The sequence below is a fragment of the Kitasatospora sp. NPDC056446 genome (assembly GCF_042796115.1).
Classification (GTDB): domain Bacteria; phylum Actinomycetota; class Actinomycetes; order Streptomycetales; family Streptomycetaceae; genus Kitasatospora.
This window is the reverse complement of the sequence record NZ_JBHTRF010000028.1, coordinates 21627-102769: the sequence shown is the minus strand read 5'-3', so window position 1 is coordinate 102769 and position 81143 is coordinate 21627. Positions and strand designations below refer to the sequence as shown.

Sequence of the window (81143 nt, the reverse complement as noted above, 5' to 3'; positions counted from 1 at the left end):
GCCGACACCACCGTCAGCAAGACCGACGGCAAGCACGGCGCCCTGCCCGGCGCGGGCAGCGCCACCGTCGACGTGCCGGGTGAGAAGGGCAAGGCGGTGAAGGCGGGGGCCCTGCCCGTCGCGCTGTCCTCCGCCGGTTCGGCGGGCAAGGCGAAGGTCGAGCTGCTCGGCCAGGACGCCGCCGTGAAGGCCGGGGTCAACGGCCTGCTGCTGACCGTCACCGGCGCCGACGAGAACGGCGGCCTGGCCGTCGACTACTCGTCGTTCGCGCAGGCGGCGGGCTCCGGCTTCGGCTCGCGCCTGAAGCTGGTGCGCCTGCCGGAGTGCGCGCTGACCACCCCGGACCTGCCCGAGTGCCGGGTGCAGACCCCGCTGCCGGGCGGCAACGACCCGGCCAAGCAGACCGTCGCCGCCGACGCGCTGACCACGGCCCCCGCCGGGTCGATGCGGCTGCAGGCCGCGCCCGGCGCGATGGTGCTGGCCGCCACGACCGGCAGCGCCGGGCCCAGCGGCGACTACAAGGCGACCCCGCTGTCCTCCGCCTCGACCTGGTCGACGGCCCTGAACAGCGGCTCGTTCGCCTGGTCGTACGACATGCCGCTGACGGCGATGCCCGGCGGGCTGACGCCGAAGGTCGGGCTGTCGTACAACTCCGGTGCGATCGACGGCCGGACGGCCAGCAGCAACAACCAGGCGTCCTGGGCAGGTGACGGCTTCGACCTCTCGCCCGGTTTCGTCGAGCGCAGCTACAAGGCGTGCGCGGACGACGGCGCGCCGAAGACCGGTTCCGCCAGCCCGGGCGACCTCTGCTGGGGGACGGACAACGCCACCATCAGCTTCGCCGGGCACTCCGGCGAGCTGATCCCGGTCTCCGCCGACGAGTGGCGGATCAAGCACGACGACGCGACGAAGGTCGTGCGTCTGCGGGACGGTGCTCGCGGCAACGGTGACAACGACGGCGAGTACTTCCGCGCCACCACGCCCGACGGCACCTCCTACTACTTCGGCTACAACCGCCTGCCGAACTGGTCGGCCGGCAAGCCGGAGACCAAGTCCGTCTACACCGTCCCGGTGTTCGGCAACAACGCCGGGGAGCCGTGCAACGGCGCGGACTTCGCGTCCTCCTGGTGCCAGCAGGGCTGGCGGTGGAACCTGGACCTGGTGGTCGACGCCCACGGCAACGACATCACCTACTGGTACACCCCGGAGACCAACAACTACGGCCGCAACCTCAAGGCCGCCGACCGCACCCCGTACATCCGCGGGGGCCGACTGGACCACATCGAGTACGGCCAGCAGCAGGGCGACCTCTACTCGGCCACCGTCAAGCCGATGGGCCGGGTCGACTTCGGCACCGCCGAGCGCTGCCTGGAGACCGCGGCGGGCCTGTGCGACCCGGCGAAGATCGACGCCAACCGGCAGTACTGGTACGACACCCCGTGGGACCAGAACTGCAAGGACGGCACCGACTGCACCGGGCAGTACTCGCCGACCTACTTCACCCGCACCCGCCTCACCCAGGTGGTCGCCAAGACCCTTCAGGCCGACGGCAGTTACGCCGCCGTGGACACCTGGGACCTGACCCACAAGTGGGGCACCGCCGACTTCGACTACCAGCTCCTGCTGGACTCGATCAAGCACACCGGCACCTCGGCCGCGCCCTCCGTCGCGCTGCCGAAGACCACCTTCGCCTACAAGCAGCTCGCCAACCGGCTCGACAAGGTCGGCGACGGCCGCATGCCGTTCATCAAGCAGCGCCTCGGCACCGTCACCGACGAGTTCGGCGGCCAGATCGACGTCAACTACTCGGCGCCGGCCTGTGACTGGAACGCCCTGCCGACCCCGCAGTCCAACACCACCCGCTGCTTCCCGCAGATGTACCAGGCCTCGCTGGAGAGCCCGGTGACGACGGAGTGGTTCAACAAGTACGTGGTGGAGTCGGTGATCGGCACCGACCGGACCGGCGGCGCGCCCGACATGGTCACCCACTACACCTACCTCGGCGACGCCGCCTGGCACTTCGACGACGAGGACGGCCTCACCAAGGACAAGCTCAAGACCTGGTCCCAGTGGCGCGGTTACGCCCGCACCCGGGTGGAGACCGGCGGCGTCACCGGCATGAAGACGCAGACCGACCACTACTTCCTGCGCGGCATGGACCAGGACCGCAACAACCCCGCCGACAAGAACGGCAAGCGCGCCGTCACCGTCGACGACGGCCAGGGCACCACGATCACCGACGACCAGGCCTGGGCCGGCTACGAGTACCGCACCGAGCAGTACGACAAGCCCGGCGGCGCGATCCTGGAAAAGACCGTCAACACCCCCTGGAAGCAGGAGACCGCCAAGCGGATCCGCGACTGGGGCACCACCACCGCCAACATCACCGCCGCCGCCACCACCCGCTCCTTCACCTCGCTCGACAAGGGCGCCGGCAACGCGTGGCGCGAGACCCGTGCCAACAACACCCGTGACGGCTACGGCCGGATCACGGTGCTGGAGGACCTGGGCGACACGGCGGTCACGGGCGACGAGAAGTGCACCCGCACCACCTTCGCCGACAACACCGCCGCCTGGCTGATGTCCAGCATCATGCGGGTCGAGACCGTGGCCGCCGGCTGCGGGAGCGACGTCAACCGGCAGACCCAGGCCGACGGAACCTCCGCCGTCCTGTCCGACAAGCGGGTGCGCTACGACGGTCAGGCGTACGGCGCCGCCCCCACCAAGGGTGACGCCACGCTCGCCCAGACGCTCAAGTCGCAGACCGGGAACAGTGCGACCTACCTGGACAACGCGTTCACCTACGACGTCTACGGGCGCACCCTGAGCTCCACCACCCTGGCCTCCACCACGGTGGTCGACGTCACCAACGCCACGGGACCGGTCACGTCGGCCTCGCCGGACGCCCGGACCACCACCACCGCCTACATCCCGGCCACCGGCCGACTCACCAAGTCCGTGGTGACCTCCCCGCCTGCCAAGGCCGGGGACGCCACCACCGCCCAGGTCAACACCACCGACTACGAGCCGGTGCGCGGCCTGACGGCGGACACCGTCGACGCCAACAACCGCCGCACCGACATCCAGTACGACGCGCTCGGCCGCACCCTCAAGGTGTGGCAGCCCAACCGCTCCAAGGGCTCCGGACAGTCCCCCAACCACGAGTTCGAGTACGCCGTCACCGATGGCAAGATCATCGCGATCTCCGCGAAGACGCTGAACAGCGACGGAAGCCAGCAGACCGGGTACACGCTCTACGACGGCTTCGCCCGCCTGCGGCAGACCCAGGACCCGGGGGACAACGGCGGCCGTGTGCTGACCGACACCTTCTACGACGACGGCGGCCAGGCCACCCTCGCCTACGCCCCGTACTACGCCACCGGCGCGCCCTCCACGACGTTGCGCAACGTCGACGACACCACCGGGGTGGAGAGCCAGACCGCCACGTCGTACGACGGCCTCGGGCGGGTCGTCAACGTCACGGCCCTCGCCGGCAACGGCGTCGGCACCCCGCTCTCCAGCACGCTCACCGAGTACGGCGGCGACCGGGTCACCATCACCCCGCCCACCGGCGGCACCCCGACGACGGCCGTCACCGACGCGGCCGGTCACACCACCGAGCTGCGCCAGTACAAGTCGGCGACCCCGACCGGCGCCTACGACACCACCAGCTACGGCTACGACCAGGCGGGCAACCTCACCAAGCTGACCGACCCGTCCGGAACGGTCTGGACCTGGCTCTACGACCAGCTCGGCCGCCAGACCAAGGCCGTCGACCCGGACAGCGGCACCACCGTCAAGGCGTACGGCAGCCGCGGCGAACTGGCCAGCACCACCGACGGCCGCGGCAAGACGATCGCCAGCGTCTACGACAACCTCGGCCGCCTGATCGAGACCCACGACGGCTCGGCCACCGGACCACTGCTGACCTCGCAGGCGTGGGACCCGGCGAACAACAAGGGCGTGCTGTCCTCCAGCACCCGCTACAGCACCGTCGGCGGCACCACCTACCAGTACAAGACCGCCTACTCGCTCTTCGACTCCCTCGGCCGGTCCACCCGGACGACCACCACCGTCCCGTCCGTCCCCGGTCAGGAGGCCCTCGCCGGCAGTTACGTCAACGGGACCATCTACCGCCTCGACGGCCTGCCGCAGAGCCTGAGCTACCCGGCGGCCGGCAACCTGCCCGCGGAGTCCGTCACGATGACGTACGACGCGCTGCGCCGGCAGACCGCCGTCGAAGGCCTGAACAAGTACCTCACCAACCAGACCTTCAGCCTCACCGGCAAGCCGCTGCAGTCCACCCTGAGCAACGGCACCGCCGGCAAGGACGTGTACGTCACCAACGCGTACGAGTGGGGCACCCAGCGCCTCGCCTCCAGCCGCACCGACCAGTACGGCGTCACCGGAGCGACCCGCGCCGCCGCCTACACCTACGACCAGGCCGGCAACGTCACCTCGGTCACCGACACCTCGCGCTCCGGCACCGACCGGCAGTGCTTCCGCTACGACTCCCTGGCCCGCCTCACCGAGGCCTACACCCCCAACACCGGAGGCTGCACGGCCCCCAGTGGCGCCCAGCTCGGCGGCCCCGCCCCGTACTGGACCAGCTGGACCTACAACACCAACGGCACCCGCTCCACCGAGACCCGGCACGACACCACCGGCAACACCGGCCAGGACGCCACCACCACCTACACCTACCCGGCCCCCACCGCGGCCCGCCCGCACACCCTGAGCTCCACCAGCACCGTCACCGGAGCCAACGGCGCCCCCGTAGCCGAGGGCTACGACTACGACAACGCGGGCAACACCTCGGGCCGGCACCTCAAGCCGTCCGGCGACCGGACCAGCGACCAGGCCCTGACCTGGGACGTGGAGGGCCGCCTCAGCCAGGTCGTCGACACCGTGACGACCACGACCGGCTCCACCACGACCGCCACCCGGAGCACCGACTACCTCTACGACGCCGGCGGCAACCGCCTGCTCGGCCACACCGTCGACACCGCCAACCCCGCCGCCGAGAACTGGACCCTGTACCTCGGCGGCACCGAGCTCACCCTCGTCAAGGGCGCGGCAAAGCCCACCGCCACCCGCTACTACGCGCTGGGCGGTGCCATCGCGGTCCGCACCGACGACAACCGGGTGGCCTTCCAGGTCGCCGACCACCACGGCACCGCCGAGATCGGCATCGACGCCACCACCGGCGCCGTCGCCCAGCGCCGCACCAACCCCTTCGGCGGCCTCCGCGGCACCGCCCCCACCACCTGGGCCGGCACCCGCGGCTTCCTCGGCGGCACCAGCGACACCACCGGGCTCACCCACCTCGGCGCCCGCGAGTACGACCCGGCCACCGGACGGTTCATCAGCGTCGACCCGGTGATGACCATGACCGACCCGCAGTCGCTGGCGGCCTACACCTACGGTGACAACAACCCGCTGACCCTCAGCGACCCGACCGGGCGCAACATCCTCGAGGACCTGTTCAACTCCATCACGGCGCTCCTGAGGGCCGTGCGGGAGACCAAGAAGGAACTCGGGATCAAGCACCCGAAGGACAGGACGACCAGGCACAACGACGCGCAGCGCGTCGCCGCCGGGGAGATCAAGAACCAGGCCAGCAAGATGGGGGCGAACAAGTTCGAGGTCCGGCAGAACGTCACAATCGCCGGGGCCAGCAAGAAGTGCCTGTACGACCCCTCGCTGACGAGCTGCAACGACGGCAACGCCGACATCGTCGGCTACGACCCCAAGAGCGACGTCTACTACGTGTGGGAGGTCAAGTCCGCCGGCGAGGCGTCCAAGGCCGTTCCGGAAGCCGAGTGGTACGTGAAGAAGATGCAGGCGGAGGGCAAGAAGGCGGTCCTCGGCTGGACCATCGGCGGTCCGTATGACGCGCCCAACGGCGACAAGGTGGTCGGTCCGGCCGAGGGCGCGGTGATCTACGGGAAGGAGGACAACAAGAAGATGCAGAAGAACCTTCCCGCCCCCGGTACGGCGCAGCAGTCGCAGGCCGCACGGGTGCCCACCGCCACACCCGGACCGGCGCCCGGCCGCTACCCGGGCACCGCACACCAGCCGGGCCTGGGCACCACCCCGCTGGCCGACACCGGGGTGAGCATGGCACCGGTGCTGATCCCGGCCGGGATCCTCGTCATCGCAGGAGTCGTGGTGGCCGCCCCGGCGGAGGCCGCGGCCACCGCGGGGACGGCGGCGACAGTAGCCGTGACAAAAGCGATGTTCGACCTGACAGCATGACGATTCCCCGACGGAGAGACAACGGATGATGTCCCTTGAAGCATGGACCCGCCGGCACGTGGCGCCGCTCGCGAAGGCCGCCGGCCTGAGCCGCAAGGGCCTGGTGTACCGCCTGGTCGGAGAGAACGGCGACCACGCGCTGCTGGAGTTCCGGCCCCAGCACCTCAGCACGCCGATGGAGGTGTTCACGGTCAAGGCGTTCATCGTGCCGGCCGCCTCCTGGGCGTGGAGCTACCGCGCGAACTGGGAGTCCGCCAAGAAGAAGGCCCCGACCTCGTCGGCGGCGATCGTGGAGTGGACCGTGGCGGCCCCGAAGCACGCCGCCTACGAGCCGGACAACGTGAGCCCGCTCGACGCGGACTGGGCCTACGGCGGACGGATCGACCCCGACGCCGCCGGCCAGGCCATGGCGGAGGTCCTTCGGGAGCACACCCTTCCGACCCTGCGGCGGCTGCTCGACCGTGACGAACTGTTGACGGAGATCCGCAACCCCGGCTTCGAGTTCCACCGCGGCCGGCCGCCCGGCTGGGCCCGGATGATCCTCCGGGTCGACGAGGCCTCACCGGCCGAGATCGAGGAACTGGTCGACCAGGTCGAGAAGGACTATCCGGTCGTGGACGAGTTCATCGCCTGGGCCCGGACCCGGGCCGCCGAACACAACGGATGACCGAAGAGCGCCCGGCCGGAACCCCGGCCGGGCGCTCGTTCCGTATCCGGCCGTCCACTGGGGAACGGACCCCGACCACACCACGTCCCCGGGCAGGAACGGCCTTTCGGCCTTGATCTGTGCAGGTCGTTTGCGTGGCCGGGAAATGTTCTCCCGTTCGGCGGGCGGGGCGGGTTCACTGGCGGCATGACCCCATTTGACACAGCCGAGATCGCAAGCAGCAGGCGGACGTTGGCGACGCAGTACCGGTCGTGGCGGCGCCAACTCGCCGGGGGCGTCCGGCCGATGGAGGAGACGAAGGCCGGTCGTCGACGGTCGTTCGATCCGACCACGGTCCCCGGGTTGTTGCAGACCGCCGACTACGCCCGGGCGGTCCTCACCCGCTGCGCCGGGATCGATCCGTCGGCCGGTGACGTCGAGGGCGGGGTGGCGGAGCGGATGGAGCGGCAGCGGGTGCTCGACGACCGGTCGCGGTCGTTCCACCTCCTGGTGTGGGAGGGGGCCCTGGTCTCCCGGGTCTGTCCGCCCGCTGTCCTGGCCGACCAGTTGGAGGCCCTGGTGCCCCGGCTGGGGGCCGGGAACGTCCGGCTCGGGGTGGTGCCGTTCGACGCCGATCTGCGGGTGCCCGTGGGTGCAGGGTTCTCGATCCTCGACGGCGGGTCGGTGGCCACCGGGTCGGTGGCCTCCGGGTCGTGGCACGAGGAGGCGCGGTCGGGGGACGCGGCGGACGTCGCGCGGTACGTCCGGGTCTGGGAGGCGCTGGCCGAGGGTGCGGTGTACGGTCCGGCGGCGCACCGGGTGATCGACCGGGCGTGCCTGGCGCTTCGCGAGGCGTACTGACCTGACGGGAGCCCTGGCCTGACGGGAGCGCTGACCGGCCCGGCCTGGACCGGCGGGCCGGCCGGTCAGGGCTCCTGGTCGGCGAGGTCCGGGGCGTCGCTGAGCCCCAGCCGCAGGTGCTCGATGTGGTAGACGGCCTGGTCGAGCAGGGCGGCGACGTGGTTGTCGTAGAGCGCGTAGACGACCGAGCGGCCGTTGCGCTGCCCGACGACGAGGCCGAGGTTGCGCAGCAGGCGCAGCTGGTGGGAGCAGGCGGACTGTTCCAGGCCGACCTCGGCGGCGAGTTCGGTGGCGGCGCAGGGGCCTTCGCGGAGGCGGGAGAGGATCAGCAGGCGGGAAGGGGTGGCCAGGGCTTGCAGGGTGGTGGCCACCCGGGCAGCGCTGGCGGCGTCCAGGCGCGTGTGCGGGACGGCGGTGGCGGGGGCGGCTCCATGACCCATGCGGCCAATACTACAACTCGTACATGAAGGAGCGTTCATATGTTCATGTATGGTGGACGAGTCCTTGGCCACGCCCTGCCCGAAGGTCCCCGCCATGCCCTCCACCACCCTGACCGAGCGCCCCGCGCCCCCGGCCGCCCCGCGCCCCGACACCGCCCCCCGGCGGCGCACCCGGGTGCTCGCGCTGCCCGAGGCCCGCTGGGCCGCCGCCGCGACGGTGCTCTTCCTGATCGCGCTGCCGCTCCAGCTGGCCGGCGCCCCCGCCTGGGCCTGGGGCCCGCTGTACGCCCTCGCGTACGCCACCGGCGGGTGGGAGCCCGCGTGGGCGGGGCTTCAGGCACTGCGCGAGAAGACCCTCGACGTCGACCTGCTGATGATCGTCGCCGCGCTCGGCGCCGCCGCCGTCGGACAGGTCATGGACGGCGCGCTGCTGATCGTCATCTTCGCCACCTCCGGCGCCCTGGAGGCCCTCGCCACCGCCCGTACCGCCGACTCGGTGCGCGGGCTGCTCGACCTCGCCCCGGCCACCGCCACCCGGCTGCTGCCCGGCGGCGGGGAGGAGACCGTGCCGACGGAGGAGCTGGCCGTCGGGGACACCGTGCTGGTCCGGCCCGGCGAGCGGATCGGCGCCGACGGACGCGTCCTGGACGGCGCGAGCGAGGTCGACCAGGCCACCATCACCGGCGAGCCGCTGCCGGTCGCCAAGGGCCCCGGCGACGAGGTGTTCGCCGGCACCCTCAACGGCACCGGCGCGCTGCGCTTCGCGGTCGACCGGGACGCCTCGGACTCGGTGATCGCCCGGATCGTGCAGCTCGTCGAGGAGGCCTCCGAGACCAAGGCGCCGACCCAGCTGTTCATCGAGAAGGTCGAACAGCGCTACTCGATCGGCATGGTGGCCGCCACCCTGGCCGTCTTCGCCGTGCCGCTCGCCCTCGGCGCGGCCTTCACCGGCTCGCTGCTGCGGGCGATGACCTTCATGATCGTCGCCTCGCCGTGCGCCGTCGTCCTGGCCACCATGCCGCCGCTGCTGTCCGCGATCGCCAACGCCGGGCGGCACGGCGTGCTGGTGAAGTCCGCCGTCGTGATGGAACGCCTCGGACAGACCGACGCCGTCGACCTGGACAAGACCGGCACCCTCACCGAGGGCACGCCCCGGGTCACCGAGATCCGCCCGCTGACCGGTTCGGGCCTCACCGAGGACGGCCTGCTCGCGCTCGCGGCCGCCGCCGAGCACGCCGGCGAGCACCCGCTCGCCCGTGCCGTCGTGGACGCCGCCCGCACCCGGGGGCTCACCCCGCCCCCCGCCGAGGACTTCTCCTCCGTCCCCGGCGCCGGTGTCACCGCCACCGTCGGGGGCCGGGTCGTCGCCGTCGGCGCGCCGGCCCGGCTGATCAACAGCCGCACCGACGCCGCCTCGACCGAGGCGGCCGGGCTGGCGGCCGCACTGGAGGAGGCCGGCCGCACCGCCGCGCTGGTCGAGGCGGACGGCGTCCCGGTCGGCGTGCTCGGCTTCGCCGACCGGCTGCGCCCGGACGCCGCCGCCACCGTCGCCGGGCTGACCCGCCTCACCGGCCGCGCGCCGGTGCTGCTCACCGGAGACAACGCGCGCGCCGCCGCCCGGGTCGCCGCCGAGGTCGGCATCACGGAGGTCCGGGCCGGGCTGCTGCCCCGGGACAAGGTCGCCGCCGTCCGGGAGCAGGAGGCGGCCGGGCGCAGGGTGCTGGTGGTCGGCGACGGCGTCAACGACGCGCCCGCGCTGGCCGCCGCGCACACCGGCCTCGCGATGGGCCGGGCCGGTTCGGACCTGGCCCTGGAGACCGCCGACGCCGTGATCGTCCGCGACGAACTCGCCACCGTTCCGGCCGTGGTGGCGCTCTCCCGGCGGGCCCGCGGCCTGGTGGTGCAGAACCTGGTGATCGCCTCGGTGTTCATCTCGGTGCTGGTCGTCTGGGACCTGGTCGCCACCCTCCCGCTGCCGCTGGGCGTGCTCGGCCATGAGGGCTCGACGGTCCTGGTCGGCCTCAACGGCCTGCGGCTGCTGCGCGAGGCGGCGTGGACCAGGGCCCGTACCGAGAGCGGGAGTTGAGGGAAGGAGCCGAGCCGCCGGAGCCCGCGGGGCCCCGGCCGGCGGGGGTCAGTGCTCCTCGGGGGCGACGACCTCCGCCGCCGGGGCCGGGGCCGACTCCATGGCGGTCATCCGCGGCAGCAGGAGCAGCACGGCGACCAGCAGGGCGAGCAGCAGGACGCCGCCGAGGAAGAGCGGGGTCCGGATGGCGGTGACGGAGGCGATCCAGCCGCTCAGCGCCGCGCCGGCCATGATGCCGAGCCGGCTCAGCAGCATGTAGCAGCTGTTGACCCGCCCGAGCAGCTCCTTCGGCACGGCCTGCTGGCGCAGCGAGATCGCCTGGATGTTCCAGGTCACGATGCCGAAGCCGATCACGCCGTACAGCGCGGCGATCTCGAACACCGAGGTGCTGAGGCCCATCAGGATCAGCGAGACGCCCATCAGCAGGAAGGAGAGGGCGATCCGGGTGCCCCGGCCGAGCAGCCGGCTGAGCCGGCCGGCCAGGGTGCTCGCGGCGGTGCCGCCGATCGCGCCCGCCGCGAGGACGATGCCGTAGGACGCGGCCGGGGCGTGCACGACCCGGGTGACCATCAGGACCATCATCGTGGTGCCCATGAAGCAGGCCAGCGCGCCGAGCGTGGAGAGCACGGCGAGCATCCGCACCTCGCGGTGGCGGAACAGCCAGTCGACGCCCTCGCGGATCTCGGTGAGCACCGGGCGGCCGGCCGCGGCGCGGGCGGCGGTGGAGCGGCCGGTCGCGGCGACCAGGGCGGCGGCCAGCGCGAAGGAGACGCCGTCCACCGTGAAGGGGAAGCCGGCCGCCACGGCGAACAGCACCGAGCCCAGCAGCGGGCCGATCAGGTTCCCGCCGACCAGCATGTTGGCCTGCATCCGGCCGTTGGCGGCGTCGAGCTGGTCCGGGCGGACCAGTTCCGGGACGGCGGAGGTGGCGGCGTTGGAGAAGACCGTCTCGCCGCAGCCGAGCAGGAACGCCAGCGCGGCGAGCGCGGCCAGCGGCGGGGTGGCGAGGAAGACCCAGCAGGCGAAGCCGAGGACGACGGCGGCGCGCAGGGCGTCGATCGTCCACATCAGCCGCCGCCGGTCGGACCGGTCGGCGAGGACGCCGCCGTACAGCGACATCACCAGGAAGGGCAGCGAGCCGGCGACGGAGACCACCGAGACCGCGCTCGGCGAGTCCGAGACGGCCACCGCGAGCAGTGGCAGGGCCGAGTCCCGCATGCCGTCGCCGACCGAGGAAACCGCTGAGGCGGACCACAACAGGGTGAACTTCCGCCCCAGTTGCGGACGGCTTCCGGATGGCTTCTCGGCCAGGTGTGCAGCGGTCACCGACGCAGTATGTCATGTCCGCGGACGGTCGCCAGGCCGAATCCGAACTGCCTGAGATGTCCCGAACTGACCGTGTCGGCGCGGACGTTACGCTCACCCGAGTTGTCCGGACCGTCCCGCCGGTTTGCGAACTCTTGGGCGGCCCGAGGGCGACCCGGGGGCGGCCTGAGGGCGATCCGCGTCGGCGCCCGGGCACCGGGCCCCGGGCACCGACGCGGGCACCGACGCGGGCCGGGACGGTCAGGGCTTCGGGAGGGCGTCGGCGCTCTCCGGCAGCGGGTAGGCGGCGGCGTCGACCGGCCCCGGGAGGTCGGTCGCCGGGCGGCCCGGGGCGGTCGGGTCGGGCAGCGACGGCTGGGCGGGCGGCGCCGGGACCTGGCTGAAGGGGATGCCGGGCGGCGCCTGGACCGGGCTGGTCCGTCCGGCGGGCAGCGGCCCGCGGCCCTGGAGCGCGCAGCCCGCCAGGGTCTCCAGGTTCTCCGGGCTCTGGACGGCGGGCCGGTTGCCGGTGAAGCAGTTGCCCGGGTCGGCGGAGGCCAGGGTGAGGTCGGTGCCGTTGCCGGTGACGCGGTTGCCCTCGACACGGTTTCCGCTCGCCGGGTGGCCGGGCGGGTCGGTGATGACGATGCCGACGGCGTGGTTGCCCTGGACGAGGTTGCGCTGCACCTGGTTGGCCGTGCCGCCGCCGATGCCGATGCCGATGCCGAAGCCGCCGTCGGCCTGTTCGGGGGTGCCGGCGGCGTTGTTGTCGGTGACGACGTTGCCCGCGATGACCGCGCCGTGCTGCGGGGCGAGGGCTTCGAGGTCGTTGGAGTTGACCGTGACGCCGACCCGGTTGGCGGTGATCCGGTTGCCGACGACGGTCAACCCGTCGGAGGCGTTGGTGAGTTCGATGCCGACCGCGTTGTGTTCCACGGTGTTGCCGCGCACCAGGGTGTCGCAGGGCTTGCACTGGCCGACGTAGATGCCGGAGTCGGCCTGCCCGGAGGCGTACGAGTCCTCGATGACGCCGCCGCGCGCGTCGAAGGCGTAGATGCCGTAGAGGCCGTTGTCGTAGGCGGTGACGCGGGTCGCCCGGAAGCCCTGGACGACGGGGAAGCGGGCGGTGTCCAGGGGGTCGTAGGCGGAGCCTCCGGCGCCGTGCTGTTGGAGCTTCTCGTCGGTGACTCCGGTGAACAGGACGCCGTTGGCCAGGTACCCGTGCACGGTGAGGTTCTCGACCACCGAGCCGGGGCCGGTGACGATGACGCCGTTGACGAGGCGTACGCCGCCGTCGAGGACGACGGTGTTCCGGTCGGTGCCGCGCAGCACGATCCGGGGCTTGGTGATCCGGACGCTCTCGCGGTAGGTGCCCGGGTCGACCAGGACGGTGTCGCCCTCCCGGGCCACGTCCACGGCCTGCTGGATGGTCGGGAAGTTCTGCGGCACCCGAACGACCGTGCCCCCCGGGTGTTTCGCGTCGGACGAGCCCGGACCGGCCGACGAGCAGCCGGAGACGGCGAGGGCGGCGACGGCGAGGAGGGCGGCCAGGAGGGCGCGCGGGGAGCGGCGGAAGGGGTCGTGCGTCCCGGCTCCCCGTACGGGCGGTGCGGCAGGCCGGAAGTGACGTGTGGTCAAAAGTTGCATAATGCGTGTTCTATCGTCTCCAATGTCGCCCATGCATGCCGAAACCGGAAAGGCGCCGAACCGGCCACGAACTGTCGGAAGCGGTGTGGACCGAAGGGCCCTGCTCGCGGGCGGGGCGGTGCTGGCCGCCGGAGTCGGCGCGGGGGTCTCGGCGCTGGCCCTCGGGAGGGACGGCGGACGGGCTTCGGCGCCGCCCCCCGGGTCGGCGGTGGCCGGGGCGCCGGTCCCCTTCCACGGCGAGCGGCAGTCCGGGGTGACGGCCCCGCAGCAGCCCGCGACCCAGCTGCTCGCCCTCGATCTGGCGCCCGCCGCGACCTCCGACGGCCGGGCCGCCCTGCGCGGCCTGCTCGGCGAGTTGACCCGGGTGCTCGCCGAAGCGGCCGGCGGCACCTCGGCGGACACCCGCCTGCACGGCGGGGAGCCGGCCCGGTTCAGCGGCCTGGTGGGCGTCGGTCCGGGGTTGGCCTCCCGGCTGGGGCTGAACGTCCCGGCACCGGCCCTGGCCGAACTGCCCGAGTTCCCGGGGGACCGGCTCGACCCGGCGCGCGGCGGCGGCGACCTGCTGGTGCAACTGTGCGCGGCCGACCGGTGGCCGCTGTCCGTCGTCGCCGAGCAGACGGGCGCGGCGGCCCGGGCGGCGGGGGCGACCGTCCGGTGGACGCAGTCCGGCTTCCTGCCCCGCACGGCCGCGGGCGGCACACCCAGGAACCTGTTCGGGTTCAAGGACGGCACGGCGAACCCCGACGAGGACGCCGCCCGGCAGTGGGTCTGGGGCCCGCCCGGGCCGTACGAGCACGGGACGGTCCTGGTCTACCGGCGGATCCGGATGGACACCGCCGGCTTCGCCGCCCTCCCCGGGGACCGGCAGAACCTGGCCATGGGCCGCCGGGCGGGCGACGGCGCCCCGCTCACCGGCACGGCGGAGCACGACGAACCGGACATCTACGCGAAGAACCCGGACGGCTCGTACGTCATCCCGGCCGCCGCCCATGTCCGGCTCTCCAGCCCCCGGCTCGACGGCGGCGCGCGGATGCTGCGGCGCGGCTACAGCTACGACGACGGGCCGGGGGACCGGGGCCTGCTGTTCTGCGCCTTCGTCCGGGACCCGGCCCAGTTCACGCGCGTGCAGAACCGGCTGGCGGCGAAGGACGCGCTCAACCCGTTCCTGGAGCACACGGCGTCGGCGGTGGCGTACGTGCTGCCGGGGGTGAAGGAGGGCGGGGTGCTGGGGGAGGGGCTGTTCGCCTGAGAGGGCCCCGGCCCGGGCTGGGCCGGGGGCGGGGGCGGGGGCGTTTGAGGCCTGCTCGGGAGAGCCGGAGGGCCGTACGGTCACCTCACCAGTCGACGGGGATCCGGGCCGGGCTCCTGGTGGTGCTGCCGAGCTGCCAGGCGATGTCCGCGACCGGGGTGGTGAGGCGCAGGGCGGGCAGGGCGGCGGCGAGACGCTGAAGGGATTCGCGCATTTCGAGGCGGACGCGCCAGGCGCCGATGCAGTAGTGCGGGCCGGCGCTGAAGGCGAGGGTGGGGGCGGCGAGCGGGAGGTCGAGCGCGGCGTCGATGCCGTCGGGGTAGACGTCGGGGTCGCGGTTGGCGCTGCCGAGGCTGATGGCGACGACGGCGTCGGCCGGGATGGTGGTGCCGCCCAGCTCGACCGGTGCGGTGGCGCGCCGGATGGTGGCCTCGTCGTCGCCGAGCGGGATGAAGTGGAGCAGCCGCTCGGCGGTGCGTTCGGCGGTGCCGGGGTCGGCGAGGCGCGGCCAGTGGTCGGCGCGTTCGCCGAGGAGGTAGACGAGGGCGTTGCCGAGCGCGCCGGCGACGCTCTCGTTGCCGCTGGCGGTGAGCCCGGCGACCAGGTGGACGAGTGATTCCTCGGGGATGCCGCCGTCCTGGTCGGCGGCCCGGACCAGCCGGCTGACCAGGTCGTCGCCGGGCCGGCGGCGGCGGCGCTCGACCAACTCCGTGGTGAACGCGCCGAATTCGGCGAGGGTGTCGGTGTGGTCCTCGGGGGCGGGGCCGCCTTCGCGGGAGTCGCCCACGGAGGCGCCGCCGTCGTCCGGATCGCCCTCGCCCGGGTCGCCGCCCTGGGCGAGCAGCGCGAGCGTCCAGCGGTGCAGCCGGTCCTCGTCCAGGCCGTCCGGCCCGTCGCCGTCGAGCCCCATCAGCCGGGTGGTGACGGCGAACGGCACCGGCCGGGTGAAGGCGGTGACCAGGTCGGCGGGCGGTCCGGCGGCGACCAGCGCGTCCACGGACTGCTGGACGGCGGCCGCGACCCAGGGCTGCCAGCCGGCGATGGCGCGCGGGGTGAACGCCCGCTGGACGGTGCCGCGCAGGCGCCGGTGGGCGGGGCCGTCCTGGTTGAACAGGGACGCGGGGTTGGCGGCGACGTCGGCGGTGGCGCCCGCGGTGCCGACGTCGTGCAGGTCGGCGCGGGTGAGCCGGGGGTCGCCGAGGACCTGCCGGACGTCGTGGTAGCGGGTGACCAGCCAGGCGGCGGTGCCGTCGGGGAGGGTGGTCGGGTGGGGCGGGCGGACGGGGGAGACGGGGAGCCGGTGGAGCGGGGGGAGGACGGTCCGGGTGTCGGCTGCGGCGGAGTCCATGGGGCCCTTCGGAGGTCGGCGGGGCTGTGGGGCTGTCGGGCTGCGGGGCTGCGGCGATGGCGGTCGGGTGGGCTGACAGGCCCCCAACTGTCATATTTTCATAGGGAATTGGAGGCTTGTGGCGCTTCTCCCGTTACGCCCGATGGTAAGCCCCGAAGACCCGCAGCCCCTCCGGCTCACCGCGCGGGGGCGTAGGCCCCCAGGTGCCCGGCGAGGGTGCCGGGGTCGGCGGTGGCCCCGGTGAGCGAGACATGGCCGTCCGGCCGGACCAGCACGACGGCGTCGCCGCGCAGCCCGTACGCCCGGGCGATGTGGCCGTCGGGGTCGAGGACGTCGGCCCGGCGCAGACCGGTCGGCATGGTCGGCATAGGCGGGACGGCCGGCACGGCCGGCTCGCCGAGCGCCGGGTGCCCGCCCACCGTCAGCAGGGTGAAGTGCGGCCCCCGGAAGAGGTCGAAGAGCCGGGTGGGCGTGCCGTCGGCGGTGGTGCAGGGTGCGTCGGGGGCGCGGTCGCCGGCCCGGATGCCGGTGGTGTCGTCGAGGTCGCGGCCGAGCGGGCCGCCCCGGTAGCCGACGGCGAGCCCGGTGAAGTCGGGTCCGGCGGAGAGGTCGGTGATCTGCTCGGCGAGGGCGCGGGCGCCGTCGGCGCCGAACAGCGCCCGGTGCTGGGCGGAGGCGGCGGCGAGGACGGTGCGGGCGACGGGCAGCCGCTCGGCCTGGTAGCTGTCGAGCAGCGCGTCGGGCGCGCCGCGCAGGACGGCGGCCAGCTTCCAGCCCAGGTTGTGGGCGTCCTGGATGCCGGTGTTCATGCCCTGGCCGCCCGCCGCGGACTGGCAGTGCGCCGCGTCCCCGGCGAGCAGCACCCGGCCGTCGCGGTAGCGCTCGACCATGCGGACCATGGGCCGCCAGACGGTGGACCAGATCGGTTCGTGCAGTGTGACGCCGGGCAGTGCGGCACGTTCGGCGAACAGCTCGCGGAAGGTGTCGGCGGTCGGGGCCGGGACCTCGCCGTGCTCGTCCGGGGCGACGGAGGCGTGGACGGCCCAGTTGGCGTCCGCCCGCATCGGCACCAGGAGGAGCGCGCCGATGCCGAGCCGGGGGTCGTTCCAGACGTGCATGGCGCCGGTGTCCAGGCCGTCCACCTCCATCGAGGCCATGATGAACCGCTCCTCCTCCCAGTTCTCCCCGAGGAAGGCGATGCCGGCCCGCTTGCGGACGGTGCTGCGGCCGCCGTCGCAGCCGACCAGGTAGCGGGCGGTCAGCCGTTCGGTCCGGTCGCCGCGCCGGACGGTGGCGACCACGCCGTCGGCGTCCTGGGCGTGGTCGAGCAGTTCGGTGTCCGTCTCGACGGTGACGCCGTGCCCGGCGAGCCGGTCGCGCAGCACCTCCTCGGTGTGGTGCTGGCCGAGCAGCAGCATGCCGGCGTACGGGCGGTCGGGGGTGGCGCGGTTGCCGGGCGCGGGGTCGATCTCCAGGACGAGCCGGTCGCGCTCGTACGTGCGGACCCTGAGGTCGGGCGTGCCCCGGTCGAGGATGGCGTCCACGACGCCGAGGTCGTCGAACACCTCCAGGGTGCGCGGGTTGATCCCCTTGCCGCGGACGCCGCGGTCGCGGAACCGGGGTTCCCGCTCGATGATGCGGCAGTCCACCCCGGCGCGGGCCAGTCCGAGGGCGAGTGTGAGGCCGACCGGGCCGGCGCCGACCACCAGGACCTCGGTCGGGCGGGCGGCGGGGCTCTGTGCGTGGGCGGCGGGGCGCTGCGTGTCGGCGACGGGGTGCTGCGCTCGGGTGTGCGGGATGTTGGGCATGACGGACTCCCCCTGGCCATCCGGCCATAAGATACGGCGCGTTTCTTGTCTTCGACTGTAGGCTCGACCCAGTAAGAAACGCAACGTATCTACGAGGGTCGGTACGGAGAACGCGGGAGGCGCGGGGCCGGTGGCGGGAGCACGAGCGGGCGCGGCGGGGACGGGCACGGCAGGCGCGGCGGCGAGCGCGGCGGGGGAGGCCGGGGCTCAGGTGGCCCCGGTGACCCCGGTGGCCTCGCGCCGGCGCGGTGAGGAACTGGAACGGGCGATCCTGGACGCGGTCTGGGCCGAACTCGTCGACCACGGCTACGACCGGCTCACCATGGACGGCGTCGCCGCCCGCGCTCGGACCAGCAAGCCCGTGCTCTACCGCCGCTGGCCGAACCGGGCCGCCCTGGTCATCGCCGCCCTCGGCCGCAACGCCCCGGACTACCGGCAGCCGCCGGACACCGGCGAACTGCGCACGGACCTGGTGCTCTTCCTGGGCAGTCTGCGGCACCGTTTCGACGACCTGCCGAACGACGCCGTCCACGGCCTCCTGGTCGACCTGCTGCGCGACCCCGAACTCCGTGCCCGCTTCACCGCCGGACTCACGGCCGACGGACCCGTCAGCAGCCTGGGCGTGATGATGCGCCGGGCGGCCGACCGGGCCGAGATCAACCCGGCCCGGCTCACCCCGAGGGTCGTCTCGCTCCCGCTCGACCTGCTGCGGGACGCGTTCCTGACCGGCGGTGCCGTGGCGGCCGACCGCGTGGTGGAGGAGATCCTGGACGAGGTCGTGCTGCCACTGCTGCGGGCGCCGTCCACTGACTGACCGACCGTCAAAACCCTTACACCCTGGGCGAGATGGAATCGGCCGCAGGGGTCTTCCGGGCCGGGTCTAGGATCGACATCGATCGAAGAATCGTCCGCGAGGAGGGCCCGAGAAATGAACGGCACCGTGGTGGCGGTCAGCAGCAGCGCCGAGTACACGTTCAGCAAGCCGAACCGCGCCGGCATCACCCTGGTGGCCGGACTCGGCGTGGAGGGCGACGTCCACGCCGGGGTGACGGTCAGGCACCGCTCGCGCGTCGCCCAGGACCCGACCCGGCCCAACCTGCGCCAGGTCCACCTGATCCACCGCGAACTCCTCGCCGAACTCGGCGAGTCCGGCTTCGACGTGGCGCCGGGCGCCCTCGGCGAGAACATCACCACCGAGGGCGTGGACCTGCTCGGCCTGCCGGTCGGCGCCGTGCTGCGGATCGGCGCCGAGGCGGAGGTGGAGGTCACCGGCCTGCGCAACCCGTGCGCCCAGATCGACGCCTACCGGTCGGGCCTGCTCAAGCGGGTCGTCGGCCGCGCCGACGACGGCACGATCGTCCGCCGCGCCGGGATCATGGGCATCGTCCGTACCGGCGGCCCGATCCGGCCGGGCGACACCATCACCGTCGACCTGCCGGCCCGCCCGCACCGGGCGCTCGACCGGGTCTGAAGCGACTCGAACGCCCCACCCGGGCCGGCGGGGCCTCCGAGGATACCCCTACCCCGTACACGCCGGGCGGGGGCGCAGGGCCCCGGCGGTCAGGAGCGGACGAGGCGGGCGATGGCCTGGTTGGCCTCGCGGATCTTGGTGTTCGCCTCCTGGCCGCCCTCGGCGATGGCGTCGCGGACGCAGCATTCGATGTGCTGGTCCAGGAGTTGGAGGGCGAAGGACTGGAGGGCGCGACTGGCGGCGGAGACCTGGGTCAGGACGTCGATGCAGTAGGTGTCCTGCTCGACCATGCGCTGTAGGCCGCGGATCTGGCCCTCGATGCGGCGGAGCCGCTTCAGGAAGTCGTCCTTGTGGGGGCTGTAGCTGGCCACGGGCGTCTCCGGGTCCTGTGCGGTGAGGAGGGGCCCCACTCTACCGGCGCGCGACGGCAGCGGAGTCGGCCCGGACGGGCAGGGTGCCGTCCGCGGCGCGCCCCGGCGGGGGGGGCGGGGGGGGGGGTGTGGGGGGGGGTGGGGGGGCCCCCCCCCCGGGGGGGCGCGGGGGGCGGGGCGGCGGGCCGGGGGGGGGGGGGGGCCCCCGGCCCCCACGGCCGGTGGAGTGGATCGGGGGACCTGACCGGGGGAGTGGCCGGGGCCGCCCGGGGAGTGGCCCGGGCCGGCCGGGGGAGTCAGCCGTCGAGGCGGCCGACCAGGTCGTAGCCGGCCTCGTCGATGGCGGCGGCCACGTCGCTGTCGGCGAGCGCCAGGGTGCTGCCGACGGTGACCTTGCCGCTGGTCAGGTCCACGGCGACGTCGGTGACTCCGTCGATCTTCTTCAGCTCGGCGGTGACCGAGGTGACGCAGTGGCCGCAGGTCATGCCCTTGACCTGGAAGGCCGAGGTCAGGGCGGACCCGGTGGCGGGGGCGGCGTCGGTGCCGCACGAGCCGCAGCAGGAGGAGGCCTCGGTGGCGGCCGACTCGACGGTGACGGTGTTCTCGCTCATGGGTGTGCTCCTGTCGTCAGTGCCCGGCGCCTTCCGGAGTGGTCCGGTCGGCTGCTTCGCTTCTGAACATACCATACCCCCCCAGGGTACCCAAGAGGGTCGGGCGGGCCGTGCCGGAGCATCCCCGGAGCCCCCGAAGGCCCCGCTCCTCGGGCCGCCGAACCCGCGCTGTGGCAGTCCTGTTGCGGCCCTCCGGGCAGGGTGGAGGCGCGCTCCCCCGTACCCGGAACCCGACCGCCCCCCCACCACACGAGGTGAACCCATGGACCAGACCACCCGGCGCGGACCGCGCGGCCTGCGCGAGCTCCTCGCCTCCGGCGAACGGACCTACTCCTTCGAGTTCTTCCCCGCCAAGGACGAGGCCGGCGACCGCGCGCTGTGGGCCGCGATCCGACGGGTGGAGGCGGTCGCGCCGACCTTCGTCTCGGTCACCTACGGCGCCGGCGGCTCCTCGCGCGACCGCACCATCGAGACCACCGAGCGGATCGCCGCGCAGACCACGCTGCGCCCGGTGGCCCACCTGACCGCCGTCGGCCACTCCACCGCCGAACTCCAGGCCGTGCTGCGGCGCTACGCGGACGTCGGGATCCGCGACGTCCTCGCCCTGCGCGGTGACCCGCCCGGCAACCCCAACGGCGCCTGGGAGCCGCACCCGCAGGGCCTGCGGCACGCGGCCGAACTGGTGCGGCTGGTCAAGGAGTGCGGCGCGTTCACCGTCGGCGTGGCCGCCTTCCCCGAGCGGCACCCGCGCTCCGCGGGCTGGGACGACGACATCCGGCACTTCGTCGCCAAGTGCCGTGTGGGCGCCGACTACGCCGTCACCCAGATGTTCTTCGAGGTCGAGCACTACCTGCGGCTGCGCGACCGGCTGGCCGCGGCCGGCTGCGACACCCCGGTCATCCCGGAGATCATGCCCGCCACCGACGTGCGCCAGATCGGCCGCTTCGCCGAGCTCAGCGGCGCCTCCTTCCCGGCCGGGCTCGCGTTGCGGCTGGAGGCGGTGCGCGACGACCGGGCGGCCGCGCACCGCATCGGCGTCGAGCACGCCACCCGGATGGCCGAGCGGCTGCTCCAGGAGGGCGCCCCCGGCCTGCACTTCATCACCCTGAACCGCTCGACCGCCGCGCTGGAGATCCACCGCGACCTCGGGCTCGACCGGCGGGCCGGGAGCGCGTCGGCGGCCCGGGGGGCGTCGCCGGTCCGACCTCTGGCCGGCAGCCGCACCTGACGGGAGAGCGGGCGCCCGGTCCACCGCCCGTGCCCGGTCCACCGCCCGTGCCCGGTCCACCGCCCGTGCCCGGGCGGCCGACCGGAGGGCCGCAGGCGGCCGTCTGGCCCGGTTCCGGGTGCGGGCCGCGCGGGTACAACGCCGGTGGGGGGATGCGGACATGGTGTGGCGTGCGGGAAGAAAGCGGTCGAGGAAGCCCGTCGGGGGAGTGGACCTCGGCGAGGTCAAGCCCTGGACCAGGGCGGCCGGTGCGGATCCCGGCTCGGACCGGGAGACCGCCAAGGGGCGGGCCTGGGTCGAGCGGGAGATCCGCTGGTTGGTGGCCGAGTTCGGGGAGGAGGCCGTGCGGCGCGAGTTCATGGTCCCGACCCCGGAGTTCCTGCCGACCGGCCTCACCGGGCCCGACGGGCAGGAGCGGATCCGGGAGTTCGTCGAACGCGTCGCCGCCGTGATGGGTGCCCGGACCGACCTGCTCGACCTCCGCTTCTTCCGGGCCGCCGCCCCCGACGCCGGGGGCGGGGGCGGGAAGGCCCTGACGGTCGGCCGCTACCACCGGACGGGCGGCCGGGACGTGATCGAGCTCGACCTCGACAGCGCCGACCGGCCCGAGGAGCTCGCCGCGATCATCGCCCATGAACTCGGCCACCTCCTCCTGCGCCGCTACTCCCCGCTCGCGGACCGCGAGCCACTGACGGACCTGGTGACCGTCGTCCTCGGCATGGGCGTCTTCGGCGCCAACGCCGCGAACACCTTCGCCACGGCCCGGCGTGGCTTCTCCGTGTTGCCGAGCGGCGACCTGACCAGCAGGATGCTCAACGGTGCCGCGCACCACGACGGCAGCCACCACCTCGGCTACCTCACGCCCGACCAGTTCGGCCATGCCCTGGTCTGCTGCGCCCGCCTGCGCGGGGAGCACGACCCTTCCTGGGCCCGCCACTTGGAGCCGGGCGTGCGCGCCGTCGTCAAGCGCGGACTGGCCGGGCCGGGCCCCTCGGGGAGCTGACCGACCGGGCCCGCCCCTATACCCCCACCCCCTATGCGCGGGGCGGCCGCGAACCCATTCCTAAACCGTACCCCCCTAGGGTATGTTCGGCGGCGTCCTCGCGGGATCGCCGATCGCCGTGCTTCGCCGTGCTTCGGCGCGCCGGTCCACCGGTCGAGGGCCGACGACCGCGCCGAGGGCCCCTTCCGCCCCGGCCGGATACCCCCCAATGGCTAGGGAGCACGAGATGGCAACCGACAACACCGGGCCGAATCCCCGGAGATGGCGCGCACTGGCGCTGATCGCCGCCGCGCAGTTCGTGGTGATCATGGACACCTCGATCATCGGGGTGGCCCTGCCCGAGATGAAGGACGCCCTCGGCTTCGGCCGGGAGAACCTGTCCTGGGTCTTCAACGCGTACGTGGTGGCCTTCGGCGGCCTGCTGCTGCTCGGCGGGCGGCTGTCCGACCTGCTCGGCGCCCGCCGCCTGTTCGGCGCCGGCTGGGCGATCCTCGGCGTCGGCTCACTGCTCGCCGGCCTCGCCGGGAACATCCCGGTCGAGCTGGCCGGCCGGGCCGTCCAGGGCCTCGGCGCCGCACTGATCGCCCCCTCGGCGCTCACCCTGCTGATGACGCTCTTCGGCGGCAACCCGAAGGAGCTGACCAAGGCCTTCGCCCTGTACGGGGCGGCGGCCCCGGCCGGCGGCACCGCGGGCGTCTTCCTCGGCGGCCTGATCACCCAGTACATCAGCTGGCCCTGGGTGTTCTACGTCAACGTCCCGGTCGCCCTGGTCGCGCTGCTCGCCACCCCCCGGCTGATGCCGCACGCGCCCCGGCGCAGCGGAGGCATCGACGTCGTCGGCGCGCTCACCGTCACCGGCGGCCTGGCCGCCGCCGTGTACGCCGTCGTCCGCGCCCCGGAAGCGGGTTGGGCCTCGGCACCGACCCTGCTCACGCTGGCCGGCGCGGCCGTCCTGCTGAGCGCCTTCCTGGTCGTCCAGGCCAGGCGCCGCGAGCCGCTGATGCGGCTGGACATCTTCAGGGTGCCGAACCTCGGCGCCGCCAACCTCGCCCAGTTCCTGCTGGCCGCGGCCTGGGTGCCGATGTGGTTCTTCCTGAACCTCTACCTCCAGCAGGTGCTCCACCTCGGGGCGTTCGCCAGTGGCGCCGCGCTGCTGCCGATGACCGTCGCCATCATGGGCATCATGATCACCCTGGCGCCCAGGCTGATCGCCCGCTTCGGCCCCAAGGCCCTGGTCGTCACCGGCATGTCGGCCCTCGGCGCCGGCCTCGCCGGGCTTTCCCTGGCCCGTGCGGACGGCACCTTCTGGACCGACGTGCTACCCGCCTCACTGCTCGCGGCGGCCGGCATGGCGCTCGCCTTCATCCCCTCCCTCGGCACCGCGATCTCCAGCGCGCCCCCGCAGGACGGCGGCCTCGCCTCCGGCATCGTCAACACCGGCTACCAGGTCGGCTCGGCGCTCGGCCTGGCCGCGATGACCGCCCTGGCCGGCGCCCGGACCCCGGACACCACCGTCGAAGGCCTCACCTCCGGCTTCTCCGCGGCCTTCGCCGGCGCCGCCGCGATCGCGGTCGCCGGCGCCCTGCTCGCGGTGGCCACGCTGCGCACCCCCCGCCCCGACCCCGAGGCGAAGTCCGCCACGGCCGGCTGAGGCCGCGCACCGCCCGCTCCTCGGGGGGCCGCGCCCACCGGCACGGCCCCCGTAGGCCATGAACGACCGGCCGTCGCGAACCCCGCCGACCGGACGAAGGAGAGCCCGACCATGACCCCCGCACCCTTCGCCGTACCGCCCGCGCTGCTGCGCGCCGCACGCCACCCCGTGACCCGCTGCCTGCTCTCCTGCCTGGCCGCGGCCGTCGCAGCCGCCGCCGGCGCCGCTGCCCGGCCCGCGAGCTTGAACCCCGCCCGCGACTGCCCGAGATGCTGAGCGCCCCCGGCCGGATACCCCGTATGGGTACCCGGCCAGGGAACGCCTCCGAGGCGTGCGCGCACGTACGGGCGTGCGCGCACACCTCGTGCAGGGGTGCGTGCGGAGTGCGCTCCGAATCCTCGCCGACCGCCGGGGCACACCACCATCCGAGTTTCCCAGGACATCCCCGGCCACGCGCCGATATCCGAGCTACTGTGGATGTCATGACTGCGGCCTACGAGGACGTGCCCTTCAGCGAACTGCTCCACCACCCCGCCGCGACCACGCGCAGACTGGACGCCGTACGGGTGCTGAGACTCCGGCGTCGCGATGCCGGAGACCTGGCTCTGATGCGCGTCGACCAGATGGAGCGCGACGCCGAGGTCGTGGACTTCACCTCCCGCCTGCTCACGGGGCTGGTACGAAGCGAGAACATCGAGGCCCTGCGCCAGGCGCTGCCCGAAGCTCTGCCGTGGAGCACGTTCCTGCCCGCCGAGGACATCGACACGTTGCTTGCCGAACTGGTCGACACGGCACGCGGGGCGGTGGCACTGGACACCCTCGCCCCGATCGCGCTCCTGCTCGGGCAGTGGAAGCACAGCGCCGAGATCCACGCGGACCCCGCCTTGTACGCGCTCCTCACGCGTGAGCCCGAGGGCGACCTCGGGTCCGTCCCCCCGCCCGAGGCAGTCGAGTGAGTCCCAAGCGCGGAGACCGGGTCGCGCCACCTCCGACCGGTGACGAGTACGATCTCCGGTTCGCCAACTCCGAAGCAGCAGAGGGCTGGGAGAACCTGGGCCGCCAGGCGGCAGGCAACCTGCGCCGCGCGTTCGAGCGAATCCGTGCGACTCCTCGGGCCGGTGACAACCCCTGCCGCCACCACCGGCTCAAGGGAGGCCTCGGTACTGCCACGTTCAAAGGCCGGGAGTTGGAGCGCTGGCAGTACGAGGTCACCGGTGGTGGCCGCATCTGGTACCTGCTCGACGACGTCAGCCGCATTGCTTGGATCACCTACGCAGGCACCGGTCACCCCAAGGCCACGGACTGACCCGCTCGGGCGCGTGGGCGGGCAGCGCGATGCCGGGCGGTCCGCTGGGGACCGCCCGGCACGGGGAGTGACGGCTTCAGCACTGGTACTCAGTGCTGGTGGGGGCCCGCCGGCTCGGTCGGGTTGGCGGTGGCGGTGGGGGGCGGGGTGTCGGCGGTGGTCAGGGTGAACGCCGCCGTGCGGACGGTGTCCTGGTGCTTGAAGTCCAGGAAGAGCCGGTAGCTTCCGGTGCTCGGCGCGGTCGTGGTGAAGCCGACCTCCGGGCCGGGGGCGGTGGTGTCCGGGTGGACGTGCAGGTAGGCGAGGTCGCCGGCGCGGAGCGCGACGAGGTGGCCGTACGCGCCGAGGTAGGGCTGGAGGTCGGTGACCGGCTTGCCGTCCTTGCTGACGTCCAGGGTGAGCCGGCCGCCGCGTCCGGGGGTGAGGTCGCCGCCGAGGGTGACGGTGTAGCCGTCGACGGTGACGGTCCGTCCGGTCTGCGGCAGCGGGGCCGGGCGCAGGTCGCCCGCGGCGTGCAGGTCGGCGCCGAGGGTGAGGCCCTCGGTGGCGCCGGCCGGGGTGAAGTCGGCGAAGACCCGGTACTCCCCGGCGGCGGGTACGGCGGCCGGGGCGCTCCAGGTGCCGTCGGCGGCGAGCGCCGGGTGCAGGTGCTGGAAGGTGGAGAGGTCGCGCGGGGCGACGATCAGGTGCAGCTCCTTCTCGTGCTGCGGCTGGTAGGCGGTGACCGGCTTGCCGTCCGGGCCGAGGATGCGGAACCGCAGGTCGGTGGGGGAGCCGGCGGTGACGAACGGGCTGTCGATGCTGAGGGTGTAGCCGCGTTCGGAGACCTGCAGCCCGCCGGGCGGGTGCTCGGTGGTGCCGTCCGCGGAGGCCCCCGGGTTCTCGGCCGGCCCACCGTGCCCCGCGTGCCCGGCGGTGGCGGGGGCGGGCGCGGGGCTGCCGCCGGTGGCGTTGCCGACGCCGAGGGCGAGGCCGAAGGCGGCGGCGAGGCCGGCGGTGAAGGCGGTGACGCGCAGCGCGGTGTTCATGGCGGGGTTCTCCTCGGGGTCGGGCGGGTCGCGGTCGGCGGGTGTCGGGCGGGCGGCGATTGGCGGGTGTCGGTGGGGCCTCAGGCGCGCATCAGCCGGGCGATGGCCTGGGACGCCTCGGCGATCTTGGCGTCGGCCTCGGCGCCGCCGCCCGCGATGGCGTCGTGGACGCAGTGCGCGAGGTGGGAGTCGAGCAGTTGCAGGGCCACGGACTGGAGGGCCTTGGTGGCGGCCGAGACCTGGGTGAGCGTGTCGATGCAGTAGGTGTCGGTGTCGACCATGCGCTGGAGGCCGCGGACCTGGCCCTCGACGCGGCGCAGTCTGCGCAGGAGCTGGTCCTTTTCGGTGCTGTAGCCGGCCATGCGGCCCTCCTCGCGGTCTCGGTTCGATGCCGGTGCCGGTTCGATCCCGGTCTCGGTTCGATGTCCACGAGTGAATACCCCATGGGGGTATCAAGTCAAGCGATCCGGGCTCGCCGAAAAATACCGGCAGGGGGTATCGGTCAGGGCTTGCCGTCGATACCCCTCGGGGGTATAAATGAACTCGGCACCGCCCGATACCCCTCCCGGGTACCAGGGCCCGGCCCGGAAACGTATCGCAGGACCGGAAGACGACTGTCACGAGGAGCGACGATGACTACGCAGGCACCCGCCTCCGCGGAGGTGGAACTCTCGATCGGCGGAATGACGTGCGCCTCGTGCGCGGCCCGCATCGAGAAGAAGCTCAACCGGATGGACGGGGTCACGGCGAGCGTCAACTACGCCACCGAGAAGGCGAAGGTCGCCTTCGACGGGGGCGTCGAGGTCGCCGACCTGATCGCCACCGTCGAGGCCACCGGCTACACCGCCGCGCTGCCGGAGCCCCCGGCGGCCGAGGGTCCGGCGGGCGGGCAGGCCGAGCCCGCCGACGGGCTGGCCCCGCTGCGCCAACGGCTGCTCACCGCGGTCGTGCTCGCGGTGCCGGTGATCGCGATGGCGATGGTGCCCGCCCTGCAGTTCGACAACTGGCAGTGGCTGTCCCTGACCCTGGCCGCCCCGGTCGTCACCTACGCCGCCTGGCCGTTCCACAAGGCCGCCTACACCAACGCCAGGCACGGCGCCGCGACGATGGACACCCTGGTCTCGCTCGGCACCGGTGCCGCGTTCCTGTGGTCGCTGTGGGCGCTGTTCTTCGGCGACGCCGGGATGCCGGGCATGCGGCACGGCTTCGAGTTCACGATCGGGCGCAGCGACGGCGCGTCCAACATCTACCTGGAGGCGGCGGCCGGCGTCACCGCCTTCATCCTGGCCGGCCGCTACTTCGAGGCCCGCTCCAAGCGCACCGCCGGGGCCGCGCTCAAGGCGCTGCTGGAACTGGGCGCCAAGGACGTGACGGTGCTGCGCGGCGGGGCCGAGGTGCTCATCCCGATCGCGGACCTCGCCGTGGGCGACCGCTTCGTGGTCCGGCCCGGCGAGAAGATCGCCACCGACGGCGTGGTGGTCGAGGGCGCCTCGGCGGTGGATGCCTCGATGCTGACCGGGGAGTCCGTCCCGGTCGAGGTCGGGGTCGGCGGCAGTGTCACCGGCGCCACCGTGAACGCGGGCGGCCGGCTGGTGGTCGAGGCGACCCGGGTCGGCGCCGACACCCAGCTGTCCCGGATGGCCAGGCTGGTCGAGGACGCGCAGAACGGCAAGGCCGCCGCGCAGCGCCTCGCCGACCGGATCTCCGCGGTCTTCGTACCGATCGTGATCACCCTCGCGGTGGCCACCCTCGGCTACTGGCTGGGCACCGGCGAGGGCTGGACCGCGGCCTTCACTGCCGCCGTCGCCGTGCTGATCATCGCCTGCCCGTGCGCCCTGGGCCTGGCCACCCCGACCGCCCTGCTGGTCGGCACCGGCCGCGGCGCCCAGTTGGGCGTGCTGATCAAGGGCCCGGAGGTGCTGGAGTCCACCCGCAAGGTCGACACCATCGTCCTCGACAAGACCGGCACCGTCACCACCGGCCGGATGACCCTGCTCGCCGTCCACACCACCGGCACCACCACCGAGGCCGAGGTGCTCCGCCTGGCGGGCGCCCTGGAGCACGCCTCCGAGCACCCGATCGCCCGGGCGATCGCCACCGCCGCCGCCAAGGCGGGTGAGCTGCCCGCCGTCGAGGGCTTCGAGAACGTGCCGGGCCTGGGCGTCCAGGGCGTGGTGGACGGCCACGCGGTGGTGGCCGGCCGGGAGGCGCTGCTCGACGAGTGGTCGCAGTACCTGCCGGCGGGCCTGGCCGAGGCCAAGCGCACCGCCGAGGCGGCCGGCCGCACCGCGGTCGCGGTCGGCTGGGACGGTGAGGCCCGGGCGGTCCTGGAGGTGGCCGACGCGGTCAAGCCGACCAGTGCCGAGGCCATCGCCAAGCTGCGCGGGCTGGGCCTGACCCCGGTGCTGCTGACCGGGGACAACCGGCTGGTCGCCGAGGCCGTGGCGGCCGAGGTCGGCATCGCGCCGGAGCACGTGATCGCCGAGGTCATGCCGCAGGACAAGGTCGACACCGTCAAGCGGCTGCAGGCCGAGGGCAAGGTCGTGGCGATGGTCGGCGACGGCGTCAACGACGCGGCCGCCCTCGCCCAGGCCGACCTGGGACTGGCGATGGGCACCGGCACCGACGCCGCGATCGAGGCCGGCGACCTCACCCTGGTCCGGGGCGACCTGCTGGCCGCGGCCGACGCCATCCGGCTCTCCCGCAAGACCCTGGCCACCATCAAGAGCAACCTGTTCTGGGCGTTCGGCTACAACGTCGCCGCCCTGCCGCTGGCCGCGGCCGGGATGCTCAACCCGATGATCGCGGGGGCGGCCATGGCCTTCTCCTCGGTCTTCGTGGTCGGCAACAGCCTCCGGCTGCGCCGGTTCCGCTGATCCCCTCTCCACCTCCACCGCCGGGCCGAGGCCCCGGAACCCCGACACCGGGGTCCCGGGGCCTCGGCCGTCGGTGTGCACCGTGGCACCCGGGACGTGCGGCGCCCCGCACCCCACGCCCCGCCGGACCCCGCCGGATCAGACCTCCGGCAGCTCCACCGACTGCCAGCGGTACGCCGCGTCCTCCTGCCAGACCTGCAACTCGCCCTCCACCACCGCCGCCAGGCACAGCCGCCAGTCGTCGCCCAGCGCGAGCGCGACCCGGGTGGCGGGCCGCAGCGTCGGGCGCCACCACCGGGCCCGCCGGGAGGCGCCGCCGGGCGGCAGCCGCAGCCGTACGCCGCCCGCGCCGGCCAGTGCGACGGTCGGGCCGCCGCGGTGGCCCACCATGGCGATGCCCAGGGAGGGTTCGCCGTCGCCGATCTCGGTGCCCGCCCCGGTGGCGCCGACGGTGTGCAGTTGGACGGAGCCGTCCGGCCGCAGGGTGGCGGCCTGCGGTCCGGCGGAGGTGCGGGCGAGCGCCCCGGCGCGCGGCGCGCCCGCCGGGCCGAGCGGGAGCGGCGGTCCGGTGGAGCCCGGCCGCCAGCTCAGCACCCGGCCCCGGTGCTCGACCAGGACCAGCCAGTGGCCGGGGCGTTCCTGGACGGCCGCCAGCACCCGGTCGGCCGGGCAGCCGGACAGCTCCTGGCCGGTGAGGGTGAGGCCGGGGGCCCAGCGGTAGCAGCGCAGCGCGCCGCCGACGGCCGTCCAGACCGTCATCTCCCCGGCCGGGTCGACCGCCCCGGCCAGCCCGTCGACCCCGCGCGCGGCCTCCCACCAGCCGGCGGCGGTGCCGACCCAGAGGGTGTTGGCGCGGTCCTCGGCGCACACCACCAGCTCGCCCTGGCGCCCGGCCCAGCCGGCAGCCAACTCCCGTACCGCCCCCGGGCCCTGGCCTGCGGGCAGCCGGTGGCCGGTGGGCTCGGGGCCGGTGGGCGAGGGGCCGGCCAGCGCGGTGCCGTCGGAGCCGCCGGTGACCACCAGCGGGCGCCCGGCCCGGTCGGCGAGTACCGCGAGGGCGGCGGTGCGGGCCACCGAGCGGTGGGCGCGCAGCAGTTCACGGCCCCGGCCGGCCCACGGGCCGAGCGGGGAGGGGCGGCGGTCCGGCTCCCGGGCCAGTGGCTCGCAGGCCCAGCGCGCCAACTCCTCGCCGTAGCCGGCCGCGAGCAGTTCGGCGCGGGCCTGCTCGGCGGCGAGCCGGTGGTCGAGCCGGCCGTGGTCGGGCAGCAGCAGGGTACGGGCGAGGGTGCCGACCGCGAACAGGTCCTTGGCGGTGGTCGGGAAGCCGCCGACCTGCTCGGCCTCCGGCGGGACGTGCCCGGGGGTGAACACCGCGACGGTCAGGGTGTGGTCGAGCGGGGCGAGGAAGGTCAGGTCGATCAGCTTGACCTGGCCCTGGTCGTCGACCAGCACGTTGGCGGGGGAGATGTCGCGGTGCACCCAGCGTTGGCGGTGCAGCTCGTCGACGATCCGGCACAGCCGGGCCAGCACCTCGGCCACCGCGGGCGGACCGCCGCGCTGGGCGCGGGCCCAGGTGTGCAGCGGCACGCCCTCGACCCAGGGCGAGATCTGGTAGCCCAGCAGGCCGCCGGAGGACACCCCGCCGGGCCGGTGCGGGGAGGGGCCGAGCAGGAAGCTGGGCACCACCAGGTCGGTGACGCCCAGCCGGTGCGCGTTGTGCGAGACGTCGTCCCAGCGTCCGAGCCAGCGCCGCACCTCGGACGGGTCGCGCTCCAGCATGATCTTCGCGGCGACGAGTTCCTTGCGCCCGTTGTGACCGGTGCGGACGGCCCGCCACACCTCGGCCTCGCCGCCCCGGTGGTGGAACTCCAGGAGCTCGTACTGCTCGGGGTCGAACTCAGGCCCGAACCGGAGCCCGGGCACCCAACGCGACTCGGACACACGACCCCCGACGCTTCTGAACCGCTCGGCGCTTCCGACCGCTGTCGACGCGCTTGTTCATGTCCTGGTGATGCGTTGCCCAGGATAGTGCTCTTTCCTGTTCGTCTGTCCGGTCGAGGGCCTATTCTGATGGCGCCCGAGCAACATCACGACAGAGCGTCAACTCATGATCGTCAGAACCGCGTTGATCATGGGGGCGACGCCATCCTGACACAGGGGGACGGTGCATGGCGCTGCTAGCGGTGCTGCTGATCGTGGTGGCACTGGCCGGTGCGGCAGCCGTCGTACTGGCCCGCCGCCGACGGATCCCGGACGCCGGGACGGCTGAGAAGGCCCTGGCCGCGGCCGCCGAACGGCTCGCCGCCGGCAAAGCCGCCCAGGCCCGCCGCCGCTACGCCCGGCTCGCCGGGCTGCTCGCCGCCGGACCACCCGAACTGGGCGTCCAGCGCGGCCTCGCACTGGTCGGCCAGGCCGAGGCCACCCTCCCCACCGGCGGCCCGTCGGCCGCCCTCGCCCTGTACCGCGAGGCGTTCCCGCTGCTCGCCGACCCGGCCCGGCAACTGCCCCGGTGGAGCCTGTGCCTGCTCGCCGACGAACGGATCCAGGCCCCGGACGGCGACCTCGGACCGCTGCTCGCCCTCCTCCGGGCCACCGCCGCCGGCGCCGAACCCGGCCAGGAGGCCGAAGCCGCCGCCCGCGCCCTCGACTGGCTGCAGCGCCGCTGCCGGGAGGGCACCGCCGGGCAGCGCGAGGAGGCCACCACCCGGGCCCTCGCCGCCCTGCCCGGCCGGGACTGGCCGGTCCTCGCCCGCGCCGCCCTGCTGCGCGACACCGACCGGTCCGCCGAAGCCGAGGCCCTGCTCGCCGCCACGGCCCCCGGCGGCAGCGGCGAACTCTGGTTCCGCTGGGGCGCTCAGCTGTACACCCTGCACCGCGACGAACCCGCCGTCGCCGCCTTCGACGAGGCCCTGCGGCGCGGCCCCGGCGAGCCCTCCCCGTGGGGGCGCGGCCCGGTGCTGCGCACCGACGGCCTGCTCTTCCGGGGCCTGGCCCGGCAACGGCTCGGCGCCACCGAAGCCGCCTGGACCGACCTCGCGGCCGCCGCCGTCGAAGCCCCGGCCGACCCCCGCCCCCGGTACGCCCTCGGCCGGCTCGCCCTGCTGCTCGGCGCCGACGAGCAGGCCACGGAACAGTTCACCGCCGCCCTGACCGTCCGACCCTCGTTCGCCCCCGCCCGGTTCGGCCTCGCCCTGGTCCACGAACGCGCCGAGCGCCCCGCCGAGGCCGCCGCCGACTACCGGGCCGGCCTCGGCCAGGCCCCCGACTGGCGCCCCGCCCGGGTCAGGCTCGGCGCCGCCCTGCTCGCCGCCGGGCAGGCCGCCGAGGCCGAACCGGTGCTGCGCGCCGAGGCCGACACCGAACCGGGCACCCGCTGGACCCGGATCGCCGCCTTCCACCACGGCCTCGCCCTCGCCCGCACCGGCCACCCGGCCGACGCCCTCGCCCGCTGGGAGCCCCTGGACGACGAGGACCTGCGCGAACGCCAGGCCCTCGCCCGCGACCGGCTCGCCCGCACCACCCTGGCCGGCGACCCGGTCGCCGCCCGCGCGCACTGGCAGCGCGCCGCCGCCGAGCACCCGGCCGCCCCCGGCTACCGCGCCGCGCTGCGCGAAGCCGCCCTGCGCGAGGCCGCGCACCTGCTGGTCACCGGCCGGGACCGCCCCGAGGCACGCGAACGCGCCGTCGCCGCCCTCGCCCTCGCCGACGCCCTGCCCGGCGCCCTCACCCACCGGCAGGCCCGGCTGCGCGCCGCCCTCGCCCTGGCCGAGGGCACACCCGGCCCGGTCGGCGGCCTGCTGGACGCCGACGGCGGCCCGCGCGACCGCTACCACCTGGCCGCCGCCGCCCTGCTGGCGGGCCGTCCGGTCCAGACGATCGCCCTGCTCGGCCCGCTCGCCCCCGACCCGGCCGGCGACCCGGCGCTCGCCCGGCTGCGCGCCCAACTCGCCGAACGGGCCGGCAACTGGGCGGGCGCGCTGGACTGGTACCGGCACTTCCTGGCCTCCGACGGGGTCCCGGCCTCCTCGCCCGCCGCCGTTCCCGCCGTCGTTGGGACGGCCGCCGCCGTGCCCGCTGCCGGGACGGCCGACGCCGCGATACCCGCGGCGGAGCCCGCCGGCGACTGCGCGGCCTGCGACCGGCCCGCCACCGGATCCTGCGGAGGCTGCGGCCGCGAGGCCTGCACCGACCACCTGTTCGCCCCCGAAGGCGCCGGCTCCCGCCGCTGCGTCCGCTGCGCCGGCCCCGCGCTGCGCGCCGTCCTCGACTGCGCCCGCCGGGCCGGCACCCCCGAGCAGGCCGAACCCGTCCTCGCCCGCTGGGCCGAGGCCCTGGGCGGCAGCGCCGCCGCCGCGCCGGTCCGGCTCGACCTCGCCCTGCTGCGCGCCGAACTCGGCCGCCTCGACGAGGCCCTGGCCGACCTGCCGGCGGAGAGCGGCACCCTCCGCGCCGCCGTCCTGGTCCGCCGGGCCGGCGCCGCCCTCGCCGACGGGCGGCCCGGCCGGGCCGCCGGCGACCTGCGCCGAGCCGTCGCCCTCCACCCCGCCCACCCACAGGCCGCGGGCGCGCTGGTCCTGCTCGCCGAGCACGAGGCCCACCAGCACGCCGTCGAGGGCCGGCACCGCGAGGCCTGGGAGGCCTACCGGGCGCTGCTGCTCGCCGACCCGGCCCACCCGCGCCTGCTGCACGCCCTCGGCCTGGCCGGCTACCGGCTCGCCTCCGCCTCCGCCATCGCCTCCACCACCGTCGGGGCGGCGGCGACCGAGCCGGCCCAGTCGGCCCAGCCGACCGAGGCGGCCGAGGCGGCCGAGGCGGTCGGCGAGGAGGTCTGGGCCTGGACGCTCGGCGCCCTGGTCGCCGCCCTGCACCAGCCCGACCTGTGGGCCGAGTCCGCCCGGATCACCGGCCGCACCGCCGAACCGCAGCGGCTCGCCGCCGCCCGCTCCGGCCTCATCGACCGCCTCCGGGACGACCTGCGCGCCCTCGACCGGGCCGCCGGACGCGGCGGCGACGAGGTCTCCGCCTGGACGCTGCTGCTCGGCATGGAGGCCCACACCGCCGACGCCTTCGCCCAAGAGGACGTCCGGATAGCCCTGCCCGGCCGCCCGGACCGCCGGCTCACGGCGGGCCCCACGCTCGACCGGCTGCTGCGCGCCGAGCCCGGAGCCGGCGCCTGGGCCGAGGCCTTCGAGCAGGCCGTCCGGGCCTGGCGGCGGCCGGCCGGCCCCGGCGCGCCCGCGCCGACCCGCGCCCTCGGCCTGTTCGGCGCCCTCGGCCCGCAGCGCTACCTGCAACTCCAGGGCCGCCAGGCCGCCGCAGTCGCCGCCCTGGACGCGGTGGCGGAGGGCGAGCGCGGCGAGGCCTGGCAGGCGCTGCTCGGCGAGTCCCTGGTCGACCAGGCCCGCGAGCACCACCGCAACCAGGACTGGCGGGAGGCCCTGGACTGCCTCACCCGCGCCCGCGCCGTCCCCGGTGCCGTACTGCCCGACGACGCCGCCGCCATCGCCGCCGAGTCGGGCGTACGGGCCGCCCGCGCACTGCTCAAGAACAGCCTGGACGACCAGCCCGGAGCGGCCGAACTCCTGGAGAAGGCCCTGGCGCTGGCCCCCGACGACCCCGAGGTGCGCGGTGACCTCGGCGCCACCTACGCACAGTGGGCCCGCAAGATCAACAACGAGGACAAGGACTACACCCGCGCCCTGGACCTGCTCCGGAAGAGCATGGAACTCGCCCCCGGCGACCCGACCGCCCGGCACTTCCTGGAAGCCGCCCTCGGCAACCGGGCCGGCCAGCTCAGCCGCGCGGACGCCGACGACGCGGACCTGGAGGAGGCCGCCGACGCCTGGCGGGCGCTGATCTCCCTCAACCCCGACCCGGACCACCGGCTCGGCCTCGCCTTCGTCCTGCGCCAGCTCTCCCGCTCCGCCGCCTTCGCCGACGACCGCGTCCGCGCCGTACAGCGGATGGCCGAGGCACTGGACGCCGACCCGGAATGGGAGGGCGACATCGACCGCGAGGCCCCGCGCCGGGTCGGGGTGATGCTCGCCAACCACGTGGTCGACGCCCTCCAGGAGGCGCCGTTCACCGTCCAGGCCGCGATGCTGCAGAAGGCCAAGTCCTACGACGACTCCACCGACATCCGCCGACTGATGGTCAGCGTCTGGCGCGGCGAGGCCATCGGGCACTACGAGGCCCGCCGCTACACCGAGGCGGTCCGGCTGCTGGAGGAGGCACTCGGCCTTTCCCGCACCCCGGAGGACACCGGAAAGCTGCACCGCGAACTCGGCATCGTGCTCGGCTCGTACGCCGTCCAGCGGGCCAACGCCCGCCAGCTGCGGGAGGCGCGTGACCTGGCCCGTCGGGCGGTCGAGCACAGCCCGGACGACCAGGACGTGCGGGCCATGCAGCGGCGGATCAACGCGCTCTACTGACGGCAACCGCAGGGAAGTTGCCGTCGTCCTAGACCGTGCGCCGGGTGCCGCCGTCCGCACATCCGCGCAGCCGCCGTCCGCCAACCGCCGTCCACACAGCCGCCGTCCGCACAACCGCCACCCGCCAACCGCCAACCGCCATCCGTGATCCGTGACCGCTGATCCGTGAGGAGAGGGACCGCCCGCCATGCCACTGCCTGAACCGTCGCCGTACGAAGTCCTGGGCATCCCGCTCACGGCCGGTGTGCGCGAGATCAACCTCGCCGTCGGACCGGCGACGCGGGCGGGCCGGTACACCCGCCAGCAGATCCAGGAGGCCGCCGCACTGCTGCGGAACCCGGACCGGCGGCTGGAGTCGGACCTCCAGCAGCCGCTCCCGCCGGAGCCCGTCGGCCAGGCCGCCGAACTGCTCGCGCCCGCGCTCGCCGAACCGCTGCTGGTGATCGAGCGCCCGCCGCTGCCGTACGCCCCGGCCGTGCTGGCACTGCACCGCGCCGAACTGGCCGCCGACTTCGCCGAGCCCGCCCCCGGCGGCGCCGACCCCGAACCGCCCGTCCCCGCCCGCTACGCGGCCGACCTGTCCGTGCTGCCGCAGATCGAGGTACCAGAATGACCGACGCCCCGACCGCACCCCTGCTCGACGGCCACCGGCCGCTGGACGTCCCGCCGGGCGTCGAGGACGTGGACCTGGAACGGAAGTTCGTCCAACTGCTCTTCCGGACCTCCCTGTTGGGGAACAAGCTGACGGAGCAGCGGCAGACCGCCCGGGCCGAGCAGCGGGAACTGCTCGGCATCCTGGTCGAGGTGGACGACGCGCTCGCCGCCCTCGGCCTGGACCGCGAGCTGGTGGCGCTCGGACGCGGCGAGGGCATCGAGGCCACCCGGCGGCGGCTGCTCGGCCGGCTCGCCAAGGCCAAGGTCCGCCCGATGCGCCTGGAGGGCATGACGGCGGATCCGGACCTGGCCGAGATCGTGGGCGTCGAGGCCCGCCCGGGAGTGGCACCGGAGACGGTGGTGCGGACGACGGTCACCGGCTTCTTCTGGGGGGACGAGGTCCTGCGGCGGGCCCAGGTGGTGGTCGCCGCACCGGAACCGGAACCGGAACCGAAACCCGCACCGGAGCCGCAGCCCGCGCCGACCTCGGCCGAGGTCGAGGACGCGCTCCAGGGGCCCAGGCCGGCGGAACCGGAGCAGTCGGCGCAGCCCGAGGAGCCCGGACAGCCCGAGCAGCCCGCAGAGCCCGAGGGGCCCGCCGCCCCGTCGGCCGCCCGCGCCCAGCCCAGGGCGGCCCCGCCCCGGGCCCGCCGCAAGGGCGTGGTCGCGGGCAAGCGGCCCAAGCGCAAGAAGTAGCCAGGACCACGAGGGGCAAGAGGGGAACGACATGTACCGCACACTCGGCATCGACCTGGGCACCACCAACTCGGTGGTGGCCCACCTGCGCCGGGGCGAGCCGGAGATCATCTTCAACCGGCAGAACCAGGAGGGCACCCCCTCCGTGGTCGGCAGCGGCCGCAAGGGCGAACTGCTGGTGGGCTCCACCGCACGCGGCCGGATCGCCATCGACGGCGTCAATGTGATCCGCTCGGTCAAGCGCTTCATGGGCCGCAAGTTCAAGGACCCGCAGGTCCAGGCCGCCCTGAAGGAGGTCGACTACAAGGTCACCGCCGGCACCGACGGCGACGTCAACGTCTGGTTCAACGGCCGCTCGTACACCCCGATCGAGATCTCCGCGATCATCCTGCACCGGCTCAAGGAGGACGCCGAGCAGCGCTTCGGCGAGCCCTTCCACCGGGCCGTGATCACCGTCCCCGCCTACTTCGGCGAGCGCCAGGTCGCGGCGACCCAGGAGGCGGGCCGGATGGCGGGACTGCACGTGCTGCGGATCATCAACGAGCCGACCGCCGCCGCGCTCGCCTACGGCATCACCACCGAGGCGGGCGACGAGGGCAGGACCGTCCTGGTCTACGACCTCGGCGGCGGCACCTTCGACATCTCGATCCTGCTGCTGGTGCCCGGCTCCGTCTCGGTGCTCGGCATCGAGGGCGACAACCTGCTCGGCGGCGACGACTTCGACCGCGCGATCACCACCGCGCTGCTGGAGGACATCCGCGAGGAGTACGGCTCGGACTACCAGCCCGACCTGCGGGACCGCCCGAAGATCGCCTCCACCGCCGAGACCATCAAGATCGAACTGTCCAACCAGGAGTCCTCCGAGGTCATCCTGCCCGGCCTGGGCGCCGGACAGCTGGTGCTGGAGACGGAGTTCGAGCGGGCCCGCTTCGAGGAGCTGATCGAGGCCCGGATCGAGCGCACCATCGAGCTGACCCACAAGGCCATCATGCAGGCCAACCTGACCGTCGGGGACATCGACGAGGTGGTGCTGGTCGGCGGCTCGACCGCGATCCCGCTGGTCGCCCGGCGGCTCGGCGAGGTGTTCGGCCCCCGCCGGATCCGGCGCGGCGTCAACCCGATGCAGTGCGTGGCGCTCGGCGCGGCCGTGCAGTCCGCGCTGGTCGGCGAGGTGGAGTGCCCCGAGTGCCGCGCCCCCGGCGACCTCTCCGCCTCCAACTGCGCCAACTGCGCGACGTCCCTGCTCGGCGCCCCCCGGGTGTCCTGCGCGACCTGCCACGTCCCGGTCGACTCCGGGGCCGCCGACTGCCCCAAGTGCGGCCAGGAGACGGCCGGTACGGGCACCGGGACGATCGTGCCGAGGCAGGCCGAGGCCACCACCGTGGTGCGCGGCGACAACTGCCCGCGCTGCGGCACCCCGGCCGCCCCCGGCGTCACCGCCTGCGAACTCTGCGGCGAGGCGCTCAACTCGGCCGCCCCCGGGCTGACCAAGGTGGCCTCCACCGCCGCCGAGGACATCGGCCTGCGCTGCGCCTCCTGCGGCCAGGTCAGCCCGCCCGGCAGCGAGATCTGCACCGGCTGCGGCGAGTTGATGCAGGTCACCAACCCGTTCGACATCACCCCGAAGAACCTCGGCATCGAGCTCAACGACGGCCGGCTCGCCGTCATCATCCCCAAGAACACCAGCTACCCGACCACGTCCCCGGTCAGCCGGGAGTTCGTGGTCTCCGGCAGCGGCCGGCAGCGGCTGGAGATCGCGGTCTACGAGGGCGAGCACGAGATCGCCCAGCAGAACGAGCTGATCGGCCACCTCACCCTGCGCCTGCCCGAGGGCCTCGGCGGCCGCACCCCGGTCGAGGTCGCCTTCGGCCTCGACCGGGACCGCACCATCACCCTGTCGGTACGGATCCAGGGCGGCGCCGAGAAGACCGTCAAGCTGGAGCGGGTCACCCTCGACCCGGAGCTGAAGGTCCAGGTCGAGGAGCAGCAGCGGCAGATCGAGACCTTCACCGACCGCTGGGGCGGCGAGCTGACCGAGGCCGAGATGCGCGAGGCCCAGCGGCTGATGGACACCCTGGACGACCTGGCGGCCGGCCAGACCCGCGGCCGGTCGGTGGACGAGGCGCTGGAGCGGGCCCAGCGCCAGCTCAAGGCCCAGCGCTGGGTGCGCGGCTCCGAGGCGTACCTGAGCCTGTTCCTCCACTACTGCGAGAAGCACCTCGACCCGAGCGACCTGGACCGGCTCCGCTCGGTCGCCGCCGACCTGCGGCTGCGCCGCGAGGCGGCCGACTGGGAGGGCGCGATGCGCGCGGCCCAGCGGGCGGACGAGCTGTGCGACTCGCTCGGCCACACCATGCGGATGCTCACCATGTGCAACGTCTACGTGACCCAGAACATGGTCTCGCCCGCCCTGGGCCAGCTGATCATGGCGGAGCTGCGCGGACTGGACGCCGCGGTCGAGGCGCCCAACATGGAAGCGGTCAACACACACATGTCGAACCTGCTGGCGCTGTACGCGCAGGCGCAGCGGGAGCTGGGCAGCGAGCCGACCGCCGAGTCGCTCGGCCCGGTGCGCCCGGAGGAGGCCGGTCCGCGATGAGTACCCTGACCGACCCGGAGGTCCTCTGCCCGCTGTGCCGGGTGGCGGCGGACCCGCGGAGCCTGTGCTGCCCCTCCTGCCGGGAGGACCTGTCCGTGCTGTTCCGACTGCGTTACGCCGGTCGGATCGACTACAACCGGGCGCTGGAGGCGCTGCACACCGGGGACACCGCCACGGCGCTGTTCCGGCTGCGCAGCGCGCTGGCGGCCGAGCCCGGGCTGGATCCGGCCGGTGAGCTGCTGGAATCACTGAGCGTCGCGGGGCCCGGCGGGCCCGGCTCGGCGGGGCGGGAGCGCGACACGCCCTCCGACTGACCAATCCGGACGTTCCCGGCCTGCCGTCGAGTTCGATCGGTGCGAGTGTGATCGTCACACGGAAGTTCGCCACCCTCACAAGGAGTGACGCAATGCGTCTTCGCACCTACCTCGCCGCCACCGCCGTCGCCGCGGTGTGCGTCCTCGCCGGTGCCGGTACCGCCGCCGCCGGCGGTGCCACCGCCAACGGTGTCGCCTTCGGCTCGCCGGGCGTCCTGTCCGGCAACCAGATCCAGATCCCGATCAACGTCGAGGCCAACGTCTGCGGCAACTCGATCGGCATCGTCTCGATCCTGAACCCGGCCTTCGGCAACACCTGCATCAACGCGTGACCCGCGCACCGGGGCCGTCCGTCGAACCCGACGGACGGCCCCGGTGCCGTGTCCGGCTCGGGTCGCGGCGTTGCTCCGGTACCCCCGTTCGGGGGTGGCGGCTCGGCCCCGGGGCCGGGACGATGGTCCCCGACCCGCCCCGCCGGACCCAGGAGCCCGCACGTGCCGACCACGCCGACCCCGCGCAGCTACGCCTCCGGCACCGCGGACGTCCCCCTGCTCGGCGACACCATCGGGGAGAACCTCGACCGCGCGGTGCGCGCCTTCCCCGACCGCGACGCCCTGGTCGACCGCCCCACCGCCCGCCGCTGGACGTACGCCGAACTCGCCGCCGACGTCGACGCCCTGGCCCTCGGCCTGCTGGAGCTCGGCATCGCCAAGGGCGACCGGGTCGGCATCTGGGCACCCAACTGCGCCGAGTGGACGCTCACCCAGTACGCCACCGCCAAGCTCGGCGCGGTCCTGGTCACCGTCAACCCGGCCTACCGCGCACACGAGTTGGCGTACGTCCTGAACCAGGCCGGGATCCGGCTGCTGGTCGCCGCCGACCGGTTCAAGACCTCCGACTACGCCGCGATGATCGCCGAAGTCCGGCCGAGCTGCCCGGAGTTGGAGCGCGTCCTGCCGGTCGCCGGCCCCGCCTGGGACGCCGTGCTCGACGCCGGACGGCGGGCCGGTCCGGCCCTGGTCGCCGAATTCGCCGCACGCCAGGCCGAGTTGTCCCCCGACGACCCGATCAACATCCAGTACACCTCGGGGACCACCGGCTTCCCCAAGGGCGCGACCCTGTCGCACCACAACATCCTCAACAACGGGTACTTCGTCGGCGAGCTGCTCGACTACACCGAGCAGGACCGGATCTGCGTCCCGGTGCCCTTCTACCACTGCTTCGGGATGGTGATGGGCAACCTGGCCGCCATCTCCCACGGCGCCTGCACGGTCATCCCGGCCCCGTCCTTCGAACCCGGAGCCACCCTGGCCGCCGTCGCCGCCGAGCGCTGCACCTCGCTGTACGGCGTACCGACCATGTTCATCGCCGAGCTCGCCGACCCCGACTTCGAGCGGTACGACCTCGGCAGCCTGCGCACCGGCATCATGGCCGGCTCGCCCTGCCCGAGCGAGGTGATGAAGGAGGTCATCGAGCGGATGGGTATGACCGAGGTGTCCATCTGCTACGGGATGACCGAGACCTCGCCGGTCTCCACCCAGACCCGGGCCGACGACTCGGTCGAGCGCCGGGTCTCCACCGTCGGCCGGGTCGGCCCGCACCTGGAGGTCAAGGTCGTCGACCCGGCCACCGGCCGGACCGTCCCGCGCGGCGAGCCCGGCGAGCTGTGCACCCGCGGCTACTCCGTCATGCTCGGCTACTGGAACGAGCCCGAACGCACCGCGGAAGCCGTCGACGCCGCCCGCTGGATGCACACCGGGGACCTCGCGGTGATGGACGAGGACGGCTACCTCGCCATCACCGGGCGGATCAAGGACATGGTGATCCGCGGCGGCGAGAACCTCTACCCGCGCGAGATCGAGGAGTTCCTGCACGCCCACCCGGACGTCCTCGACGTCCAGGTCATCGGCGTCCCCGACCCGAAGTACGGCGAGGAGCTGATGGCCTGGGTCCGGATGCGCGAGGGCGCCGAACCGCTCACCGCCGAGACCGTCCGCGCGTACTGCGCCGACCGGCTCGCCCATGTCAAGATCCCGCGCTACGTGCACGTGGTCGAGGAGTTCCCGATGACGGTCACCGGGAAGATCCGCAAGGTCGAGATGCGGGAGGCGGCGCTGCGGATCCTGGGGCTGTAGCGCCCGGGCCGGAGGTCGGGGCCGTCTGGAGTCGGCAGCCGGAGTCCGGTGGAAGGGGCGGGGCAGAGGAAAGGGGCGGGTCGGGGCCCGTCGGTGGCGCGCGCCCGGTGCCGCGCGCTCGCCCGGGCGGGTGGAAGGCGCGGCGCACGGGAATGCGACACCGTTGGTGTGCGCACAGTCCCGGCATGACTGCTCACACCCCGGCCCGCACGCCCGCGCGCACACTGCTGGCGGACGCCGTCCTCGTCCTCGTGGCCGCCCTGGCCCTCGCCCACCCGGCCGCGCCCGCCCTCGCCGACCCGGCGGGCCCCACGGCCGCCTGCGCCCGGCACCCCGCCGACCGGCCCGGCGAGGCCCCCGCCGCCTGCGGCCGCTGAGCGCGCCGGCAGGCGGGTTCGGCACCCGCGACCGGGCCAGTCCGGGAAGCGGACCCGCGCGCCCGGCGGGAGAGTGTGATCATGCCCCTCGACGTCACCGTGGAACGCCTGATCCCCCTCCCGCCCGCCACCGTCGCCGGCTACGCCATGGACTGGCGCCACGACCACGAGTGGACCCAGGGCATCCGCACCGCCGCCCTCACCCGGGAGGCCGACACCGGCGGGTTCGGCGTGGGCGCCGAGGTCACCCGGACCGCCCGCTTCCTCGGCAGGCGCTTCGACTACGTGCTGCGGGTCGCGGGCTACGCCCCGCCGCAGGTGCTCGACATGGTCTCGGTTGCCGGGCCGATGCCCATGCACGTCACCTACACCTTCGAACCCACCCAGACCGGCACCTTCGCGCGGATCCGGGTCCGCGGCGGCTCCTCCGGCTTCCGGCGCTTCGCCGCGCCGCTGATGTCCCGCCAGGTCCGGGCCTCCCTCGTCAAGGACCTGCGCGCCCTCGAAGCCCGTCTCGCCCGCTGACTGCCGTCGGCCCTCGCCGCCCCTGCCGGCCCTCGTTGCCCCCGCCCCGTCCGCCCCCCGCCGTTTCCCCCGCTCCGGTATCGTGCGCCGTCGTCGACGCCCGGCGGGGGAGAGGTGCTGGTCATATGAGCAGGTCGGCGACGGCGGCCGGGCCGGGAGAGCTGCGGCGCCACCTGGGCGTGTCCGACGCGGTGGTGATCGGGCTGGGGTCGATGGTCGGCGCCGGGGTCTTCGCCGCGCTGGCGCCCGCGGCGGCCGCCGCCGGGTCCGGACTGCTGCCCGGACTGGCACTGGCAGGCGTGGTGGCCTACTGCAACGCCACCTCCTCCGCCCGGCTCGCCGCCCGCTACCCGCAGTCGGGCGGCACCTACGTCTACGGCCGCGAGCGGCTCGGCGAGTTCTGGGGCTACCTCGCCGGGTGGGGATTCGTCGTCGGCAAGACCGCCTCCTGCGCGGCGATGGCGCTCACCGTCGGCTCGTACGCGTGGCCCGGCCGGGAGCACGCCGTCGCGGTCGCGGCCGTCGTGGCGCTGACCGCCGTCGACTACACCGGCGTACAGAAGGCCGCCCGGCTGACGCGGGCCGTCGTCGCCGCCGTACTGGGCGTGCTCGCCGCCGTGGTCACCGTCTGCCTGACCGGCGAAGCCGCGGACACCTCCCGCTGGACGGTCGGCACGGACGCGGGCATCCACGGCATCCTCCAGGCCGCCGGCCTGCTGTTCTTCGCCTTCGCCGGGTACGCGCGCATCGCCACCCTCGGCGAGGAGGTCCGCGACCCGCGGCGCACGATCCCCCGCGCGATCCCGCTCGCCCTCGGCATCACCCTGGTCGTCTACACCGCCGTCGCCCTCGCCGTCCTGGCCGTCCTCGGCCCCGACCGCCTGGCCCACGCCGCGGCGCCACTGGCCGACGCGGTCCGCGCCGCCGGAGCACCCGGGCTCGTCCCGGTGGTGCGCGTCGGCGCGGCGGTTGCCGCCCTCGGCTCGCTGCTCGCACTGATCCTCGGCGTCTCGCGCACCACCCTGGCCATGGCCCGCGACCGCCACCTGCCGTACGCCCTCGCCGCCGTCCACCCGCGCTTCGGCGTCCCGCACCGCGCCGAGCTGACCGTCGGCGCGGTGGTCGCCGTCGTCGCGGCCGTCGGCGACGTGCGCGGCGCGATCGGCTTCTCCTCCTTCGGCGTACTCGCCTACTACACCGTCGCCAACGCCGCCGCCTGGACCCTCACGCCGGCCGAAGGCCGCCCCCCGAGGCCCGTCCCCGCCATCGGCGCGGCCGGCTGCCTCGCCCTGGCCCTCGCGCTCCCCACCGCCTCCGTCCTGTCGGGCGCCGCGGTCCTCGCCGTCGGCGCGGCCGCCTACGGCCTGCGCAAGGCGTCCGCCCGGCCCTGAACCCCGGACGCGGGACCGCCGGACGCGGGAACGCCGACGGCCGGCGAGCCGTCCTGCGCTCGCCGGCCGTCCGGGCCCGAGGTGGTGCGGTGGTTACCGGGCGCCCCACTCCTGGTCGGTGTGGACGATCTCGCGGCCGAGGGGCATCAGCGAGATCGGGATCATCTTGAGGTTGGCCCAGCCGAACGGGATCCCGATGATCGACAGGAACAGCGGGATGCTGGTGATCAGGTGCCCGAGCGCCAGCCACCACCCCGCGAAGACCAGCCAGATCACATTGCCCACGCACGACGCCGGCCCGGCGTCCGGCCGCTCCACCGCCGTCCGCCCGAACGGCCACAGGATGAAGCCGGCGATCCGGAAGGAGGCAATGCCAAACGGGATGGTGACGATGAGCACGCAGCAGATGATCCCGGCGAGTGTGTAGGCAAGCGCCATCCAAATGCCGCAGAAAACGAGCCAGATGACATTGAGGATGAGCTTGATCGCCTTCATGCTTCGCACCTTCTCATGTTGCGCCTGCCGGTAGCTACGACCGGTGCATGCCCGCAGGCGAACGTGTCCACGCCCCTAGGGGACGGTTCTCCGGGACGGGCCGGGGTGGGGCGGCTCGGTGGGGGTGGGTGGGTGGCCGGATCTCGACCCCGGGCGGGCGGATCAAAGTTTTTTCGAATCGGCCTGCAACCTCGGTGGGGGTCGCACGTCTATGGGAGTGAGACGGTCGGGGAAGCCCGGCCGGCCGGTTCGTACATCGACTCCAAGGCCCCATGACAGGCATCGGGCGCACCTGCCCGACCCGGATGGGCCGTATACGAATCCCTGGGGGGATCATGTTCAAGAACACCGTGGTCAAGCGTCGTCTCGGTTCCGCCGCCGGCGCGCTCGCGCTCGCCGTGGGCGGTGGGCTGCTCGCCGCCGCGCCGGCCTCCGCCCTCAACTACTACCCGATCGACACCGCCGGCAAGGCGGTGCAGGTGCAGGTCGCGTTCAACGGCAAGTGCCTGGAGGTCGCGGACTGGCGGACCGACGACGGTGCGCCCGTGCGGCAGTGGAGCTGCACCGGCGGTGCGAACCAGAAGTGGACGTTCACCAACGGCGTGGCCGTCAACCAGGCGAGCGGCAAGTGCCTGGCCGTCGTCGACGCGAGCACCGTGCGCGGCGCCTTCATCGAGCAGCGCGGCTGCGACGGGTCGAACAACCAGATCTGGGGGAAGGTCAACGTCGGTGCGGACGGCTACCTCTCCATCCACAACGTCAACAGCTCCTACTTCCTCGACGTCAGCGGCTGGAACCCGAACGACGGCGCCGCGGTGGACCAGTGGGACCCCAACCTGGGCGCAAACCAGCGCTGGCTCCTCAGCTGAGGCCGGTCTCCCCGTGACGTCCGTGGTGTGACGTCCGTGGTGTGACGTCCGTGCGGCGGCGGACCCGGCTCGGTCCGCCGCCGTAAGCCCGGGATACCCTGCGGGGGTACATATGGACGGACCCGGTCGGGAGGCGGAGGATGGCGCAGCTGCGGTCGTCCGGTCCTTCGGTGCCGTGGGTGCCGCGCCTGCTGCTCCTTGTCGCGCTGCTGTTCGGCGTCGTGACGATGCACACCCTCGGCCATCCGGTCGGCGGGCACGGCGACTCTCACGGCAGCGGGCACGAGGGGTCGTCCTCGCGCGTGGTGGCGGTGCAGCCGCCGCCGGGGCACCACGGGATGCCGGCCGGGCAGGTCCGGGCCGAGCCCGTGCGGGCCGCTTCGGCCGGTCCCACGTTCGCGGACCTCACGTCTGTGGACCCCGTGTCTGCCGTCCCCGTGTCCGCCGACGGGATGGACCCGATGGCGGTCTGCCTCGCCGTCCTCGTCGGCTGGACCCTGCTGCTCCTCGTCGCCGGACCGCTGCTGCGCCGCAGTGGCGATGCCGCCGCCGAGGTGCGGGCCCGGTTGCTGCGGGCCGTCCGCGCACTGCCCCCGCCCGGAGGCGGGCGGATACTCCTCAACCGGCTCTCGGTGCTGCGCCAGTAGGCGCGCGTCCGCCGTTCCGCGCCCGCGCGTGCTCCGACACGCCCGCGCCCGGGACGGCCGACGCGCTGTCCTGCACGCCCACACCACACCGCACGAGGTGCACTCCGCCATGCGCACACCCACCCGTCGTACCGTCCTCGCCGCCGCGCTCGCCGCCGCCGGGACCGGACTGCTCACCGCCTGCTCCACCGACTCGATGAAGGGCATGGACCACGGGTCGACGGGCCGCGGCCCCACGCCCGGCCCGAGCGGCCCGGGCACCGCCCCCGCCGGGTTCGTCGCCCCGAACGGCCCCGAGGTCGCCGCCGCCGAGGCCGGGCGCAACCCCGGCCCGGAGCGCAAGGTCGCGCTCACCGCCACCGAGACCACCCTCGACCTGGGCGGACGCACCGTCCGCAGTTGGGCGTACGGCGACCGCCTGCCCGGCCGGGAGATCCGTGCCACCGCGGGCGACACGCTCGCCGTCACCCTCGCCAACCACCTGCCGCAGCCGACCTCGCTGCACTGGCACGGCCTCGCGCTGCGCAACGACATGGACGGCGTGCCGGGCGTGACCCAGGCCGCCGTCAAGCCCGGCGCCTCCTTCGACTACCGCTTCGCGCTCGGCCACCCGGGCACGTACTGGTTCCACCCGCACGCGGGCGTCCAGCAGGACCGCGGCCTGTACGCGCCGCTGATCGTCGAGGACCCGAAGGAGCCGCTGGGCTACGACAAGGAGTGGGTCGTCGTCCTGGACGACTGGGTGGACGGCGTCGACGGCAGCACCCCGGACGCCGTCCTCGCCGAACTCGCCAAGGGAATGGCCGGGATGGCCGGGATGGATGGGAGCGGTGCGAGCGGTGCGAGCGGCGGGAGCGGTGGGACGGCCGGGGCGGGTGGTCACTCCGGCCACGACATGCCGGGCATGCCGGGTATGCCGGGCGCGTCCGGCAGCGCGTCCGGCGCGCCCGCCGGCCCGGCCCGGATGCTGATGGGCGCCCGGAGCCCGCTGCTCGGCGGTGACGCCGGTGATGTCTCCTACCCGTACCACCTGGTCAACGGCCGTCTCGCCACCGCGCCCGAGACCTTCACCGCCAAGCCCGGTGACCGGATCCGGATCCGGCTGATCAACGCGGGCGGTGACACCGCCTACCGGGTCGCCCTCGGCGGGCACGAGCTGACGGTCACCCACACCGACGGCTTCCCGGTCGAACCGGCCGCCACCCAGGCCCTGTTGCTCGGCATGGGCGAGCGCTACGACGTCCTGGTCACCGCCAAGGACGGCGCGTTCCCGCTGACCGCGCTCGCCGAGGGCAAGGGCGCCACCGCGCTGGCCGTGCTGCGCACCGGCGGCGGGGCCGCGCCGGACGCCTCGGTGCGCCCGGCCGAGTTGGACGGCCGGCTGGTCACCGCCGGGCAGCTGAAGGCCGACCCGAGCGTCCGACTGGCCGCCAAGTCCCCTGACCGCACGGTGCGGTTGGAGCTGACCGGCGGTATGGAGAAGGCCGACTGGGCGTTCAACGGGCGCGCGTACGACCCGGCGCAGCGCTACCCGGTGGCGGCCGGCGAGCGGGTGCGGCTGGAGTTCCGCAACAGCACGGACATGTGGCACCCCGTCCACCTGCACGGACACAGCTTCGCGCTGCCCGGGGACGGCCCGCGCAAGGACACCGCGATCGTGCTGCCGGGCGCGGCCCTGGCCGTCGACTTCGACGCCGACAACCCGGGGCTGTGGATGGTGCACTGCCACAACGTGTACCACGCGGAGACGGGGATGATGACGGTCCTCGGCTACCGGGCCTGACCCCGGGAGCCTCCCGCAGGCCTGCCCCGGCTCCCCGGGCCCGCCCGGACTCCCCGAGGCGTCCGGAGGCCCCGAGCCGTCCCCGCGGCTCGGGGCCTCCCGCCCCTGGCACCCCGCCCGCCGGACCGTGCCACCCGCGCCGACCTGCGCGGCAATGACGTTTTCTTAACGCGGGCCGATGACGAATCCTTAACGGCGGTCGCATAGCCTGACGCACTGCCGTCGCCCGACGGCGCTTTTACGGGGTCTTTAAACAAGAGGTGCAAGGTGGTTTCGTCGGGTCCGACGGAGACGACGACGGCGGGACCGTCGTCGGCGCGAATACGGTTGCGCAGCTGGTTGCTGGAGGACGTGACCGCGGAGAAGCCCGCGGAGGGCTCCGGCGCGGCCGGTGCCCCGGGGGAGTCGCCGGAGGGCGCGGTGGCGGGGGACTCCGCCGCGCACGGTGCGGGCGCCGGCCAGCGCTGGTGGCGGGTGATGTGCCTGACCGGCCTGGACTACTTCTCGACGCTCGGCTACCAGCCGGGCATCGCCGCCCTCGCCGCGGGCGTGCTGTCGCCGATCGCCACCATCGTGCTGGTGGTCGTCACCCTGCTGGGCGCGCTGCCGGTCTACCGGCGGGTGGCCCAGGAGAGCCCGCGTGGCGAGGGCTCGATCTCGATGCTGGAGCGGCTGCTGTCGTTCTGGAAGGGCAAGCTGTTCGTCCTGGCGCTGCTCGGCTTCGCGGCGACCGACTTCCTGATCACCATCACGCTGTCCGCCGCCGACGCGAGCGCGCACCTGGTGGAGAACCCGCACCTGACCGGCGTGCTCGGCGGCAAGCAGGTGCTGATCACGATGATCCTGGTGGCCATGCTCGGCGCGGTCTTCCTCAAGGGCTTCGGCGAGGCGATCGGCCTGGCGGTGTTCCTGGTCGGCACGTACCTGGTGCTGAACGTGGTCGTGGTGGCCGTCGGCCTGTGGAAGATCGTCGAGGCGCCGCACGTGGTCACCGACTGGACGGACGCGCTGACCGCCCAGCACGGGAACCCGATCGTGATGGTCGGCGTGGCCCTGGTGGTCTTCCCCAAGCTGGCGCTCGGCCTGTCCGGCTTCGAGACCGGCGTGGCCGTGATGCCGCACATCAAGGGCGATCCCGGCGACACCGAGGCGGACCCGGTGGGGCGGATCCGCGGCACCCGCAAGCTGCTCACCACCGCCGCCGTGATCATGAGCTGCTTCCTGATCGCCACCAGCTTCATCACCACGCTGCTCATCCCGGCCGATCAGTTCAAGCCCGGCGGCGACGCCAACGGCCGTGCCCTGGCGTACCTGGCGCACCAGTACCTGGGCGGCGGCTTCGGCAGCGTCTACGACCTGTCGACGATCGCGATCCTGTGGTTCGCCGGCGCCTCCGCGATGGCGGGCATGCTCAACCTGCTGCCCCGCTACCTCCCGCGCTACGGCATGGCTCCGCACTGGGCGCGCGCGGTGCGGCCGATGGTGATCGTGCTGACGCTGATCGGCTTCCTGGTCACCTGGATCTTCGACGCCAACGTGGACGCCCAGGGCGGCGCGTACGCGACCGGCGTGCTGGTGCTGATCAGCTCCGCGGCCATCGCGGTGACCATCGCCGCGTACAAGAAGCGCGAGCGGGGCTGGACCATCGCCTTCGCGGTGATCGCGGCGATCTTCCTCTACACCACCGTGCTGAACTGCATGGAACGGCCGGACGGTCTGAAGATCGGTGCCTGCTTTATCGCGGGCATCATCCTGGTCTCGCTGCTCTCCCGGCTGCGCCGCGCCTTCGAGCTGCGCGTCACGAACGTGGTCCTGGACGATGTGGCGGAACGTTTCATCAGGGACTACGCGCACCGCCCGCTGCGGCTGATCGCCAACGAGCCCAGCCACCGCGACGACGCCGAGTACCGCGACAAGATCCGCCAGATCCGCGCCGACAACGACATCCCCGGCGAGGACGACCTGGTCTTCGTCGAGGTCACCGTCCGCGACGCCTCCGACTTCGAGGCCGAGCTGACCGTCCGGGGCGAGGTGCTGCACGGGCGCTACCGGGTGCTCACCCTGGAGAGCTCCAGCATCCCGAACGCGATCGCCGCGCTGGCGCTCACCGTCCGGGACCGCACCGGACAGCGGCCGCACCTCTACTTCGAGTGGACCGAGGGCAGCCCCTTCGCCCAGTTCCTGCGGTTCTTCCTGTTCGGACAGGGCGAGGTCGCGCCGGTCACCCGCGAGGTGCTGCGCGAGGCCGAACCGGACCGCTCGCGCCGCCCGCGCGTGCACGTCGGCTGACCGCCGGCCCCCGGCGCCTGTCGTACGGCCCCTGGCCCCCGGCCCGTCCGCTCCCGGTGAGCGGGCGGGCCGGCGGCGTTCCGGGGCGGCGGGGTTCGCGGGGCGGCGGCGTTCGCGGGGTGGGGCGCGGGGCGCAAGGCGCCGCCCACGCCCGGGAGGGGTGGGCGTGGGCGGCGGGTCGGGAGCGGCCGGGGGCGGCCGACAGCGGGTAGGGCCCGGGAGGGGCCGGGTCAGGTGGGGAGGTCGAGGACCGTGCCGGGGTGGATGAGGTCCGGGTCCTCGCCGACGGCGGCGCGGTTGAGGTCGTAGAGGGCGGGCCAGCCGCCCGGGATGCCCAGGCGCTCGGCCAGGTCGCCGAGGGTGTCGTTCTCGCGGACGGTCCAGGTGCCGTCCTCGGCGACGGACCCGGCCGAGGACGAGGCCGAGGACGAGGCCTGCGCCGGGGCCGAGGAGGCGCGCGCCGGGCCGGCGGCCGGGGGCGGGAGGGCGCCGTCCCGGCCGTGGCCGCGGGTGGCGCGGGCGCCGCAGACGGGCCAGGGGGAGAGTCCGCGCCGGCCGGCGAGCCGCTCGGCCACCGCGATCTGCTGGTCGCGGGTGGCGAGGTCGGCGCGCGGCGCGTAGCCGAGACCGCCGTTCTCCCGCCAGGTGGGCTGGTCGAACTGGAGGCCGCCGTAGTAGCCGTTGCCGGAGTTGACGCGCCAGTTGCCGCTGCTCTCGCAGGCCGCCACGCCGTCCCAGTCGTACCGGTCGCCGTCCGGACGTCCGGAGTCGGAGCCGGTGTCGCGGCCCGGTGGTGCGGCGTGGGCCGCGGGGGCGGCGAACGCCACGGCGAGGGCGCAGAGCGCGGTGGGGACGACGCGTCGGAGACGGGCGGTGGGAGGCATCGGCGACTCTCAGGTCCGGGGACAGGGCGCGCGCCGCCCGGAGACGGCGCACTCCCACCGACGCACGACCGGCGGGGCGTTCGGCCGTCGACACGTCCGGCAGGTCACCCGCACGGCGGCCCGGGACCACCCCGACGGCCCGCGGCCGTCCGGCGGTACGCCCGCCCGGCCCGGACCGGGCGCACCGTCGGTCGCGCACCGGGAGCGCACCGGGAGCGCACCGGGTCGTGCACCGAGGATTTTTTGCCGGGCAGCGTTCAACTTCCGTTCGCCGTAAGCACGGTCGGGTGTGGTCCGGCCGTGCGGTTCGGCTGGGAGTCTCCTGGACGTTTCTCGGAGCCCAGGAGGCGGCAGTGGTGGCACAACCTTCTCGCAGAACGGTCCTTCGGACGGGGACGGCGGCCGGCGCGCTCGCCGCGCTGCCCGCGTCCACCCTGCTGTGGACCCAGCCGGCCGTGGCCGGCACCCCCGGTCCGGAGCAGATCCACCTCCAGTGGGGCAACGAGCCGTCCCGCGAGATGACCGTCTCCTGGGCGACGGCGGCGAGCGTCAACCGCCCCCGGGTGCGGATCGGCACCCCGCGCGAGGGCGCCGGCCGTACCGTCGGCGCGCGCAGCCGCAGCTACGTCGACGGGCTCAACAAGGTCGAGACCTTCACCCACCACACCCGCCTGGACGGCCTGCGGCCCGACACCACCTACGTCTACGAGGTGCTGCACGACGGGGCCCAGCCGGTGCGCGGCACCTTCCGCACGGCGCCCGCGCGCGGCCGGGCCGCGTTCCGCTTCACCAGCTTCGGCGACCTCGGCACCGGCGACAACGTGTTCAGCAAGTCCTCGATCCACGGCGCGGCCGCCGTCCGGCAGGTCGAGCAGTTCAACCCGCTGTTCCACCTGCTCAACGGCGACCTCGCGTACGCCAACAACAACCCGCAGCGCCAGCCGCAGGCCTGGAACGCGTTCATGAACAACCTGTCGACCTCCGCCGCCCACCGGCCGTGGATGCCCACCCCCGGCAACCACGAGGTCGAGGCCGGCGGCGGGGAACTCGGGTACGCCTCCTACCTGACCCGCTTCGAGCTGCCGGACAACGGCACCCGGGACCACTGCGGCAACTGGTACGGCTTCCAGGTCGGCTCGGTGCTCTTCGTGAGCCTGGACGGGAACGAGATCGCGGTCGAGGACGACGCCAGCATCGACCCGGCCACCGGACAGTCCATCTACATCACCGACTACAGCGAGGGCGCCCAACTCCGCTGGCTGGAAAGGCTGCTGGAGCGCGCCCGGGACGGCAGCTCGGTCGACTGGATCGTGGTCTACCTGCACCAGTTCGCGATGTCCTCGTCCGCCGCCAGCCACGGCGGCGACATGGGCATCCGGGAGAAGCTGCTGCCGCTGCTCGACCGCTACTCCGTCGACCTCGTCCTGGCCGGCCACGACCACGACTACGAGCGCACTCACCCCGTGCGCGGCACCGAACCGGGCGGCCTGCTCACCCCGGCCGTCGCCGACGACGACCTGCGGCAGATCGACACCTCCCAGGGCACCGTCCACCTCATCCTCGGCGGCGGCGGCACCGCCGGACACGACGACGTCTACCTGCCCGCCGACGGGAACGGCGTCCGCCAGGCGAGCGTGCGCACCCAGCGGCTCACCTTCAAGGCCGACCCGGACGCCAAGGAGAAGGCCCACTGGTCGGCCGTCACCGACCCGGACACCACGTTCCCGCACGGCGTCGCCGTCTTCGACGTCGACCCGGGCCACGTCCCCGGCGGCCGCACCTCCATCACCGTCAGCTACTACCACTCGGTGCCCGCCACCGCCGCCGCCCCCTTCCCGACCCCGGTCCTCTACGACCGCTTCACCCTCTACCGCGACCGCAGCGACGGCTGGGACGACGACGACCAGGGCGAGGACTCCCAGGACCGCGCCGCCGCAGCCCGCCGGTAACCCGCCCCCACACCCCACGGCCCGCCCCGCCCCCCGGCGCGGCGGGCCTTTCACACCCCCGAGGCCCGGACATAGACATCGGCCGCGCCCCTGCGGCCGGAGGGGCGCTTCACCACGAAGATCTGCCGCCCGGCCCGGCCCTCCGGTACCAGCGCGCCCTCGGCCGGCTCGTCACCGGGCAGTGCTGCCCGAAGGTCCGCCGGCAGCGGTCCGGGGGCACCGGGCTGCGGCAGGTCGTACGTGTCGAGGAAGTCGTCGACGGTGGCGTCGTCGTCGCCGTCGATCCCGTAGTGCAGGTAGGCGACCGGCGACCCGTCGGCGGCCCGGGCCAGCACGGCGTCCTTCGGGACGTAGTAGCGGCCCTTCGCGGGATGCTGCTCGTGGTCCAGCCCCGCCACGCGCTCCGCGCGGTCGGTGTCGGTCTCGGGCGGATGGCCGGACCGGAGGAACGCGGCCACGCCCCACCAGACGCACCCCACGGTGACCGCCACGCAGAGCACGAGGAAGGCGCCCAGGAGTCCGCGCCTCCACGGCTTGCCGCCGAGACCACCGGTCGCCACGTCAGAGCTTCCTGTTCCTGGTCTTGCTGGTGCCCCCCATGTCGAACTCCTGGGCCAATCCGGTGCGGTGGAGCCGTTGGATGTCGTCGTCCGTCACCCGTCCCACACCCGGCACATCGGTGCTCTTGCCGTTGTCCCAGTTGTACCGGTCGCGGACGTTCGTCCGGTAGGTCACGGTCACCTCGGGTGGGGCACCGGGCGACGTCGGCTTGACCTCGATCCTCGCTTCGGTGTTGTAGTGGAAGGACCCCACCGCGTAGAACCAGTCCTTGCTGCTCTCCGGCGTCGCGGACATGGGCTGCCACCCGGTCTGCTGGACCAGTGCGACGGGTCTGCCCGTGCGTCGGTACTCCGCCAGGGCTTCGGCCTCCCAGCCGCGGAGGTTGCCGTCCAGCGTGGTGTTCACGCTCTGCTGGAAGTCCGGGATGTCCTTCAGCATGTCCTCGACGTTCAGGTCCAGCGGCTCGCCCGTGCCGGAGAGGTAGTGCGCCATGTTGGCGCCGGCGTGCGTACCTCCGGCCGCGAACGGCATGGCAGCGATTCCGGCTCCCAGCGTGGCCGCCAGCTTGTGGTCCTTGTCGGTCGGACTCTCCGTGTCGTAGGCACCCGCGCCCCGGTCGTACGGATCGGGCGGCAGCAGCACCCCGCCCTCGCCCCCGAAGACCTTCGACAGGTCGCGTGCGGCAGCCAGGTCCTCGCCGACCACCCGCTTCGTCCAGTCGTCGAGGTGGCGGTAGTCCACCGCGCCGTCGATGCGGTCCAGTTCCTGCCCTGCCGTGTTGCTGACATCGGCCGCGTACTTCAGGGCGGCCGCCACCAGATTGCGGATGTCCCCGGCGACCGTGGCGAGGCGACGGGACTCGCCCTCGCTCTCCGGGTCGTTGCTCCCGCTCAGCCACGCCGGATAGCCGATGTCGCCGTCGTCCTTGATCGTGAGGTCGTGGGCACGAGCGAGGTCGTCCGCTTCGGCCACCCAACGGCGGGCCAGCGCCAGACCCGTGGCGGCATTCACCAGGGTGAGCCGAGCGGCCTCCATCTCCTGCTCGGCGATGGACATTTCGTCGAGCAGGTCGGAGAGGACCCGGCGTCCCAGGTCGGCGGCATCGCCGCTCCAGCCCTCCTGGAGCGTGGAGAGGACGTCGACGGCGAGATAGCGCGCAGAGCCGAGGGCGGTCCCGACCTTGTCCCACTCCTCCGCTGCCCGGTGGAACGCCTCGGGATCGCAGGACCGGATCTGTTGCAGGGTGACCGGCTTGGCGAAGCGGCGCTCATGAGTGGGCTCGGTGACCTTGCGGCGGCCGTCAGGATCCTCGGCGTAGATGGACGGCATCAGTTCTTGCCCTCCAACAAGGCTGCCGCGCTGCGCAGTTGCTCCGCGACGGCGGCTTCCTGTCGATAGTAGTCGGCAGCGGTGGTCCGAAGTCCCTCGGCGAGTTTGCGCATCGCGTCGGTGATCTTGCCGGTCTCCGTGGACCAGCGGCCGGTGCAGGAGCCGAGGGCTGAGCCGATGGTCCACTCGCCGTGGCGGGTCGCGGCCGCCGCCGACTCGCCGAAACCGGTGTCGGCCTGCGCGATCTTGTCCGCTCCCTCGTCCACCTTGGCCGCCGCCACGGGGAGCCGCTCCGGCTCCGATACGTACCCGCCCATCCCATGCCCTCCCCAAGCCCGGGTAGTGGTTTCTGGTTCTCACGCTAACGAGCGAGCGGACGCGGGCGCAGGCGAACGGGACGACTTGCGAGGGTCCTCGTTGGCCGGCCGGCTTCGGCAGGGCCGAAGCGGCGATGGCGCTTCGCGGTCCTCTGCGCGGGAAGTCGGCCGGGCCGACTTCCCGCGCAGAGGTCGGGTGGCAGTGGGCCCGGGTCTGTCAGGTGGGTGGGGGGAAGAGGCGGGTGAGGTGGTAGTGGAGGGCGGTGGTGGCCTGGTCCGGGGTGCGTTGGTGGAGGAGGACGCTGAGGCCGAGGCCGGCGGAGGCGGCGAGGAGGACGACGGCTTCCTGGTGGGGGTCGAGGTGGGGGTCGGCGGCTCCGGTGGCCTGGGCGGCGGTCAGTTGGGCGGCGAGGAAGGCCTCCATCTCGTCGGGGGCGGCGAGGAAGGGCCGGCCGCCGAGGGCGGGGTCGGTGACGGAGAGGACCGCGTACTCGGTGTAGACGAGGTGGAAGGTGCGGCTCTCCTCGTCGGTGGGGACGGCTTCGAGCAGGACCGCCTCGATGACGGCGCGCGGGTCGCCGGCGGCGCCGGTGGTGCGGACGCGGTGGCGGATCCGTTCGCCCATGCGGGTGGCCAGGCGGGTCATGGCGGCGAGGAGGAGTTGTTCCTTGGTGTCGAAGTAGTACTGCACCAGGCGCACCGAGACGCCGGCCTCGATCGCCACCGAGCGCATGGTGACGGAGTGGAGGCCGTGGTTCGCCGCCGAGCGGAGCAGGGCGTCGACGATGTGGGCCCGGCGTTCCTCGTGGTCCACCAGTTTCGGCATCGGGTTCCCTCCGAATATTTTTGTGGTACAACCATATCACCAAAACCGGGGAGGGATCATGACCAGGACCAGCGTCGGACACTTCGTCAGCGAGCAGGCCCGCACGAAGTTCCTTGCGGCGTACGACCGGGCGATGGAGCTGTGGCCGGGACCGCGCCAGGAGCTCGACGTCGAGACCGCGTACGGGAGCGTGCACGTCCACCGCTACGGCGCGGCGACCGGCGAGCCCGTCGTGCTGCTGCACGGCCACGCCGGGCACCCGTCCAACTGGTACCCGCAGGTCGCCGCGCTGGGGGAGCACCACCCCGTCTACGCGGTCGACACCCTGGACGACCCCGGCCGCAGCGTCCAGCGCATCGTCGCGGCGGGTTCGGCGGAGAACGCCGAATGGCTCGACGAGGTGCTCGCCGGGCTCGGGCTGGAGCGGGTCCACCTGGTCGGGGTCTCGTACGGCGGCTGGCTGGCGCTCAACCAGGCGGTCCACGCGCCCGGGCGGCTGGCCTCCGTCACCTCGCTGGACCCGGGCGGGATCGAGAAGGTGCCCGCGCGGTTCTACCTCCACATGGTCGCCGGGCTGTTCGGCATGCTCGCCCCGAGGCCGCTGCGCCCCGCGGTCGGGCGGCTGCTCGCCAACCCGGCGCTGAGCGCGCCGCGCGAGATGATCGCGCCGCTAATGCTGGCCATGCGGAGCTACAAGCCGAACAGCCGCCCCCCGGCCCGGCCGTTCACGGACGGGGAGTTGGGGGCGATCGCGCTGCCCGTGCTGGTGCTGGTGGGCAGGCGCAGCGCGCTGCTGCGGCCGAAGCGGGTGGTCGAGCGGGTGACGGCGCTGATCGCCGGCGTGCGGGCGGAGACCGTCGAACGCGCCGGGCACGGGCTGAACCTGGAGCGGCCGGACGTGGTGAACGAGCGGCTGCTGGCCTTCATCGGCTCCGCGGCGCCGGGCGGCGCTCAGCGGGACAGGGCGTCGAAGGACCGCTCGACGGCGTCGCAGGTGGCCGCCAGCTCGTCCGAGGTGACGGCGGCGGAGACGAACCAGCAGGCCATGCCGTAGGCGTTGGTGTGGATGCCGCGCTCGAACAGCTCGTGGCGGAAGGCCGCGTAGCGCGCGGTGTCGGCGTCCAGGAGGTCCCGGTACCGGGTGGTGGGCGCGGTCCGGTCGGTGAACACCACCTGGAACATGGCCCCGACGCCCTGGACCAGGCAGGGGATGCCGCGGTCGTGGGCGGCCCGGCGGATGGTCTCCATGATCCTGCGGCCGGTCGCCTCGATGTGCCCGGTGACCTCCGGGCGGCCCAGTTCGCGCAGCGTCTCCAGGGCGGCGGTCGCGCACAGCGGGTTGGCGTTGTAGGTGCCGCCGTGCTTGACCCGGCCGTCGGCCAGGGACTCCATCACCTCGCGGCGGCCGGCGAAGGCGGCGATGGGCAGGCCGCCGCCGAGGGCCTTGGAGTAGGTCGCGAGGTCGGGGACCACCCCGAAGAGGCTCTGCGCGCCGCCCGGGACGGTCCGGAACCCGGTGCAGATCTCGTCGAAGACCAGCACGATGCCGCGGTCCGTGCACTCCTGCCGCAGCGTCTCCAGGAAGCCGGGCACCGGCATGGTGCACGCGTTGTTGGCGACGATCGGCTCGCAGATGGCGGCGGCGATCTCGCCGCGGTGGGCGTCGAGTACCGCGCGCAGGGCCTGCGGGTCGTTCCACGGGCAGACCACCACGTCCGCCACGACGCCGTCCGGGATGCCGGGGGAGTGCGGTACGGGGTGCGGCCGGTCGTCGGGGCCGGCCTCGTCCGCGCCGGGCCGGTTGGAGACGGCCAGGACGTCGCTCCAACCGTGGTAGTGGCCCTCGAACTTGAGGATCTTCGTCCGCCCGGTGTGGCCGCGGGCGGCGCGGACGGCCCCCTGCACCGCCTCGCTGCCGGAGTTGGCGAACCGGACCAGCTCCGCGCAGGGCACCGACTCGACGATGAGCTCGGCGAGTTCGACCTCCGCCGTGTTGCAGGTGCCGAACATGGTGCCGCCGTGCAGCACGGGGGACAGCGCCTTGGTGAGGGCCTCCGGCGCGTGGCCGAGGACGGCGCTGCCGTAGCCGGCGAGGTAGTCGATGTACTCGTTGCCGTCGACATCCCGGATCCGCGCGCCGGATCCGGAGGCGATGTAGAGGGGGTACGGGCGCGGGCCGGTCGAGGTGAGCCGGGCCGAGGAGCTGATGCCGCCGGCGAGGGACCGCCGCGCCCGTTCGAACCAGGCCCGGCTTCCGTCGGTACTGCCCGGCGTTGGGATGTGGCCAATCATCTGTTGCTCCTGGTTCGCGGACGGGTGGGGCGGGCACGCTCGGATGACATGCGTGCCCGAGGTGGGCCGCGGGGCGGGAAGGGGACTCGGTGGTCGAGCGGACGGCGGTCGTCACGGGAGCGGGCAGCGGCATCGGACGGGCCAGTGCGCTGGGCCTGCTGGCCGACGGCTGGACGGTGGTGCTGGTCGGTCGGCGGGACAAGCCGCTGGAGGAGACCGCGGCCCTCGCACCGCCGGAGGCGCGCGACCGCGCGGTGCCGGTGACCGCCGACATCACGGACCCCGGCGCGGTGGACGGCCTCTTCGACACGGTGGCGCGCCGCTTCGGCCGGCTCGACCTGCTGTTCAACAACGCGGCCGACACCATGCCGTACGTCCCGGTCGAGGAGGTCGAGGCGGCGGACTGGCACCGGGTCATGGACTCGATCGCCACCGGCACCTTCCTGTGCTCGCAGGCCGCGTTCCGGCTGATGAAGCGGCAGGAGCCGCGCGGGGGACGGATCATCAACAACGGCGCCCCGTCCTCCCAGGTGCCGCGGCCGGACTCGATCGCGTTCACCGCGGCCAAGCACGCGGTCGCCGGGCTGACCCGCTCGCTGTCCCTCGACGGCCGGCGCTACGACATCTCCTGCGGGCAGATCGACGTCGGCAACGTCACTCCCGAGGACCGGCCCCAGCCCGCCGTGCGGCAGGCGGACGGGTCGCTGCGGGTGGAGCCCACCATGGACGTGCGGCACGTCGTGGACATGGTCCGGGCGATGGCCGCCCTCCCGCCGGGGGTGAACATCCAGTCGGTCCTGGTCATGCCGAGCGCCATGCCGTACGTCGGCCGCGGGTAGCGGCGGGCGGGCGCCGCCGCCGGGGAGACGTCCCGACCCGCACGCCGACGGCCTCGACCTCGACCATGTGCTGATGACCTCCTCGTGACCGTCCGTACGGGTTCCGGGGTTCCGGGGTTCCGGGGTTCCGGGGTTCCGGGGTTCCGGGCGCGTGGCGGCGCCCGGGTGTGTCTGTCCAGGAGCCGAACCCGTCATGTCTGTCGGGTGACACATGACCGAAAACGGCTGTGCTTGGCCGGGCGGGAGATGCGGGAGAGGCAGACGGGGCGGGAGGGGCGGCCGGTCAGGCGGCGACGGGCGGCGCCGAGGCCGCGCGCGCCTCGTCGTAGCGCCGCAGCACCAGGCGGGCGACGGCCGGGTGGGCGCCCAGCGGGGCGGTGGTCCAGGTCGCCTGGGCGGCGGCCGCGCGGCGGGCGAAGAAGCCGGGGGACAGGAGGTACGCGGCGAGGGCGACCTCGGGGTGGCCGGCCCGCCGGAGTCCGGCGACGGCCTGCTGCGGGGTGGGGGCGGCGGCCGAGAGGTGGGCGGGGGTGACCGGTCGGCCGAGGCGGGCGGCGAGCAGCGGGTGCGGGCCGAGCGCGGGGGCGAGGTGGGCGGGCGGGAGGCCGGCGGCGGCGAGGGCGGCGGGGAGGTCGACCCGCAGGTGGTAGCCGGTGCCGAGGACGAGGGGGACCAGGACCGGGCGCCGGTCGGCGAGTCCGGGCAGGGCGTCCGCGAGGGACGGTCGCGCGAGGTCCAGGAAGCAGCAGCGGACGGTCAGTCCGGGGCGCAGCCGGCGGACCAGGCGCAGCAGGGCGCGGACCGAGGTGACGGCCGCCGGATCCCGGCTGCCGTGCGCCACGGCGAGCAGGACCGGCGCCATCAGCCCGCCGCCAGCCGGTAGCCGCGCTTGGGGACGGTACGGATCAGTGCCGCGTGCGGCCCCAGGGCGGCGCGCAGCCGGCCGACGGCGGCCTCGACGGCGTGCTCGTCGGCGCCGGCGTCCGGCCAGGCGGCGCGCAGGAGTTCGGCGCGGCTGAGCACCCGGCCGGGCCGGTCGGTGAGGGCGCGCAGGACGGCGGCGCCGCGCGGGCTGAGCCAGTGGCTCTCGCCGTCGACCAGTGCGGCGTTCCCCTGGAGGGTCAGTACCTGTCCGTCGAGGGCGACTTCGCGTCGGGCGCGGCCCGGCAGGGTGTCCGCGAGCAGCCGGACCAGGGCGCCGAGCCGGCCGCGTTCCGGGTGGACGGCGGGCAGGCCGAGGTCGGTGAGCGGCCGGGCGCACAGGGTGCCGACGCAGACCGGCAGGACGTCCGCGCGCAGGGCGTCGAGCAGCGCCTCGTACAGGCCCTCGGCCTCCGCGGTGGCGAGCAGGGCGGCGATCGCGGGCGCGCTGGTGAAGGTGAGGGCGTGCACCTGGCGGCGGACGGTCTGGTCGAGGAGCCTGCGCACCGCGCCCGGGTCCTCCGGCGGCGCCCAGCGGTAGACCGGGACGGAGATCACCTCGGCGCCGCGTTCGCGCAGGGCCGCCGCGAAGGAGTCCAGCCGCACGCCGTGCTCCTGGACGGCGATCCGCCGCCCGGCCAGGGGGCGGGCGAGCAGCCAGGTGAGCAGTTCGCCGGTGGCCTCGCTGCCGGGGGAGTACTCCTCGCCGAGCCCGCCGGCCCGGACCGCGCCGGTGGCCTTGGGGCCGCGGCTGAGCACCACGGCGCTCCGGCAGGCCTCGGCGAGCGCGGCTCCCCGGCCCCAGCCCTCGGCCGCGCTCATCCAGCCGCGCCAGCCGACCCCGGTGGTGGCCACCACGTAGTCGAGCGGGCCGGCCAGGCAGCGGTCGGTGGCCTCGCGCAGCGCGAGGTCGTCGGCGAGCGGCAGGATGCGCAGCACCGGCGCCTCGACGACCTGGGCGCCGCGCCGGGTGAGCAGGGCGGTGAGCTCCTCGCGGCGGCGCGCGGCGGTGACCCCGACGGTGAAGCCGGTGAGCGGTCCTGGCGGGGTGAGGGTTGCCATGGCGGCCAGCCTCCGCCGCGGTTGTTACGGGGGCATTGCCCGGCCGTCACCTGGCGGTAAGCGGAAGTGCCGCTGCGGTTACGGCAGATGTCCGGCCGTGCACCCCGGTGTCCGGGCGCCGTGAGCGAGGCGTACCGCGCCCGCAACACCGGCGACCCGGTCGCGAAACAGCGGGCGGCGACCTTTCTCGGCATGACGCCGACCAGCCCGAACGCCGCCGCCCCGGCCACCGCGGCCGCCACCGACACGCACTGCCCGTACTGCTCGCTGCAGTGCGGCATGCGGCTGGCGCCGGGCCCGGGCCCCGCCTCCGGGCAGGCGGGGCAGGCAGGGCAGGCGGGGCAGACGGGGCAGGCAGGACAGGCAGGACAGGCGGGCCCGGTGGGCCTGGCCGACCTGGCCGACCCGGTGGGCCCGGCGTGGCCGGTCGAGGTGCTGGAGCGCCCGGACTTCCCGGTGAACCTCGGCGCGCTCTGCGGCAAGGGCCGTTCGGCGCCCGCGCTGCTGGCCCGGGACGTCCGGCTGACCGGTCCGCTGCTGCGCGACCGTCCGGGCGGTCCGCTGCGCTCGGCCGGCTGGCCGGAGGCCCTGGACCGGGTGGCCGGCGGGCTGGCCCGGGTGCGGGCCGAGTACGGGCCGGACGCGGTGGGCGTGTTCGGCGGCGGCGGACTGACCAACGAGAAGGCCTACCTGCTGGGCAAGTTCGCCCGGGTGGTGCTGCGCACCGCCAACATCGACTACAACGGCCGGTTCTGCATGTCCTCGGCGGCGGCCGCGCACCGGCGGGCCTTCGGCCTGGACCGCGGGCTGCCGTTCCCGCTCGCCGACGTCCCGCACACCGGCTGCCTGGTGCTGGTCGGTGCCAACCCCGCCGAGACGATGCCGCCCGCCGTCCGCTACCTGCGCGAACTGCGGGAGAACGGCGGGAAACTGATCGTGGTCGACCCGCGCCGCACCCGCACCGCCGAACTGGCCGACCTGCACCTCCAGCCCCGCCCGGGCGGGGACCTGGCGCTGGCCCTCGGCCTGCTCCACCTGGTGGTCGCCGACGGCCTGGTGGACGAGGAGTTCGTCGCCCGGCGCACCACCGGCTTCGAGCAGGCCCGCGAGTCGGCGACGGCGCACTGGCCGGACCGGGTGGAGCGGATCACCGGCGTCCCGGTCCACCTGCTCCGCGCGGCGGCCCGGATGTTCGGCGGGGCCGCGACCGGCATGGTGCTCACCGCGCGCGGCCCGGAGCAGCACAGCAAAGGCACCGACACCGTCGGCGCCTGGATCGACCTCTGCCTGGCCACCGGCAACGCGGGCCGCCCGTACAGCGGGTACGGCTGCCTGACCGGCCAGGGCAACGGCCAGGGCGGGCGCGAGCGCGGACAGAAGGCCGACCAACTGCCGGGCTACCGCTCGATCGAGGACCCGGCGGCCCGGGCGCACGTCGCCGCCGTGTGGGGCGTCGACCCGGCGACGATCCCCGGCCCGGGCAGGTCCGCGTACGAGCTGCTGGACGGCCTCGGCCGCCCCGACGGCGTCCGGGCGCTGCTGCTGGCCGGCTCCAACCCGGCGGTGTCCGCGCCGAACGCCGCGCACGTCACCGAGCGGCTGCGCGCACTGGACCTGCTGGTCGTCGCCGACCTGGTGCTCTCCGAGACGGCCCGGCTCGCGGACGTCGTGCTGCCGGTCACCCAGTGGGCCGAGGAGGACGGCACCACCACCAACCTGGAGGGCCGGGTGATCCTGCGCCGCCGCGCCGTCGACCCGCCGGAGGGCGTCCGCAGCGAGCTGTGGGTGCTGCGCGAACTGGCCGACCGGCTCGGCGTGCCGGACGGCTTCCCGGCGGACGGCTTCCCGACCGGCGCCGAGCAGGCCTTCGACGAGCTGCGGCGGGCCTCGGCCGGCGGCGACGCCGACTACGCGGGCATCAGCTACGCCCGGATCGCCGCCGAGGACGGGGTGTTCTGGCCCTGCCCGGCCGAGGACCACCCGGGGACCCGGCGGCTGTTCCTGGACCGCTTCGCCACCCCGGACGGCCGGGCCCGGTTCGCCGCCGTCACCCACCGCCCGGCCGCCGAGGAACCGGACGCGGCGTACCCGCTGTACCTGACCACCGGCCGGGTGCTCGCCCAGTACCAGAGCGGCGCGCAGACCCGGCGGGTGGCCGGGCTCAACGCGGCGGCGCCCGGCCCGTACGTCGAACTGCACCCGCGGCTCGCCGAGCGGCTGGGCCGTCGCCCCGGCGCGGATCACCGACGCGATCCGGCCGGACACCGTCTTCATGCCCTTCCACTGGGCGGGCGCGGGGCGGGCCAACAGCCTCACCAACCCGGCGCTGGACCCGGTGTCGCGGATGCCGGAGTTCAAGCTCTGCGCCGTCCGGGTGGAGCCGGTACGGGCGGGGGCCGGCCGATGACGCCCCGGGTGCCGTCGGCCTCCCCGGCGCTGCCGGTCGCTCCGGTCGCTCCGGTCGCTCCGGCCGCTCCGGCCGCTCCGGCCGCGCCGACCGATCCGGCCGCTCCGACCGATCCGGCCGCGCCAACCGGCCAGGCCCAGCAGGCCCCGCAGGCTCCGCCGGCGGCCCGGGACGCCCCCCGGATCGCCGTGGTCGGCGGCGGGATGGCGGCCGCCCGCTTCGCCGAACGCTACGGCGCGCTCGGCGGGCCCGGCACGGTCACCGTGTACGGCGCCGAGCCGCGCGCCCCGTACAACCGGGTGCTGCTCGCCGAGGTGCTGACCGGGCGCTACGACGCGGAGTCGATCGCGCTGCCGCTGGGCGGGGCGCGGGCCCGGCCCGGCTGCGAGGTGGTGGCGCTCGACCCGGCGGCCCGGACGCTGCGGCTCGCGGACGGCGGTGTCGAGGAGTGGGACGAACTGGTCCTCGCCACCGGCGCCAACCCGGTCCTGCCGCCGGTCCGCGGACTGCGCCGCGCCGACGGGCGCGGGCTGACCGAGGGCGTGCACACGCTGCGCACCCTGGAGGACTGCACCCGGCTGGCCGAGGAGGCCGTCGGCGCCGGACGGGCGGTGGTGATCGGCGGCGGGGTGCTCGGGGTGAGCGCCGCCCGGGCCCTGGCCGCGCTCGGCGTCCGCACCGAGATCGTCCACCAGGCGCCGCACCTGGTCGAGCGCCAACTCGACCCCGGGGCGGCGGCGGTGCTGCGCGAGCGGCTCCGGACGCTCGGCGTCGAGTGCTACACCGGCAACCGCGCCCGCGCCGTGCACAGCGGCACGGGGGTCCCCCCGGCCGGAGCCCCGGGGAGGGTCCGCGCCGTCGAACTCGCCAACGGCTACCGACTGGACTGCGACCTGGTCGTCCTGGCCTGCGGCACCCGCCCGCGCACCGCGCTCGCCCACGCCGCCGGGCTGCCCGTCGGCACCGGCGTGCTGGTGGACGACCGGCTCGGCGTCGCCCCGCACGTCCACGCCGTCGGCGACTGCGCCGAGCACCGCGGCACCGTCCACGGCCTGGCCGGGCCGGCCTGGGAGCAGGCCGACGTCCTCGCCCGCCGCCTCTCCGGCGCCGAGCCCGAGGCCTGCTACCCCGGCACCGGCCCGCGCGCCCGGCTCAGCACCGGCGACCTGGAGTACGCCGCCTTCGGCACCGTGGACGAGACCCTCGACCCCGGCCTGGACGTGCTGCGGCTCACCGACGCCACCCGCGGCAGCTACAAGAAGCTCGTCCTGCGCGGCGACCGCCTGGTCGGCGCCATCCTGCTCGGCGACCTGGCCACCGTGGACGCGCTGGCCGGCGCCTTCGCCGACGGCGGCGCGCCGGCCGGCCACCCCCTGCACCTGCTCACCCGAGGAGAGACGCGTTGACCACAGACCCCCGCCCGGTTCCGGACCCCGGCCCCGCCCGTGCCTCCGGTCCTGTTCGCGGCCCCGGCCCGGTTCGTGCCTCCGGCCCGGCCAACGGGTCCGGCCCCGCAGACGGCCCCGTCCGCGACCTCGTCCTGGTCGGCCACGGCATGGTCGGCCAGCGCTTCCTGGAGGCCTGGACCGAGCAGCCCGCCGCCCGCGCCTGGCGGGTCACCGTGCTCGCCGAGGAGCCCCGGCCCGCGTACGACCGGGTCCACCTCAGCGCCCTGTTCGCCGGGAGCACCGCCGAGGACCTCGCGCTCTGCCCGCCCGGCTTCCTCGCCGAGCACGGCATCGACCTGCGGCTGGGCGAGCCGGCCACCGCGATCGACCGCGCGGGGCGGCTGGTGCGCACCCGCTCCGGCGCCGAAGTACGGTACGACGCCCTGGTGCTGGCCACCGGGTCGGTGCCCTTCGTCCCGCCGGTGCCGGGCACGGACGCGCCCGGCTGCCACGTCTACCGGACCGTCGAGGACGTCGACGCCATCCGCGCCGAGGCCCCGGCCGCCCGGACGGGCGTGGTCGTCGGCGGCGGGCTGCTCGGGCTGGAGGCGGCCGGGGCCCTGCGGGCCGGCGGACTGGACACCCACGTCGTGGAGTTCGCGCCCCGGCTGATGGCCGTCCAGGTGGACGACGGCGGCGGCGCGGTGCTGCGCCGCAAGATCGAGGACCTGGGCGTCACCGTCCACACCGGCGCCGGTGCGAGCGGCGTGCTCACCGGCCCGGACGGCCGGGTCCGGGGCCTCGCGCTCTCCGACGGGCGCGAACTGCCCGCCGAGCTGGTGGTGTTCTCGGCCGGCGTGCGCGCCCGCGACCAGCTGGCCCGGGAGTGCGGGCTGCCGGTCGGCCGGCGCGGCGGCATCGAGGTGGACGCCCACTGCCGCACCGCCGACCCGGCGGTCCTGGCCATCGGCGAGTGCGCCCAGGCCGTCGACGGCCGGGTCTACGGACTGGTCGCCCCGGGCTACCAGATGGCCGAGACCGCGGCACGCACCCTGGCCCGCCGGACGACCGGCAGCTCGGATGTCTCAGGCAGCTCGGACATCCCGGGCACCTCGGGTGTCCCGGGTGTCCCCGGCGGCCCCGACCCGGACGGCGAGGGCTTCACCGGCGCCGACACCTCCACCAGGCTCAAGCTGCTCGGCGTGGACGTCGCCAGCTTCGGCGACCCGCACGGCACCGCCGAGGGCGCCCTGGACGTGCTCTACAGTGACAGCCGCAGCGGCGTCTACCGCAAGCTCGTCATCGGCGCCGACGGCGCGCTGCTCGGCGGCGTACTGGTCGGCGACACCGAGGGCTACGGCGCCCTGCGCCCGCTCGCCGTCGGCGCGAAGCCGCTGGCCGTGCCGCCCGAACAGCTGGTCCTGCCGGCCGGGTTCGCCTCCGCCGGACCGGTCGCGCTGCCCGACGACGCGGTGCTCTGCTCCTGCCACAACGTCACCCAGGGCGCGGTGCGCGCCGCCGTCCGCGACCAGGGCTGCGACAGCGTCACCGCCGTCAAGAAGTGCACCCGGGCCGGCACCGGCTGCGGCAGCTGCCTCAAGCAGCTCGGCACCGTGGTGACCGAGGAGCTGGCGGCCGCCGGGGTCTCCACCGCCAAGGGTCTGTGCGAGCACTTCGCCCACACCCGGGCCGAGTTGTACGAGATCGTCCGGGTCACGGGGGTGACGGGCTTCTCCGAGCTGCTCGCCCGGCACGGCAGCGGCGGCGAGGGCTGCGAGGTCTGCAAGCCGACCGTCGCCTCCGTCCTCGCCAGCCTCGGCAACGGCCACATCCTGGACGGCGAGCAGGGCGCGCTGCAGGACTCCAACGACCACTTCCTCGCCAACCTGCAGCGCAACGGCTCCTACTCGGTCGTTCCCCGGGTGCCCGGCGGCGAGATCGCCCCCGAGGGGCTGATCACGATCGGCGAGATCGCCCGCGACCACGGCCTCTACACCAAGATCACCGGCGGCCAGCGGATCGACATGTTCGGCGCCACCGTCGACCAACTCCCGGTCATCTGGCAGAAGTTGGTTGCGGCGGGCTTCGAGTCCGGGCACGCCTACGGCAAGTCGCTGCGCACCGTGAAGTCCTGCGTCGGAGAGACCTGGTGCCGGTTCGGCGTGCAGGACTCCACCACCCTCGCCATCGAACTCGAACTGCGCTACCGGGGGTTGCGCTCCCCGCACAAGCTCAAGGCCGCCGTCTCCGGCTGCGCCCGCGAGTGCGCGGAGGCGCAGAGCAAGGACTTCGGCATCATCGCCACCTCGGCCGGCTGGAACCTCTACGTCGGCGGCAACGGCGGCATGACCCCGCGCCATGCCGACCTGCTCGCCGCCGACCTCGACCGCGAGACGCTCATCCGCACCATCGACCGCTACCTGATGTTCTACATCCGCACCGCCGACCGGCTGGAACGCACCTCGGTCTGGCTGGAGCGGCTGGACGGCGGCCTGGACCACCTGCGGGCCGTGGTGCTGGACGACTCGCTCGGCATCGCCGGCGAGCTCGACGAACTGATGGAGCATCACATCGGCTGCTACCGGGACGAATGGGCCGAGACCCTGGCCGACCCCGACCGGCTGCGGCGCTTCGCCTCCTTCGTCAACGCCCCCGGAACCCCCGACCCCGCCGTGACCTTCGTCCCCGAACGCGGCCAGATCCGCCCCGCCCGCCCCGGCGAGGCCGGCCGCACCCTCGCCGCCCCGGTGCCCGTCGCCGTGGCCCGACCGGAGGTGCTCACCCCGTGACCGTACAGATCCACGACGGCACCCGCTGGCAGACCGTCTGCGCCCTCGCCGACCTGCAACCCGGCCGCGGCGTCGCGGTGTTGCTCGCGGAGTCGGAGCCGGAGCCTGCGCCGGTGGTCCGGCCCGGCGGCCCACGGCCCGGAGCAGGCGCGCAGGTCGCGCTCTTCCGGGACCGCGCCGGAACGCTCTACGCCGTCGACAACCTCGACCCGTTCAGCGGCGCCCCGGTCCTCTCCCGGGGCCTGCTCGGCAGCCGGGGCGACCGGCCGACCCTCATCTCGCCGATGTACAAACAGGTCTACGACCTCACCGACGGCCGCTGCCTGGACGAGGACACCGCCCCCGACGGCGCCCCCGCCGTGCTGCGCCGCTGGCCGGTGCGGGTCCGCCCCGAAGGGAGCGCGGCATGACCGTCGCCCTCGACGCCGCGACGCCGGCCCCGCAGGCGGTCTGGGACCCGGAGGACGAGGAGTTCTGGGAGCGCGCCGGAGCCCGGATCGCCCGCCGCAACCTGGTGTTCTCCGTGCTCTCCGAGCACATCGGCTTCTCGGTGTGGAGCCTCTGGTCGGTCCTCGTCCTCTTCCTCGGGCCCGAGTACCACATCGACACCGCGGGGAAGTTCACCCTCACGGCCCTCCCCACCGCACTCGGCGCGCTGCTGCGGCTGCCGTACACCTTCGCCGTCGCCCGCTTCGGCGGACGCACCTGGACGGTGGTCAGCGCCCTGCTGCTGCTCGTCCCGACCGGGCTGGCCGCCCTCGTGCTGGAGCCCGGCGTGCCGTACGGGACGCTGCTGGCGGTCGCCTGCGCGGCCGGGGTGGGCGGCGGCAACTTCGCCTCCTCGATGGCCAACATCAACTCCTTCTACCCGCACCGGCTCAAGGGCTGGGCCCTCGGCGTCAACGCGGGCGGCGGCAACCTCGGCGTGCCGGCCGTGCAACTGCTCGGGCTGCTGGTGCTGGCCACGGCCGGCGCCGCCCACCCCCGGCTGCTGCCGCTGCTCTACCTGCCGCTGATCGTGCTCGCGGCGGCGGGGGCCTGGTGGCGGATGGACGACCTGCCGGTGGCGAAGGCGGGCCCGGGGGAGCGGCGGGCGCTGCGGGAGGTGGCCCGCGATCCGTACGGCTGGGCCGTATCGACGCTGTACATCGGGACGTTCGGCTCCTTCATCGGCTTCGGTTTCGCCTTCGGTCAGGTGCTCCAGGTGCAGTTCCACGAGCGCTTCGACACCCCGGTCAAGGCGGCGGCGCTCACCTTCCTCGGGCCGCTGCTCGGTTCGCTGCTGCGCCCGGTCGGCGGGCGGCTCGCGGACCGCCACGGCGGGGCGGTGGTCACGCTGTGCACCTTCCTCGGCCTGGGGGCCGGGACGGCGGTCGTGCTGGCCGCGTCGCGGACGGGCTCGTTCCCGCTGTTCCTGGCCGGGTTCATCGCGCTGTTCGTGCTCAGCGGCATCGGCAACGGGTCGACGTACAAGATGATCCCGGCGCACTACCGGGCGCTCGCCGGGGCGGCCGTCGCGGCCGGCGCCGACCCGTCGGCGGCCGAGGCCGACTCCCGGCGCCGGTCCGCGGCGCTGATCGGACTCGCGGGGGCGGTCGGGGCGTTCGGCGGGGTGCTGGTGAACCTGGCGTTCCGGCAGTCCTTCCTGGCCGGCCGCACCGGGGACGCGGCGTACCTGGGGTTCCTGGGGGCGTACCTGCTCTGCTCGGTGCTGACCTGGGCGGTGTGGCTCCGGCGGTCCGGCTCCGGCTCCGGCCCCGGCCACGGCTCTGGCTCCGGTTCGGGCGGCGGCGAGCAGCCGGTGAGTGGTCGGTGAGCGGCCGCCGGTGGGCCGTGACCGGTCGTAGCGCGCCCTGCCGGCCGTTTGGGCTGTTGGTATGACGACCCGACGGCCCGGCGAGCGGTCGCCGGGCCGGACGGTTAGCGTCGGCCGCACCACGTCCTCAGCGCAGGGAGGTTGCAGTGCAACGGTGGATCATCCTGGCGGTCGTCACCACGGCCCTCACCGGCCTCACCGGTCCCGTCGGCCTTGCCGCACCCGCCCGGGCGGCCGACCCGGCCCCGGCCGGCACCACCGTCACCCTCGGTGACGCCACCATCGACGCGAAGGTGCCCAGCCGGGTCCGGGTCGACGTCCACTACCTCTGTACGGTCGCCTCCGAGGCCCGTTCGCTCACCGTGTCGGTCGAACAGAAGGACCCGCAGGACTCCTCGGCCATCGCCTTCGGCTCCAGCCGGACCGCCGAGGCCGACATCATCTGCGACGGCACCCAGCAGCAGCGGCTGATCGTCGTCCAGTCGAAGACCGTCAACTGGCTCCCCGACGTCGACGCGGTCCTCACCGCCACCGTCTCCAACATCGGCGCGAGCCCGCAGGCCGCCGCCGACGCCCGCCGGGTCGCCCTGGTCGCCGCGCACTGAGCCCGGATTGCCCTACGCTCGTCCCCTGCATCGGGGAGGGGCGCAGGGCATGGCCGACAGCGCGAACACGGCGGACAGCACGGCGGACGACACGGCGAACGGCAGGGCGGACGGCACGGCGGACAGCGCCGTCCACAACGCCCTGCACGGCCCGGTGCACGGCAACGCCGTCCAGGCCGGCCGCATCGGGACCCTGTACCTGGGCACGCCGCCCCCGTCGGTCACCGACGAGGACGACCCCTGGGTACGGGCCGCCGCCGACGCGCGCGCCTGGCGGCACGTGCGGTCCGACCGGGACGCCGAGCCGTACCGGCGGGCCGCACTCGACGCCGTCCGCGCACTGGCCGGGCTGCGGGACACGCTCGACCGGCCGGACGACCCCTGGCAGGACCCGGGCATCGCGGCCCGCTTCGCCTCCCGGGTCGACTGGCTCCTCGGCGACGACCCGCCGGACCTCTACCCCGCCGAGGCGGCGCTGCTCGCCGTGCTGCCGTACCTCTACCGGGTCCGCTCGCTGGGCCTGGCCGCCGCCCGGTCCGGAGTCCGGCCGGCCGACCTGCGGCCCGCCGCCGCACCCGACGCCGACCGGGCGGCCTACGAGCAGTTCATCGAGTCCCACGACCTGCTCGCCCACCGGGCCCGGAGCCGCCCCGACGCGGCGGCCCCGCTCGGCTGGTGGCTGTACCACCGCTGGCTCGACCAGCACGAGGACCTCGCCGACCCCGACGGCGTCCGCGGACTCCTCGACCGGCTGCCCGCGCTCGCCGGACTCGGCGAGACCTTCGCGCCCCGGCGGGTCCGCGCCCTGCTGCACGGCCTCCGCCGGGGCCCCGACGTCACCAACCGCGACTACCTGGCCGGTCTCAGCGCGGACGACCACCTGCGCGCCCCCGGCGAACAGCACGTCCGGGAGCGGTGGTTGGCGCTGCTGCTGGCGCTGGCGTACGGCACCGCGATCGAGACCACCGCCCTGCCCGACATCGTCGCCGAACACCTCGGCATCCCGCACCAGGTCGACCTGGCCGAGCTGCGCCGGACACTCGACGAGGCGGTGTGGGGCGGGTCGTACGACCTGCCGGTGCTGCGCGCCGAGTGCCACCACGAGGCCGTGGTCGAGGGCCTGCGCGAGTACACGACCCGGGCCGACGCACTCCTGCACGCCGTCCGGCGCGAGCTGGTCGGCCATTCGCTCCCGACCCGGCTCGGCTCCGACGGGGCCGCCCCCGCCGCCGGGGCGTTCACCGGCTGGGCCCGGTTCTGCCTGGACGAACGCCGGATGCGGTCGATGGTCATGGGCGTCGAGCTCTACCGCGACCGCGACCTGGCCGTCCGCGAGATCTACCAGAACGGCCTGGACGCCTGCCGGTACCAGCGGGCGCGGGTGCAGTACCTGGACCGGTCGCGGACCTTCCGCCTGGGCGAGATCTCCTACGAGGGCCGGATCGAGTTCCGCCAGGGCGTGGACGGCAGTGGCCGCGCCTACCTGGAGTGCCAGGACAACGGCGTCGGCATGGGCGAGGCCGAACTGCGCGGCGTCTTCTCCCACGCGGGTGCCCGCTTCGCCGAGCAGCTGGACTTCCGGCTGGAGCACGCGAAGTGGCGGCGGGCCGATCCGCCGGTCGAGTTCCACCCCAACAGCCGTTTCGGCATCGGGGTGTTCAGCTACTTCATGCTGGCCGACGAGATCCGGGTGACCACCTGCCGGATGGACGTCGAGGGCCGGCTGGGCCCGGAGTTGGAGGTCGCGATCCACGGCCCCAACCACCTGTTCCGGATCGTCGAGACCGCCCCCGAGGGACGCGAACCGGGCACGACGGTCCGGCTCTACCTGCGGGACGACATCGACCTGGACGAGTCCTGGTCCTGCCTGGACGCGCTGGAACGCCTGCTGGGCATCGCGGAGTTCCGCACCACCGCGCGGCACGGGGAGCGCGAGACGGTCTGGGAGCCGGGCGTGCTCGGGCCCCGGGGAAAGGCCTCCTGGCGGGAGCGGTTCGGGATCGTGGTCGAGGGGCCCCTGGACCCCTGGCGGTCCGCGCCGCCCGGTGCGGACGTGATCTGGTGCGCGGGCGGCGGGGCGCTGCTGGTCGACGGCCTGCTGGTGGAACCGGACGTGGTCAAGGGCGTGCACGCGCAGGCGGGCGGCGGGTTCGCCGGGGTGGTGGTCAACCTGAGCGGGCCGCTCGCGCCGGGACGGCTGTCGCTGGACCGCCGCCGGGTCATCGACGACGTGTCGGAGACGGTGGGCGGGCTCCTCCGGGAGGCCGCACGGGAGTTCGTCCGGCCCGGCTCCGCGCTGTTCGGCATGGAGTGGGTCCGCGACGCGGCCCGGGAGAGCTTCGCCCTGGCGGACCTGGTGGCCGCCGAGGCCATCCGGCAGGAGCGCCGGTACGACTGCGGGGGCGTCGGGTTCGACAGCGGCCGGACCGGGTTCTTCCTGGAGGACCCACGGATCCTCGGCTCCGTCGGACGCGCCGGCGCCGACGCCCCCGCCGGTCCGTCGGGGTTCGAGCGCAAGGTGTTCGGCCTGCCGGACCACGTCCTGCTCTGGCGCCTGATGGCCCACGGGCCCGGCGAACTGCTGGCCGACCTGGGCCGGCTCTGCCCGGAACTCCCGCGCCGGGGCCCGGTCCGGGCGGCGCTGCCCTCCGACATCGCCGTGCTGGCGACCCGGGCGCGCCCCGGGGCGCCCTGGGAGTGGGTCAGCCTGGTGAAGGACGACCAGGCGCCGGACCAGATCGCCCGGGAGCTCGCCGTCACCGTCGAGGAGGCCCGGCGGCGGGCCGCGGAGCTCCATGTCTTCCCCCGGCACGAGGTGATGGCGTGGATCACCCCGGACGACGCCGGGCCGGTGACGGTCCGGGAGCTGCTGAGCGAGGCCGAGATCCGGGACGGGTCGATCGCCGGGGCGGCCGCGTCGATGTCCGAGAAGGGTCGGGAGGTCCCGGCCGAGGCGCTGGAGGCGGCCCTGGTGATCGAGTCCGACCCGGTCTTCCTCTGGCGTTCCTCGCCCCGGCGGTTCGGCCGGCTGCTGCCGGACCCGGACGTCGAGCCCGGGTACCTGGCCCATGCGAGCCGGCTGCTGGAGCGGTCCGTTCCGCGGGTCTGCGAGGACCTGCGCAGGCACGGGTTCAGCGCCGATCCGACCGGTCTGCCGGACCTGCCCCCGGGGGACCTGGTCATCCTGCTCAGCCGGCAGCTCGACGGCTTCGGCCCCTGGCTCCGGCGCTCGGAGCCGGTGTCGGCGACGCATCTGATCCGGGCCGGGGCGACGCTGGACCTGGAGACCGCCGAGGTGGTCGACACGCTCCGCGGGATCGGCTTCCGGACGGAGCCGGAGGGCGGGCCGGGGGAGCACGAGGCTGTGGCCTTCAGCGAGTTGTTCGACCTCGCGGAGTCGATGGACGTGAGCCCCGGCGCGGTGGTGGAGCGGTACCGGGCCCTCGGGGTCCGCCTCCCGATCGAGTGGCCGGCCGAGCCGACCCGGCTGGACCGGGCGCTGTTCACCCACGACGGCCCGCTGGACTGGCGCCACCTGGTCGTCGGGGAACGGGTGCCGTTCGACCGGCTGATCGTGGCGTCCGCCTCGCTGAGCAGCAGTCCCGGGGAGCTCGCCCGCCACCTGCACAGCCGGGGTATCCCGACCTCGTGCGACGACCTGCCGGAGGGGCTCACGCTGCACGAGGCGATGCAGCTCTTCCGGGGCCACCTGCTGCCCGACTCGGCGCTGAGCAGGTCGGGCAAGCCCTCGCTGGTCGAGTTGGTGGAGACGTCGCAGCGGACCGGGCACCCCGTCACGCGCATCCTGTCGTGGTTCGGGCAGTGGGGTGTCGACGTGTCGGACACGGCGGAGACGATCCGGGCCGCGCTGGCCCGGGTGCCGATGGCCGGGCCGTCCTGAGCACCGAATCACCCGTGAACAGGGCTGCTGCAACCCGCGCCGTTGTTCTACAGTTCTGTAGAACTAGGTGACCGGGTGAAACGGGGACAGCATGGACAGGCCGCTTCGACTGCCGCAGCAGGATCGGGCCGACTTCGAGACCGAACTCGGGCGGGCGCTGGCCGCGCCGCAGGTACGGGCGGCGCTGCGGGACGCCGGGGACGAGGCGCGCGGCGTGGACCGGCTGCGCCGGACGGCCCGGGAGAACGCGGAGTTCGTGCTGGCCGCAGCCGCGCCGGAGTACGAGCGGTACGCGGCGCTGCGGGCGGACGCGGACGCCGTGGCGCGGCTGCCTGTGGACGTGCCGGCCCGGGAGCGGGCGTCGGGGTGGTGGGGGGTGCTGGGGGTGATCGTGCCGATCGTCGCGGGAGCGGCGGCGGTGATCCTCCTGGTGCTCGGGTCCGTCCTGGGGCTGGCAGGGGACCTGGAGGTGCCGGCCCACGCGCTGATGGTCGCCGGGTGGGTGGCCGCCGGGGCGGCGGTGGCCGGTCTGGTGGTCGGCGGGCTGGGCCTGCTGGGGTCGGCGGCCCGGTCGAAGGAGCCGGCCGTGGGTGAAGTGTCGGAAGGGCCGGGCGAGTTGGTGCGGGCCCGGGGTGCCTGGCGGGCGGCGCTGGCGGAGCGCGGGCTGCTGCCGTACCTGGTGGCGCAGGCGAACTCGGCGCCGGGTCAGCGGCGTTGACCCACTGCCGGGCGGCGGCGCGGCGGGGCGGCGGGAAGGCGGGGCAGCAGGGCAGCAGGGCGGCGGCGCAGTGGGGCGGCCTCAGCGGTAGCGGTCGAGCCCGGGGGAGCGGGCGGCCTCGACCAGCAGGTGGGCGGCGTCGAGCGGGATGCCGAGCCGGCGGGCGATCCAGGGGGCCGGGCGGCCGGAGCGGGCGAGCATCCAGGCGGAGTACAACTGCCCGAGCTGGGGCGCGTTCTCGGCGAGCAGCAGGGGGCGGACGGCCTCCATCGGGAAGCCTTCGAGGGCGCGGGCGCTGTACTCGCGGCCGTTGGGGCCGACCGGCGGGAGCGGCAGCGGGCGGCGGGCGTCCAGCCAGCGGCTGAGGAGGACGGCGCCGACGACGAGCAGGCCGGTGCCGGAGGCGCCGATCAGGATGCCGCCGATGACCGGACGGTCCTCCTCCTCGGCCATTCCCAGGGCGATCTCCTCCAGGACGAGCAGGCCGAGCACGGTGAGGAGCACCGCTGCTTCGCCTGGGCGCGGATAGAGCCGGGACGTCGTCATGCGGAACCTCTTCCTCGGCAGGGTGACCGGGGCGTTCGGGCGGGCGCGGCGATTCACCTTCCGTACAACGGCGGCGGGCGGCCCGGGGCACGCCCTGACGGGCCTGGTGGTGAAGCGCGGGATCTGAGTTGACGTACCGTCAGATGACTTGCGCGAGAGGCGGGTTGGCCGTCAGCCTGGGGTGATGGTCTCGCCTCCTTCCGGTCGGGAGCGCCGTTGCGGCGCGGTCATCGACGGGGCGTGGAGTTCTACGGGGGACCTCGGGTCAGCATAGCCCGGGCATGCCTGCTTCGACAGCTCTGTCGAAGTTGTGGAACCCGACTGTTCGGGAACGTGTCGGGCCGTGTCGGCCCGGATACTCTGAGTACGGAGTTCCGTTTGTGCTGGCGGCAACGGCAGCGCCCCGCCGCGCTCCCGGGCCACGGCGGGTGCCGTGGTGCGGGGAGCGGGGCGGGGCGCTGCGGAGCAGGGGGCGGGTGCCGGCGGGCCGGGTGTCAGCGGGCCAGCAGCGGCAGCGGTGCGCCGGTGCGGGCGGGCAGTTCGAGGCGGGTGAGGAGCGCGGAGGGCGAGACCTCGACGACCCGGCAGCCGGCCCGGTGGCGGCAGTGGCGGGCGACCGAGCCGTGGCGCAGCCGGTCGAAGCGGCGGCGGGTGGCGGCGCCGAGCACCAGCAGGTCGTCCGGGCCGGTGACGGCGCCGAGCAGGGCGGGCCCGGGGTCGGAGTTGACCACCAGCGGGTGGATGACGAGGCCGGAGGGGTAGCCGCCGTAGGCCTGCTCGAAGGCGATGTCGAGGCGGCGGCGGGCGGCGTGCTCCAGTTCGGAGAGTGGGCGCAGTCCGTCCCGCTCGTTGGCGGTCCACGCGGCGACGGGCACCAGCAGTGCCTCGTGCCGGGCCGCCTCGCCGACGGCGTGGTAGAGGGCGGCCAGACTGCTCAGTGATCCGCTCAGGCCGACGATCACTCGCGTGGTCCCGGTCATGGCCGTTCGCCTCCGTCTCTCCGGATCCGCTCCGGATGGGGTTGTCCGGTGGGGTTCGCCGGGTCGGTACTCCTTGCTTCGGATGACTCAAGTGAACCCCGGAACCTCCTCCTCCGTACCGGCCCTGACACCACCATGACGCCGGTGGTACCCGTCTTGACGGCCTTCTGACAGGCGTACGGGCGGGCGTACGGCCAGGCGGGTGGGCGGGCAGGCGGGTGGGCGGGCTCGGCGTACGGCCAGGCGGGCGGGTGTCAACCGAGCCCCGGCACGAACTGGATCAGCAGGTCGATCGCCTTGATGCCGAGGAAGGGCAGCACCAGCCCGCCGAGCCCGTACACCCGCAGGTTGCGCCGGAGCAGGTGGGTCGCGGAGGCGGGCTGGTAGCGGACGCCGCGCAGCGCGAGCGGGATCAGGGCGACGATGATCAGCGCGTTGAAGATGATCGCGGAGGCGATCGCCGAGGTGGGGCTGTGCAGTTCCATGATGTTGAGGTCGTGCAGCCCGGGGTAGGCGGTCGAGAACATCGCGGGGATGATCGCGAAGAACTTGGCCACGTCGTTGGTGATCGAGAAGGTGGTCAACGCGCCCCGGGTGATCAGGAGTTGCTTGCCGACCCGGATGATGTCGATGAGCTTCGCCGGGTTGGAGTCGAGGTCGACCATGTTGCCGGCCTCCTTGGCGGCCGGGGTGCCGGAGTTCATCGCGACGCCGACGTCGGCCTGGGCGAGCGCGGGGGCGTCGTTGGTGCCGTCGCCGGTCATCGCGACCATGTTCCCGGCGGCCTGCTCGCGCCTGAGGTGGGCGAGCTTGTCCTCGGGGGTGGCCTCGGCGAGGAAGTCGTCCACCCCGGCCTCCTCCGCGATCGCCCGGGCGGTCAGCGGGTTGTCGCCGGTGACCATGACCGTGCGGATGCCCATCCGGCGCAGCTCGGCGAAGCGCTCGGCGATGCCCTCCTTGACCACGTCCTTGAGCTCGACCACGCCGAGCGCCCGGGCGCCGTGCCGGTCGTGGACGGCGACCAGCAGCGGGGTGCCGCCGGCCTCGGCGATCCGGTCCACCAGCGGCCCGGCCTCCGCCGGCAGCCGGCCGCCGGAGTCCGTCACCCAGCGGGCGACGGCCGCCGCCGCGCCCTTGCGGATCAGGCAGCCGGTGCCGTCGGACCAGCGCAGGTCGACGCCGCTCATCCGGCTGTGCGCGGTGAACGGGACGGGCCGCTGCTCGCCCAGTTCGCCGGGGGAGCGCGGCGGCACCCAGTACTGGCGGTTGGTCAGCTCGACCAGTGAGCGGCCCTCCGGCGTCCCGTCGGCGACGGAGGCCAACTGGGCTGCCTCGGCGAGCTGTTCGGTCGTCGCGCCGGGCAGCGGGTGCAGCGCCACGGCCCGGCGGTTGCCGTGGGTGATGGTGCCGGTCTTGTCGAGCAGCAGCACGTCGACGTCCCCGGCGGCCTCCACCGCCCGGCCGGAGAGCGCCACCACGTTGCGCTGGACCAGCCGGTCCATCCCGGCGATGCCGATCGCGGAGAGCAGCGCGCCGATGGTGGTCGGGATGAGCGCGACCATCAGCGCGACCAGCACGATGGTGGTCTGCGGCGCGCCGGCGTAGATGGCCATCGGCTGGAGCGAGACCACCGAGAGCAGGAAGACGATGGTCAGCGAGGCGAGCAGGATGTTCAGCGCGATCTCGTTCGGCGTCTTCTGCCGGTCGGCGCCCTCGACCAGGGCGATCATCCGGTCGACGAAGCTCTGCCCGGGCCGCGAGGTGACCCGGACCACCAGGTGGTCGGAGAGGACCCTGGTGCCGCCGGTGACGCCGGTGCGGTCGCCGCCGGACTCGCGGATGACCGGCGCGGACTCGCCGGTGATCGCCGACTCGTCCACGCTCGCCACGCCCTCGACGACCTCGCCGTCCTGCGGGACCACCTCGCCCGCCGACACCAGCACGATGTCGTGCAGCATCAGCTGTTCGGCGGGGATCACCTCGTGGCGGTGGTCGCGGGTGCCGACCCGCCAGTGCAGCAGCCGGCGCGCGGTCGTGCCCGCCTGGGCCCGGCGCAGCGAGTCGGCCTGCGCCTTGCCGCGGCTCTCCGCGACGGCCTCGGCGAGGTTGGCGAACAGCACGGTCAGCCAGAGCCAGAACGAGATCACCCAGGCGAAGACGCCCGGGTGGACCACCGCGCTGATGGTGGTCAGCGCGGAGCCGGTCTCCACCACCAGCATCACCGGGTTGCGCATCATGACGCGCGGGTGGAGCTTGCGGACGGCGGCGGGCAGCGCCTCGGCCAGTTGCTGTCGGGTGATCAGCGTGCGGCGGGCTCCCGGCTGCGTGGGCCGGTGGCTCGGCGGCGGTTCGGGTGCGGCGGCCGGAGCCGGGCGGCGGAACCAGTTCTGCTGGTCGGAGCGGGTGTCCGGGGTGGTGAGAGCCGAACGGCGCATCGTCTCGGGGGACCTTCCGGGCCGCCCCGAAGCGGCGGGGCGGCGGACTCGGGGGGCGACGGGGACGGCCGACAGCCCACCACCGGATCGGCGGGTGCCATGCCGCTCTTGACGCAGGATTGGCGGGGACCCCGGCGTCCTTGACGGTTCCCTGACATCGGATGCGAACGGGCGTCCGTTGCGTGCGTACGGGTGTGCGACCGGTCGGGCGGCGGCCGGGAGGCGGCTGTACGGGGATCGTGCGCCGGGATGTCAGGGGAGCGTCAAGGTCGGCGGCGACGGCGTAGGTCCTGCGTCAAGGAGCGGTGCGGTCGGTGTGCGGAGGGTCTCCACTGGAAGGGGCCGGACGCACCGGCCGCCCGTCGAAGGGACCCCGCCATGACCACCGCCACCGCCCTGATCGATGTCGACGAGCCGCTGGGGCGCACCGTCCGCCTGGTGCCCGCCACCGGCCGCCAGGACCGCCCCGAGCCGCCGGATCCGGCCCCGGCCGCGGCCGAGCGTGACCGCGTCCGCACCCGCCCGGCGCACTGCCGCTTCGCGATGCACTTCGAGGACTGAACCGAGCGGACCGAACCGCCGCCGTCCCCGCCGGACCCGCAGTGCGCCCCGTGTTTCCCGTGCTCGTAGGAGAAGCCGCCATGACCCAGCTCACCGCCCCGTCCCTCCCCGCCCCCGCGCCCGCCCCCGCCGCGCCCGGCGCGCCCGCTTCCGTTGCCGCCGCCGACGCGCTCGGCGGCCCCTGGCCGGGTTCGGCGCGACCGGGCCGGGGCGGCGAGGTGCTGGTCGGCGGGGTCGGGCTGGCCGAGGCCGCCGAGCGGTTCGGCACCCCGCTGTACGTGCTGGACGAGGGCGAGGTCCGGACCCGCGCACGGGCGTACCGGCGGGCGCTGCCGCACGCCGACGTGCTGTACGCGGCCAAGGCCTTCCTGTGCAGCGCGATGGCCGACTGGGTGGCGGAGGAGGGCCTGGGGCTGGATGTCTGCTCGGCGGGCGAGCTGTGGCTGGCGGTCTCGGCGGGCTTCCCGCCGCAGCGGATCCTGCTGCACGGCAACGCGAAGTCCCCGGAGGACCTGCGGCTGGCCCGTCGGCTGCGGGTGGGGCGGATCGTCATCGACGGTCCGGCGGAGATCGCCCGGCTGGCCGCGCTGGTGGCCGCCGACGCGCCGCAGAAGGTGCTGGTCCGGGTCCTGCCGGGGATCGCGGCCGGGCACCACGCGGCGGTGCGCACCGGGGTCGGCGGCCAGAAGTTCGGCTTCCCGATCGAGGGCGGTGACGCGGCGGACGCGATCGCCCGGGTGCTGGACCAGCCCGGGCTCGAACTCGTCGGCCTGCACTGCCACCTGGGCTCGCAGATCACCGAGGCGGAGCCGTACCTGCTGGCGGTGGACGCGCTGGTGCGGCTGCTCGCCGAGGTGCGCGAGCGGCACGGCGTGGAACTGCCCGAGCTGGACCTCGGTGGCGGCCACGGCATCCGGTACCTGCCCGGGGACGCCGAGTTGGACCTCGCCGACTTCGCCGTCCGGGTGACCGACCGGCTGGCGGTGCGCTGCGCCGAGGCCGGTCTGGAGGTGCCCCGGCTGGTGGTGGAGCCGGGGCGGGCGCTGGCCGGGCCGGCCGCGGTGGCGGTGTACCGGGTGCTGTCGGTGAAGCACGGGTCCGACGGCCGCTGCTTCGTGGCGGTGGACGGCGGGATGAGCGACAACCCGCGCCCCGCGCTGTACGGGTCGCCGTACGCGGTGCGGCTGGTCGGCCGTCGTTCGGAGGCGGGCGAGGCGGCGGTGGACGTGGTCGGCCGCCACTGCGAGGCCGGTGACGTGCTGGTGCGCGACGCCGTGCTGCCCGCCGACGTGCGGCCGGGGGACCTGCTGGCGGTCCCCGCGGCCGGTGCCTACCAGCTGTCGATGGCCTCCGGCTACAACCTGGTCGGCCGTCCGGCGGTGGCCGCGGTGCGCAACGGCCGGGCCCGGCTGCTGATCCGGCGGGAGACGGTGGAGGACTTCCGACTGCGGGAGGTCGGGCGCTAGCCGGGCGGTGGCCGGGCGGCGGTCGGGCGTTAGCCGGGCGGCGCCGCGCGGGAGGGGGGGCGGGGCGGCGTGCCCCGCGGGCCGGGGGGCCGCGGTGCGGCGGGGGGGGGGGCCCCGGGTGGAGCCAGGGCCCGGGGGCCCGGACCGACACCC

General features: G+C 74.5%; 62 protein-coding genes and 1 pseudogene. 41 read left to right on the top strand and 22 right to left on the bottom strand.

The features are described from left to right. The 3 genes from ACFQ6N_RS19570 to ACFQ6N_RS19560 form a co-directional block, all read left to right on the top strand. Positions 1-6258: RHS repeat domain-containing protein (locus ACFQ6N_RS19570; protein ID WP_380650366.1), on the top strand; the 6258-nt coding region annotated here is incomplete at its 5' end. Between the two features lie 28 nt (positions 6259-6286). Then, on the top strand, positions 6287-6925 hold the full coding sequence (locus tag ACFQ6N_RS19565) for a hypothetical protein (protein ID WP_380650365.1): 639 nt from the start codon (positions 6287-6289) through the stop codon (positions 6923-6925). Positions 6926-7111: 186 nt separating this feature from the next. Further along, positions 7112-7765, top strand: coding sequence for a DUF5753 domain-containing protein (locus ACFQ6N_RS19560; protein ID WP_380650364.1), 654 nt, complete (start codon positions 7112-7114; stop codon positions 7763-7765). 65 nt (positions 7766-7830) lie between these two features. Here ACFQ6N_RS19560 and ACFQ6N_RS19555 read toward each other — a convergent pair whose 3' ends face one another. Then, a complete protein-coding gene (locus ACFQ6N_RS19555; RefSeq protein WP_380650363.1) occupies positions 7831-8205 on the bottom strand; it encodes an ArsR/SmtB family transcription factor in 375 nt (124 codons plus the stop codon). Positions 8206-8299: 94 nt separating this feature from the next. On the opposite strand from ACFQ6N_RS19555, the gene ACFQ6N_RS19550 reads away from it, so the two are divergent. Further along, positions 8300-10291 (top strand): heavy metal translocating P-type ATPase, encoded by a 1992-nt coding sequence (locus ACFQ6N_RS19550; RefSeq protein WP_380650362.1) that lies wholly within the window; start codon positions 8300-8302, stop codon positions 10289-10291. 48 nt (positions 10292-10339) lie between these two features. Here the strand turns inward: ACFQ6N_RS19550 and ACFQ6N_RS19545 are convergent, their stop codons facing one another. Then, the gene (locus ACFQ6N_RS19545) at positions 10340-11617 is read right to left on the bottom strand and encodes an MFS transporter (RefSeq protein ID WP_380650361.1); all 1278 of its coding nucleotides are present in this window, start codon (positions 11615-11617) and stop codon (positions 10340-10342) included. 240 nt (positions 11618-11857) lie between these two features. After that, on the bottom strand, positions 11858-13234 hold the full coding sequence (locus ACFQ6N_RS19540) for a right-handed parallel beta-helix repeat-containing protein (protein WP_380650360.1): 1377 nt from the start codon (positions 13232-13234) through the stop codon (positions 11858-11860). 94 nt (positions 13235-13328) lie between these two features. Here ACFQ6N_RS19540 and ACFQ6N_RS19535 point away from each other — a divergent pair, with 94 nt between their 5' ends. After that, on the top strand, positions 13329-14492 hold the full coding sequence (locus ACFQ6N_RS19535; protein ID WP_380650359.1) for a Dyp-type peroxidase: 1164 nt from the start codon (positions 13329-13331) through the stop codon (positions 14490-14492). Between the two features lie 85 nt (positions 14493-14577). Here ACFQ6N_RS19535 and ACFQ6N_RS19530 read toward each other — a convergent pair whose 3' ends face one another. Together ACFQ6N_RS19530 and ACFQ6N_RS19525 are read right to left on the bottom strand one after the other, a co-directional pair. After that, positions 14578-15840, bottom strand: a complete 1263-nt coding sequence (locus ACFQ6N_RS19530; RefSeq protein ID WP_380650358.1) for a cytochrome P450 — start codon at positions 15838-15840, stop codon at positions 14578-14580. A gap of 176 nt (positions 15841-16016) precedes the next feature. Then, positions 16017-17648, bottom strand: coding sequence for an FAD-dependent monooxygenase (locus ACFQ6N_RS19525; RefSeq protein ID WP_380650357.1), 1632 nt, complete (start codon positions 17646-17648; stop codon positions 16017-16019). 220 nt (positions 17649-17868) lie between these two features. Here ACFQ6N_RS19525 and ACFQ6N_RS19520 point away from each other — a divergent pair, with 220 nt between their 5' ends. After that, on the top strand, positions 17869-18462 hold the full coding sequence (locus ACFQ6N_RS19520; RefSeq protein ID WP_380650356.1) for a TetR/AcrR family transcriptional regulator: 594 nt from the start codon (positions 17869-17871) through the stop codon (positions 18460-18462). 114 nt (positions 18463-18576) lie between these two features. Beyond that, a complete protein-coding gene (locus tag ACFQ6N_RS19515; protein ID WP_380650355.1) occupies positions 18577-19119 on the top strand; it encodes an MOSC domain-containing protein in 543 nt (180 codons plus the stop codon). 89 nt (positions 19120-19208) lie between these two features. On the opposite strand, the gene ACFQ6N_RS19510 is transcribed toward ACFQ6N_RS19515, so the two are convergent. Both ACFQ6N_RS19510 and ACFQ6N_RS19505 read right to left on the bottom strand, forming a co-directional pair. Next, positions 19209-19490 (bottom strand): metal-sensitive transcriptional regulator, encoded by a 282-nt coding sequence (locus ACFQ6N_RS19510; RefSeq protein ID WP_380650354.1) that lies wholly within the window; start codon positions 19488-19490, stop codon positions 19209-19211. Positions 19491-19786: 296 nt separating this feature from the next. After that, on the bottom strand, positions 19787-20101 hold the full coding sequence (locus tag ACFQ6N_RS19505; RefSeq protein ID WP_380650353.1) for a heavy-metal-associated domain-containing protein: 315 nt from the start codon (positions 20099-20101) through the stop codon (positions 19787-19789). 262 nt (positions 20102-20363) lie between these two features. Between ACFQ6N_RS19505 and metF the strand changes: the two genes are divergently transcribed. From metF to ACFQ6N_RS19475, 6 genes are all read left to right on the top strand, one after another. After that, positions 20364-21329 carry a methylenetetrahydrofolate reductase [NAD(P)H] gene (metF, locus tag ACFQ6N_RS19500; RefSeq protein ID WP_380650352.1) on the top strand — a complete coding sequence of 322 codons (966 nt, stop codon included), beginning with the start codon at positions 20364-20366 and terminating at the stop codon, positions 21327-21329. 208 nt (positions 21330-21537) lie between these two features. Further along, positions 21538-22332, top strand: a complete 795-nt coding sequence (locus tag ACFQ6N_RS19495) for a hypothetical protein (protein ID WP_380650351.1) — start codon at positions 21538-21540, stop codon at positions 22330-22332. Between the two features lie 226 nt (positions 22333-22558). Continuing rightward, a complete protein-coding gene (locus ACFQ6N_RS19490) occupies positions 22559-23983 on the top strand; it encodes an MFS transporter (RefSeq protein WP_380650350.1) in 1425 nt (474 codons plus the stop codon). Between the two features lie 111 nt (positions 23984-24094). Next, a complete protein-coding gene (locus ACFQ6N_RS19485) occupies positions 24095-24259 on the top strand; it encodes a hypothetical protein (RefSeq protein WP_380650349.1) in 165 nt (54 codons plus the stop codon). 206 nt (positions 24260-24465) lie between these two features. Further along, positions 24466-24939 (top strand): hypothetical protein, encoded by a 474-nt coding sequence (locus ACFQ6N_RS19480; protein ID WP_380650348.1) that lies wholly within the window; start codon positions 24466-24468, stop codon positions 24937-24939. Continuing rightward, positions 24936-25289 carry a hypothetical protein gene (locus tag ACFQ6N_RS19475; RefSeq protein WP_380650347.1) on the top strand — a complete coding sequence of 118 codons (354 nt, stop codon included), beginning with the start codon at positions 24936-24938 and terminating at the stop codon, positions 25287-25289. Before ACFQ6N_RS19480 ends, ACFQ6N_RS19475 begins: the two co-directional genes overlap by 4 nt. An 89-nt stretch (positions 25290-25378) precedes the next feature. On the opposite strand, the gene ACFQ6N_RS19470 is transcribed toward ACFQ6N_RS19475, so the two are convergent. Then, positions 25379-26317 carry a hypothetical protein gene (locus tag ACFQ6N_RS19470; protein ID WP_380650346.1) on the bottom strand — a complete coding sequence of 313 codons (939 nt, stop codon included), beginning with the start codon at positions 26315-26317 and terminating at the stop codon, positions 25379-25381. Positions 26318-26397: 80 nt separating this feature from the next. Continuing rightward, on the bottom strand, positions 26398-26724 hold the full coding sequence (locus ACFQ6N_RS19465; protein WP_380650370.1) for a metal-sensitive transcriptional regulator: 327 nt from the start codon (positions 26722-26724) through the stop codon (positions 26398-26400). 225 nt (positions 26725-26949) lie between these two features. Here ACFQ6N_RS19465 and ACFQ6N_RS19460 point away from each other — a divergent pair, with 225 nt between their 5' ends. Beyond that, positions 26950-29193 carry a heavy metal translocating P-type ATPase gene (locus tag ACFQ6N_RS19460; protein ID WP_380650345.1) on the top strand — a complete coding sequence of 748 codons (2244 nt, stop codon included), beginning with the start codon at positions 26950-26952 and terminating at the stop codon, positions 29191-29193. A gap of 138 nt (positions 29194-29331) precedes the next feature. On the opposite strand, the gene ACFQ6N_RS19455 is transcribed toward ACFQ6N_RS19460, so the two are convergent. Further along, the gene (locus ACFQ6N_RS19455) at positions 29332-31134 is read right to left on the bottom strand and encodes a serine/threonine protein kinase (protein WP_380650344.1); all 1803 of its coding nucleotides are present in this window, start codon (positions 31132-31134) and stop codon (positions 29332-29334) included. Positions 31135-31361: 227 nt separating this feature from the next. On the opposite strand from ACFQ6N_RS19455, the gene ACFQ6N_RS19450 reads away from it, so the two are divergent. From ACFQ6N_RS19450 to ACFQ6N_RS19405, 10 genes are all read left to right on the top strand, one after another. Next, positions 31362-35624 (top strand): hypothetical protein, encoded by a 4263-nt coding sequence (locus ACFQ6N_RS19450; RefSeq protein ID WP_380650343.1) that lies wholly within the window; start codon positions 31362-31364, stop codon positions 35622-35624. 187 nt (positions 35625-35811) lie between these two features. After that, positions 35812-36237 (top strand): hypothetical protein, encoded by a 426-nt coding sequence (locus ACFQ6N_RS19445; protein WP_380650342.1) that lies wholly within the window; start codon positions 35812-35814, stop codon positions 36235-36237. Continuing rightward, entirely contained in the window at positions 36234-36974 is a 741-nt protein-coding gene (locus ACFQ6N_RS19440) for a nucleotide exchange factor GrpE (RefSeq protein WP_380650341.1), read from the top strand. Before ACFQ6N_RS19445 ends, ACFQ6N_RS19440 begins: the two co-directional genes overlap by 4 nt. 31 nt (positions 36975-37005) lie before the next feature. Then, the gene (locus ACFQ6N_RS19435; RefSeq protein WP_380650340.1) at positions 37006-39573 is read left to right on the top strand and encodes an Hsp70 family protein; all 2568 of its coding nucleotides are present in this window, start codon (positions 37006-37008) and stop codon (positions 39571-39573) included. After that, a complete protein-coding gene (locus ACFQ6N_RS19430) occupies positions 39570-39887 on the top strand; it encodes a hypothetical protein (RefSeq protein WP_380650339.1) in 318 nt (105 codons plus the stop codon). The genes ACFQ6N_RS19435 and ACFQ6N_RS19430 overlap by 4 nt, the downstream gene beginning before the upstream one ends. Before the next feature lie 92 nt (positions 39888-39979). Further along, positions 39980-40219 carry a chaplin gene (locus ACFQ6N_RS19425; RefSeq protein ID WP_380650338.1) on the top strand — a complete coding sequence of 80 codons (240 nt, stop codon included), beginning with the start codon at positions 39980-39982 and terminating at the stop codon, positions 40217-40219. Positions 40220-40381: 162 nt separating this feature from the next. After that, the gene (locus ACFQ6N_RS19420; RefSeq protein WP_380650337.1) at positions 40382-42022 is read left to right on the top strand and encodes an AMP-binding protein; all 1641 of its coding nucleotides are present in this window, start codon (positions 40382-40384) and stop codon (positions 42020-42022) included. A gap of 185 nt (positions 42023-42207) precedes the next feature. Then, positions 42208-42399: a hypothetical protein gene (locus ACFQ6N_RS19415; RefSeq protein ID WP_380650336.1), complete on the top strand. Its 192-nt coding sequence runs from the start codon at positions 42208-42210 to the stop codon at positions 42397-42399. Positions 42400-42480: 81 nt separating this feature from the next. Further along, entirely contained in the window at positions 42481-42924 is a 444-nt protein-coding gene (locus tag ACFQ6N_RS19410; protein ID WP_380650335.1) for an SRPBCC family protein, read from the top strand. A gap of 125 nt (positions 42925-43049) precedes the next feature. Next, entirely contained in the window at positions 43050-44315 is a 1266-nt protein-coding gene (locus ACFQ6N_RS19405) for an APC family permease (protein WP_380650334.1), read from the top strand. Between the two features lie 93 nt (positions 44316-44408). Here the strand turns inward: ACFQ6N_RS19405 and ACFQ6N_RS19400 are convergent, their stop codons facing one another. Beyond that, the gene (locus ACFQ6N_RS19400) at positions 44409-44810 is read right to left on the bottom strand and encodes a YccF domain-containing protein (protein ID WP_380650333.1); all 402 of its coding nucleotides are present in this window, start codon (positions 44808-44810) and stop codon (positions 44409-44411) included. 335 nt (positions 44811-45145) lie between these two features. Here ACFQ6N_RS19400 and ACFQ6N_RS19395 point away from each other — a divergent pair, with 335 nt between their 5' ends. From ACFQ6N_RS19395 to ACFQ6N_RS19380, 4 genes are all read left to right on the top strand, one after another. Continuing rightward, positions 45146-45679: an RICIN domain-containing protein gene (locus ACFQ6N_RS19395; RefSeq protein ID WP_380650332.1), complete on the top strand. Its 534-nt coding sequence runs from the start codon at positions 45146-45148 to the stop codon at positions 45677-45679. Positions 45680-45819: 140 nt separating this feature from the next. After that, positions 45820-46326, top strand: a complete 507-nt coding sequence (locus tag ACFQ6N_RS19390) for a hypothetical protein (protein WP_380650331.1) — start codon at positions 45820-45822, stop codon at positions 46324-46326. 109 nt (positions 46327-46435) lie between these two features. Beyond that, positions 46436-48109 carry a multicopper oxidase family protein gene (locus tag ACFQ6N_RS19385; RefSeq protein ID WP_380650330.1) on the top strand — a complete coding sequence of 558 codons (1674 nt, stop codon included), beginning with the start codon at positions 46436-46438 and terminating at the stop codon, positions 48107-48109. Positions 48110-48586: 477 nt separating this feature from the next. Further along, the gene (locus ACFQ6N_RS19380; RefSeq protein WP_380650369.1) at positions 48587-50398 is read left to right on the top strand and encodes an amino acid transporter; all 1812 of its coding nucleotides are present in this window, start codon (positions 48587-48589) and stop codon (positions 50396-50398) included. 230 nt (positions 50399-50628) lie between these two features. Here ACFQ6N_RS19380 and ACFQ6N_RS19375 read toward each other — a convergent pair whose 3' ends face one another. After that, positions 50629-51282: a transglycosylase family protein gene (locus ACFQ6N_RS19375; RefSeq protein WP_380650329.1), complete on the bottom strand. Its 654-nt coding sequence runs from the start codon at positions 51280-51282 to the stop codon at positions 50629-50631. 356 nt (positions 51283-51638) lie between these two features. On the opposite strand from ACFQ6N_RS19375, the gene ACFQ6N_RS19370 reads away from it, so the two are divergent. After that, a complete protein-coding gene (locus tag ACFQ6N_RS19370) occupies positions 51639-53231 on the top strand; it encodes a purple acid phosphatase family protein (RefSeq protein ID WP_380650328.1) in 1593 nt (530 codons plus the stop codon). A 50-nt stretch (positions 53232-53281) separates the two neighbouring features. Here ACFQ6N_RS19370 and ACFQ6N_RS19365 read toward each other — a convergent pair whose 3' ends face one another. From ACFQ6N_RS19365 to ACFQ6N_RS19350, 4 genes are all read right to left on the bottom strand, one after another. Beyond that, entirely contained in the window at positions 53282-53791 is a 510-nt protein-coding gene (locus ACFQ6N_RS19365) for a hypothetical protein (protein ID WP_380650327.1), read from the bottom strand. A 1-nt stretch (position 53792) separates the two neighbouring features. After that, a complete protein-coding gene (locus tag ACFQ6N_RS19360; protein WP_380650326.1) occupies positions 53793-55121 on the bottom strand; it encodes a hypothetical protein in 1329 nt (442 codons plus the stop codon). After that, positions 55121-55438 (bottom strand): type VII secretion target, encoded by a 318-nt coding sequence (locus ACFQ6N_RS19355; protein WP_380650325.1) that lies wholly within the window; start codon positions 55436-55438, stop codon positions 55121-55123. The genes ACFQ6N_RS19360 and ACFQ6N_RS19355 overlap by 1 nt, the downstream gene beginning before the upstream one ends. A gap of 217 nt (positions 55439-55655) precedes the next feature. Further along, a complete protein-coding gene (locus ACFQ6N_RS19350) occupies positions 55656-56264 on the bottom strand; it encodes a TetR/AcrR family transcriptional regulator (protein WP_380650324.1) in 609 nt (202 codons plus the stop codon). Positions 56265-56322: 58 nt separating this feature from the next. Between ACFQ6N_RS19350 and ACFQ6N_RS19345 the strand changes: the two genes are divergently transcribed. Beyond that, positions 56323-57318 carry an alpha/beta fold hydrolase gene (locus tag ACFQ6N_RS19345; RefSeq protein WP_380650323.1) on the top strand — a complete coding sequence of 332 codons (996 nt, stop codon included), beginning with the start codon at positions 56323-56325 and terminating at the stop codon, positions 57316-57318. Here the strand turns inward: ACFQ6N_RS19345 and ACFQ6N_RS19340 are convergent. Next, positions 57216-58556, bottom strand: a complete 1341-nt coding sequence (locus ACFQ6N_RS19340) for an aspartate aminotransferase family protein (RefSeq protein ID WP_380650322.1) — start codon at positions 58554-58556, stop codon at positions 57216-57218. The two genes, ACFQ6N_RS19345 and ACFQ6N_RS19340, sit on opposite strands and share 103 nt — an antisense overlap. 89 nt (positions 58557-58645) lie before the next feature. Between ACFQ6N_RS19340 and ACFQ6N_RS19335 the strand changes: the two genes are divergently transcribed. Beyond that, positions 58646-59395 carry an SDR family oxidoreductase gene (locus tag ACFQ6N_RS19335; protein ID WP_380650321.1) on the top strand — a complete coding sequence of 250 codons (750 nt, stop codon included), beginning with the start codon at positions 58646-58648 and terminating at the stop codon, positions 59393-59395. A 283-nt stretch (positions 59396-59678) separates the two neighbouring features. Here the strand turns inward: ACFQ6N_RS19335 and ACFQ6N_RS19330 are convergent, their stop codons facing one another. Both ACFQ6N_RS19330 and ACFQ6N_RS19325 read right to left on the bottom strand, forming a co-directional pair. Then, entirely contained in the window at positions 59679-60257 is a 579-nt protein-coding gene (locus ACFQ6N_RS19330; RefSeq protein WP_380650320.1) for a sirohydrochlorin chelatase, read from the bottom strand. Continuing rightward, positions 60257-61378, bottom strand: a complete 1122-nt coding sequence (locus ACFQ6N_RS19325; RefSeq protein ID WP_380650319.1) for a uroporphyrinogen-III synthase — start codon at positions 61376-61378, stop codon at positions 60257-60259. Before ACFQ6N_RS19325 ends, ACFQ6N_RS19330 begins: the two co-directional genes overlap by 1 nt. A 192-nt stretch (positions 61379-61570) precedes the next feature. Between ACFQ6N_RS19325 and ACFQ6N_RS19320 the strand changes: the two are divergent. From ACFQ6N_RS19320 to ACFQ6N_RS19285, 8 genes and pseudogenes are all read left to right on the top strand, one after another. After that, a pseudogene (locus ACFQ6N_RS19320) lies at positions 61571-63785 on the top strand (molybdopterin oxidoreductase family protein). Beyond that, entirely contained in the window at positions 63782-65191 is a 1410-nt protein-coding gene (locus ACFQ6N_RS19315) for an NAD(P)/FAD-dependent oxidoreductase (protein WP_380650318.1), read from the top strand. The pseudogene ACFQ6N_RS19320 and the gene ACFQ6N_RS19315 overlap by 4 nt, the downstream one beginning before the upstream one ends. Positions 65192-65340: 149 nt before the next feature. Next, positions 65341-67962, top strand: a complete 2622-nt coding sequence (gene nirB / locus ACFQ6N_RS19310) for a nitrite reductase large subunit NirB (protein ID WP_380650368.1) — start codon at positions 65341-65343, stop codon at positions 67960-67962. After that, entirely contained in the window at positions 67959-68372 is a 414-nt protein-coding gene (locus ACFQ6N_RS19305) for a nitrite reductase (NAD(P)H) small subunit (RefSeq protein WP_380650317.1), read from the top strand. Before nirB ends, ACFQ6N_RS19305 begins: the two co-directional genes overlap by 4 nt. Then, positions 68369-69778 (top strand): nitrate/nitrite transporter, encoded by a 1410-nt coding sequence (locus ACFQ6N_RS19300; RefSeq protein WP_380650316.1) that lies wholly within the window; start codon positions 68369-68371, stop codon positions 69776-69778. The genes ACFQ6N_RS19305 and ACFQ6N_RS19300 overlap by 4 nt, the downstream gene beginning before the upstream one ends. A gap of 146 nt (positions 69779-69924) precedes the next feature. Then, on the top strand, positions 69925-70383 hold the full coding sequence (locus ACFQ6N_RS19295; protein WP_380650315.1) for a hypothetical protein: 459 nt from the start codon (positions 69925-69927) through the stop codon (positions 70381-70383). A 49-nt stretch (positions 70384-70432) separates the two neighbouring features. Continuing rightward, entirely contained in the window at positions 70433-74284 is a 3852-nt protein-coding gene (locus ACFQ6N_RS19290; RefSeq protein WP_380650314.1) for an ATP-binding protein, read from the top strand. A 91-nt stretch (positions 74285-74375) separates the two neighbouring features. Continuing rightward, the gene (locus tag ACFQ6N_RS19285; protein WP_380650313.1) at positions 74376-75002 is read left to right on the top strand and encodes a hypothetical protein; all 627 of its coding nucleotides are present in this window, start codon (positions 74376-74378) and stop codon (positions 75000-75002) included. Positions 75003-75083: 81 nt separating this feature from the next. On the opposite strand, the gene ACFQ6N_RS19280 is transcribed toward ACFQ6N_RS19285, so the two are convergent. The 3 genes from ACFQ6N_RS19280 to kdpB all read right to left on the bottom strand — a co-directional run bounded on the left by ACFQ6N_RS19280 (position 75084) and on the right by kdpB (position 78963). Then, the gene (locus tag ACFQ6N_RS19280; protein WP_380650312.1) at positions 75084-75548 is read right to left on the bottom strand and encodes a hypothetical protein; all 465 of its coding nucleotides are present in this window, start codon (positions 75546-75548) and stop codon (positions 75084-75086) included. 494 nt (positions 75549-76042) lie between these two features. Beyond that, positions 76043-76528 carry a universal stress protein gene (locus ACFQ6N_RS19275; protein WP_380650311.1) on the bottom strand — a complete coding sequence of 162 codons (486 nt, stop codon included), beginning with the start codon at positions 76526-76528 and terminating at the stop codon, positions 76043-76045. A 254-nt stretch (positions 76529-76782) separates the two neighbouring features. Beyond that, on the bottom strand, positions 76783-78963 hold the full coding sequence (gene kdpB / locus ACFQ6N_RS19270) for a potassium-transporting ATPase subunit KdpB (protein ID WP_380650310.1): 2181 nt from the start codon (positions 78961-78963) through the stop codon (positions 76783-76785). 378 nt (positions 78964-79341) lie between these two features. Between kdpB and ACFQ6N_RS19265 the strand changes: the two genes are divergently transcribed. Continuing rightward, the gene (locus tag ACFQ6N_RS19265) at positions 79342-79524 is read left to right on the top strand and encodes a hypothetical protein (protein ID WP_380650309.1); all 183 of its coding nucleotides are present in this window, start codon (positions 79342-79344) and stop codon (positions 79522-79524) included. 80 nt (positions 79525-79604) lie between these two features. Continuing rightward, positions 79605-80990, top strand: coding sequence for a diaminopimelate decarboxylase (gene lysA, locus ACFQ6N_RS19260; RefSeq protein ID WP_380650308.1), 1386 nt, complete (start codon positions 79605-79607; stop codon positions 80988-80990). The last annotated feature ends 153 nt before the right edge of the window (positions 80991-81143 follow it).

Excerpts from the sequence above, each read along its gene's own strand:
- ACFQ6N_RS19280 (WP_380650312.1), bottom strand. The coding sequence starts at position 75,548 with ATGACGACGTCCCGGCTCTATCCGCGCCCAGGCGAAGCAGCGGTGCTC.
- ACFQ6N_RS19550 (WP_380650362.1), top strand. The coding sequence starts at position 8,300 with ATGCCCTCCACCACCCTGACCGAGCGCCCCGCGCCCCCGGCCGCCCCG.
- ACFQ6N_RS19445 (WP_380650342.1), top strand. The coding sequence starts at position 35,812 with ATGCCACTGCCTGAACCGTCGCCGTACGAAGTCCTGGGCATCCCGCTC.
- ACFQ6N_RS19330 (WP_380650320.1), bottom strand. The coding sequence starts at position 60,257 with ATGGCGCCGGTCCTGCTCGCCGTGGCGCACGGCAGCCGGGATCCGGCG.
- ACFQ6N_RS19505 (WP_380650353.1), bottom strand. The coding sequence starts at position 20,101 with ATGAGCGAGAACACCGTCACCGTCGAGTCGGCCGCCACCGAGGCCTCC.
- ACFQ6N_RS19460 (WP_380650345.1), top strand. The coding sequence starts at position 26,950 with ATGACTACGCAGGCACCCGCCTCCGCGGAGGTGGAACTCTCGATCGGC.
- ACFQ6N_RS19560 (WP_380650364.1), top strand. The coding sequence starts at position 7,112 with ATGACCCCATTTGACACAGCCGAGATCGCAAGCAGCAGGCGGACGTTG.
- ACFQ6N_RS19515 (WP_380650355.1), top strand. The coding sequence starts at position 18,577 with ATGAACGGCACCGTGGTGGCGGTCAGCAGCAGCGCCGAGTACACGTTC.
- ACFQ6N_RS19440 (WP_380650341.1), top strand. The coding sequence starts at position 36,234 with ATGACCGACGCCCCGACCGCACCCCTGCTCGACGGCCACCGGCCGCTG.
- ACFQ6N_RS19410 (WP_380650335.1), top strand. The coding sequence starts at position 42,481 with ATGCCCCTCGACGTCACCGTGGAACGCCTGATCCCCCTCCCGCCCGCC.
- ACFQ6N_RS19405 (WP_380650334.1), top strand. The coding sequence starts at position 43,050 with ATGAGCAGGTCGGCGACGGCGGCCGGGCCGGGAGAGCTGCGGCGCCAC.
- kdpB (WP_380650310.1), bottom strand. The coding sequence starts at position 78,963 with ATGCGCCGTTCGGCTCTCACCACCCCGGACACCCGCTCCGACCAGCAG.
- ACFQ6N_RS19350 (WP_380650324.1), bottom strand. The coding sequence starts at position 56,264 with ATGCCGAAACTGGTGGACCACGAGGAACGCCGGGCCCACATCGTCGAC.
- ACFQ6N_RS19415 (WP_380650336.1), top strand. The coding sequence starts at position 42,208 with ATGACTGCTCACACCCCGGCCCGCACGCCCGCGCGCACACTGCTGGCG.
- ACFQ6N_RS19485 (WP_380650349.1), top strand. The coding sequence starts at position 24,095 with ATGACCCCCGCACCCTTCGCCGTACCGCCCGCGCTGCTGCGCGCCGCA.
- ACFQ6N_RS19345 (WP_380650323.1), top strand. The coding sequence starts at position 56,323 with ATGACCAGGACCAGCGTCGGACACTTCGTCAGCGAGCAGGCCCGCACG.
- ACFQ6N_RS19300 (WP_380650316.1), top strand. The coding sequence starts at position 68,369 with ATGACCGTCGCCCTCGACGCCGCGACGCCGGCCCCGCAGGCGGTCTGG.
- ACFQ6N_RS19430 (WP_380650339.1), top strand. The coding sequence starts at position 39,570 with ATGAGTACCCTGACCGACCCGGAGGTCCTCTGCCCGCTGTGCCGGGTG.
- ACFQ6N_RS19395 (WP_380650332.1), top strand. The coding sequence starts at position 45,146 with ATGTTCAAGAACACCGTGGTCAAGCGTCGTCTCGGTTCCGCCGCCGGC.
- nirB (WP_380650368.1), top strand. The coding sequence starts at position 65,341 with ATGGTCGGCCAGCGCTTCCTGGAGGCCTGGACCGAGCAGCCCGCCGCC.
- ACFQ6N_RS19275 (WP_380650311.1), bottom strand. The coding sequence starts at position 76,528 with ATGACCGGGACCACGCGAGTGATCGTCGGCCTGAGCGGATCACTGAGC.
- ACFQ6N_RS19290 (WP_380650314.1), top strand. The coding sequence starts at position 70,433 with ATGGCCGACAGCGCGAACACGGCGGACAGCACGGCGGACGACACGGCG.
- ACFQ6N_RS19390 (WP_380650331.1), top strand. The coding sequence starts at position 45,820 with ATGGCGCAGCTGCGGTCGTCCGGTCCTTCGGTGCCGTGGGTGCCGCGC.
- ACFQ6N_RS19435 (WP_380650340.1), top strand. The coding sequence starts at position 37,006 with ATGTACCGCACACTCGGCATCGACCTGGGCACCACCAACTCGGTGGTG.
- ACFQ6N_RS19555 (WP_380650363.1), bottom strand. The coding sequence starts at position 8,205 with ATGGGTCATGGAGCCGCCCCCGCCACCGCCGTCCCGCACACGCGCCTG.
- ACFQ6N_RS19355 (WP_380650325.1), bottom strand. The coding sequence starts at position 55,438 with ATGGGCGGGTACGTATCGGAGCCGGAGCGGCTCCCCGTGGCGGCGGCC.
- ACFQ6N_RS19565 (WP_380650365.1), top strand. The coding sequence starts at position 6,287 with ATGTCCCTTGAAGCATGGACCCGCCGGCACGTGGCGCCGCTCGCGAAG.
- ACFQ6N_RS19525 (WP_380650357.1), bottom strand. The coding sequence starts at position 17,648 with ATGCCCAACATCCCGCACACCCGAGCGCAGCACCCCGTCGCCGACACG.
- metF (WP_380650352.1), top strand. The coding sequence starts at position 20,364 with ATGGACCAGACCACCCGGCGCGGACCGCGCGGCCTGCGCGAGCTCCTC.
- ACFQ6N_RS19530 (WP_380650358.1), bottom strand. The coding sequence starts at position 15,840 with ATGGACTCCGCCGCAGCCGACACCCGGACCGTCCTCCCCCCGCTCCAC.
- ACFQ6N_RS19480 (WP_380650348.1), top strand. The coding sequence starts at position 24,466 with ATGACTGCGGCCTACGAGGACGTGCCCTTCAGCGAACTGCTCCACCAC.
- ACFQ6N_RS19325 (WP_380650319.1), bottom strand. The coding sequence starts at position 61,378 with ATGGCAACCCTCACCCCGCCAGGACCGCTCACCGGCTTCACCGTCGGG.
- ACFQ6N_RS19360 (WP_380650326.1), bottom strand. The coding sequence starts at position 55,121 with ATGCCGTCCATCTACGCCGAGGATCCTGACGGCCGCCGCAAGGTCACC.
- ACFQ6N_RS19385 (WP_380650330.1), top strand. The coding sequence starts at position 46,436 with ATGCGCACACCCACCCGTCGTACCGTCCTCGCCGCCGCGCTCGCCGCC.
- ACFQ6N_RS19490 (WP_380650350.1), top strand. The coding sequence starts at position 22,559 with ATGGCAACCGACAACACCGGGCCGAATCCCCGGAGATGGCGCGCACTG.
- ACFQ6N_RS19375 (WP_380650329.1), bottom strand. The coding sequence starts at position 51,282 with ATGCCTCCCACCGCCCGTCTCCGACGCGTCGTCCCCACCGCGCTCTGC.
- ACFQ6N_RS19400 (WP_380650333.1), bottom strand. The coding sequence starts at position 44,810 with ATGAAGGCGATCAAGCTCATCCTCAATGTCATCTGGCTCGTTTTCTGC.
- ACFQ6N_RS19315 (WP_380650318.1), top strand. The coding sequence starts at position 63,782 with ATGACGCCCCGGGTGCCGTCGGCCTCCCCGGCGCTGCCGGTCGCTCCG.
- ACFQ6N_RS19450 (WP_380650343.1), top strand. The coding sequence starts at position 31,362 with ATGGCGCTGCTAGCGGTGCTGCTGATCGTGGTGGCACTGGCCGGTGCG.
- lysA (WP_380650308.1), top strand. The coding sequence starts at position 79,605 with ATGACCCAGCTCACCGCCCCGTCCCTCCCCGCCCCCGCGCCCGCCCCC.
- ACFQ6N_RS19425 (WP_380650338.1), top strand. The coding sequence starts at position 39,980 with ATGCGTCTTCGCACCTACCTCGCCGCCACCGCCGTCGCCGCGGTGTGC.
- ACFQ6N_RS19285 (WP_380650313.1), top strand. The coding sequence starts at position 74,376 with ATGGACAGGCCGCTTCGACTGCCGCAGCAGGATCGGGCCGACTTCGAG.
- ACFQ6N_RS19340 (WP_380650322.1), bottom strand. The coding sequence starts at position 58,556 with ATGATTGGCCACATCCCAACGCCGGGCAGTACCGACGGAAGCCGGGCC.
- ACFQ6N_RS19470 (WP_380650346.1), bottom strand. The coding sequence starts at position 26,317 with ATGAACACCGCGCTGCGCGTCACCGCCTTCACCGCCGGCCTCGCCGCC.
- ACFQ6N_RS19265 (WP_380650309.1), top strand. The coding sequence starts at position 79,342 with ATGACCACCGCCACCGCCCTGATCGATGTCGACGAGCCGCTGGGGCGC.
- ACFQ6N_RS19380 (WP_380650369.1), top strand. The coding sequence starts at position 48,587 with ATGTGCCTGACCGGCCTGGACTACTTCTCGACGCTCGGCTACCAGCCG.